The 115343-nt window shown below is 35.5% G+C and carries 96 protein-coding genes and 1 tRNA gene (2 of these 97 only partly in view); 46 read left to right on the forward strand and 51 right to left on the reverse strand.

The annotated features are described in order from the left end of the window. The 10 genes from BUB25_RS03715 to BUB25_RS03760 all read left to right on the forward strand — a co-directional run. Positions 1-992, forward strand: partial view of a TonB-dependent receptor gene (locus BUB25_RS03715; RefSeq protein ID WP_072940171.1) — the end only. It extends 1261 nt beyond the left edge of the window; 992 of the gene's 2253 nt are visible here — the last part of the coding sequence; its start codon lies beyond the left edge, outside the window; it ends in the stop codon at positions 990-992. Further along, positions 992-1456, forward strand: a complete 465-nt coding sequence (locus BUB25_RS03720) for a thioredoxin family protein (protein ID WP_072940174.1) — start codon at positions 992-994, stop codon at positions 1454-1456. Before BUB25_RS03715 ends, BUB25_RS03720 begins: the two co-directional genes overlap by 1 nt. A 35-nt stretch (positions 1457-1491) precedes the next feature. Next, positions 1492-2643 (forward strand): lycopene cyclase family protein, encoded by a 1152-nt coding sequence (locus tag BUB25_RS03725; protein ID WP_072940177.1) that lies wholly within the window; start codon positions 1492-1494, stop codon positions 2641-2643. Between the two features lie 109 nt (positions 2644-2752). Further along, entirely contained in the window at positions 2753-3163 is a 411-nt protein-coding gene (locus BUB25_RS03730) for a BrxA/BrxB family bacilliredoxin (RefSeq protein ID WP_072940180.1), read from the forward strand. A gap of 228 nt (positions 3164-3391) precedes the next feature. After that, complete coding sequence (gene trhO, locus BUB25_RS03735; protein ID WP_072940183.1) at positions 3392-4750, forward strand: oxygen-dependent tRNA uridine(34) hydroxylase TrhO; 1359 nt, start codon at positions 3392-3394, stop codon at positions 4748-4750. A gap of 294 nt (positions 4751-5044) precedes the next feature. Continuing rightward, the gene (locus BUB25_RS03740) at positions 5045-6331 is read left to right on the forward strand and encodes a PSP1 domain-containing protein (RefSeq protein WP_072940186.1); all 1287 of its coding nucleotides are present in this window, start codon (positions 5045-5047) and stop codon (positions 6329-6331) included. Next, positions 6315-6794 carry a gliding motility lipoprotein GldH gene (locus BUB25_RS03745; protein ID WP_072940188.1) on the forward strand — a complete coding sequence of 160 codons (480 nt, stop codon included), beginning with the start codon at positions 6315-6317 and terminating at the stop codon, positions 6792-6794. Before BUB25_RS03740 ends, BUB25_RS03745 begins: the two co-directional genes overlap by 17 nt. 8 nt (positions 6795-6802) lie before the next feature. After that, positions 6803-9109, forward strand: coding sequence for a penicillin-binding protein 1A (locus tag BUB25_RS03750; protein WP_072940191.1), 2307 nt, complete (start codon positions 6803-6805; stop codon positions 9107-9109). 105 nt (positions 9110-9214) lie between these two features. Further along, positions 9215-9916, forward strand: a complete 702-nt coding sequence (locus tag BUB25_RS03755) for a CoA transferase subunit A (protein WP_072940194.1) — start codon at positions 9215-9217, stop codon at positions 9914-9916. A 136-nt stretch (positions 9917-10052) separates the two neighbouring features. Beyond that, positions 10053-10709, forward strand: coding sequence for a CoA transferase subunit B (locus BUB25_RS03760; protein ID WP_072940197.1), 657 nt, complete (start codon positions 10053-10055; stop codon positions 10707-10709). Between the two features lie 86 nt (positions 10710-10795). On the opposite strand, the gene BUB25_RS03765 is transcribed toward BUB25_RS03760, so the two are convergent. From BUB25_RS03765 to hemA, 14 genes are all read right to left on the reverse strand, one after another. Next, positions 10796-12397 (reverse strand): fumarate hydratase, encoded by a 1602-nt coding sequence (locus BUB25_RS03765; RefSeq protein WP_072940201.1) that lies wholly within the window; start codon positions 12395-12397, stop codon positions 10796-10798. Between the two features lie 197 nt (positions 12398-12594). Continuing rightward, entirely contained in the window at positions 12595-14034 is a 1440-nt protein-coding gene (locus BUB25_RS03770; RefSeq protein WP_072940203.1) for a nucleoside recognition domain-containing protein, read from the reverse strand. Between the two features lie 187 nt (positions 14035-14221). Beyond that, positions 14222-14935 (reverse strand): 3'-5' exonuclease, encoded by a 714-nt coding sequence (locus BUB25_RS03775; protein ID WP_072940205.1) that lies wholly within the window; start codon positions 14933-14935, stop codon positions 14222-14224. A 91-nt stretch (positions 14936-15026) separates the two neighbouring features. Beyond that, positions 15027-16313, reverse strand: a complete 1287-nt coding sequence (locus BUB25_RS03780; protein WP_072940207.1) for an NAD-dependent succinate-semialdehyde dehydrogenase — start codon at positions 16311-16313, stop codon at positions 15027-15029. A gap of 59 nt (positions 16314-16372) precedes the next feature. After that, complete coding sequence (locus tag BUB25_RS03785; protein WP_072940210.1) at positions 16373-16843, reverse strand: methylated-DNA--[protein]-cysteine S-methyltransferase; 471 nt, start codon at positions 16841-16843, stop codon at positions 16373-16375. Between the two features lie 103 nt (positions 16844-16946). After that, the gene (locus BUB25_RS03790; RefSeq protein WP_072940213.1) at positions 16947-17363 is read right to left on the reverse strand and encodes a c-type cytochrome; all 417 of its coding nucleotides are present in this window, start codon (positions 17361-17363) and stop codon (positions 16947-16949) included. A 91-nt stretch (positions 17364-17454) separates the two neighbouring features. Beyond that, on the reverse strand, positions 17455-17964 hold the full coding sequence (locus BUB25_RS03795) for a DinB family protein (RefSeq protein ID WP_072940216.1): 510 nt from the start codon (positions 17962-17964) through the stop codon (positions 17455-17457). Position 17965: 1 nt separating this feature from the next. Beyond that, on the reverse strand, positions 17966-18958 hold the full coding sequence (gene hemB, locus BUB25_RS03800) for a porphobilinogen synthase (RefSeq protein WP_072940219.1): 993 nt from the start codon (positions 18956-18958) through the stop codon (positions 17966-17968). A gap of 81 nt (positions 18959-19039) precedes the next feature. Beyond that, a complete protein-coding gene (hemF, locus tag BUB25_RS03805) occupies positions 19040-19942 on the reverse strand; it encodes an oxygen-dependent coproporphyrinogen oxidase (protein WP_072940222.1) in 903 nt (300 codons plus the stop codon). After that, positions 19942-20322, reverse strand: a complete 381-nt coding sequence (locus BUB25_RS03810; protein WP_072940224.1) for a hypothetical protein — start codon at positions 20320-20322, stop codon at positions 19942-19944. The genes hemF and BUB25_RS03810 overlap by 1 nt, the downstream gene beginning before the upstream one ends. A 10-nt stretch (positions 20323-20332) precedes the next feature. After that, positions 20333-21358, reverse strand: a complete 1026-nt coding sequence (hemE, locus tag BUB25_RS03815) for a uroporphyrinogen decarboxylase (protein ID WP_072940227.1) — start codon at positions 21356-21358, stop codon at positions 20333-20335. Between the two features lie 54 nt (positions 21359-21412). Then, the gene (locus BUB25_RS03820) at positions 21413-22066 is read right to left on the reverse strand and encodes a uroporphyrinogen-III synthase (protein WP_072940230.1); all 654 of its coding nucleotides are present in this window, start codon (positions 22064-22066) and stop codon (positions 21413-21415) included. A gap of 21 nt (positions 22067-22087) precedes the next feature. Next, positions 22088-23017, reverse strand: coding sequence for a hydroxymethylbilane synthase (gene hemC / locus BUB25_RS03825; protein WP_072940234.1), 930 nt, complete (start codon positions 23015-23017; stop codon positions 22088-22090). Next, on the reverse strand, positions 23017-24273 hold the full coding sequence (gene hemA, locus BUB25_RS03830; RefSeq protein ID WP_072940236.1) for a glutamyl-tRNA reductase: 1257 nt from the start codon (positions 24271-24273) through the stop codon (positions 23017-23019). Before hemA ends, hemC begins: the two co-directional genes overlap by 1 nt. A 227-nt stretch (positions 24274-24500) precedes the next feature. Here hemA and BUB25_RS03835 point away from each other — a divergent pair, with 227 nt between their 5' ends. From BUB25_RS03835 to BUB25_RS03860, 6 genes are all read left to right on the forward strand, one after another. Then, the gene (locus BUB25_RS03835; protein ID WP_072940239.1) at positions 24501-25373 is read left to right on the forward strand and encodes a helix-turn-helix domain-containing protein; all 873 of its coding nucleotides are present in this window, start codon (positions 24501-24503) and stop codon (positions 25371-25373) included. Between the two features lie 99 nt (positions 25374-25472). Beyond that, entirely contained in the window at positions 25473-26492 is a 1020-nt protein-coding gene (hemH, locus tag BUB25_RS03840; protein ID WP_072940242.1) for a ferrochelatase, read from the forward strand. A 7-nt stretch (positions 26493-26499) separates the two neighbouring features. Next, complete coding sequence (locus BUB25_RS03845) at positions 26500-27054, forward strand: CopD family protein (protein WP_072940245.1); 555 nt, start codon at positions 26500-26502, stop codon at positions 27052-27054. A 59-nt stretch (positions 27055-27113) separates the two neighbouring features. Next, a complete protein-coding gene (locus BUB25_RS03850) occupies positions 27114-28529 on the forward strand; it encodes a sensor histidine kinase (RefSeq protein ID WP_072941001.1) in 1416 nt (471 codons plus the stop codon). Positions 28530-28538: 9 nt separating this feature from the next. Continuing rightward, on the forward strand, positions 28539-29321 hold the full coding sequence (locus BUB25_RS03855) for an enoyl-CoA hydratase/isomerase family protein (RefSeq protein WP_072940248.1): 783 nt from the start codon (positions 28539-28541) through the stop codon (positions 29319-29321). Positions 29322-29498: 177 nt separating this feature from the next. Further along, positions 29499-29903: a hypothetical protein gene (locus tag BUB25_RS03860; RefSeq protein ID WP_072940251.1), complete on the forward strand. Its 405-nt coding sequence runs from the start codon at positions 29499-29501 to the stop codon at positions 29901-29903. 19 nt (positions 29904-29922) lie between these two features. Here the strand turns inward: BUB25_RS03860 and BUB25_RS03865 are convergent, their stop codons facing one another. The 3 genes from BUB25_RS03865 to BUB25_RS03875 form a co-directional block, all read right to left on the reverse strand. Further along, positions 29923-30576 (reverse strand): HD domain-containing protein, encoded by a 654-nt coding sequence (locus BUB25_RS03865; protein ID WP_072940254.1) that lies wholly within the window; start codon positions 30574-30576, stop codon positions 29923-29925. A 114-nt stretch (positions 30577-30690) separates the two neighbouring features. After that, entirely contained in the window at positions 30691-31677 is a 987-nt protein-coding gene (locus BUB25_RS03870) for an acyl-ACP desaturase (protein ID WP_072940257.1), read from the reverse strand. Positions 31678-31687: 10 nt separating this feature from the next. Beyond that, a complete protein-coding gene (locus tag BUB25_RS03875; protein WP_072940261.1) occupies positions 31688-32422 on the reverse strand; it encodes a lysophospholipid acyltransferase family protein in 735 nt (244 codons plus the stop codon). Between the two features lie 126 nt (positions 32423-32548). Here BUB25_RS03875 and rnpA point away from each other — a divergent pair, with 126 nt between their 5' ends. Then, positions 32549-32962: a ribonuclease P protein component gene (gene rnpA, locus BUB25_RS03880; protein ID WP_072940264.1), complete on the forward strand. Its 414-nt coding sequence runs from the start codon at positions 32549-32551 to the stop codon at positions 32960-32962. 106 nt (positions 32963-33068) lie between these two features. Beyond that, entirely contained in the window at positions 33069-34706 is a 1638-nt protein-coding gene (locus tag BUB25_RS03885; protein ID WP_072940267.1) for a S41 family peptidase, read from the forward strand. On the opposite strand, the gene BUB25_RS03890 is transcribed toward BUB25_RS03885, so the two are convergent. The 10 genes from BUB25_RS03890 to BUB25_RS03935 all read right to left on the reverse strand — a co-directional run bounded on the left by BUB25_RS03890 (position 34707) and on the right by BUB25_RS03935 (position 59693). After that, on the reverse strand, positions 34707-35153 hold the full coding sequence (locus BUB25_RS03890) for a GNAT family N-acetyltransferase (protein ID WP_072940270.1): 447 nt from the start codon (positions 35151-35153) through the stop codon (positions 34707-34709). A 69-nt stretch (positions 35154-35222) separates the two neighbouring features. After that, positions 35223-36200 carry a DUF4837 family protein gene (locus BUB25_RS03895; protein WP_072940273.1) on the reverse strand — a complete coding sequence of 326 codons (978 nt, stop codon included), beginning with the start codon at positions 36198-36200 and terminating at the stop codon, positions 35223-35225. 48 nt (positions 36201-36248) lie between these two features. Further along, positions 36249-38243 carry a LysM peptidoglycan-binding domain-containing protein gene (locus tag BUB25_RS03900; protein WP_072940276.1) on the reverse strand — a complete coding sequence of 665 codons (1995 nt, stop codon included), beginning with the start codon at positions 38241-38243 and terminating at the stop codon, positions 36249-36251. A gap of 111 nt (positions 38244-38354) precedes the next feature. Continuing rightward, a complete protein-coding gene (locus tag BUB25_RS03905; protein WP_072940278.1) occupies positions 38355-39542 on the reverse strand; it encodes a phosphoglycerate kinase in 1188 nt (395 codons plus the stop codon). 159 nt (positions 39543-39701) lie between these two features. After that, on the reverse strand, positions 39702-40676 hold the full coding sequence (locus BUB25_RS03910) for a PorP/SprF family type IX secretion system membrane protein (protein ID WP_072940282.1): 975 nt from the start codon (positions 40674-40676) through the stop codon (positions 39702-39704). A gap of 45 nt (positions 40677-40721) precedes the next feature. Next, positions 40722-53396 carry a T9SS type B sorting domain-containing protein gene (locus BUB25_RS03915; RefSeq protein ID WP_072940286.1) on the reverse strand — a complete coding sequence of 4225 codons (12675 nt, stop codon included), beginning with the start codon at positions 53394-53396 and terminating at the stop codon, positions 40722-40724. Between the two features lie 236 nt (positions 53397-53632). After that, entirely contained in the window at positions 53633-56338 is a 2706-nt protein-coding gene (locus BUB25_RS03920; RefSeq protein WP_072940288.1) for a PorP/SprF family type IX secretion system membrane protein, read from the reverse strand. 1 nt (position 56339) lies between these two features. Continuing rightward, the gene (locus BUB25_RS03925) at positions 56340-57809 is read right to left on the reverse strand and encodes a T9SS type B sorting domain-containing protein (RefSeq protein ID WP_072940291.1); all 1470 of its coding nucleotides are present in this window, start codon (positions 57807-57809) and stop codon (positions 56340-56342) included. A gap of 103 nt (positions 57810-57912) precedes the next feature. Then, positions 57913-59205: a hypothetical protein gene (locus BUB25_RS03930; RefSeq protein ID WP_072940293.1), complete on the reverse strand. Its 1293-nt coding sequence runs from the start codon at positions 59203-59205 to the stop codon at positions 57913-57915. Between the two features lie 47 nt (positions 59206-59252). After that, the gene (locus BUB25_RS03935; RefSeq protein WP_072940296.1) at positions 59253-59693 is read right to left on the reverse strand and encodes a hypothetical protein; all 441 of its coding nucleotides are present in this window, start codon (positions 59691-59693) and stop codon (positions 59253-59255) included. Positions 59694-60589: 896 nt separating this feature from the next. Here BUB25_RS03935 and BUB25_RS03940 point away from each other — a divergent pair. From BUB25_RS03940 to BUB25_RS03975, 8 genes are all read left to right on the forward strand, one after another. Further along, positions 60590-61738 (forward strand): DNA polymerase III subunit, encoded by a 1149-nt coding sequence (locus BUB25_RS03940; RefSeq protein ID WP_072940299.1) that lies wholly within the window; start codon positions 60590-60592, stop codon positions 61736-61738. A gap of 4 nt (positions 61739-61742) precedes the next feature. Further along, positions 61743-62126: a DoxX family membrane protein gene (locus BUB25_RS03945; RefSeq protein WP_072940302.1), complete on the forward strand. Its 384-nt coding sequence runs from the start codon at positions 61743-61745 to the stop codon at positions 62124-62126. A 40-nt stretch (positions 62127-62166) separates the two neighbouring features. Beyond that, on the forward strand, positions 62167-62676 hold the full coding sequence (locus tag BUB25_RS03950) for an acyl-CoA thioesterase (protein ID WP_072940305.1): 510 nt from the start codon (positions 62167-62169) through the stop codon (positions 62674-62676). Between the two features lie 183 nt (positions 62677-62859). After that, the gene (gene recA, locus BUB25_RS03955) at positions 62860-63867 is read left to right on the forward strand and encodes a recombinase RecA (protein WP_072941004.1); all 1008 of its coding nucleotides are present in this window, start codon (positions 62860-62862) and stop codon (positions 63865-63867) included. Between the two features lie 257 nt (positions 63868-64124). After that, positions 64125-64535 carry a hypothetical protein gene (locus BUB25_RS03960; RefSeq protein ID WP_072940308.1) on the forward strand — a complete coding sequence of 137 codons (411 nt, stop codon included), beginning with the start codon at positions 64125-64127 and terminating at the stop codon, positions 64533-64535. A 178-nt stretch (positions 64536-64713) separates the two neighbouring features. Then, positions 64714-65127, forward strand: coding sequence for a hypothetical protein (locus BUB25_RS03965; RefSeq protein WP_072940311.1), 414 nt, complete (start codon positions 64714-64716; stop codon positions 65125-65127). An 18-nt stretch (positions 65128-65145) separates the two neighbouring features. Next, positions 65146-65688, forward strand: coding sequence for an RNA polymerase sigma factor (locus BUB25_RS03970; protein ID WP_072940315.1), 543 nt, complete (start codon positions 65146-65148; stop codon positions 65686-65688). Then, positions 65685-67127, forward strand: coding sequence for a porin family protein (locus tag BUB25_RS03975; RefSeq protein WP_072940318.1), 1443 nt, complete (start codon positions 65685-65687; stop codon positions 67125-67127). Before BUB25_RS03970 ends, BUB25_RS03975 begins: the two co-directional genes overlap by 4 nt. On the opposite strand, the gene BUB25_RS03980 is transcribed toward BUB25_RS03975, so the two are convergent. After that, positions 67104-67871 carry a lysophospholipid acyltransferase family protein gene (locus tag BUB25_RS03980; protein ID WP_072941008.1) on the reverse strand — a complete coding sequence of 256 codons (768 nt, stop codon included), beginning with the start codon at positions 67869-67871 and terminating at the stop codon, positions 67104-67106. The two genes, BUB25_RS03975 and BUB25_RS03980, sit on opposite strands and share 24 nt — an antisense overlap. A 104-nt stretch (positions 67872-67975) precedes the next feature. Between BUB25_RS03980 and trpS the strand changes: the two genes are divergently transcribed. Then, positions 67976-68947, forward strand: coding sequence for a tryptophan--tRNA ligase (trpS, locus tag BUB25_RS03985; protein ID WP_072940321.1), 972 nt, complete (start codon positions 67976-67978; stop codon positions 68945-68947). Positions 68948-68995: 48 nt separating this feature from the next. On the opposite strand, the gene dprA is transcribed toward trpS, so the two are convergent. Continuing rightward, positions 68996-70096 carry a DNA-processing protein DprA gene (dprA, locus tag BUB25_RS03990; protein ID WP_072940326.1) on the reverse strand — a complete coding sequence of 367 codons (1101 nt, stop codon included), beginning with the start codon at positions 70094-70096 and terminating at the stop codon, positions 68996-68998. 201 nt (positions 70097-70297) lie between these two features. Between dprA and BUB25_RS03995 the strand changes: the two genes are divergently transcribed. Continuing rightward, positions 70298-71233, forward strand: coding sequence for an HU domain-containing protein (locus BUB25_RS03995; protein ID WP_072940330.1), 936 nt, complete (start codon positions 70298-70300; stop codon positions 71231-71233). A gap of 49 nt (positions 71234-71282) precedes the next feature. Here BUB25_RS03995 and BUB25_RS04000 read toward each other — a convergent pair whose 3' ends face one another. The 6 genes from BUB25_RS04000 to BUB25_RS04025 form a co-directional block, all read right to left on the reverse strand. Beyond that, positions 71283-73553, reverse strand: coding sequence for a helix-turn-helix domain-containing protein (locus BUB25_RS04000; protein WP_072940333.1), 2271 nt, complete (start codon positions 73551-73553; stop codon positions 71283-71285). A gap of 170 nt (positions 73554-73723) precedes the next feature. Next, positions 73724-74299, reverse strand: coding sequence for an OmpH/Skp family outer membrane protein (locus BUB25_RS04005; RefSeq protein WP_072940336.1), 576 nt, complete (start codon positions 74297-74299; stop codon positions 73724-73726). A gap of 245 nt (positions 74300-74544) precedes the next feature. Then, a complete protein-coding gene (locus BUB25_RS04010; protein ID WP_072940339.1) occupies positions 74545-75393 on the reverse strand; it encodes a class I SAM-dependent methyltransferase in 849 nt (282 codons plus the stop codon). Positions 75394-75606: 213 nt separating this feature from the next. Continuing rightward, positions 75607-77478 carry a tRNA uridine-5-carboxymethylaminomethyl(34) synthesis enzyme MnmG gene (gene mnmG / locus BUB25_RS04015; protein ID WP_072940343.1) on the reverse strand — a complete coding sequence of 624 codons (1872 nt, stop codon included), beginning with the start codon at positions 77476-77478 and terminating at the stop codon, positions 75607-75609. Between the two features lie 259 nt (positions 77479-77737). Then, the gene (gene ybeY, locus BUB25_RS04020) at positions 77738-78157 is read right to left on the reverse strand and encodes an rRNA maturation RNase YbeY (protein WP_072940346.1); all 420 of its coding nucleotides are present in this window, start codon (positions 78155-78157) and stop codon (positions 77738-77740) included. Further along, entirely contained in the window at positions 78154-81432 is a 3279-nt protein-coding gene (locus BUB25_RS04025; protein ID WP_072940362.1) for a DUF4175 family protein, read from the reverse strand. The genes ybeY and BUB25_RS04025 overlap by 4 nt, the downstream gene beginning before the upstream one ends. Positions 81433-81591: 159 nt before the next feature. On the opposite strand from BUB25_RS04025, the gene gltX reads away from it, so the two are divergent. Continuing rightward, entirely contained in the window at positions 81592-83097 is a 1506-nt protein-coding gene (gene gltX / locus BUB25_RS04030; RefSeq protein ID WP_072940366.1) for a glutamate--tRNA ligase, read from the forward strand. A 34-nt stretch (positions 83098-83131) separates the two neighbouring features. Here gltX and BUB25_RS04035 read toward each other — a convergent pair whose 3' ends face one another. Continuing rightward, on the reverse strand, positions 83132-83773 hold the full coding sequence (locus tag BUB25_RS04035; RefSeq protein ID WP_072940368.1) for an outer membrane beta-barrel protein: 642 nt from the start codon (positions 83771-83773) through the stop codon (positions 83132-83134). 76 nt (positions 83774-83849) lie between these two features. Between BUB25_RS04035 and BUB25_RS04040 the strand changes: the two genes are divergently transcribed. Continuing rightward, a complete protein-coding gene (locus BUB25_RS04040) occupies positions 83850-84833 on the forward strand; it encodes an SPFH domain-containing protein (RefSeq protein WP_072940371.1) in 984 nt (327 codons plus the stop codon). Positions 84834-84863: 30 nt separating this feature from the next. On the opposite strand, the gene BUB25_RS04045 is transcribed toward BUB25_RS04040, so the two are convergent. The 4 genes from BUB25_RS04045 to BUB25_RS04060 form a co-directional block, all read right to left on the reverse strand. Further along, positions 84864-85118 (reverse strand): DUF6327 family protein, encoded by a 255-nt coding sequence (locus BUB25_RS04045; RefSeq protein ID WP_072940374.1) that lies wholly within the window; start codon positions 85116-85118, stop codon positions 84864-84866. 3 nt (positions 85119-85121) lie between these two features. After that, positions 85122-85472, reverse strand: coding sequence for a phage holin family protein (locus BUB25_RS04050; protein WP_072940377.1), 351 nt, complete (start codon positions 85470-85472; stop codon positions 85122-85124). A 40-nt stretch (positions 85473-85512) separates the two neighbouring features. Then, positions 85513-85842, reverse strand: coding sequence for a YtxH domain-containing protein (locus BUB25_RS04055; RefSeq protein ID WP_072940380.1), 330 nt, complete (start codon positions 85840-85842; stop codon positions 85513-85515). Positions 85843-86142: 300 nt separating this feature from the next. After that, positions 86143-88245, reverse strand: coding sequence for a glutamine--tRNA ligase/YqeY domain fusion protein (locus BUB25_RS04060; RefSeq protein ID WP_072940383.1), 2103 nt, complete (start codon positions 88243-88245; stop codon positions 86143-86145). A gap of 108 nt (positions 88246-88353) precedes the next feature. Here BUB25_RS04060 and folB point away from each other — a divergent pair, with 108 nt between their 5' ends. Both folB and BUB25_RS16565 read left to right on the forward strand, forming a co-directional pair. Next, positions 88354-88713 carry a dihydroneopterin aldolase gene (gene folB / locus BUB25_RS04065; RefSeq protein ID WP_072940386.1) on the forward strand — a complete coding sequence of 120 codons (360 nt, stop codon included), beginning with the start codon at positions 88354-88356 and terminating at the stop codon, positions 88711-88713. A gap of 104 nt (positions 88714-88817) precedes the next feature. After that, positions 88818-88888 (forward strand) — tRNA-Cys (locus BUB25_RS16565). 258 nt (positions 88889-89146) lie between these two features. On the opposite strand, the gene BUB25_RS04075 is transcribed toward BUB25_RS16565, so the two are convergent. The 3 genes from BUB25_RS04075 to rnr are packed head-to-tail and all read right to left on the reverse strand — an operon-like array spanning position 89147 to position 92730. Beyond that, positions 89147-89824, reverse strand: coding sequence for a LysE family translocator (locus BUB25_RS04075; RefSeq protein WP_072940393.1), 678 nt, complete (start codon positions 89822-89824; stop codon positions 89147-89149). A 37-nt stretch (positions 89825-89861) separates the two neighbouring features. Continuing rightward, positions 89862-90530 carry a head GIN domain-containing protein gene (locus BUB25_RS04080; protein ID WP_072940396.1) on the reverse strand — a complete coding sequence of 223 codons (669 nt, stop codon included), beginning with the start codon at positions 90528-90530 and terminating at the stop codon, positions 89862-89864. Between the two features lie 7 nt (positions 90531-90537). Next, positions 90538-92730 carry a ribonuclease R gene (gene rnr / locus BUB25_RS04085; protein ID WP_072940399.1) on the reverse strand — a complete coding sequence of 731 codons (2193 nt, stop codon included), beginning with the start codon at positions 92728-92730 and terminating at the stop codon, positions 90538-90540. 117 nt (positions 92731-92847) lie between these two features. Here rnr and BUB25_RS04090 point away from each other — a divergent pair, with 117 nt between their 5' ends. Together BUB25_RS04090 and rpiB are read left to right on the forward strand one after the other, a co-directional pair. Beyond that, positions 92848-93087, forward strand: a complete 240-nt coding sequence (locus tag BUB25_RS04090) for a DUF2007 domain-containing protein (protein WP_072940402.1) — start codon at positions 92848-92850, stop codon at positions 93085-93087. A gap of 693 nt (positions 93088-93780) precedes the next feature. After that, the gene (rpiB, locus tag BUB25_RS04095; protein ID WP_072940406.1) at positions 93781-94209 is read left to right on the forward strand and encodes a ribose 5-phosphate isomerase B; all 429 of its coding nucleotides are present in this window, start codon (positions 93781-93783) and stop codon (positions 94207-94209) included. Positions 94210-94311: 102 nt separating this feature from the next. Here the strand turns inward: rpiB and BUB25_RS04100 are convergent, their stop codons facing one another. After that, positions 94312-94578: a DUF1294 domain-containing protein gene (locus BUB25_RS04100; RefSeq protein WP_072940409.1), complete on the reverse strand. Its 267-nt coding sequence runs from the start codon at positions 94576-94578 to the stop codon at positions 94312-94314. A 252-nt stretch (positions 94579-94830) separates the two neighbouring features. Here BUB25_RS04100 and BUB25_RS04105 point away from each other — a divergent pair, with 252 nt between their 5' ends. Next, positions 94831-95397: a helix-turn-helix domain-containing protein gene (locus tag BUB25_RS04105; protein ID WP_072940412.1), complete on the forward strand. Its 567-nt coding sequence runs from the start codon at positions 94831-94833 to the stop codon at positions 95395-95397. 4 nt (positions 95398-95401) lie between these two features. Then, positions 95402-97525 (forward strand): Tex family protein, encoded by a 2124-nt coding sequence (locus BUB25_RS04110; RefSeq protein WP_072940415.1) that lies wholly within the window; start codon positions 95402-95404, stop codon positions 97523-97525. Positions 97526-97599: 74 nt separating this feature from the next. Here the strand turns inward: BUB25_RS04110 and BUB25_RS04115 are convergent, their stop codons facing one another. Both BUB25_RS04115 and tatA read right to left on the reverse strand, forming a co-directional pair. Further along, positions 97600-98208, reverse strand: a complete 609-nt coding sequence (locus BUB25_RS04115; RefSeq protein ID WP_072940418.1) for a porin family protein — start codon at positions 98206-98208, stop codon at positions 97600-97602. 178 nt (positions 98209-98386) lie between these two features. Further along, positions 98387-98569: a twin-arginine translocase TatA/TatE family subunit gene (gene tatA / locus BUB25_RS04120; RefSeq protein WP_072940420.1), complete on the reverse strand. Its 183-nt coding sequence runs from the start codon at positions 98567-98569 to the stop codon at positions 98387-98389. A 215-nt stretch (positions 98570-98784) separates the two neighbouring features. Between tatA and BUB25_RS04125 the strand changes: the two genes are divergently transcribed. From BUB25_RS04125 to BUB25_RS04145, 5 genes are all read left to right on the forward strand, one after another. Beyond that, positions 98785-99297, forward strand: coding sequence for a peptidase (locus tag BUB25_RS04125; RefSeq protein WP_072940423.1), 513 nt, complete (start codon positions 98785-98787; stop codon positions 99295-99297). A gap of 72 nt (positions 99298-99369) precedes the next feature. Continuing rightward, a complete protein-coding gene (locus tag BUB25_RS04130; RefSeq protein WP_072940426.1) occupies positions 99370-100857 on the forward strand; it encodes a GH3 auxin-responsive promoter family protein in 1488 nt (495 codons plus the stop codon). Positions 100858-100888: 31 nt separating this feature from the next. Next, positions 100889-102568: a DUF6909 family protein gene (locus BUB25_RS04135; protein WP_072940428.1), complete on the forward strand. Its 1680-nt coding sequence runs from the start codon at positions 100889-100891 to the stop codon at positions 102566-102568. Between the two features lie 42 nt (positions 102569-102610). Next, positions 102611-103594 carry a UDP-glucuronic acid decarboxylase family protein gene (locus tag BUB25_RS04140; RefSeq protein WP_072940432.1) on the forward strand — a complete coding sequence of 328 codons (984 nt, stop codon included), beginning with the start codon at positions 102611-102613 and terminating at the stop codon, positions 103592-103594. Between the two features lie 29 nt (positions 103595-103623). Beyond that, positions 103624-104394, forward strand: coding sequence for a glycosyltransferase family 2 protein (locus BUB25_RS04145; protein ID WP_072940452.1), 771 nt, complete (start codon positions 103624-103626; stop codon positions 104392-104394). On the opposite strand, the gene BUB25_RS04150 is transcribed toward BUB25_RS04145, so the two are convergent. From BUB25_RS04150 to BUB25_RS04160, 3 genes are read right to left on the reverse strand one after another with little or no spacing between them, the layout of a single operon-like run. Then, positions 104376-104921: an ORF6N domain-containing protein gene (locus tag BUB25_RS04150; RefSeq protein ID WP_072940455.1), complete on the reverse strand. Its 546-nt coding sequence runs from the start codon at positions 104919-104921 to the stop codon at positions 104376-104378. The genes BUB25_RS04145 and BUB25_RS04150 overlap by 19 nt on opposite strands. 48 nt (positions 104922-104969) lie before the next feature. Next, positions 104970-106283 carry a phenylacetate--CoA ligase family protein gene (locus tag BUB25_RS04155; RefSeq protein WP_072940458.1) on the reverse strand — a complete coding sequence of 438 codons (1314 nt, stop codon included), beginning with the start codon at positions 106281-106283 and terminating at the stop codon, positions 104970-104972. Further along, entirely contained in the window at positions 106283-107152 is an 870-nt protein-coding gene (locus BUB25_RS04160) for a hypothetical protein (RefSeq protein WP_072940460.1), read from the reverse strand. Before BUB25_RS04160 ends, BUB25_RS04155 begins: the two co-directional genes overlap by 1 nt. 120 nt (positions 107153-107272) lie before the next feature. Here BUB25_RS04160 and purD point away from each other — a divergent pair, with 120 nt between their 5' ends. Further along, complete coding sequence (purD, locus tag BUB25_RS04165) at positions 107273-108547, forward strand: phosphoribosylamine--glycine ligase (RefSeq protein ID WP_072940462.1); 1275 nt, start codon at positions 107273-107275, stop codon at positions 108545-108547. A gap of 25 nt (positions 108548-108572) precedes the next feature. On the opposite strand, the gene BUB25_RS04170 is transcribed toward purD, so the two are convergent. Further along, positions 108573-108803, reverse strand: a complete 231-nt coding sequence (locus tag BUB25_RS04170; RefSeq protein ID WP_072941011.1) for a DUF6341 family protein — start codon at positions 108801-108803, stop codon at positions 108573-108575. Between the two features lie 143 nt (positions 108804-108946). Between BUB25_RS04170 and BUB25_RS04175 the strand changes: the two genes are divergently transcribed. Further along, positions 108947-109876 (forward strand): DUF6427 family protein, encoded by a 930-nt coding sequence (locus BUB25_RS04175; RefSeq protein ID WP_072940464.1) that lies wholly within the window; start codon positions 108947-108949, stop codon positions 109874-109876. Here BUB25_RS04175 and upp read toward each other — a convergent pair. After that, positions 109871-110524 (reverse strand): uracil phosphoribosyltransferase, encoded by a 654-nt coding sequence (upp, locus tag BUB25_RS04180; protein WP_072940467.1) that lies wholly within the window; start codon positions 110522-110524, stop codon positions 109871-109873. The two genes, BUB25_RS04175 and upp, sit on opposite strands and share 6 nt — an antisense overlap. A gap of 133 nt (positions 110525-110657) precedes the next feature. Between upp and BUB25_RS04185 the strand changes: the two genes are divergently transcribed. From BUB25_RS04185 to BUB25_RS04195, 3 genes are all read left to right on the forward strand, one after another. After that, positions 110658-111263, forward strand: coding sequence for a DUF4254 domain-containing protein (locus BUB25_RS04185; RefSeq protein ID WP_072940470.1), 606 nt, complete (start codon positions 110658-110660; stop codon positions 111261-111263). 121 nt (positions 111264-111384) lie between these two features. Further along, positions 111385-112392, forward strand: a complete 1008-nt coding sequence (locus BUB25_RS04190; RefSeq protein ID WP_084089428.1) for a glycosyltransferase family 9 protein — start codon at positions 111385-111387, stop codon at positions 112390-112392. Between the two features lie 233 nt (positions 112393-112625). After that, positions 112626-115343 carry the 5' portion of an outer membrane beta-barrel protein gene (locus BUB25_RS04195; protein ID WP_072940476.1) on the forward strand. It continues 66 nt past the right edge of the window, so 2718 of the gene's 2784 nt are visible here — the first part of the coding sequence; it begins with the start codon at positions 112626-112628; the stop codon falls past the right edge of the window.

Here is a 115343-nt window from a genome sequence, read left to right on the forward strand (position 1 = left end):
TAAAAGAAGACATCAATTGGATTCCAAGTTTATTTATACAAGATGAAATCACTTTTAATGATGCCCACAAACTGCTACTGGGAGCGCGCTACGATTACAACAGCAATCACGGCTCAATTTTCACTCCTAGAATGGCTTACAAATGGAAAATTAACGACAACAACATTTTGCGTTTCAACACAGGAACAGGCTTCAGAATTGTCAATCTTTTTACCGAAGAGCATGCCGCTTTAACCGGTTCCCGTGATGTAATTGTTCTGGAAGAATTAAAACCGGAGCGTTCATATAACGTCAACTTGAACTACTTAAAAAAAATCTACACCCATAACGGTAATTTCATAGGACTGGAAACTACCGCTTGGTACACTCATTTTACCAACTCCATTATTCCGGACTATGACAGCAATCCCAATCAGATAATTTACCGAAACCTAGATGGCTATGCGGTTACCAAAGGAATAAGTACCAATGCAGATTTTGTTTTTAACAACGGGCTAAAAATGATTCTGGGCGCCACCTATATGGATGTTTCCAAAACGGAACACAACATCACAACACGACAGATCCTAACCGAAAAATTTTCGGCAACCTGGGCCATTTCTTACCGAATCAACAACTTATTTTTAGATGTTGATTATACTGGAAATGCTTATGGACCGATGCGTTTGCCTTTATTAGGAAATCTGGACCCTAGAAAAGAATATTCACCTACATGGAGCATCCAAAACATTCAGTTTACCTTCAACAAATTGAAAAATATCGAAATTTATGGCGGAGTAAAAAACTTACTGAACTGGACGCCCAATAAAGGAAATCCGTTTATAATTGCCCGTGCAAATGATCCTTTCGACAAAAATGTACAATACGACAACAATGGCAATGTAAAAACGACTCCTGATAATCCGTATGCATTAAGCTTTGACCCCAGCTATGTCTACGGCCCCAATCAAGGAATCAGAAGCTTTTTTGGCTTGCGCTATACTTTAAAATAATGAAGAAATATATTCTCATAATGCTAGTTTTCTTTTGGGCAATTCCTTCGGGTTTTGCCCAACTGAAGTTGCATTCTTTTGAAGAAGTAACACAATTAGCTAAAGCAAATCCAAAACCCATTGTGGTATTTATTCACACTTCTTGGTGTACCTATTGCAAAATAATGCAAAACAGCAGCTTTAAAAATCCTGCTGTTATTAAAAAACTAAATGACGAATTCTATTTCATTGCGTTAGATTCCGAGTCAAAAAAGGAGATTATGTTCAACAATCATCTTTTTCGTTTCAAACCAACGGGACCGAATACCGGAATACACGAATTGGCTACAGCCTTAGCTACTATAAACAACCAAATTGTTTACCCTACTTTGACCATTTTAGAAAAGGACAACACTATAGTATTTCAACAACACTCTTTCATTGACGACAAAGCACTGTTGCGAATACTTGACGAGTTGAAATAATTCCTTATTTTTGAAAAGAATTTCCTCATCTAAATATGAAACACTACGACTACATTTTTACAGGCACCGGTTTAGCAGCATTAATGACAGTCTACAAAATGGTTGTATCCGGGAAGTTTCAAGATAAAAACATTTTACTGATTGATGAAAACACAAAGAAAACCAATGACAGGACTTGGTGTTTCTGGCAAGAGGAAAAATCAATCTGGGAAAAATCAATCGCTAAAAAATGGCATTCGGCACAGTTTTCTAATGCTAATTTCAGCAGAAATTTAGATTTACAACCCTATCAATACAACATGGTCAGAGGATTGGATTTTTACAATCTGGTTTTTGAGTTGCTTTTAAAACAGTCAAATATCACTTTTGCAAATGAAAAACTAACCGACATCAATGAACTCGAAAATCATGTTTTTGTAGCAACAGAAAAAGGAAATTACACTTGCGAAAAACTTTTGAATAGCATTTATCGAAAATTAGAAGTTGAAACACAAATCCAGTATCCCGTATTACAACAGCATTTTATAGGCTGGTTTATCCAAAGTGAAGATCCCGTTTTCAATCCAGAACAAGCCACTTTCATGGATTTTTCGGTGGAACAAAAAGGCAATACCCGTTTTATGTATGTCTTGCCCACTTCGGCTACCGAAGCCTTATTAGAATACACTTTGTTTTCGCATCATCTTTTAAAAAAGGAAGAATACGAACAGGAAATTGAAAAATACATCCGAAAACTGGGAATCAAAAATTATAAAATTATCGAAAAAGAACAAGGCAGTATACCGATGACTTGTTATCCTTTTTGGAAAAAAAACACCCACAGAGTGCTCAATATAGGAACTGCCGGCGGATGGACCAAAGCCAGCACCGGCTACACCTTTAGAAATTCCGATAAAAAATCGACTCAATTAGTCTCTTTTTTACAAAAGGAAAAAGACTTGACAAGATTTCATAAAAAAAACAAATTTTGGTTTTACGACCTCTTGCTTTTGGATATTTTGGACCGTAAAAACCATCTGGGAGCGACTATCTTTTCATCGATGTTTAAAAAAGGAAAGCCTGCTTTGATTTTCAAATTTCTCGATGAAGAAACCTCTTTATTTGAAGATTTAAAAGTGATTCTAAAATGCCCAAAAATACCATTTATTAAAGCTTTAATGCGTTCACCGCTTTATTTATTTCGATAAAACAGAACGCCTATCAAACAATAACAAAACTTTATAATGCAAATAATGGAGTTCTTTGTAAACTTCGTAACTTTGCCTATTGAAAAATTAATATTTAAAATACAACGATATGTATCCAGAAGAAATGGTAAAACCAATGCAGGCAGAATTAACATCTGCAGGTTTTCAAGATTTACATAGTGCAGAAGCAGTAGAAAACGCAATCAAAGCAGAAGGAACTACCCTTGTAGTTGTAAATTCAGTTTGTGGTTGTGCCGCAAGAAACGCACGTCCGGGAGCTAAAATGAGCTTAGAAGGAGCCAAAAAACCGGATCATTTAATCACGGTTTTTGCCGGTGTTGACAAAGAGGCAGTAGATGCAGCAAGACAGCACATGTTCCCTTTTCCTCCATCATCGCCATCTATGGCTTTGTTCAAAAACGGAGAATTGGTTCACATGTTAGAGCGTCACCACATTGAAGGTCGCCCAGCTGAAATGATTGCAGAAAACTTGAAAGATGCTTTCAACGAGTATTGTTAATCTGTCCCAAAAATAAAATTAAAAACCACGTTTATGCGTGGTTTTTTTATTTGTAGCTATTTCCAAATCCAAAATCTCAATACAAATCGGTTAGGCAACAGCATACTTTTTTAAAACCTGGCGAACTTTGCGTAAAAACTTTGCGACTTTGCGGTAAAAAACTAACTTTGCACCCGAATTCTTCCATTTAGAACTCACAACATATTTTCTCACTTAAACGTTTATAGCATGCAACTGTATAACACCTTAAGCGCAGAAGAAAGAGCCGAACTGATTGATCAAGCGGGCAAACAACGTCTTACGTTGTCTTTCTATGCGTATGCCAAAATTGAAGATCCTAAAAAATTTAGAGACGATTTATTTCTAGCCTGGAACGCACTTGATGCCCTAGGTCGAATTTACGTTGCCCACGAAGGCATCAACGCTCAGATGAACGTTCCTGCCGAAAATTTTGAAGCTTTTAGAGCAACTCTGGAAGTCTATGATTTCATGCAAGGCATTCGTTTGAATGTAGCCGTAGAACATGATGATCACGCCTTTTTAAAACTCACCATCAAAGTGCGTCACAAGATTGTTGCTGACGGACTAAACGACGAAACTTTTGATGTAACTAACAAAGGAATTCACTTAAAAGCCAAGGAATTCAACGAAATTCTAGAAGATCCCAATACTATCGTAGTTGATTTTAGAAATCATTACGAAAGCGAAGTGGGTCATTTTAAAGGCGCCATTACTCCTGATGTAGAAACTTTCAGAGAAAGTTTACCCATAATCAATGAGCAACTTCAAGATCACAAAGAAGATAAAAATCTGGTGATGTATTGCACTGGTGGAATTCGATGTGAAAAAGCAAGTGCTTATTTCAAACACCAAGGATTTAAAAATGTGTTCCAATTAGAAGGCGGAATCATCAATTATGCAAAACAAATTGAAGAAGAAGGTTTAGAAAGTAAATTCATTGGAAAAAACTTCGTATTTGATAACCGTTTGGGCGAAAGAATAACCGAAGATATTGTTTCTCAATGCCATCAATGCGGAAAACCTTGCGACAATCATACTAATTGTGCCAACGACGGATGTCATTTGTTATTCATACAATGTGACGACTGTAAAGCGGCTATGGAAAATTGCTGTTCTACCGAATGTCATGAAACCATCCATTTGCCTTGGGAAGAACAATTGAAATTAAGAAAAGGAAAGCAAGTTGGTAACAAAGTGTTCCGTAAAGGAAAATCTGAAAGTTTAAAATTCAAACATTCCGGAGAACTAACGGATGTTGCTCTGGCAACAATTCCAAAAACCAAAGACATTCGCCAAAAAATAAAAGTAAAAAAAGTATTACTTGGCAAAGCCGAACATTATTATGTTAAAGCTCAAGTGGGACTTTTTACCATCGAAAACCAAGAATTAAACATTGGTGATAAAATTTTAATCTCCGGACCTACAACCGGAAACCAAGAATTGGTTTTAGAAAAAATGTTTGTCAACGGAACCGAAGCAACTCAAGCCAAAATTGCTGATAAAGTGACATTTACTCTACCTTTCCGTGTTCGTTTATCTGATAAATTATACAAAATTTTAGACTAATTTATAACGACATAAAATACCTTAAAACCACGTAATCACGCGATTGTTAAAAATTGCAAACTGACCGTAAAAAGCTGTCTGAGAAAATAATCACGGTAAAATGAGCTTAAAAAATCATTTAAAAACACTAATAACGAACCCATTACGACAATAATCGCAATGGGTTTTTTAATAAATATTTATGACCTGCCTACATTTTCAACGGTTGTAACATAAAATTAAAAAATACTATCTTTACACATTAATCGTTTTAAGAACTTAAGTTGTGCCAGTCACAACACTACATATAAAATTATGGCATGTACAAGTTGTTCAACTTCTGATGGTGGCGCACCTAAGGGTTGTAAAAATAATGGGACTTGCGGCACCGATAGCTGCAATAAATTAACTGTTTTCGATTGGCTTTCTAATATGAGTTTACCCAATGGTGAAGCTCCTTTTGACTGTGTCGAAGTTCGTTTTAAGAATGGAAGAAAAGATTTTTTTCGCAATACCGAAAAATTGACCCTAAGCATGGGAGACATCGTAGCTACAGTAGCTTCTCCCGGACATGATATTGGAATTGTAACACTGACAGGAGAATTGGTAAAAATTCAAATGAAGAAAAAAGGAGTCAATTCGAACAGCAATGAGATTCCAAAAATCTACCGAAAAGCATCCCAAAAAGACATCGATATCTGGTCGGCAGCAAGAGCCAAAGAAGAGCCTATGAAGGTTAGAGCACGTGAACTGGCGATTGCTCAAAAACTGGAAATGAAAATTTCTGACATTGAATTTCAAGGAGATGGCTCCAAAGCCACTTTTTATTATACAGCAAATGACAGGGTCGATTTCAGGCTTTTAATCAAAGATTTTGCTAAAGAATTCAGCACCAGAGTCGAAATGAAACAGGTAGGTTTCCGTCAGGAAGCCGCCCGTTTAGGAGGAATTGGTTCTTGTGGAAGAGAATTATGCTGTTCTACTTGGCTAACCGATTTCAGGAGTGTAAATACCTCAGCGGCACGTTACCAGCAATTGTCCTTAAACCCACAAAAACTAGCGGGACAATGCGGAAAATTGAAATGCTGTCTAAACTATGAGTTAGACACTTACATGGATGCCCTGAAAGGTTTCCCTGATTTCGACACCAAATTAGTTACTGAAAAGGGAGATGCTATCTGTCAAAAACAAGATATATTCAAAGGCTTGATGTGGTTTGCCTATACGAATAATTTTGCCAATTGGCATGTATTGAAAATTGAAAAAGTGAAGGAAATCATTGCCGAAAACAAACTCAAGAAGAAAGTTTCGGCTCTGGAGGATTTTGCAATCGAAATTGTTCAGGAAAGAGAAAAAGACTTTAATAATGCAATGGGACAAGAAAGTTTAACCCGCTTTGACCAACCTAAGAAAAAGAAAAAACCAAACAAAAAACCAAAACCTGCGGGTGAAAATGTAATTGTTGCCAATAAAAACAAAGCAACCACCAACAATAACAAACCTGCAAATAACAATAACAAACGCCCAAATCCTTCAAACGAGAAAAAACCGGCGGAGCCAAGAAAACCAATAATTATTAAAAAAAATGAGAATAAAAAATAGTGTTTTTCTCCTTTTGATTGCGATTCTAATTTCTTCGTGCGATGAGAAAAGAATATTTGACGAATACAAATCTGTAGGCAGCGCCTGGCATAAAGACAGTATTGTGTCTTTTAACCTACCGGTATTGGACTCTACAAAACGGTATGATTTGTTTATAAATATAAGGGACAATAACAATTATCAGTTCAATAATATTTTTTTGATTGTTACTTTGGAAAAACCAAATGGATATACCAAAGTGGATACGCTGGAATATCAAATGGCAAACCCAGACGGCTCTTTGCTAGGCAATGGTTTTACTGATATAAAAGAAAGCAAATTATTTTACAAGGAGAATGTAAAATTTAAAGGGAAATACAAAGTCAACATAAAACAAGCGATCCGAGAAACCGGAAAAGTACCCGGAGTTACTCTATTAGAAGGAATTACAGAAGTGGGTTTACGAATTGAAAAAAAAGACTAAGATAATTTATGGCTGCAAAAAACAACAATAAGACTACTAATACTGACAAAGATTATAAGTATTATACGAAAGCATTTTGGAAGTTTTTCCTTTACGGAATGGGAGGAATCCTTCTGTTTTTCTTATTTGCCTCTTGGGGACTCTTCGGTTCCATGCCTTCTTTTGAGGATTTAGAAAATCCGGATTCTAATTTAGCCACGGAAATCATTTCGGCAGATGGGGTGGTTTTGGGTAAATACTTCCAAAAAAACAGATCTCAATTAAAATACTCCGATTTGCCAAAAAACCTGGTAGATGCCTTAGTTGCCACCGAAGATGAACGTTTTTACGAGCACTCCGGTATTGACGGAAGAGGAACTTTGAGAGCAATTGCAAGTTTAGGAACAAGCGGAGGAGCGAGTACTTTGACCCAACAATTAGCCAAGCAATTGTTTCACGGCGAAGGTTCTAAATTCCTGCCTTTTAGAATTGTACAAAAAGTCAAAGAATGGATTATTGCCATTCGTCTGGAAAGACAATATACCAAAAATGAAATCCTGGCCATGTACTGCAATGTATATGATTTTGGAAATTATTCCGTGGGGGTGAGCTCAGCGGCCCAAACCTATTTTTCAAAAGCGCCAAAAGATTTGACCATTGACGAATCGGCTATTCTGGTTGGAATGTTCAAAAACTCAGGACTTTACAATCCGGTAAGAAACCCGCAAGGAGTAAAAAACCGTAGAAATGTGGTACTTGCACAAATGGAAAAAGAGCACATGATCACGAAAGAGCAAAAGGAGAAATTGCAAAGTTTGCCTATTTCGCTAAAATTCAAACTGGAAAGTCACAGAGAAGGAACAGCCACTTATTTTAGAGAATACCTGCGCGATTACATGAAAAAATGGGTAGAGCAAAATAAAAAACCAGACGGATCTGACTATGACATCTATAAAGACGGATTAAAAATTTACACCACCATTGATTCCAGAATGCAATTGCATGCCGAAGAAGCTGTTTCAGCTCACATGGCGAATCTTCAGGAAGAGTTTTTTATTCAGTCAAAAAATAATAAAAATGCACCTTTTGTAAATATCTCAGAGGCTGAAACCCAACGAATTTTAACACAGGCCATGAAATCCTCAAACAGGTGGACTGTTATGAAATCAATGGATAAAAGTGACGAGGAAATCATTGAATCTTTCAAAGTAAAAACAAAAATGACTGTATTTACCTGGAAAGGAGAAAAAGACACGATTATGACTCCATTGGATTCTATTCGTTACTATAAACATTTTTTACAATCCGGTTTGATGGCTATGGAACCACAAACAGGGAATATCAAAGCCTGGGTCGGAGGAATTAATTACAAATATTTTCAATACGACCACGTAGGTCAAGGAGCGAGACAAGTGGGTTCTACTTTCAAACCTTTCGTTTACGCAACAGCTATCGAACAATTGAATATGTCCCCTTGTGACACCATTATTGACGGTCCGTTTATGATTCGCAAAGGGCGTCATCACGTTACTGAAGACTGGGAACCTAAAAATTCTGATAATAAATACCGCGGTATGGTTACTCTGAAACAAGCATTGGCTGGTTCAATCAATACTATATCGGCAAAACTAATAGACAAAACCGGACCTGAAGCAGTGATTACTCTTGCACATAAATTAGGAATAAAAGGGGACATCCCTGCTCAACCATCGATCGCGTTGGGAGCCGTAGACATTACCGTTGAAGATATGGTTGCGGCCTACAGTACTTTTGCCAATCAGGGAGTTTATACTAAACCACAATTTTTAAACCGAATTGAAGATAAAAGTGGCGTTGTCATCTATGAACCCATTCCTGAATCTCACGACGTTTTGAATAAAGACATTGCTTTTGCTGTTATAAAATTACTCGAAGGAGTTACCGAAGGCGGCTCCGGATCTAGGCTTAGAACCCAAGGAGGAGGAAGCGGGGACAATAGATGGACAGGATACCCTTATATGTTTACAAACCCTATTGCAGGAAAAACAGGTACGACACAAAACCAATCTGATGGTTGGTTTATGGGAATGGTTCCCAATTTAGTTACCGGTGTTTGGGTAGGTTGCGAGGATCGTTCCGCCCGTTTTAAAACAATAACTTATGGACAAGGAGCAACCGCAGCCTTACCGATATGGGGTTATTTCATGAAGCTATGTTATGCTGATCCCGAATTAAAAGTATCAAAACAAGAGTTTGAAAGACCTGCAAATCTTTCCATAAAGGTAGATTGTTACCGTGCTCCTGTTGTTAAAGACACCACTGTTATTCAACAAGATACAGAAGAATTTGATTTCTAATTTAAAAACACTCTCGATTCTTGTGCAACTTTCTATTTCATTGTTCACAAGAATCGAATAAAAAGAAACACCAACGAACGCTCTGGACAAAAAGCTCAATAGAATATGATCAACAAAAAAGTAAATAACGTTCAAGATGCCCTTCAAGGAATTGAAAACGGCATGACCATAATGCTAGGTGGATTTGGATTATGTGGAATTCCAGAGAATTCTATAGCCGAACTGGTAAAGAAAGAAACTAAAGATCTAACTTGCATTTCAAACAATGCCGGTGTGGATGACTTTGGTCTTGGTTTATTGTTGCACAAAAGACAAATCAAAAAAATGATTTCATCCTATGTGGGAGAAAACGTCGAATTTGAACGTCAGATGCTTTCCGGAGAATTAGAAGTTGAACTTATTCCGCAAGGAACATTGGCCGAACGTTGTCGTGCCGCCCAAGCGGGAATCCCTGCTTTTTTCACTCCCGCTGGATATGGAACCGAAGTAGCTAACGGGAAAGAAACTCGCGAATTCAATGGGAAAATGCATGTGATGGAGCAGGCTTTCAAAGCTGATTTTGCCATTGTAAAAGCATGGAAAGGGGATACTGCAGGAAATTTAATATTCAAAGGAACTGCTAGAAATTTCAACCCTTGCATGTCCGGCGCAGCCAAAATAACGGTTGCAGAAGTAGAAGAATTAGTAGAAGCCGGAACATTGGATCCAAATCAAATTCATATTCCAGGGATATTTGTACAGCGTATTTTTCAGGGAGAGAAATACGAAAAACGAATTGAACAAAGAACAGTGAGGCAAAAAAAGTAATCAGTATTCAGTTTTGAGTGATCAGCTAATATTGAGTTTTAAAAAAATGCTCTTTATTTAAGCATAAAACTCAGTCAAGGTAAAGCTTAATGAATCTTAATTTCTCAATGGTTAATAAAAATAAAAAGTTAACACTATGTTAGACAAAATAGGGATCGCAAAACGAATTGCCCAAGAATTAAAAGATCGTTATTTCGTTAATTTGGGAATCGGAATTCCAACATTGGTAGCCAACTATATCCCAAAAGGAATTGCAGTCGAATTTCAAAGCGAAAACGGCGTTCTAGGCATGGGTCCATTCCCTTTTGAAGGAGAAGAAGACGCTGACATCATTAACGCCGGAAAACAAACCATCACAACCCTACCCGGAGCCTCTTTTTTTGACTCGGCTTTGAGTTTTGGGATGATTCGCGGGCAACATGTAGACCTAACTATACTGGGCGCAATGGAAGTAGCCGAAAATGGCGATATAGCCAATTGGAAAATTCCAGGAAAAATGGTCAAAGGAATGGGTGGCGCGATGGATTTGGTAGCTTCTGCCGAAAATATTATCGTAGCGATGATGCACGTCAACAAAGCCGGAGAATCTAAAATTCTAAAAAAATGCAGCCTTCCATTAACAGGTGTCGGATGCGTAAAAAAGGTAGTGACTGAACTAGCCGTTTTAGAAATAACTCCAAAGGGATTTAAATTACTCGAACGAGCTCCTGGTGTTTCCGTAGAACATATTATTGCTTCTACTGAGGCCGAATTGATCATAGAAGGCGAAATTCCGGAGATGGTGATTGATTAATACTGCTATCGCAAAAACTAAGAAGACCGCTAAAACTAGCGGTCTTCTTGTATATAAAACTTTGTATTCTTAGCGGTTAAACCAAATTACAAATTCTCAAAGAAATCATTTCCTTTATCATCCGTAATGATAAAAGCCGGAAAATCTTTAATGGTAATTTTACGAACGGCTTCCATACCTAGTTCCTCAAAATCGACCACCTCAACTGATAAGATATTTTCTTTGGCTAAAATCGCCGCAGGCCCTCCGATAGAACCCAAATAGAATCCGCCGTAGGTTTTACAGGCGTTCATCACCTCTTTGGTACGATTCCCTTTGGCAAGCATCACCATACTTCCACCATTTTTTTGGAATTCTTCCACATATACATCCATTCTCCCCGCCGTTGTTGGACCAAAACTTCCCGAAGGCATCCCCTCTGGTGTTTTAGCCGGTCCTGCATAATAGATAGGATGATTCTTAAAATATTCCGGCATAGGTTTACCAGCGTCTAATAATTCTTTGATTTTAGCGTGTGCGATATCTCTTGCTACAATCAAAGTTCCGTTTAGTTTTAAACGGGTTTTGATTGGGTATTGAGACAATTTTTTAAGAATATCAGCCATGGGTTGGTTCAAATCAATTTCTACAGCCGGTTCCAAATGAGGCGGAGTTTCAGGCAACAATCGTTTTGGATTGACTTCCAATTGTTCAACAAAAATACCGTCTTTGGTAATTTTTCCCTTAATATTTCTATCGGCTGAACAGGAAACTCCCAATCCTACAGGACAAGAAGCAGCATGACGCGGCAAACGGATGACACGCACATCATGGGTGAAATATTTCCCTCCAAACTGTGCTCCGATAGCACTTTCCTGACAGATTAATTGCACTCTTTTTTCCCATTCTAGGTCGCGAAAAGCCTGACCAGCCATGTTTCCTGTAGTAGGCAAATTATCAAAATAACCCGCAGATGCTTTTTTAACCGCTGCCAAGTTGGCTTCGGCAGAAGTTCCACCAACAACAAAAGCCAAGTGATACGGCGGACAAGCCGAAGTTCCTAAATCCATTATTTTGGCACGAATGAAGGCATCCATTGACTTTTCATTCAATAACGATTTTGTTTGTTGGTACAAATAGGTTTTATTGGCTGAACCACCCCCTTTTGCCAAAAACAAAAACTCATACGAAGCTCCTTTTTTAGCATAAATATCAATCTGTGCCGGAAGATTTGAACCTGAATTTTTTTCTTCAAACATGCTGATAGGAACAATTTGAGAATATCTTAAATTGCGTTCCTGATAGGTGTTAAAAATCCCTTTGGAAAGCCATTCGGCATCATCGGCACCCGTATACACGTTTTCCCCTTTTTTAGCCATTACAATCGCTGTTCCGGTGTCTTGGCAAGAAGGCAATTCTCCTTCTATTGCTACCGCCGCATTTTGAAGCAAATTATAAGCCACAAAACGGTCGTTATCCGTTGCTTCGGGATCATCCAAAATGGCTCTCAATTTTTCCAAATGCGATGTTCGCAACATGAAAGACACATCTTTCATCGCTTCCTGCGAAAGCAATTCCAAACCTTTGGGATCAATGGTTAAAATTTCTCTGTCGCCCAACTTTTCTACTTTTACAAAATCAGAAGTAATCTTACGATATTGGGTATCGTCTTTTAAAATAGGATAAGGATCCTGGTATATAAAGTCCATTGGTATTTTGTTTTTGGCAAAGATAAAAATTATTTATGCTAGCAACTGTTAATGCTAGTTGTAAAAAATTAGGCTCTTTTAGCTTAATACGCTTGTAATTAAGAATAAAATAATTAAGCCAATAGCGATGTATTTAGTGTATTTTGACATTTTTTATTTGTTTAAGAGATTATTGAATTTATAAATTTTAAATTGAATTAAAAGAACCAGCTGGCTACAAAGATTGCAGTAATTACACAAATCACATCGACCAAAAGCATCGTCCCTAAAGCATAACGGGTATTTTTGATATTTACCGAACCGAAGTAAACCGCAATCACATAAAAAGTACTCTCGGCACTACACTGAAAAATACTACTCAATCTTCCCGTCATAGAATCGGCGCCAAAAGTATTCATCGAATCAATCAAAAATCCTCTTGATCCTGCAGAACTAAACGGACGAAGCAAAGCCACCGGTAAGGCATCCGTAATTTGTTTATTTACTCCCATATTCGAAAAAATAAAAGCAATCCAGTTGCTAATAATTTCAAATAGTCCACTATTTCTAAACAAAGAAATCGCAACTAACATCCCTAAAACATAAGGAAAAATAACGACTCCCGTTTTTACTCCGTTATTTGCTCCCACCACAAACGCATCGAAAACAGTGGTTTTGGCCTCTGCAAATTTTTCTTCTTTAATAAAGGAAAAAATCAAAGTAAAAGCGATTATCCCAACCAATATTAATGCCGAAAGATTAGAAGTAAAGTAGTTTTTCCCTATCAAATCCAAATGATTAACATACATCAACAAACCAATAATGGCAGCAATCAAAACCATTAAACCCACAACCAAAGAGGCACTTTTGAAATTAATTTTTTGTTTGATTCCAACGATAAGAAAAGCAGCAATCGTACCAATAAAAGAAGTGATAATACAAGGCAACATCACATCAGCAGGATTACTGGCGCCAGCAGCAGCACGATACCCAATGATCGAAGTCGCTATCAGGGTCAGTCCCGAAGCGTGCAAACACATAAACATGATTTGCGCATCACTGGCTTTATCTTTTTCGGGATTTATTTCTTGCAAACTTTCCATGGCTTTCAAACCAAATGGCGTCGCAGCAGAATCCAATCCAAGGAAATTAGCGGCAAAATTCAAGGTCATATAGGATATAGACGGATGATTTTTAGGAATACTCGGAAACACTTTTACAAAAACAGGACTTAATAATTTAGCCAGTTTTCCAGAAGCTCCAGAAATAATTAAAAGTTCCATCAATCCGCAGAAAAACGCCAAATAGGCAATAAGCGGAAGAACTAAATCGACTAAAGTATTTTTACAAGTTGGTAATAAGCCATCTGACTTCTGTATGCCACTGTAGATTTTTACCGTTTTGTTTGAATAAACATAAGTCGTATCAGGATTTGAAACATTGTTATTGACCACCATCATATTATCCGGTGCATTGACAATGCTGTCTTTTACAAAAGTAGGAATCTGGTGTAAGTATTTTTCAGATATTAAAATCGGATCGTCTTTTTTACCGTTTAGCACAAAATCAATCGTGTAACTGTTGCCAATAAATAAACTCACCACAATAAAAACAATCGACGAAATGAAGATCACCAACCAAAATCTACTCAATACCATAATCTATAATTTTTGTAAATGTAAATATTTAACCGCAAAGTTTACAAACGGTTTTCGCAAAGCGCACTAAGAAAAATAGTTTTAGAGGATAATATAAACCATCATAAGCTTTATAAAAATTCAATTTAGAATCTTAATGAACCTCAATTTCATAATGGTTTTAAAAAAACTTATTTGTTTTTCACTATCAAACATGAATAATTTCCTCCTCAATCAGCAAATCTTCTCGTCTTAATCGGAGAAAAATTTGCGCCACGGCAATAGTATCTTTCTCGCAATAAGTGACAATGCGGTCAATGTCTTTATCGACATAAAAAACATGACCTACCTGACTACCGTCAATATCACCTTTGGGAGAAGGGATTCCGAGTACTTTACACAATAATTTTAAAGAAGTAAAATGTTTGTAATCACCAAACTTCCATAATTCCAAAGTATCCAAATGCGGAATTTCCCAAGGTTTTTTGCCAAAAAGATTCAGCTTGTCCGGAATGGCGATTTGATTGATAATCATGCGACGGGCCAGAAAAGGAATATCAAATTCTTTGGCATTATGCCCACACAAAATATGTTGGGGACCATTAAAATGATTGTTCAACAGATTATTGAAATCTTTTAAAATCTTAATTTCATCTCCAAAAAAAGAAGTTACCCGAAAGTTTCGAATATCACCCTTGATTGTAAAATAACCTACCGAAATACAGACAATTTTGCCAAACTCGGCCCAAATCCCGGCACGATCATAAAAATCTTCTGGTGTATATTCTTCCTTGCGTTGGTATTGGGTTTTCTGTTCCCAAAGCGCTTGCATTTCTGAATCCAAAGTGTTGAAATCCTCGGTTTCAGGAACGGTTTCTATATCCAGAAAGAGAATGTTATTGAGGTTTATCTTTTCTATCATGCGATGGTTTATTTGGCGTTGAATACGAATTTAAGGAAATATTTAAAGCTCACACTTGATTTAGTTTTATTCGCTACTTGCTTAAGGAATATCATGAGCGTATCACCACTGTTTTACAGTTCACAAACTCTAATATCCCTTCTCTGGAAAGCTCACGTCCATAACCTGATTTTTTGACGCCTCCAAAAGGCAAACGAGGATCGGATTTCACCAAATCATTGATAAAAACAGCACCTTCATTGAAATCACGAACTCGGCTTTTGATTTGTAGAATATTCGAAGTAAAAACAGAAACCCCCAATCCAAAATCAGATTGATTGCTCAAGGCAATGGCTTCATCTATTGTTTCAAATGACACCAAGGCCGCCACTGGACCAAAAGTTTCTTCTTTAAAAACAGGCATTTCGGGAGTCACATCGATCAAAATTGTCGGTTCAAAAAATGCTTCTTTTCTTCTTCCTCCTAATACTACTTGAGCCCCCATGGCCACCGATTGCTGGACTTGTTTTTCCAAATCGACAGCTAGATCCACTCTCGCCAGCGAACCTATTTGCGTCTCTGGATTCATTGGATCGCCTGTGCGAAGTTGACTCACGGCTAATTTGTATTTGTCTACGAAAGTATCGAAAATACGTTCATGCACTAAAAACCGTTTGGCAGCAATACAACTTTGGCCACTGTTCTGCATACGGGCATTTACAGCAACAGCAATCGCTTGCTCTAAATCGGCATCCTCACAAACGATAAAGGCATTGCTTCCTCCTAACTCTAACAGCGTTTTTTTGAGGTATTTTCCCGCCTGCATCGCTACCGCACTACCAGCCTTTTCGCTACCTGTCAATGAAACAGCTCTGATCAACGGATGCGCAATCAATTCGCCAACTTTATTGCTAGAAATAGGTAGATTCTGATAGATTCCTAATGGAAAACCACTCTCCAAAAACAAAGATTCTATGGCTTCGGCAGATTCAGGAACATTGCTGGCGTGTTTTACCATCACGGTGTTTCCGGCCATAATAGCGGGAATCACAAATCGGAATACCTGCCAGTAAGGAAAGTTCCAAGGCATTACACCCAGTAAAACGCCTAAGGGTTCATAGCTTATAAAACTTTCTTCAGCTTCGGTTTGAATGTATTGGTTTTTCAGAAATGATTTGGCATGCTCAGCATAATAGTCGCAAAGCCAACCACATTTATCAATCTCAGCCAGTGATTGCGTAATGGGCTTTCCCATTTCTTTTGTCATCAGGCTGGCATATCGCATTTTATGTTCTTCCAGAAGTGTTTTTAACTTTTGTAACAATAGGCTGCGTTCCTGAAATGAAGTGCTGCTCCAATGCTCGAAAGCGCTTTGGGCTGTGTGTATTTTATTTTGCATAACAATACCATTTAAAAGGTAAAGTTATGGCTTTTTCCGTTCAGACGAAAAGTTCCTGTCTAAAACAAGCTTTGCTGATTAGAAGGGTTTTCATGTTCCAACAACCATTTTTTTCGCCATAATCCTCCGGCATAACCGGTTAAAGATCCATCGGTCCCGATGACTCTGTGGCAGGGAACAACAATCCATAATGGATTTTTTCCATTGGCGGAAGCCACTGCCCGTATGGCCTTGACATCGCCTAGCTTCTTGGACAATTCAAGATAAGACATGGTTTTCCCAAAAGGAATTTCCAACAATTCTTTCCAAACTTTTTGCTGAAATTCAGTTCCTTTGGGATTCAATGCAAAATCAAACCCACTTCTTTTTCCTTCGAAATAATCGTTTAATTGCAAAACGGCTTCTTGCAGAATCATTGGAACGTTTGTAGAAACTTCGCCTTCATCCGAAACTGAAATTACCGAAATGCCATTTTCATCGCCTGTTATTTGGGCAATTCCCAGAGGGGTTTTTATATAGGCTGTTTCCATTTTATAAAAGTAAAAAAATAAACACAAAGCGCTAAGAAAGCACAAAGTCCACAAGAAATGAATACTTGTGAACTTTTAATGCTTTTATAATTTGTATCGAAAACTACTTTGCTTTAGAATAAAAATAAGCTTCTAAACCTTTTAACTCTTCATCAGACATTGCTTTGGTGATTGCAAAATTAGCTTTCATCACTTCAAATTGACTTGGATCAACAATAGGATCGCTTTCGCCTCTCAAGAAGCTCACCATATCGCTGTTTTTATCTTTGTACATTTTGGCAATTTCCTGAACGCTCGGACCAATCGACTTTACATCTACCTGATGACAAGAAGCACAATTCCCTTTTCCATTAAAGAGTTGTTCCCCCAGCTGTTCCGGAGTTTTGGTCTGTGCAGGCATTCCTTCTGAACTCGCTTCCTCTGATTTTTCAGGCGCAGCAGTTTTACCAAAATTTTCTTGTGATTCTTTTTTGCAAGCAATCGCAAGAAGGACGAATAAAATTAAAATCGCTTTTTTCATATTTAGATATTATTAAATTTTGAAAATCTGTAATGCGCCATAAACAATAATCTTTACTAATCATCGCGATTATTTCATGGCTTCTTGTTTTCTACCAACCCACATAAGCGGGAGGCTTGATTTGATTGAGATTGAGATATACTATAAGCTGTCCTCTATGATGCGTTACATGATCTTGCAACAAATTCAAAATCTGGAGTTTTGTTTTTTCTCCGGCAAAAAAGACGACTTTTTTACCTAAATCAGTTTCTTTATTGTTTTCGACCCTTATTTTTGCTTCGTCAAAAGAACGTCCTATCTCTTCCACTATTTGTTGTTTCGTTACAATTGCCGTTCTATCCTTTTTTTTATAGTCGCCATTTGAAAAATGAGTTGTACTCAACCAATCCATATTATCCAAAATATGCATTAATTGTTCTTTGAACGTCATCTCCCTATCGGTCGGCTTAAAATCAAATTTATCTTCTGGCATTGACTCGGTCATTTTAACCAGGTAAACTTTAGAATTGTCCCATTTCTCTACAAATGCATTGACAACCTCCTTTTGAGCCGAAACTAAATTCGTAAAAAGGAACGCCAATAAAAACACTATTTTTTTCATTTTATTTTTTTAAAAGTATAGCCGCTTCTTTGGCAAAATAAGTCGAAATCAAACTGGCACCTGCGCGTTTGATACACATCAATTGCTCCATCATAATTTGGTCATGATCCAGCCAGCCTCTTTCGGCAGCGGCTTTAATCATCGCATATTCGCCCGAAACATGAAAAACCGTTACAGGAACATTTACCGCATTTTTGACCTCGCGAACAATATCCAAATACGCAATTCCGGGTTTTACCATCACCATATCGGCGCCTTCTTCTACATCTGACAAAGCTTCTTTGATGGCTTCGATGCGATTAGCATAATCCATTTGGTAAGTTTTTTTGTCTTTTGGAATATCCTGATTATCAACAGGAGCCGAATCTAAAGCATCTCGAAATGGGCCATAAAAAGCCGAAGCATATTTAGCCGAATAACTCATAATCCCTACATTTTCGAAACCTGCAGCGTCCAGACCTTCGCGCAAACGCAATACGCGTCCGTCCATCATATCGGATGGCGCGACAAAATTGGCACCAGCTTCAGCATGGGAAACTGCCATTTTCACCAATGCATCATTCGTAGCATCATTGGCCACATCACCCTTTTCTATAATTCCATCGTGACCATAAATAGAATACGGATCCAGAGCCACATCCGGCATTACAATCATCCCCGGACAGGCCGCTTTTATCGCACGGATGGCTTGTTGCATCAATCCGTCTTTGTTCCAAGCTTCTTTTCCTGTATTGTCTTTTAGATTTTCGCTAACTTTTACATAAATATTCACCGCACGAATGCCTAAATCGAATAACTCCTGAACTTCTTTTACCGTCAAATCAATCGAACGACGGAAGATTCCGGGCATCGAAGGAATTTCCACTTTTATGTTTTCTCCCTCCGCAATAAACATCGGAAACATGAAATCAGACGGACTTAAACTTGTTTCGCGAACTAAACTTCTAATAGATTCGTTTGTTCTTAATCTTCTACCTCTGTGTAATGGAAACATATATTTTTAGTTTAAAGTTTCAGGTTTAAAAGTTTAAAGTTAAACCCTTTTTAAAATTTAAAATTCATAATTTAAAATAAATCAAATCCAATCTATTGGATTTTCCAATACCTGAATTAATTTCTCTTCCGCACTTCCCGTTTCCGGATGATGGTCGTACGCCCATTGCACATTTGGAGGCAAACTCATCAGAATACTCTCAATTCTTCCATTAGTTTTAAGACCAAATAAAGTGCCTTTGTCGTGAACCAAGTTGAACTCTACATAACGACCACGACGAATTTCCTGCCAGGTTCTTTGCTTGGCTGTATAAGGAAGACCTTTTCTTTTTTCGACAATCGGGACATAAGCTTGCAAGAAACTATTGCCGACTTCCGTTACAAAGTCAAACCAATTTTCCATTTTCATGCTTTCGGTTTCTTTGCAATAATCAAAAAACAATCCGCCAATTCCTCTTGCTTCGTTGCGGTGTGTATTCCAGAAATACGCATCACATTGTTTTTTATATTTGGGATAAAACTCCGGATTGTGTTTGTCGCAAGCGGTTTTGCAAGTCTGATGAAAATGAATTGCATCTTCATCAAACAAATAATAGGGCGTTAAATCCTGTCCGCCGCCAAACCATTGCTGGATCACATTTCCGTTATCATCATACATTTCAAAATAACGCCAATTGGCATGAACCGTTGGTACCATTGGATTCTTTGGATGTAAAACCAAACTCAGACCGCAGGCAAAAAAATCAGCTTCGCCTACATTGAACAGTTTTTGCATGCTGTCCGGTAATTTTCCATGAACCGCCGAAATATTGACACCGCCTTTTTCGAAAACTTTGCCGTTTTCAATTACACGGGTTCTCCCGCCGCCACCTTCCGGGCGATCCCAAAGGTCTTCACGGAATTTGGCTGAGCCATCAACTGCTTCCAATCCTGCGCAGATTTGGTCTTGAAGGTTTTGTATGTATTTATAAAATTTATCTTTCATTACAATTTTGCTTTTGCAGCAACTATTTTATTGAATATTTCAAATGAAAATGTCTTGCTTTCTGATTGAATATGCTCGTAAATGGCAATTGCTTTTTCGGACAAATCAAACGGATTTTCTTTCGAAAAAACAATCAAAAAATCGGCAAACTGCTCTTTTTGGATCCAATCCAAATCATACTGATCTAAAAACACCATTAAATCTTTCTCCTCAATTTGAATCAGAATTTCAGTCGTTAATCCAAAATCCGTCAATTGGTTATCAATGAGATTCGTATCTTCAACATTCCAAAATTTAGGAACAAAAACAAAAGAAAGCAAGGTCTTGAGTATATTGTCAATTCTTACTTTCTTTTCGTCTCTTAGGCCTTTATTTAGCATTTTTAACTAATTACTGATTGTATTCTTTCACCGCATCAATAAATGCTTTGGCGTGATCGACAGGAATATTAGGTAAAATTCCATGACCTAAATTCACAATGTATTTATCTTTGCCAAATTCATCAATCATTTCGTGTACCATTTTCTTAATCACCGGAATTGGAGACAACAAACGAGACGGATCAAAATTTCCTTGCAAAGTGATGTTTCCGCCAGACAAATATCTCGCATTTCTTGGAGAACAAGTCCAGTCTACTCCTAATGCCGAAGCCCTGCTTTTTCCCATTTCGCCAAGGGCAAACCAACATCCTTTTCCGAAAACAATCACCGGAGCATCATCGGCCAAAGCCTCCACGATCTGGTTGATGTATTTCCAAGAGAACTCCTGATAGTCTGCTGGAGACAACATTCCGCCCCAAGAATCAAAAATCTGAACGGCATTCACTCCCGATTTTACTTTTTCTTTCAAGTATAAAATGGTGGTATCGGTAATTTTTTGCAATAAAACATGAGCGGCTTCCGGATATTGAAAACAAAATCCTTTGGCCATATCAAAACTCTTCGATCCTTTTCCTTCAACGGCATAGCACATAATGGTCCAAGGTGAACCTGCAAAACCAATTAATGGCACCTCATCGTTCAACATTTCTTTGGTCAATTTGATGGCATCCATCACATAGCCTAAAGTTTCCTGAATATCCGGAACGATAACTTTCTCCACATCCTGAATCGTACGAATAGGATTTGGCACAAAAGGACCAAAATTTTCCTTCATCAACACTTCTATTCCCATCGCTTGTGGAATTACCAAGATATCCGAGAATAAAATCGCGGCATCCGGAGCAATTCTGCGAATAGGCTGTACGGTGATTTCGGCAGCCAATTCCGGAGTTTGACAACGGGTGAAAAAATCATATTTATCACGCAATGCAATGAATTCCGGCAAATATCTTCCCGCTTGACGCATCATCCAAACTGGCGGACGTTGTACAGTTTCTCCTTTTAGTGCTCTTAAAAATAGGTCGTTTTTTATCATTTTATTTTTACTATTTAACCCTTTCAGAGTTTAAAACTCTGAAAGGGTTTGTTTTTATTTATACTCGGCAATTACGTCTTCAATCACGTCTTCAATCGTGGGTTGATCTGCAATAATAATGTTTTTTGTTACTTTCTCTAAGGCACTGGCAGTAGTCTCCCCGATGCAAAAACACATTTCTTTTTTAATAGTATTATCTTTTAAATAACTTTCGATACCTGACGGACTGAAAAACAAGATCGCATCTACAGGCGTTTTTATTTTTTGCGGTGTCAAAGTAGTCTGATATACTTCAATTTCGTTAAATTTCACCCCCGCTTCTTTCAGAGCTACCGGCAAAGTTTCCCGACGCAAATTGCCACTGAAAAAAGTATAACTTTCTGACGCATAGATTAAAGTGATGATTTCTGCCAAATCTGCCGCATATCCGGTATAAGCGATGACGTTAAAACCTGCCTCGGATAATAATATTTTGGTTTTTAAACCAACACAAAACACATTTTTTGATTTTAAGGCTTCAAAATCCGGATGATCCAATACGCTAAGAACCGCATTTTGGCTGGTAAAAATCAAATTTTCATTGATTTCATTTAGTTCAAAATGACTGTGTTGGGTGGAAATAAAATCAACTTCTGTCAAATCGAAATTGGCTTTTAAAAGTTCCTGTTTTTGGTTGTCCAAAAGTTTTTTTGTCGACAGTATGCGCATATTTTTATCTTTTGGGAGTTTTTAATTTTTCTTTTGCAGAGAGGCTTTGATTGCCTTCATCAATTCGGCGCCGCCATTTTCTAAAATTTCCTGGGCAGCATGAAAACCTAATTTCTTCCATTCTTCGATGGCGAAAATTTTATTCACCTCCATTTTCTCTTTTCCGTCCAATGAAAACAAAGCGCCCTGAAAATGAATGCTATCTTCCTCTTCGTTATATTTTGCCAAAGCTCCAATTGGTGCGGTACAACCGCCTTCCAATGTTCTTAGAAACTGTCTTTCAATATAGGTGCAAATTTCGGTTTCAATATCATTTAATTCAGACAAGGCGTCTAAAGTAAAATTGTCGTTTTGCATCGCCACCACAACCATCGCCCCTTGCGCAGGCGCAGGAATCATCCAATCTAAATCAATAAAATCCGTTGGTTTCAGGTTGATGCGTTCCAAACCGGCTGCGGCAAAAACGGCTCCATTCCAATCACTTTCCCGCAGTTTCTGCATTCGAGTGTTTATATTTCCGCGCAAATCGACCGTTTTATGAGTTGGGTATTTGTGCAACCATTGTGCCTGACGGCGCAAACTTCCGGTAGCAATTGTTCCGTTTCCTTCCAAAAAATCAAGATTTCCTTTATGGACTAAAACATCTACCGTATTGGCTCTTTCCAAAACTGCTGCTTGAACAATTCCTGTTGGCAAAGCCGTGGGAACATCTTTCATGGAATGCACCGCAATATCCACCTGACCATTGATCATGGCAATATCCAGCGTTTTTGTAAAAATTCCGGTTATGCCTAATTCGTAAAGCGGTTTGTCGAGAATGATATCACCGGTAGATTTTACGGCAACAATTTCGGTTTTATAACCTAAATCATTTAGCCTTTTCTCTACATTATGGGCTTGCCAAAGCGCGAGTTCGCTATCGCGGGTTCCTATTCGTATTATTTTATTCATTATTTTGCAGCAGTGCCAATTTTAAAAACTTTTTCAATCCACTCAATACTTTCATCCACCATGGTATTATCGTCTTTCAGGTGGTTAGCAAATTGTGTGGTTATTTTCTGAATGATTCTATTGCTGATGATTTCGGCTTGTTCTTCGTTGAAATCGGCAATTTTCTTACTTTGGAAATCCAATTCAGAAATTTTAATGGCATTCAGTTTTTCTTTTAGCGCATTAATGGTTGGGGCAAATTTTCTGCCTTTGGTCCAAGTAATGAACTCTTCTTTTATTTCTTCAATGATGGCTTCGGCAGCGGGAATATGAGTTTTTCTGTTTTCCAAAGTTTCATCTGTCAACTGTGACAAATAATCCATGTGAATTAATGTAACGCCTTCCAGCTCCTCGACATCTTCATTTACGTTTTTAGGAATGGATAAATCCAAAATCAACAGCGGTTTTTTAAGATTTAAAATCGCTTTGTCTACCGTAGGATTTTGTGCGCCGGTTGCCACTACGACAACATCCGCTTTTTGTAATTCCAAATGCAATTCAGAATAATCTTTTACGATCAAATTCAGTTTTCCCGCTAACTTTTCGGCTTTATCTTTGGTTCTGTTGATTAGCGTGATATGCTCATTTTTAGTGTGTTTCACTAAATTTTCGCAGGTATTTCTTCCTATTTTACCCGTTCCGAACAACAAAATGTTTTTATTTCCAATGTCTTCGACATTCTTGATAATATATTGAACCGAAGCAAAAGAAACAGAAGTAGCACCCGAACTGATTTCGGTATCCGTTTTTATTTTTTTACTGGCCTGAATCACGGCATTGACCAATCGCTCCATGAAAGTATTGGCAAGTCCAAAAGCTTTTGATTGTATAAAACTTGTTTTTATCTGTGAAATGATTTCGAAATCTCCAAGAATTTGGCTGTCCAAACCTGTCCCTACGCGAAACATGTGTCCAATGGCTTCTTGGTTTTTATACACAAATCCTACTTTTTGGAATGCTTCAACACTACCCTGACTATTCTCACAAATCAACTTGATTAATTGAAAAGGGTGTTCTGCAAATCCGTATATTTCAGTTCTATTACAAGTAGAAGTTAAGATCAAACTCTCGATTCCTTCGTTTTTTGCCTGCTCTAACAAACGTGTTTTAGCTGATGCGTCTAAGCTAAATTTACCCCTTATCTCGGCATCCGCTTTTTTATAGCTTAATCCAACTGCGTAAAAATAATGAGGCTTCGATTGTTTATTATTTTCCATATAAATACCTTTCAAGAAAGTGCAACAAAATTATCACTATAGTATTTATAAAAGTAACGCTAAAAGTACTTTTTGTATCGCTGTATGTTTTTTATTTCTAATCCGCTATTTTATCGCAAATTATGTTATTTTTGCAGTAAAATAAGGCTATCTCAAGTAACTTGTTTAGAGTGATTCTAAATAATTTCTACTGACAATTATCATGTTTTAAATTAAAAAATGTCGCTATGAGTTCTCAGGAAATAATTAAAATAGAAGATGATTTTACGCTAATTCGTTTTCAAAACGACAGCGCAACACCCTTTTTTGCCCAACGTGAAGTCAGCAGTGGCTTGATTCAATTTCATTTTGGATTAAAAGGCGGCGCTAAATTCATCTTCAATCAGGGAAATTATGCCTTGGAACTAAAAGAAGAAAAATCATTGCTATTGTACAATCCGCAAAAAGAATTGCCTTTAAATTTGGAACTTTCGCCTAATTCCTGGGTAATTTCGGTAATTATTTCGATCAAAAAATTCCACGCCTTATTTTCAACAGAGGCTGATTACATCACTTTTTTGAGCCCGGACAATAAAGACAAAAAATACTATAATGAGGGAAATGTAAGCCCTTCGATGGCTATTGTATTGAGTCAGCTGTTTCATTACAACCTGCATCCTTCGATAAAAAATCTATATTATAAAGGAAAGGGTTATGAATTACTGAGTTTATACTTTAACAGAACCGAAGATCCCAATGCCGAACAATGTCCGTTCCTGATCGATGAAGACAATGTAATCAAAATAAAAAAGGCCAAAGAGATCATCATTGCCAATATGGCCGAACCACCGGGTTTACAAGAACTGTCCGATGAAATAGGCTTGAATTTAAAGAAATTAAAAATGGGTTTCAAACAAATTTATGGCGATACTGTTTATGGCTTTCTTTTTGACTACAAAATGGATTTTGCCCGGAAACTTCTCGATAGCGGCTCCTACAATGTCAATGAAGTAGGATTAAAAATAGGCTACAGCACCGGAAGTCATTTCATCGCTGCATTTAAAAAGAAATTTGGCACCACCCCAAAAAAATACCTAATGTCTATTAATCCGAATACCTAAGACGATTGATTTTACGCATTAAACAATAAATAAAAAATTAGTTAATCCCAATTTATAAAAAAGTAAGTTTGTTTACTTTTATCAAAAACAAGACAAAAAATGAAAGGTGTATTATTAGTCAATTTAGGTTCTCCAGAAAGTCCAACTCCAAAAGACGTAAAGCCGTATTTAGATGAGTTTTTAATGGACAAATATGTAATTGATGTTCCATTTTTATTAAGGGCTTTATTGGTTCGCGGAATTATCCTAAGAAAAAGACCCGCCAAATCAGCCGAAGCATACGCTAAAATTTGGTGGGAAGAAGGGTCTCCTCTTGTGGTGCTTTCCAAAAGAATGTTTGAAAAAGTAAAACCGCAAGTCCAAGTTCCAATGGCTCTATCGATGCGTTATGGAAATCCTAACATCTATTCCGGTTTAAAAGAACTGGCTGACCAAGGGGTTACCGAAGTGTTACTTTTCCCATTGTACCCGCATCATGCGATGTCTTCTACGGTCACGGTTTTGGAAAAAGCCGAAGAAATCAGAAAAGAGCATTTTCCAAATATGAAATTCTCTTCGGTTCCCGCTTTTTACAATAAACCCGATTACATCAAAAACCTTTCTGATTCGATAAAAAACCATCTGCAGAACTTTGAATACGATCATTTGTTATTTTCGTATCACGGTTTACCGGAACGCCACATTCGCAAAACCGATGTCACTAAATCGCATTGCAAAATTGATGGCTCTTGTTGCAACACGCCTTCGCCGGCACATGAATTTTGTTACCGCCATCAATGCTACGAAACCACTAAACTGGTCGTGCAGCAGCTAGGCATTCCAGAAGGAAAATACAGCCAAACTTTTCAATCGCGATTAGCCGGTGACAAATGGCTAGAGCCTTATACTGATGTTGAAGTAAACAAAATGCCAGAAAAAGGAATACGAAAATTAGCGGTAGTAACCCCAGCTTTTGTGGCTGACTGTCTAGAAACTCTGGAGGAAATTGCCATGGAAGCCAATCACGAATTTAAAGCACATGGAGGAGAAGAATTTTTCGCAGTTCCTTGCTTAAACGATAGTGATGACTGGTGTAAAACGGTAAGTAACTGGATTAACGACTGGGCTTCTGCCAAATAAAAGGCCTATGGATTATTACAACTACCTCAAATCTTTACATCTTATTTTTGTAATTACCTGGTTTGCCGGTTTGTTTTATATTGTTCGCTTATTTGTTTACCAAATTGAAGCAGCACAAAAACCATCGCCAGAAAAAGAAATATTACAGACACAATACAAAATAATGAGCTACCGCTTGTGGTACATTATCACTTGGCCATCGGCAGTATTGGCGAGTATTTTTGCTTTTTGGATGCTGTTTTTCACTGACTTGGGACAATCTTGGCTACAAATGCCTTGGATGCATGTAAAACTTGGCTTCGTATTTGTGTTGTATTTGTACCATGGAAAATGCCATCAAATATTCAAACAATTGCAAAACGACCAAGTAAAATACACCACAAACTTTATGCGTTTATGGAATGAAGGTGCCACAATTATTCTTTTTGCTGTCGTCTTTTTAGTCGTTTTAAAAAATGCCTTCAACTGGATTTATGGGGTAATTGGAATATTTTTATTTTCTGTTTTAATCATGTTAGGTTTTAAATTTTATAAAAGAATTCGAGAGAAAAACCAATCTTAACTATGCTAAAAGGCTTCAAAATATCGATGCTTTCGTTACGAATTCGAATTTTTCTTTCGATGATCTTATTGATAATCGTCGCTTCCATTTTGTTAGCTTCTATTTCGATCATCCAATTTAAAAACGAAGCCAAAGAATACCATCAGGAAAGACTGGAACGCAAGGAAAATGCGGTAAAAGAGCACATCAATTACATACTTTCGACCACCACTTATCCGTTGACAAGCGAAAATTTAGATTTGATTTTCAAGGATAAGATTCACGAATTGGCACACATTCACAATATTGAGATTAACATTTATGATCTGGACGGAAAGCTGTTGAAATCCTCCAAAGAATCTTTCTCAGTAGACAAAGTTTCGCCGCCCATTCCAGAATACATCCTAAAGCTCGTTCGTTCTTCTATTGAAAAAAGATACGTAGACATCAAGACCATAAATGGCGTTAAAAACAGGTCGTCATTTACACAAATTAAGGATGATAAATTTAAGCCCTTGGGCGTTCTTAATTTACCTTATTTAGAGGATGATGGTTTTTATGAGAAGGAACTTCATAATTTCTTAATTCGCTTGAGTCAGGTATATTCTTTTATGCTTATTGTGGCTTTTGGACTTGCTTATTTCCTTTCTTCCTATATCACTAAATCATTAAAAACCATTTCGGATAAACTGAATGAAACCAGCTTAAACCAAAAAAACGAAAAAATTGTTCTGGAAGCCAGCAGTAAAGAAATCAACTTGCTGATTACCGCTTACAATCGAATGGTCGATGAATTAGAAAAAAGTGCCGTAAAACTCGCTCAGGGCGAGAGAGAAGGCGCTTGGCGTGAAATGGCCAAGCAAGTGGCGCACGAAATAAAAAATCCGTTGACGCCGATGCGATTAACGGTACAGAGTTTTCAGCGAAAATTTGATCCGAATGATCCCAACATCACTCAGAAAATGAAAGATTATTCAGAAACGCTGATTCAACAAATTGACACCATGAATGCGGTTGCCTCTGCTTTTTCAAATTTTGCTTCGATGCCTGCCCAGCAAAATGAAACACTCAACGTAGTGGAAGTGGTCGAACTAGCCTTGGATATATTTAATGAAGAACACATCAACTTTGAAAGTGAATCTCCGGTGATTGTTGCCAAAATAGACCGAACCCAACTCATTCGAATTATTACCAATCTGGTTAAAAATGCCATTCAATCCATACCGGAACAACAAGAAAAGAAAACGGTCTTCGTTTCTGTCAAAAAAGAATCCAACAATGTACTAATCACCGTGAAAGACAATGGCATAGGAATGAAGCCACAGGATATTGACCGCATATTTGAACCCAAATTTACCACTAAAAGCAGTGGAATGGGATTGGGTCTTGGTATTATAAAAAATATTATCGAAAATTATAAAGGAACGATTACCTTTGATACAGAACTTGGAAAAGGAACTCAATTCACCGTTTCGCTTCCAATAATTAACTCTTAAATTAGTACCATGAGCTACAAAAACATTTTAATCTCATCCGAAAATAGCATCGCAACAATAACCATCAATCGTCCAACAAAATTGAATGCTTTGAACAAAGCTACGATCAAAGAGTTGCATGAAGCCTTTGGTGAATTGGAAAAAAACTATGAAACCAGAGTAATTATTTTGACTGGAGCTGAAGAAAAAGCATTTGTTGCCGGTGCTGACATCGCTGAATTTGCCCATTTTTCTGTAGAAGAAGGCGTACAATTGGCAGCTCAAGGTCAAGAAATTTTATTCAACTTTGTGGAGAATCTCAAAATACCAGTTATTGCAGCCATCAACGGATTTGCCCTTGGGGGCGGATTAGAATTGGCCATGGCTTGTCATTTTAGAATTGCTTCCGACAACGCCAAAATGGGGCTTCCTGAAGTATCCTTAGGAGTAATCCCAGGTTATGGTGGTACCCAACGTTTGCCGCAATTAATAGGCAAAGGACGTGCCATGGAAATGATTATGACCGCCGGAATGATCACTGCTGATGAAGCTTACAGAACCGGTTTAGTGAATCATGTAGTCCCACAAAACGAACTTTTGGATTACTGCAACGGAATTGCACAAAGAATCATGAAAAACTCGCCATTAGCCATCAGTAAGGCAATTCGAGCAATCAATGCCAACTATAAAGACGGCGAGAATGGTTTTGAAACCGAAATAAAATCATTTGGAAAATGTTTTGGAACCGAAGATTTTAAAGAAGGAACCACCGCCTTTTTAGAGAAAAGAAAAGCGATATTTACCGGCGAATAAAAAACAATTCTATCTAACATAGAATACGAACCGCAAATGGTACAGACTTTAGCCTCTGAACATTTGCGGTTTTGCATTTAGAAAACAAAGTTTTTATAGATTTTAAGGACTTTTCCACTTACAACACTTAATTTTGCTCTTTCAAATGGAGCATTTCCAACATCTAAAAACAATCCTATGTCATTTCAACCTGTATTCGTTCAATTTTGGGAAAAGGTAAAAGAAAGCATCCAAAATGGTACCTATGCCAAATTAACTTTGGCGAAGACCATAGGAGATACCGAATTGAAAAACATCTATGTTCGTCCCGTTTTAAATGATGAAAAAAACGATTACAAACTTTCCTTAACAGCACGTTACAAAACCGAAGAAATTGAAAGTTTTCATACTGTAGATGAAGCTTTTATTGTTTTGGCTCCTTATATGAATAATCCGTTTTTGACGGCACTTTTATTCACAACCGAAAACGACATCACCTTTAAACTCAATAAAAAAAGAGTGGGAACCATAATCGAACAAGCGCCTACTTTTAAAAATGCTTCGGATGTGATTATCGAAATGAAAGAAAAAGGGATTATTTAAACAATAATTCCCAAGATCCTTATTTTTCGCCATCCCATTCAGCATAAAACTGCGAAAGGAAACCTTCCATATAACGGTGTCTTTCCTGCGCGATTTTTTTACCAGTGTCGGTATTCATTTTGTCTTTTAAGAGCAGTAGTTTTTCATAAAAATGATTAAGCGTTGGCGCTTCATTATTTTTATATTCCTCCTTAGTCATTTTAGTATTTGGCGCGATATTAGGGTCGTAAAGCATTCTGTTTTTAAAACCACCATAATTAAACGTTCTGGCAATTCCAATCGCTCCCAAAGCGTCTAAACGATCCGCATCTTGGACAATATCGAGTTCGATAGAAGTGAAATTTCTTTCTACATTTCCTCCTTTGAAAGAAATGTTTTCGATAATATTAATGACATGATTAATGATCACCTCATCGACTTGCTGTGATTCTAAAAAGCTTCTGGCAACACGAGGCCCTACAGTTTCATCACCATCATGAAATTTACTGTCGGCAATATCGTGCAACAAAGCGGCCAGTTTTATAACTTTTAGATCACCATTTTCAGTCGCTGCAATCAACAATGCATTTTTATAGACTCGTTCGATATGAAACCAATCGTGTCCGCCTTCGGCTTGATGGAGTTTCTCTTTTACAAAAGCAATCGTTTTACTGATGATATCGGTATTGTTCATTTTTTATAATTTTAAAAAAAATGTTGATTTTCAAAGCTTTCACACTTTAAAAACCAACATTTGTAATTTAGCTCAATTGCATTATCAAAATCTTAAAATTAACTTTCGTTAATTTTATAATCTTGCTGGTTCAACCCATTTGAAAATATGAGATTCTTTTGGGATAACTATTCTTTCCGAAATACGCGCCATACGAGCCGGTAATTTCATCAAATAATCACGCGCTTTCTCCGCTTCATCAGTTAGATTGCTAATTTTATCAATTTCCCATTTGTCAATTAATTTTTGCATGATATCTACATAATCATTGGCAGTATAAACCCCAATTCTTTGTGCCGAATCAGAAAAATGCTCAAAAGCAGAACTTATCTTTTGTCCCGATTCTCTCAGGAAATGAGCCGGCATCACGATTTTTTGCTTCATCATGTATTGAAAAGCAAGCATCATTTCGCTAGGATCCACTTTGAAAATTTGGTTTACAAATTCGCTATACGCATGGTGATGACGCATTTCGTCTCCTGCAATCATCTTACACATTTTGGACAATTTTTTATCGCCATAATTCTTAGCCAATTGGGAAACCCTATTGTGTGAAATATAGGTCGCCAATTCCTGGAAACTGGTGTAAACAAAGTTTTTATAAGGATCTCTTCCGGTTCCAATATCAAAACCATCATTGATAAGATGCTGCGTTGTCATTTCGATCTCGCGCATATTGACACGACCCGATAAGTACAAATATTTGTTCAACAAATCGCCGTGACGATTTTCTTCTCCTGTCCATTGGCGTACCCAGGTAGACCAGCCGTTTCTTTCTAAATTATCCACTCCCTCCACTTCCATCAACCAGTTTTCGTAGGTTGGCAAAGCTTCTTCGGTAATAGTATCTCCTACCATCGCAACCCAAAAGTCATAAGGTAAATCTTTAGAAATTTCACGTAATTCTTTTACTTCTTCCAAGAAATTATCACTTTCAGAATTTGGTAAAAAATCAGATGGCTGCCAGATTTGTTCCACAGGTATTAAATACTGATCAACATAGCTAGTCACGTTTTTTTCCAAAAACTGCATAACTTCTAATCGAATGTTTTTTATAGACATTTTATATAAATTAAAATTTTATTCCTTTTACTACTTCACTTTCCGTTTTCTCTATCAACTCTGGAAAATTATATTCACTTACCTTTAATGGCTTATGAATTACAAAGGTAAGACGATTTCCTAAACCTAAAGGAAAAAAACCGTATTTAACCATTTTCCAAGAATTATTAATGCTCACAGGAACCACATAGGCCGATGGTGCGTATTTGCATAATATTTTCAAACCGCTTTGGGCAAACTCCTTTGGCTTACCGGTTTTGCTTCGGGTTCCTTCGGGGAATATCACCGCCGAACGCTTGTTTTTTTCAATATATTCAGATAATTTTTTAATCTCCGGAATGGCTTGTTTGGGATCTTTTCGATCAATTAATGCCGAACCTCCGTGACGCAAATTAAAAGAAACACTTGGAATTCCTTTCCCTAACTCCTTCTTACTTACAAATTTACAATGGAAACGTCGCAAAAACCAAATCATAGCGATAATATCGTACATACTTTGATGATTGGACACAAAAATGATTGGGACTCCTTTGGGTATGCTGTCTATATTTTCAAAATGGTATCTTGTACCAATAAGATTAGTGCATTTCAACAAAAAAAAGTTCAGATAATCGACACTTTTTTTATGCGCCTGATAGCCAAAAAATTTCAGACAAATCCATTGAATCGGATGGAAAATCACCAACGTAAGTCCAAAACATAAATAATAAATTACGGATATGGGATACGAAATTATTTTTTGCATTCTTAAAAAATTAGCTGCAAAAGTAAGAAATAAATTTTTAGCGGTATTTAATTCTGAAACAATAAGTAGGTTTATCGTTTAATTGTACCTTTGTCAACAAAAATCTTTGCCTTTTTATACCAGAAAATGAAGTTCACTTATCCAAAAAACGAAAAACTAAAAAGTAAGACTAGCATTGGATTATTATTCTCTGAAGGCAAGTCGGTTTCTAAATATCCTTTGCGTTTGGTATTTCATTCGGGTTCATTAGACGAAAATGAAAAAATAAAAATGGGCGTTTCTGTCTCTAAAAGGAACTTTAAAAAAGCGGTAGACCGCAATTATTTTAAGCGTATTCTTCGCGAAACTTACCGCCTCAACAAGCATCTACTTATTGACAATCTGGACAAGCCCTATGCTTTCATGCTTTTTTACCAAACCAAAGACCGCTTGTCTTATGAAGAAATCAACACTAAAACGATTCAATTGTTTGAAAAATTCATCGCCCAAAACATAAAAAAAGACGCTACCATCAACGATGATAATTCAATAAAAGATTAATTTACAAAGTATTACAAGCTCTTCTTTAAGATTCCTTCATTAGCCGTCTTTATTATTGGTCATTTATTACTATTTTAGTAGTTCAATAATACTAGAACTACTACTGATGACTTCCTTTTTCCAAAAGAAATATATTATTCCTGTTGTCGCTTCGGCATTTTTATTTGTGGGCGCCAGTTTCAAAAACGACTTTTTTGAAATCGCCAAACAAATCGAGATATTCACCACTCTTTTCAAAGAGCTGAACACGAACTATGTCGACGAAACAAATCCCGGCGACCTCATGGACAAAGCCATCAAAGGCATGCTGGCCAACCTGGATCCTTACACCGTTTATTTTAACGAGCAGGATGTAATGCAGTATAAAATAAACAATACCGGAGAATACACTGGTATAGGCGCTTTGATTACCCGAAAAGAAAACAAACTGATCATACGAGAAGTCTACAAGAATTTTCCGGCTGACAAAGCCGGATTTAAAGCCGGAGACGAGATTATCCAAATTGGTGACGTTCTTTTGGCTGACTTCAAAGAAGATGCTTCCCAGCTGATGAGGGGAACAAAAAACACTAAAATTGATGTGAAATACATCCGTCAAAACAAAACCGGTACCGCCCAAATTGTTCTTGATGAAGTGGAGATCAAATCGGTTCCTTTTTTCGCAAAAATAGACGAGAAAACAGGATATATTGTTTTGGCACGCTTTAACAACAAAGCGGCTCTCGAAACCAAAGCCGCTCTTGAAGAACTAAAAAAACAAGGTGCCGAAAGAATTGTACTCGATTTAAGGGGGAATCCAGGAGGATTGCTACACGAGGCAGTAAATATCTGCAATTTATTTGTTCCTAAAAATGAGGTTATTGTCACCACCAAATCAAAAATAGAAAAGCACAACAACACCTACAAAACCGCTTTTGAACCCGTAGATACTCAAATTCCATTGGTTATTCTTATCAATGGTAAAAGTGCTTCGGCTTCAGAAATTGTTTCGGGAGCTTTACAGGATTTAGACCGCGCGGTTATTGTAGGAAGCCGCAGTTTTGGAAAAGGATTAGTGCAAAAACCGGTAGACTTGACTTACAACACTCAATTAAAAGTAACTATTTCGCGTTATTATACGCCTTCTGGCAGATGCATTCAGGCCTTAGATTACACCCATAAAGACAAAAACGGTCAGGCCAAAAGAACCGAAGAAAAGAATTTTAACGCTTTCAAAACCCGTAAGGGCAGAACCGTTTATGACGGTGGAGGAATTTTGCCGGATATTGCATTGGAGGAATCAAGCACAAGTGCTATTGCCAACGCCTTATTGAAAAATGACGGAATCTTTAATTATGTGACCCGCTATTATTTTAAAAACCCAAATCCGGGAGATCAAATTCCAAATTTTACCGCAGCAGATTATCAGGATTTCAAACAGTTTTTGAAAACCGAAAAATTCTCTTTTGACACTGAAACCGAGTTGGCTCTGAAAAAAACTTTGGCTATGGCTAAAAAAGAAAGTATAGATGCCACAATCAGCAATGAATACCAACAGTTACTTACTGCTTTGCAAAAAAGTGAGGAAACGCTGTTGGATAAAAATCAAGAAGAAATCAAGAAATTAATTCTGGCAGAGATCATAAAACGCTATCAATATCAAGAAGGGCTGTATCAATATTATCTAAAAAACAGTGCCGAAATCAAGAAATCGGTCTCTATTTTGAACAATAGTGCCGACTATAAAAGCATACTCAAAATATAACTATTCTTTTTTCATCTCAATATGCGGAATGTCGTCTTCCAGATACATTTCGCTGGTTTGCACAAAACCGTGGCTTTCGTAGAATTTTTTCAGATACAATTGAGCACCAATTGTAATCTTGCTTTCGCCAAAATGATGCGCTACACCGGCAATGGCTTCCCGCATTAAATCATGTCCCCATTTCCTGTCCCGGTAATTTGCATCGACCACAACTCTGCCTATTGACGCATTATCAAAACTGATTCCGGCTTTAAAAAGTCGGGCGTGGGCCACGATTTTACCTTCAAATTCGCCAAAAAGATGCAATGCAAGCTTATCCTTACCATCTAAATCAAGATAGACACAGTTTTGCTCCACTACAAAGATCTCGCTTCTTAATTGAAGCAAATCATACAGTTCATCAACTGATAGTTCCTTAAAAGGCTTTATTTTCCACTGTAACCCCATATTTTTATTTTTTATCCCTTTTATTTTGAAAATCTATACTAAGATGAATTCAAAACTACATTTCACTATTTAATTCTTGACAATACTAACCGATTTAATAATCGACTCCAATTCATGCATTAAGTCCCTTTTTTCTTTTGAAGGCGAATAACAAAAGCCTTCTAAAACTAAAAGCCTGTCGTGTTCTTCATCAACTATCGCATAATTGACAAATGGCCCCGACATAAAATCATTCTTTACTTCCCAGGTTCCTTTGGTTTCATAAGTCAATTTACCGTCCTGTTTTATTTTAAAAAAATAAGGCGCATAAGCTTCTTCGGTCATCATATCCGTATTGGCTTCTTTCCCATGAATATACAAATGCCCGATAGAATCCCTTATTTTGATGACATTAGACACTAAGTTAGCACCTTTTTTAAACGAGTTTAATGGCAATTGATAAATTAATAAACTCGTATTTCCGCTGACGATTTCTTTCTTAAGCCAAATAAAATTATCTTTCTGAAGCACCTGCTCATAACTGGAAGGAATCTCGATTTTGATCTTAAACTTATTGTTAATCGCTTTAGCATTCATCAATGACATTCTATTGAGTCTTTGTTTTTCAGCAATTTCCGTTTGATGAATAATCTGAATCATTTTGGGCGAATTTTTTTCAAGAATTTCCAAAATGGCTCCAGCTGTTTTCCCTGTGATATGAAATACATTTTGAGGTGCGGCACATTGATTTTCCTTGATTTGGAATTTATTCTCATTGCCTTTTTTAATCACAATAATGTTTCGGCAATCGGTCATAAATCCTTCCATCAGTTTGACGGGGTACTGATTTATGGTAAAAAGAGGTTCTTCCTGCGGCAAGCCAATCACGGGAGAAGCAAACTTATTCCGAATGTTGTCCCCTATCTCGCCATTCCACCACAAGTCATCAACGATAACCGAGATACTATTGATTTTTCCGGCAGTTTTTTTAGGCAAATCGGCATCCTCTTTTTTACATGAAAAAAGAAGCAGAGAGATAAAAAGATATAAAAAATGGGTTTTATTCATTAGAATTCAGTTATAAAACAAAACCAAATTTCAGAGAGAAACATCATGTTATCCTCCAATTTTTAATTTCATTCCGGGTTTAATTTCTTCACCGCTAATATCGTTCCACTTTTTAATATCTGAAACCGTTACGCCTGGATATTTTTTGGCAATACTGTACAAAGAATCCCCTTTTTGGACAAAATAACTGCTTTCTTGTTTTGGAACAACGGCTACATTCCCTTTTTTCTTGAATGTACTTATACTTAACTGCTTAGTATTGCTTTCTAAATCCTCCTTGCCAACAATCAAATTATGTCCCAAAACAATATTATTGTCGGACAGATTGTTCCATTGTTTTAAATCGGTTAAAGTTATACCAAACTTTTTAGCAATATTGCCTAGATTGTCGCCTTTTTGAACAATATATTCCCTGTTTTTCAAATCCGTATTCGACACAACAATTTCTTCAGCGTCATTCTCGATGGCGGTCAATCTTAATGAAGCACCCAATTGAATAGCATCACCGCTAAGATGATTCCATTCTTTAATTTGGGCAACAGTCACATTATTATTTTTGGCAATCGCATTTAGATTATCCCCTTTTTGAACAATATAAAAGCTTGCAGTAGCCGCTAAGGAATCTTTACTAACTTCTTTTGCAATTTTTGTTGTTTTGGTATTTTTGGCTTGAGTAGCGGCTATTTCAATTTTTGGCTCATTCTTTACGGTTTTTACTCTATTTTCCGTACTTATGATTTTCAAGCTTTTCCCAGCAGCAATTGTATTCCCTTTGATTCCGTTCCACTTTTTTAAATCGGTTACAGAGACATCGTATTTATCAGCAATTGCGCCCAGATTATCCCCTCTTCTCACCTTGTAATATTTTGTTCTGGTTTGAGAAACCGTTTGGCTTGCTATAGCAATTGAAGGCTGAAATGGACTTTCTTTTTGTTCTAATTGATACTGAGCATAGGCATAAATTTTATCCTCGTTAGAAGTAAAAACAGCGATTTTATCCAGCGGCAATCGCAGATAATGATTTTTATCTTTATAAAAAGGCACTAAATTTAACTTGTAAGACGGATTCAATAACTGCAGTTGTGAAACAGGAACATCCAGTAAATCGGAAATTTGCTTAAACGAAATTTCTCTTTTGATCATTATGGTATCAGTCGCAAAATGAGGTACCTCAGCCCTATCAGGAACAATTCCATGTTCTTTTCGATAAGTATACAAATACATGGTTGCCAAAAAAGCGGGAACATAACCTTGGGTTTCTTTGGGAAGGTTTTTTCTAATATTCCAATAATTTTGCTTCCCCCCAGAACGCCTGATGGCTTTAGAAACATTTCCAGGACCCGAATTATAAGCCGCCAATACCAGCTCCCAATCTCCAAAAATAGCGTGCATATTGGTCATGTATTGTGAGGCTGCTGCTGTCGCTTTTAGAGGGTCACTGCGTTCGTCTACATAAGAATCAATAGTAAGATTGTATTGTTTTCCGGTATGATACATGAACTGCCACAGTCCTGTAGCACCCATTTTAGACACCGCTTTTGGATTTAAAGCCGACTCCACAACGGCCAAATATTTCATTTCTAAAGGGACATTGTTTTTGGCAAACTCTTCTTCGAATAGTGGAAAATAATATTCAGAAATGGCCATCAATCGTCCAAACGATTTTTTCCTGTATTTCAAGAAGGATTTAATAACGTTTTCAAGACTTGGATTGTATTCAATTCTAAAGGGTGATTTGGCATTCATTTCTGCCAGCCTCGATTGCAGCAATTCGGTAGAAAGTTCATAATCTACTTTCTCATCAACATTAATGTTTTCAATATCATTAGTGATGTCGTTATACAAATCCAGATCAGTCAATTCCTTTATCCATAAACTATCGACACAGGAAGCCAAATCATCATTGACGAAGGTTTTTTTTATCGAATCTAAGTACGATAGCTTTTTCTCAACAATAGAAATTCCTTTGTTTTCGGCAACTTCTTGCGAAAACAAAGGAATTGATATTAATAAGAATAGTAGGGTGGCATTTTTTATATTCATCTCTTTTTTTTTGTCAACTTACTAAATTATAAATAATTAAAAATCACTTATTTTACAAACTTAACAGCTTACAACTAAAAAATTGAATAAATATTGTTAAAAATGCAATTTTTAGTCTAGTATTGCAGCAATACCCGGCAATGTTCTACCTTCTAACATTTCTAACATAGCACCTCCACCAGTAGAAACGTAACTCATTTTATCCTCCAAACCAAATTGTTTCACTGCCGCAACAGAGTCTCCACCTCCTACAAGAGAGAACGCTCCATTTGCCGTAGCAGCAGCTATATAGTTTCCAAGTGCTATGGTTCCTTTGGCGAAAGCCTCCATTTCAAAAACACCCAATGGTCCATTCCAAAGGATTGTTTTAGACTCCATGATCACTTTCTCAAAATTAGCCAATGATTTAGGACCGGCATCTAATCCTTCCCAACCATCTGGAATCTCTCTCACGTCAACAATTTGAGTGTTGGCGGTATTCGAAAAATCGTCTGCAGCAACAACATCAACCGGAATGTGGATTTGAACTCCTTTTTCTTTAGCTAATCTTAATATTTCTAAGGCCAATTCTTGTTTATCGTCTTCACAAATAGAGTTCCCCACTTTTCCGCCTAAGGCTTTGACAAAAGTAAAGGTCATTCCACCACCGATGATCATGTGATCTACTTTGTCCAAAATATTTTCGATAACCGTAATTTTAGAAGATACTTTTGAACCACCAAGAACTGCCGTTACGGGTTTCTCGCTATCTTTTAATACTTTATTCAAACTTTCAATTTCTTTGGCCAACAACAATCCAAAACATTTTTCCGTTGGAAAAAACTGTGCAATAATTGTAGTCGAAGCGTGTGCTCTATGAGCTGTTCCAAAGGCATCATTTACATAAATATCGCCCAACGAAGCCAATTCTTTTGCAAAAGCAACATCACCTGCTTCTTCTTCGGCATGAAAACGTAAATTTTCCAATAACAAAACTTCTCCCGATTTTAAATTTGAAGCCGCTGTGGTAGCTTCAACACCAACACAGTTTGAAGCAAACTGAACCGGAACTCCAAGCACTTCTGAAGTTGTTTTCAAAATGTGTTTCAAAGAATATTTTTCTTCCACTCCTTTTGGTCGTCCCAAATGCGACATTAAAATCACGCTTCCACCTTGAGCAAGAATGGCATCAATGGTTGGTTTTGCTGCTTCTATTCGGGTTGCATCTGTTACGTTAAAATTCTCATCCAAAGGGACATTAAAATCAACGCGGATTATTGCTTTTTTATTTTTAAAATCAAAGTTGTTCAAAGTTTTCATTTAGGTCTGTTTTTTGTTTTTAAAGAACAGCAAATATAAGACTTTTAGACTCGCTACAAATTTGAAAAAATTAAAAAAACAGACTTTAAATCAACGAAATCGTTGTAATTTAATAAAAAAAATATGTTTTATTAAATAAGAATCAAGCAATTGCCTATTTTAGTCATGCACCGGGCTCTGCGTACAAGGGCAATTACTAATGCCTTGCAGAAAATCAATTCCTATGGTAACCACATGCGTCCCTGAATTGAATGAAGCAAGTTGGTTCGTGGTCAACTGGTATGAATAGGCAAAATAAAAATTAGACTTCTTAAAACCCATCATTGGCCCTACATTCAAGGGTTTAAAAAACTGGTCATTCAAGAAACGATAGGAAGCGCCAATCCAGTAATAATCATCGTATCTGTCAAATTTTCTGTACTTTATATTCACGTCAGTACTCGAACGACCGTCACTGGCAAAATATTGATAAAAAACGGAAGGTTCAAATTCAGCCCGACCGTCATTCATACTTTTAAAAACATAACCCGAATACACTTGGTAATTTCTTAATAAAACAGGCTCCACTCCCGAAAATCGATCAGCATTCTTATTCAAAATATTGCTGGCATTCATGCTCAAATAATACGACTTATTTCTATATAGTAAACCCACTTCAAAGTTGTTGTTGGACACAAACCTATTGTCGGTAATACTGGGATCCAAAACCGGCTTCTCATAAGTCGTATTGAACTTATCAATATCAATTTTAAAATTATTGATATTGTAAGACATTCCAAAAGACAAATACTGCTTAGAATAATAATCCAGAATCAAGTGGTGTGCAAAAGAGAATTTGGCACCAGTTTGCCTTGTATGTCCGTTACTGTCATTATAAAAAGAAAGTCCTACCCCAGATTGATCCGCAATTCTAAAATCGGCATAAACTGATTGATTGTTTGGGGCGTCTTTTATGCCCACCCATTGGGTCAATCCATTGGCTCTAATTTTAAGATTATCACCAATCCCGGCAAATGTAGGTGAAATTACAAAATGATTATCAGCAAGATATTGCGTAAAAACCGGTAAATTTAACTCCTGACTGTAACCCGAAGTTACAGCCAAAAGTAGTAATGATGCTATTATTTTTTTCATTTGAATATTTTCATTTGGGAGAATCGCTCCGTCACTTTAATAAATTTATCTGTACAGCGTGAAATGCCCCACAAATTCACGAGCGTCTTTGACATCATTCAGTTTTAAAACATACCAATAATCTCCTGAAGGAAGCTCCGTTCCGTTATATCTACCATCCCAATATTGTCCTAGTCGATAATTACCCACTTTACGGCCGTATCTGTCAAAAACTTCGAAAGTCAAATCTTTATAGTTTACCGTACATCCAGGAGCCCATACATCATTGATACCGTCTCCATTTGGCGTAAAGTTATTCGGAATACAGACATCGATATACTCGAAATACCTGGTAGCCGAAGCGACACAACCATTACCGTCCGTAACGGTAACAGTATAATTTCCTGATTTGTATATGATGAAATTAGACTTATTGCCATAAGATTCTCCATTAAGCGTGTACTTATAATTCCCTCCACCACCTGCGGCTACAGCAACGATTTCATTCAATCCACCGTCATTCAAAACAAGTGTCAATGGTTCTACTTGTTTAATTTCAAAATTAATGGTTTGCTGTTCGCAGCCATTACTATGTCTTGCCGTAACAAAATGGAAACCAGGAGTCAGATTAGTGAACACACTTGAAGCCTGGAAGTTACCTCCGTCTAAAGCATAATCCACATCGGCAGGATTGGTGATACTGTCATCAATGGTAATGGTCACCGAATTGGCAGCAGCATTATTCACGCAACCGTAATCTACTATAGCAATTGGGTTCATGTTTATAGACTCAGGTAAAGCAACAAGCCAATCCGTTGTACAACCATTAGCATCGCGAATGAAAACAAAATGGTTTCCGCCACCTAATCCTGTAAAGTCAAATTCCGTTTGGGATGCTGTACCTGTGGTGTAAGTTCCGTTAATATCTCCCAAGCTAACACTGTAAGGTGCTGTCCCGCCAGTTATTTCAATGCTAAAAGCACCGTCTTTGTCTCCAGCACAAATTTCCGGAAAAACAGAATCCGCTACAGTGGAAACACTTAACAAACTAGGTTCTTTGATTTCGAAATCTTGCACTATAAAGCAACCGTTCTCATCTTGAATCACCACCTGATATACTCCAGTAACCAATTCGTCAAAAACACCAGAATCAAAAAACTGATCCAAACGCGGTGAAATGGCATATTTGATTTGGCCTGTACCGCCAGAAGCGTTAATTTCTATTTTACCATTGTTTTCTCCGTTACAAGTAACATCTGTTTTAGTAATACGATCAATTGTTAATGGAGTTGGTGGTTCCGAAACAGAAATTACTTCAGTATCATATTGACAGTCATCACTGTCAACTCTTACAATATAATCACCAGCTGAAAGCTTATCAAAATACCCATTTGCCTGACTAGGCCTAATAGGATTTTTAGCACTGTCTAATAATGTATAAGAATAGTTTCCTAATCCACCTGTAGCACTGGCATCAATCGTTGCTGAGGCATCACCTTTACAATACACAACAGCATTAGTTAAATCTAAAACGAGTGATAAAGGTGTTATCTCGTTTATAGTAACATTGTTTGAAATAAAACTCACACAACCCTTTTCATCTCTCACATAATACTGATGATCTCCTAAGCCAACAGAGAAAGTTTCTGATACTGTAAATGTCCCTAATGGTGTTGTAAAATTCTTATCCGTACTATATTCGTATTTTCCTGTTCCACCGCTTGCGCTTAAAGTAAGCGTCGCAGCGTCCTTACAAGTTATTCCTGATGCCAGTACTAATGTTGCTTCAACCTTAGTTGGTTCATCGATTATAATATCAGCTGTAGGTTGAGAAACACAATTAAGACCATCAACAACTGTTACCGTATAGATTCCAGCAGCTAATCCTGAAAATATAGGATTAGCTTGAGGCGCAGAAGAAAAAACTGGATCAGCAGACACATAATTTAAAATGTAAGAATAATTGCTTCCTTGACCTCCAGTTGGAAGATCAACCACTATTTCACCTATAGTTCCACCATTACAATCTAACATATTTGCCCTTGCGTTGGCTGTAACTATTATTGGGTCTGGATCTTTTAAAGTTACGGTTTGTGTTTCAACACAACCGCCCATGTCTTTTACATTCACCGTATAAGTTCCTGGAGTCAGGTTTTCGAAATAGAATTGATCTGAATACGCAACACTTATTGCAGCCGGACCTACTCCCACTAGTTCATACTTATAATATGCTGACCATCCACCATCAGCACTTACGGTAATCGTACCATCATTACCTGGATCACAAGTAATTGGAGTCGAGTTTACCGAAATAGATAAATCGGTATTTGGCTGTGCGATTGTAAATCTAGTTTCCACCTCACAGCTTGGTGTTGCAATCAATTTGGCTTTAACAGTGTAAATTCCCGCCACTAAATTAGGAATTGTAATCTGAGCTCCTACAGTTGTTCTCACAGGATCAGTACCTGCTGGTCCAGTAATCGTATATTCAAAAGCTCCTGCAGCATCGCCATTATCCAATTGATTGTCAACAAAAGTTAAATCTACACTTCCGGTAGCTGTTCCATAACAAATCACATTTTTAACATTACTGGCTACTAGATCAAAGGTGTTAGGTTCGTTTACATAATGAATCGTTTTTATACTACACTTTGTAATGGTATTCGTAACCGTAATAGCATAACTTCCAACTGTTAAATCCTTGAATTCACCAGAATTGTTAGTTTGCGTAGCATACGGTATTGCATTACCAACTGTCCCTAGAGTTGCATCATCTACTGTTGCTACAATAGTATATTCTAAAGGAACTGCGGCACCTCCTGTAAGCGTCACATTAACCTGAATATCTTCGTTATTAACACATGTAATCGCTTTTGTAACTGTAATCGCTGATGGACTAGCAAAATCAATAGCTACAAATGGGTTGATTGTTGCAGTTGTTGTTCCTACGCAACCATTAGTATCATAAACATTGATTACATAACGACCTCCCAATAAATCGGTTTCTGTATAAACAGGGTTATCCCCTCTTTGAACTGGAATAGGGTTTCCGTCTCTTAAAAACTCGTAAATCTTGAAATCATTAGAACCACCTGCTGGCAAGCCTACAGTTATAGTGGCATAATTCGTTCCGTTAGTTCCCGGAGCACAACCATATTCATCAACGACTGGAGGTTGAACGGTAATAGCTAATGGTCCATCGATAGTTACATCTTTTGCAACTTCACAACCTCTTCCTGAAGTAGCCGTTACAACATACTTCCCAACTGCTAAACCACTAAATACAGGAGTAGTCTGACTTCCTCCTATAGGAGTTCCAGTAGCAAAATCTGTTAAAACATAACTATAAACAGGATTGTTATTTATGAATGCTGTAGGAGCTGTCAATTTTACTGTAATACTTCCATTACTGTCTCCATTGCAAATTACATCCGTTTTAGACAAAGTGAAATCTATATCTTTATTTGCAGCATTAATTATTACTTCAATTTCTTTCGTACATAAGTCCGGAGTTCCCTTATCTCTAACACTAAATATATAAGTACCAGGAGCTAATCCGGCAAAAACTGGCGAAGAAACATAACCACCACCATTTTTACTATATTCATAATTTGTTGGAACACCGCTGCCACCAGACGCTTTTAATGTTATTTCCCCTTCCGTTCCATTACAAATTGGGCTTGCAGTAAGATCATAAGACAATTGTAATGGATTCAAAATTGTTACCTGAAACGGAACTGGATTAATACATCCATTTTTATCTCTTACTGTTACATCATAAGTTCCCGGAGCTCCTACTGTAATAGTTGAATTAGTTGTAAAACCACTACCGATACTATACTCTAGACTACCAACTCCCGTTGCTGTAATTTTAATATCATAAGTTGCTGTTGGGCTTGGGCATTGACTAACAGCAACAGCCGCATCAATAACTGGTGATGCATCCATTACAATAGTTACTGGACTATTCTTCGGACAACCATTTGCGTCCTGCACATATACAACCCAATCCATATCTACTCCGCTGTTGGTGTCGACCTCTAATACTTTGTTGGATCCAAATACTGTTGGAGCTGGATCACCATCTTTTACAACAGCATAACCATAGTTTTCTGTTCCGCCTGTTGCAGTAACTGTTATCGTTGCTAATTTCTTATCACAATTAATATTGGTAGCCGTAGTCGTAAAATCAAGTGGATCAGCTGGCTCAGCAATTATAAAATCAATCACTTCGGCAATGCATCCAGAAACATCATCCGTTACAGTAAAGGTGTACTTTCCGGCAGCTAATCCTGTATAGGTAATCACATCACCACTTTGTGATGGAACAGAAGCAGTAGTAGCAAGGTTATAAGTATACTTAGTTGCAGTAATATAATTACTTACGGTAAAAGCTACAGAACCAGTACTGTCACCCTTGCAAAACACATCACCAAGCAACTGTGCAGTGACGCTAATTTCGTTTTCTGTCTTAATTGTAACTGATTTCTCAATGCTACATCCTAATACTTTATCGGTGACCTTGATTTTATAAGTAACGCCTGGTACTAAACCTGTAAACTCATTTAAACCTACACCACTTCCTGGAACTAGTACAGTAGGGTCGGGATCTAGATATAAAATCTCATAGCTATAATCACCTGATCCACCGGCTACATCAGTTACAATAACCTTACTCTCAGCAGATACCGTGTTACAATAAATTGGTGTAATGTCAAGCGTCATCGCTGTTGGTGGATTATATGGATTTACCATTACATCGCCAGTTATATTACAACCATTCCCATCTAATACCACATAATCAACCTTTTGTGATGTTCCAACCGCAAAAGTATTATCGTCGCCAAAAGGACCACCATTAAAACTGTAGGTATATGGAGCGGTTCCTGTTCCAGCAGTTACATTAATTGTCACGACCGCATCTTCAGGAGTGTTTGTCGCACTACAACCAAATAATTTTACCACTGGTGTTGCAGCTAAGGCAACAGGCCCTTTAATTTCAATTGTTTGCTCATCAGAAAGACATTCTTTACTATCTCTTACAATAATCTTATAAGTACCAACTGCCAATCCAGTAATTTTAGCTATTGGAACAAAAGCAGCACCATCTATACTATATTCATAAGGTAATAATCCATCTTTTGGAGTGATGGTAATGGTTCCGTCTGAATCTCCAAAACAACTTACCAAGGTGGCATCCGCCGTGAAATCAGGTTTTGTTTTTGCCGTTACCACAATTTCATTAGAGATTGCTTGACAACCTTTGGTATCCGTTACTCTAAAAATATAAGTACCTGCTATTGCGGTAGTCAATACATTAGGGGTCATAGAGGTATAAATTCCTCCATCGTTTGTCGAATATTCATAGGTTACATAAGGACTCGTTCCTTCACTTGCGGTCAAAGTAATTTTAGCATCTCCATCTACTGCAAAACAAGTTAAGTCATTATCTCGTTTCGCCTTTAATATCAACTGCTTATTGACTTCATAAGGAGTTGTTTTAATACAACCATTACCATCCTGAATATACAAAGTATAACTTCCTGGTCCATAAATTGTAAATTTTGGATCGCTTACATAGGTAACTCCATCAATACTATACATTGCCGTGCCGATCGAAACAGAACCTGTAATAGTAACATCTATTGATGCTCCTTCAAAACATGGGGCCGTTTGTGGATCAATTACTGGTTCAGCGTCTTTAATTAAAGAGATTGGGAAAGATTTAATACAATTGTATTTATCTTTTGCCCAAACATAATAGCTCCCTGCATTTTTCTTGAAAGTATTTTCATCTGCCCAATTAACATCATCTACAGCTGGCATAGTTGCTGAAACTGTAATTTGATACTTGTAAGGTCCTGTGCCATCCATGGCTTCAGCAGTAATAATGCCTAGTTCATTACAATTTTCGTTTTTAGACACAGCAGCTGTTACTGATAAAGGTCTAGCCGACTTAGTAATATTAAATGCCATAGAAGCAACACTACAACCAGCATTTGGCCCCGTAGTTTCTTTAACCAACACATAATAGTTACCAAAAGGCAAAGTTCCAATATCCTTGAGTTCCAACTCTCCTTTTACTACAGGAGGCCCTGCAGAAACGAATCCCGGAACAGTCACAGGTAATGATGGTAAGCCTACTTGAACCAATGATTGAGAGTTGAAAATTTGATAGGTCACATCTACTGGACCAGCATAATCACTACTAATAATCAAAGACACTTTTCCATCTCCCGCAGCAAGATCAGCACAAGTTATATTCTGTGCTACCGGAGCACTCAATTCTAGTTTTGAATTCGTTGGAATGGCAGTCTCAGCTGTTTCATAATAATAACATCCTGTCGACTCATCATAAACAACAAAGGTATACTTAACTCCAGGTGTTAAACCTGTAAAATCTGCTTTCTTACTACCAGGATTAACACCCGGAGGAACACCAAGTACAGTTTCATTCTTCCATGCTGGATTAGCAGTATTATAAACCATTGGTGGACCCGTATAAATAGCGAAATGGAACGGACCATTAGTAGTTAAAGTCGTACCAATTTTAACCTCAGCAGATCCTAGCGCTATGCAATCTGCAGTCGAATTAATACTAATATCCAAATCCCTAACATCGGATGCCACTAAAACATCTTGCACTAAAACGGAACAGCCATTGGCATCCACTACATTAATTTGGTACAAACCAAAATCAACAACATTAAATTTAACAGAAGTAGTTCCAGCGTTATTTAATTCTTCCTCTTTATAGCCATTTACACCCGTTACATAATAATTATATGGAGCAGTTCCACCAGATCCACCAACAGCTCCCGCTGTTCCATCAGTAATCGAATCAATAATTATAGAACCTTTAGACGTTGAAGGCACTCCAGCAACACCTTCCACGCATGTAATTGGAATTTCAGTGTGATTAATGGTCATTGGTTTTGGTTCCGTAATGATAATATCTTCTGAATCCGTACATCCTTTTGCATCGGTAACGGTTACCGTATAAGTACCCGCGGTTAAACCGGAGGTTTGGCTACCATAATCCTTATAAGTTGGAGCCGTTCTTTCCACTTTAAACACAAATGGTGCCTGTCCTTTTGCAGGATCTAGTGTAATTGAAATCGCCGCTGTTGCTTCTCCACTACAATTTATGAGTTTCGTTTGCTTAAGTCCTACTTCATCAGTAGTTATCGCTGTATCGTCTATTTCAGGTGGAGTTGCCAATGTTATGTCAATTGTCTTAGTTGTTACAGCTATACAACCATTACCATCAGTAACCCTAAAAGTAAATTTCCCTGCAGTTAATGTTTTGAATATATTCGAAGGCATTAAAGTATAACCAGCGTCCAAACTTTCTTTGTATTCATATTTATAAACTGGTCTTCCCCCACCAACAATCAAGGTAACTTGAGCCTCAGCTGATGTCGTACAAGTAATATTTTTATCAAACCTCGGAGTCAGCGTTAACTGTTCATCAATTGTAATGGTTTCAAAATCTTCACAACCATTTCCATCTTTGATACTAAAAATATAGGTACCCGGACTAATATTCTTGAAAATTTTCGTGTTTTGATACACCCCATCCATACCATAACTTGCTGTTCCAACTGAAACTGTACCAGAAAGTGTAATATCCACAGGAGTTCCCATATAACAAGGTTGCGTAATTGGATCTAATGTTGGCATTTCGTCACTTAATATTTCAACTGTTTTAGTAGTGGTACAACCATTAACATCTTTTACATAGACCACCCAATACTTGTCAATTCCTCCATTTGTATCTACGGTTAAAACACTCTTGTTAGCAACATATACTGGTGTAGATAAATCTCCTGATTTTAAAACGGCATAAGAGTAATTAGTCGTTCCACCAGAAACGGTTACTGTAATTTCTGACTCATCTTTCTTACAGTTAATTTTGGTAGGTACTGCACTTATGATTGTTAATGCATTTGGTTGACTTAGAGCAACTGTATAAGTAGCTGTACAACCTGTAGTTCTATCCTTAACTACAATAGTATAACTACTAGCCACTAAATTACTTAAACTAATTGTTGCCGCTGATTGATTAGTCTTGTTATCAATGGTAAATCCCAAAGTATTGGTAACAACATAATCATATTTGTGTGAATTTAATCCACCCACAGTGAATTGAATATCTCCTTTATCTCCGAAACATTTAATTGGTGTAAGCACACTTCCTCCAGCTGTAATATCAGGAACTGATTTTACATTATAATCCAGCGTAAAACTACATCCATTTCTATCTGTAGCCGTAAAAGTATAATCTCCTGGCGGCAGATTATATTGTCCCGACGCTTCTAATTGAATACTGGCGCCTGAAGCAACATTAATAACTTGGTAACGAATAGGCGATTGTCCACCTATTGTCTGAAATTTAACGTGTGCTGTATAGTCTGGACACTCTAAGCCTGTTTCAAAAAACACATTAATACCTGTTGGCCCACTTAGTGCTGCTATTACAACGTCCGGAAGTCTGACTTCACAACCGTTTTTATCTTTGATATAAGCGTTAATCGTACCAGCCTTTGTTGTAGAAAAGGTGTTCGCTGTCGTATAATTAGTATTTCCATTAAAACTATAAGTGTATCCTCCTGCGCCACCGGCAGCATCTTTAATCGTTACAATAGCTGCTTTAGTTCCTGTACTGGAGCAAGCTAAATCCGTGGCAGAAATAGTTGCTGTGACTGGTGTTGGGTCTGTTAGCATAATCTTTTCTATACCAGACAAGCAACCTTTACTATCTTTTACTTGATACGAATACTCTATTCCTGCCTTTAAGCCTTTGTAAATTGTTGTTCCTGAAAATGCACTTCCTGCAAAAACCGTACTTTCAGCAAACTTATAGTAATATCCTGGAGAACCTCCAGAACCCACTAATTCCACCTCACCATTAGCATGTCCTATACATTTTGGAGCGGTTGGTTTTGCAGTTACAATTGGATTTGTAATTGGGTTAATGGTCGCTTTAACAGTAGTAATACAACCTTTAAAATCTTTTACTTCAAATTCATAAGTACTCGCAACTGCGGTAGTGTATGTAAAAGTAGTAGCAGAAGGATAAGCAATTATCCCAGGACCTGTTCCGGAAAATACAGTGACTACAAACGGAGCTGTTCCGCCTGTAATTGTTCCAGTAATCACAGCTTCATTGTTAGGCGCAACATCACAGTCTAACTCTGTTGTACTATCAATCTTTGCCGTTAATTTTGCACTAATATCTTGACTAATCACGGCTGCTTTACAACCGTAACTATCCGTGATTTCAAATTCATAAGTACCGCTAGCGGTCGCATTATAAGTTAAGACAGGGCCATCAAAAGTAGCACTTGGACCAATAGCTTGACCACCATTAAATGTGGTTGTATAAGTATAAGGTCCTACTCCTCCTGTAACTTTCACTTTGATTTCTGCACTACTATCAAAACATAAGTTTGAAGGCTCAAAAACGGCAGTGGGCGGTATTGCAGCAACAACATCTACTGCGGCTGGAACCGCTGTCTGACATAAATTTATATCTTTGGCCACAACAGTATAACTTCCTACTGGCACATCAGTAAATTCTTCCTCAACTTGAAAAGGACGCAAAATAGTGCCATCAGCATTCAATAATTGATATTGATATCCTGGAGTGCCCTCAGTTGCCTTAGCAGTTATCGTTGCCCCAAAAACACAAGTTGCATCGGTAGTAACCTTAGCATCAATTATTAATGCCTTAGGCATTTTTATCTCCTGCTTTAAAGGGAAAGTACAACTTTTCGCTGAATTATCATATCGAATACTGATATTATAAATTCCACTTGCTAATCCAGTTAATGTAACACTTCCACTGGTTACAGCTGGAGATGGTATTTCCGTTTGCCAATTAAGACCTCCATCAACTGAGTATTGGAATCCTTTTACCGGATCAAAATTTTTGGCCGATAAAGTTATTTCTCCATTTTGCTGGCCATTACATTGTATGTCCTTGTATCCCGTAATACCAGCCGAAAAAGCTTTACTTCCATCTACCACTATTGGGAAATCGGCAGTTGTATTACACGATTTTGGAAGTTGGTAAACCAAAATATCATCAATAACGGCATCGTTACCACTATATAGAATACTTCCTGAACGTATTTTGAAAGTTAGATTAGTATTATCTCCTGGGTTTAATGATAATGTTTTCAGGTTCCACGATTCATTATTAGGTATAATCCCAGTGGCTTGTGAGGCGACAACTCTACCTGATTCATCAACCAATTCAATAATAAAATCCGGATTAGCTGCATTTACAGTTTTTCGCAATAAATTCCCTAAATATACATCAATAATGACGGGTTGATTCGGGATTACATCATTAATGGGTTTACTGTACAATACTCCATAAGGACCCGCGGCACTACCAATATTCACCAGTAAGAATCTTCCTTTAGGATCCAAAGGAAGGCCTGCTTTGTTTCCTGGGCTTGTAGTATGATCTTTATAATGAAACCAGGCACCTGCATTGGTTCCGTTTGGGTCATCACTTCTCCAAAAATCAGAAGTTACCGAGTATTGGTTATCCTCAACCGATCTTGTACCACAGTTGTAAGGACCAACTACTCTCTGGTCATTGAAGCAATAAGCCGTTGCAATGCCGGGAGTCGTCGTTGAGGCTCCGCTTCCAAAATCTTCTTTCAATAAATTACTATAGGTAGAAACGCTTAACACGTTATAACTTACTGTTATCGTATGATCACCCTGACTTACGTTTTTAAAAACATTCGAAGGACTATTCAAATTAAGAACGCCATCTAAATAGTAATCATAACTAAACTGAGTACCCACACTGTTGGTAACTGTCACAGAAGTCGTTGCTGTTCCATCGCAATTAAAAACAGGCGGATCAACTGTAATAACTGGTTTTTGTGGTATTTTATCTATTGTTATCGCTTCCATTACAAAAACACAGCCATTTGCATCTTTAACAGATGGAATGTATGTGCCTGGCATTAAATCTTTTTCAGGCAAAGTACCCCAACTTCCACCACCATCAAAACTATACTGATAAGGAGCCGTTCCTCCTTCAACATTCGTAATCCTTGCTCGACCTGCTCCGCCAGAGCGGCAGCCGGCTAATTCAGCAACTCCAGCCGATGCCGTTAAAGCCTTTGATCCGCCTATCTGAACTAGTATTGAGGGGTCGGAGCAAAACTTACCACTATTGATATCTGATCTTTTAAATCGAACTATTACAATGTAATTATCTGGAACAAGATTAGAAAAAACATAATCTCCTCCTTTGAAATTTTTCCCGTTATCGATGCTATATTCTATGGTATATAATTTTGGTTCCGTTATGTTAAGGCTTATTTGTCCTTTATCATCTTTACATTTACTGTCCACCCTATTAATAGTGTAACTAGGTTTGTCAACAATAGGAACAGTAACTGTATTATCGATAAAGCAACCATTTGCATCTTCTACACGAACCACATAAGTACCAGAACTTACCGTTTTAATTTTATTACTAATTCCATTACTTACAAATCCTGTATTATTTACATTTACTAAATATTTATAAGGCGTAGTTCCTCCGGTTGCCGTTACTGTAATTTCACCAATATCACTACAAGCAGATAAATCATTTGTAATGGTTGCAGAAGCTTTTAGTTGAGTTGGACTCGTAATAGTAACAGTCTGAGTATCTACCATACAAGCATTACCTTCTACTGAAGTAACCACTTTATAAGTACCTGAATCTAATTCTTTAAAAGTGTGGTCTACACCATCTGGGAAGACAGGCCCACCTACTTTATTATTAGCACTATTAAAAATTTCGATCTTGTATTGTTTAACACCAGTTACATTTACTTTTATGCTTCCTTTATCTCCGTAACACTTTGGTGAAACAACAGTAGTTGTAACTCCAAAATTCACACTTTTTATTTCAAGATTGATAACTTTAAATTCACATGAGCCAACCACATCTTTTATTCTAATAAATGCTGTGTAGTTACCGGCAGTTCCTGTTGTGAAAACATTACTGTCCTGCCAGGTTCCCGGAGTGCTACTGGTAGTAAAACTATATTCATATCCTGGACCAAATCCACCAACAGTAATTTTCCCGTCAATCTGGCAAGTACCGGTACCGTATTTTACAATATCACTTTTTGCAACTGCTGTAGGCACTAAGGTATTTTGATATACGTTAAAATAATACACATAAGGAGTTCCTGTTTTGTCTACTATTTTTACTCGAAATTGACCCGCTGAATTAGCCAAATAATCTTTTCCAGTTGCAACTTGTGCCCAACAAGATAGGGCCGCACTTTCATTAGCGCAGTCACTATTAGAAACAGTAATACAACTACCTCCTGAAATAAATCTTTCCCAAATAATGGATTGCGCATCCGTAATTCCTGTCTCAATAAGCCGGGAATCATTTCCTCCGCATAAAAACAATTTCGGCAATTCTTTTCCATTATTGGGACAAATTGAGACTTGTCCTGAATAAGGTAATTCTGCATATTTAATTACGGGGTTTTTATCCACAACTATAAAATCTACAGCCTTTGTCCCCTCATTACTAAGCACTTGTTTTTCAGTAGCGGATATATTTTTTTCTATTCGAAAAATATCTCTATCCGAATTTTTTTGAGATTTGGAGACATAAGATACCAGATTCTGCGAATAGGAAATGAAACCCTGTAAAAAAATTAAAGTAAGTAGGCTTACCTTAAGAAAAGTAGTTTTATGCATGGTATTATTTTTTATTTTTTGGTGATTTGGGTCCCCAAAAATTTGATGTATTACAATCTAATATTTGTTACTTCAAAATCTATTTCTTACGCTAAACTAAAAATTGATTTGTGATTCTCTTTCAAAATTTTCAGAACAAACCTGCACTATTTTAAATTAGAATTGGCTTAAAAAAACCAATTCTAAAAAACATCATTTTTCATATTCTTTATCATTAAAATCTAATCTTGATCCTCTTAATTCTCTACTCTGACCATTACCATTTTTCCATTGTATGATTTGCTACCACTAGATTCCAATGCTTGTTTGGCCTCCTCGATCGTATCAAATTTATTATAGTAAATAAAATATTTACTGGTATTCACATCATAGAAGAAATTAACATTTCGTTCTCCTGCCGCCACTACTTTGGTCAAGAATGCATCTCTCTTAGCAACATCACTATGAACAGCCAATACCAAGTAATAACCTCCATCCACATTCTGTACATTCTTTACGATCTGCATATTGGATTGCTCATCACCATAATCAAAATCTTCCGGTTTAAAAATTTCTTTACTAAGCGGAGTCGATTCTTTTATTCGTTTCAATGTTGCTACATCATTCAAATATCTGCCTTGATCATTCTCGAAAGAGGCTCGCTTGATTCGGCGTTTTTTCTCAATCTCTATACCTTCTTTAATTTTATCCAATGAAGAAAGTAAATTCGTATTCTTTTGTATTGCTTTCGTTTGATCTAATTTCAAGGCTTCAATCGTTTTTAAATAGAATTGAACCGTTGAATCGTTTTTATTGCTTTTCTTAAGTCGTTCTTTATATAAATTTTCCAAAGTAGCGATCTTGCTATTCTGCATTTTATTTAGTTCTTCAATTTCTGATTCTAAAGAAAGTAATGCACTGTTTTGGGCAGAAACACTCTTAAATGGTTTAGGCTCTTTAAAAATACCTTTATCACTTAAATCATTTTCCTCCTTTAAGTCATTCAGATCTTTCTCTCTATCTGCAACAGTAACGTCAAGTCTTTCTAATAGCTCTTTTTGGGTCTTTTTAGACTCCTCAATAAATTGGGTTAAATTTTTCATTTCCCTGGCATTATCATCCTTAGGCTCTTCAGCGAGTTTAGCCTTAGTTTCAGCTTCCAATTTGGCTTGGGCTTCTGCTTCCGCTTTCAGTTTAGCCTGTGCCAGTGCATCGGCTTTCGCTTGGGCTTCGGCAGCTAATTTGGCTTGGGCTTCTGCATCCGCTTTTAATTTAGCGTCAGCATCGAGTTTGGCCTGTGCCAAGGCATCCGCTTTAGCTTGAGCTTCGGCAGCTAATTTCGCTTGGGCTTCAGCATCCGCTTTTAGTTTCGCATCCGCAGCCAGTTTAGCCTGTGCCAGTGCATCGGCTTTCGCTTTAGCATCTGCTGCTAATTTGGCTTGAGCTTCTGCTTCCGCTTTTAGTTTCGCATCAGCAGCCAGTTTAGCCTGTGCCAGTGCATCGGCTTTCGCTTTAGCATCTGCTGCTAATTTGGCTTGAGCTTCAGCATCCGCTTTTAGTTTCGCATCCGCAGCCAGTTTGGCCTGTGCCAGTGCGTCGGCTTTCGCTTTGGCTTCGGCAGCTAATTTCGCTTTCGCTTCAGCATCCGCTTTTAGTTTCGCATCAGCAGCCAGTTTAGCCTGTGCCAGTGCATCGGCTTTCGCTTTAGCATCTGCTGCTAATTTGGCTTGAGCTTCAGCATCCGCTTTTAGTTTCGCATCAGCAGCCAGTTTAGCCTGTGCCAGTGCGTCGGCTTTCGCTTTGGCTTCGGCAGCTAATTTGGCTTTCGCTTCAGCATCGGCTTTAATTTTGGCATCAGCAGCCAGTTTAGCCTGTGCTAATGCATCGGCTTTTGCTTTAGCATCTGCTGCTAGCTTCGCTTGGGCATTAGCTGCCCTAGTTTTAGCATCGACATAAGGGGTTGTATTTTTAGGTTTTACCGATTTTGGACTCAAATCCGGAACAAATAATGCCCCTTCCTCTTCCTCGTCGCCATAATAATTATTTTTACTTGTAAAATTATACGCAAGTGTAATTTCATGTGAAGATCCAAAATTTGACAAATTGCCTGTCGCCTTTTCAAAATTATATTCAACGGAAATTTTAGGCGTTATATTCAATCCTAAACCAGCCGAAGCTCCATATAAAGTATTATAACCCGCTTGAGCCCAAACACCACTAGGGATTGCAAACATCATTAATCCAGAAACAACGGTTTTCTCTTTCTTGAGCTCTGTTTTTACTAAAGCCGAAAATTTACTTTTATCAAAAAAACCATAGCTGTCCAAATAGCCGGTGTGCATCACATGCAATTCGATGCTTTTTTCAGGATCGTCCTGAACCAGCTGCGATGTTTTCAGATTGTATAAAAACAAATTATTTAGCGATACTCCAAAATCAAGAAAGGCCGTCCCATAATTGATTCCCGGATTTGCGGCAAAAAGAAAATTAGAAGGAATATTATCTAAAGAAGGATCTTGGTAGTTTGTAATTACTTTACCGCTATTGAGACCGCTTTTATAAAAGCCTAAATTTAATCCAAAAGTAAGATTGCTGTCTTGATCTAATTCTACATTTTGAGCGAAATTAGTAACCGCTCCAAAGGTGGTAAAAACACCATAATTCTGCTGAAACAATCCAACGGCGATTCCTTGCGTCTCACTCAACCTACCGGCATAGCTAAACAAATAAGTTTGGGGCGCATTATCAAATTGTACCCATTGTCTTTTATTATAAAAACTGACAAACGTACTTTGTTCCCTAACAAAACTAAAGGTGGGATTAATAATGTATTTATTGAATTTTAACGAATTTCGAACGGGTAAAGCAAAAGAAACCACTCCGTCTTCAGATGTTGTTGTCTGAGAATAAAGTGCGGGGGAAACGCCATAAAATAAAGTCAATAAAAGTAAAATTTTCTTCATATTATTTTATTACCGTTATGGAACCTTTCTTCACTTTTTTATCCTGAGTAGTAATGATATAATAATAGACCGGATTTACATTTTTGAAATCCACCATATTCTCAGGCCAATTATTTTGATAATCATTTGTCTTAAATATTTGTTCTCCTGTGGAGCTCATCAATAGTATTTCGGTATTTGTACCGCTTAAATATTGCTGAGGAATCACCCAAGTATCATTTATCCCATCTCCATTTGGACTTATCAAATTAGGAATCAAAACAACATCCGTATCAACAATAGGGTATTTTATAGTAAAAATAAATTCATCAGAGCCAATACAAGCCGTAGTCTGGCTAATAACAACCTTATAATCCCCTGCCGCTGTTGCATCAAAAGTGGCTCCATTGGCTCCATCAATTAAAACATCATTTAAATACCACTGGTAAGCAGGATTTTCGGCAGTTGTTGTTGTGATTACTGTTTTTATTTCGCCTTCTTTTATTGTATTTGTTCCTGAAATATTAATAGCGCTTGAAAATTGTATTTCCTGCAAATTAATCGATGCATCAGTAGTACATCCCCCTAAATCTACTTTTACAACATATAAGCCCGCTTTACTTGCTTGATAAGTACTCGCAGTTGCTCCTTCAATTTTTACATTGTCAAGGAACCATTGATAGCTATTAGCGGTTTGTGTGCTTAATGTTGTTGAACCTTCAGAAGCGCAAAAGGGATTTCCTTTGCTTGAAGTTATCGTCGAAGCTTGTGCAGTGGACTCAGAAACGGTCACCCTGTTAGAATAAGAATTGGAAGTACAAGAACCATAATTGGTCTCTACATAATATTTTCCGGGTTGGGTTACTGTATAACTACCGGTACTGGCACTTGCCAATAATGTTGGAGGAACTGAATTACCGTTATCCCTAAACCAATTATAGGTCAATGAAGGATACTTTAATGGGGAATCATTGGTACCTGTCCCGGGATTGTCTATTTTTAAAACATAGCTTCCTCCCTTGCAGTAAGTGGCCGTTTCTACAAAATTATTGATGGAGAAAGGTGCATTTTGAATTTGATAATAGGCCGAAAAGGAATTCGAATCGGGGCTGGTAGATGCAGGACTGCTACTCCGTATTCTTATTTTATAGGCTTCACCTGCTATGTTAGTGGGAATTGCAAAATTTAAATTTGCTGCTGACGAAGTTGTAATAACTCCAGGAGCTGAACTAACCAAAATTGTAGGGTTAGAAAAACTTCCCGTTGCGTTCGATAATTCTACAATAAATTGATTATCTGAGTTTAAAGCCGATTGTTGTGAAAAACTAAATACTACTTTAAATGGAGCTGTTGAATTGTAAGCTGCATCTGTACAAATTTGAGTAAAACTAAGCGTAGGTTTACCAATCGTTATTTGAGCATAGCCATCAGTTGCTAAGGCAAGAGCAAAAAACAAAAAACAAAAAAAACTTTTTTTTATTATGGTAGCCATTCCTAAACTGATCTTTATTTAGCATAATTAACAAATATAACTTAGAGGTAATTTAGTATATTTTACATTCATAAGTTTTAAAACCAAATAATTATCCTAGAAACTATTTGTCGACATTTGAAGCAACAATCTTTCCGATTTTTAATCTAAAATCAGGTCTTTTATCATTCAAAAAGTCTATAAAGGTTTCTTTATTGTCACTTTTTGAATAAACATTAGAAAAAATACTATTGCCGTACCAGCTTTCTAAATCTTCATTATTAGAATTAAATTCAGTAAATATATTTCCTTTACAGAAATTGAAATACATTTGTTCAAACTTAATTTTATTCAGATTCTTATCGTTAATTTCCATTTTACTGTCCAATAATACCGCTGGATTAAATCCTGAAATTACAGTTCTTCTGCATTCTAAAGCTGAATTATCGCCTACATAAATCGCTTCTTTAACTAAACCCGACTCGATATCAACGCTTATGTTTTCGCTATTATTAACCAAGGTTAAATTGGTAGCTACAACCAATGTTTGTTTTCTTGCAAAATCAACTTCCTCTTTCGTTACATAAGAAGCAACATCCAAACATCTTGAACCAAACTTACTCGACAAAAATGAAGAACGAATCGCTAATGAATTATCTATATGACATTGTGTACCGTAATTGAATTTATAATCATCACTACTTGATTTAAAGGAGACCATCTTATTCAACTTAAGCTCACCTCCCAATATTTCAAAAGAATCACCTCCTGAATAACTCACCATTACATTTTCTATGATGGTTTTGTTTCCTACACCAGCTAATAGTAAAGAATTAAAATTCTCAGTTCCTTTCAATTTCGCACCGGCAAACTCGATCCTTACAAATTTTAAAATACCTGAATTACTGCTGGTATTTACTCCACCATAGGCTGTTAAAGCCAAATTCAAATCAAAATTTACTGATGAAACACCTCCAAATTTATTAATTGGCGCATCTCCCAATAAGATTATACCACCCCAATCTCCCGCTTTTTTAAGGCTTTTATTAGACGTAAAAACAATTGGGTCGGTTTCTAATCCTTCGGCAATTATTGTAGCTCCTTTGGTAATGACAAGAGAGGCCTTAGATTCAGAGTCACATATAATTACTGTACCGGGATCGATAGTAAGTGTCGCATTATTAGTAACATAAACACTTCCCTGCAACAAATAAATATTTTTCTTTTCTAATCTTGTATTAACGGAAATATTCCCGGCCAAAATTCGATTAGCTTCCCCATAATCTTGCTTATTGGGCTTGAATTCTGTCCAATTGTTTAACCAATTGTTTGATCCTATTATTCCTTTTTCTTGCTGTGCATTTACACTACAAACTACCAAAAGAAAGATGCTAATAATTTGAGTTATGTTTTTCATAAGATAAAAGGTAAGTTGTTAATTTTTTTGAATAAAAAGGCTATTCACTACAAATCATTGAATTCATGTAATGATTTCATGGTATTCTCGTAAAATAAAATAGCTGATATTAAATTTTCTTTGTCTGAATATGGCAACATTCTTCTCTGAAAATCTACTGTTAAATCAAGAAAAGCACTTGTACCTTCGGCCTGAGATTCCATTGCTTTCCTGTTTTCATTATTAGTAGGAATACCTAAGTCAGCAATTGTAACCCCTGGTTTTGTGGCTAAGGCTATATAAGGCAGGGTTTTTACAAGAACCTGTATGCGCTCGACGTACAGCTCTAAAAGCTCCCCTTTTTGCATCCCTCTTAATTCGTCCAAACCGTGGTACTTTTTAATTGAGGCACTTGAACTGATAATACTTCTTGGTGCGTTTTTATTTTGAGAAAAAACAACGCCGGCAGTGAATAAAAACACACTTAAAAAAACAACTTTAGTATTCATAGTTTTAAACTTAAATAGTTACTCTATAGAAACAAAATTAAATAATTAAAATTAATTTACAACATTTATCAACAATTGTTTCCTAAATAAAAGTATTACAAATCAAAAAAAAGAATGCATGATGCCGAAAAAACGAGCTATACAACGACTTTTTTTGAAATATTTTTAAAAAACAAAATGCTGTTAATAAAGATAAAAATGTTGAAAAAAAAGAGGATACAGTAGATGGAAAAATGCTCCATTATTCTTATGCAATTCTAAAAACAAAACCAAAAAAGAAATATTTACGATCGTATTTTCAAAAGATAAAAAGCTAAGTAGAAAGCAATCAAAATAACTATGAACCCCTACTGTCTTTTTAACAATTTAAATACAAAAACTGTTTTTTATTTCAATAATTCAGCGTTGCAATACTAGGGTTTTATATACAATCATGCAATTTTATTTTAATTTATTACTAAAAATTTTAGCAGGAATAAGATGAAATAAATAAAAACTATCAGAAATAACCCTGCCGCATTTATCTCTTAGTAAGCTTGTTTTTTTCTACAAAAAAAAACTTGCCCAAAAACGGTCATGAAAACAACAAAACAAACAGCTTAAAAACAGTGCTTTAACAAATAACAGCTTCCGCCTAAGTACAACAAAACGCATACAAACTTGTCTAATGACTACAAATATTAAAAACAACCAATAGCCCAATAAAAACACCAAACTAAAAACTGATGTTTGCACCAAAAAAATTCAGAATATCATAATAAAAACAAGATCTACAACTAAAAACACTTATTTATTCTAATCAAATGTGTTTTTCTATTATTAATTTTCGATTTCACGTCTCTAAAACTTTGCAATCAAAAATTTTTGACTAACCCATTTTCTTCTATCTTTGCTTCATGCAATTTTCAGAAATTTTAGGGCAGGAACACATCAAAAGTCATCTGACAAGAAGTGCCGATTTAGGCAGAATTCCTCATGCACAATTATTTGTAGGGCCCGAAGGAAGTGGCACCTTAGCCATGGCCATCGCTTATGCCCAATATATTTTATGTGGCAATCAAAATGCAGAAAATCAAGGTTCAAATGAATCTTGCAATTTGAAATTTCAAAAATTATCCCATCCTGATTTACATTTTGCCTACCCAACGGTAACCACCGATGAAGTAAAGAAAAATCCAAAAAGTATCGATTTCATAACCGATTGGAGAAAATTTATTTCTCAAAACCCGTATGGTGGCTTATTTGACTGGTATGCCGTTTTAGGTGTTCAAAACAAACAAGGTGAAATTCGGGTCGATGATGCCCAGGAAATCCTGAAATCATTGTCGTTAAAATCATACGAAGGCGGATACAAAATTATGATTGTTTGGATGGCCGATAAATTAAATATTGCCGCCTCTAATAAATTGTTGAAATTACTCGAAGAACCGCCTGAAAAAACAGTTTTCATTCTGATTTCCGAAAACGAAGAAGACATTATTCAAACCATCCGTTCGCGCTGTCAAGTTTTGCATTTCAATGGCTTGAGCGAACCTATCATTGCAGAAGCGCTGATCAATAGAGAAAAGGCAGATGAAAAATTAGCAGCAAAAATAGCCCACCAAGCACAAGGAAATTACAATATTGCCTTGCATTTGCTTCACGATGATGAGGATGAACATCCTTTTGAACAATGGTTTGTCACTTGGGTCCGTGCCGCTTTTAAAGCTAAAGGAAATGCTGCAGCCATCCAGGATTTAATTCTTTGGAGCGAAAAAATCGCCGGTTTGGGAAGAGAAACTCAGAAAAAATTTCTCGAATTCTGTATCGAAATGTTTCGTCAGGCGCTATTGCTCAATTACGAAACTAAAAGTTTAGTCTATTTTGAACCTAAAGTCGATAAATTTAAACTGGAAAATTTTGCTCCTTTTGTAAACGGAAATAACATCCAGGATATTTTCAAAGAACTTTCGGATGCCATGTACCATGTGGAACGCAACGGAAACGCAAAAATCATTTTAACCGATTTATCCATAAAACTCACCCGATTAATCCATAAAAAATAATACTATGAACAACGTTGCTTCTATTTTAATTTTAGTTTTTTTAGCCATATCCTTTCTTCAATCCGGATATGATAAGCTATTCTATTGGAAAGACAATGTCGATTGGTTGAAAAGCCATTTTGCCAAAACCCCTTTGAGAAATCAAGTACCATTAGCCTTAGCCAACATTCTGGTATTAGAATTAATCGCCGGAATCTTATGCGTCGTAGGCGCTATTCAATTACTGGTAAATGATGGCCGCATGTTTGGCTTTTATGGAGCCATTTTTTCTTGTATCACACTGATTATGTTACTTTTCGGACAAAGACTGGCCAAAGATTATGACGGTGCCAGAACCATTGTTATCTATTTTATCCCCGCAGTTATGGCTGTATACTGGTTAAACTAGCAAAAACCCAATAAAAAAAACAATTACATTGACATATAAAATGACACCAAAACATCCCTCTGAGTCCTTGACTATACTAACCGATTTAGTCTTACCAAGCGAAACCAATCCTTTGAATAACCTTTTTGGCGGCGAATTATTGGCCAGGATGGATCGTGCGGCAAGTATAGCTGCGGGCAGACATTCCCGAAGAATTACCGTAACCGCATCTGTAAATCATGTGGCGTTTAACAGGGCAATTCCATTGGGAAGTGTTGTAAATGTTGAGGCCAAAGTGTCCAGAGCTTTCAAAAGTTCTATGGAAATATTTATTGATGTTTGGGTCGAGGACAGACAATCTGGAAACCGAACAAAAGCCAATGAAGCCATTTACACCTTTGTCGCTGTTGATGACACAGGAAGACCAGTTGAAGTGCCTCAAATAATACCGGAAACCGAACTGGAAAAACAACGTTTTGATGCCGCTTTAAGACGCAAACAACTCAGTTTAGTATTAGCCGGAAAAATGACACCGCACGAAGCTACCGAATTGAAAGCAATATTCCTGTAGCGAATCCAAGTTAACTTTTTTTTTGTGATTAAATATTTGTGAAACAGAAAATTTGAATCAAAAAAAGAAGTATTTTTACAAGCACAAAAATTCATATTCAAAAGAAATTCCAGAAAACAAAGCCTTCCGGAATTTTTTTTCAGTGATAAAATAATATAAATGAAAGAAAAGGTAAAAGAGAAGATGAGTACAGAGAAAGAAGCCAAATTAAAAGCATTACAGCTTACGCTGGATAAACTGGACAAAACCTACGGGAAAGGAACAGTGATGAAAATGGGCGACAAGGCCATCGAAGAAGTAGAAACCATTTCATCAGGATCTCTGGGAATTGATTTAGCTTTGGGAGTTGGTGGTTATCCAAAAGGTAGAATCATTGAAATATATGGTCCGGAGTCTTCTGGTAAAACGACCTTAACACTTCACGCCATTGCCGAAGCTCAAAAAGCGGGCGGAATAGCTGCTTTCATTGATGCTGAACATGCTTTCGACAGAAATTATGCCGAAAAATTAGGTGTAGACATCGAAAATCTAATTATTTCTCAGCCGGATAATGGGGAGCAAGCATTAGAAATTGCCGAAAACTTAATTCGTTCAGGAGCGATAGATATTGTGGTTATTGACTCGGTTGCCGCTTTGACTCCAAAAAGTGAGATCGAAGGCGAAATGGGAGATTCTAAAATGGGTCTTCATGCGCGTTTAATGTCCCAAGCACTACGAAAACTAACCGGGACAATCAGTAAAACTCATTGTACTGTTTTCTTTATCAACCAATTGAGAGAGAAAATTGGCGTAATGTTTGGAAATCCTGAAACCACAACGGGAGGAAATGCATTGAAATTTTACGCTTCGGTACGTTTAGATATTCGTCGTTCTACTCAAATTAAAGATGGTGAGAATGTTATTGGAAACAGAACCAAAGTGAAAATTGTCAAAAATAAAGTGGCGCCGCCATTTAAGGTAGCCGAATTTGATATCATGTACGGAGAAGGTGTTTCAAAAACAGGCGAGATCTTAGATTTAGCAGTAGAATTTGAAATCGTAAAAAAATCAGGATCTTGGTTCAGTTATGGTGAAACTAAATTAGGACAAGGTCGTGATGCGGTGAAATCTTTGATCAAAGACAATCCGGAATTAGCGGATGAACTTGAAGAAAAAATCAAAGCCAGAATAAAGGAATTAGCAGAAAACTAATCCTCTTTTTTTATTATATTTTAAAAATGCTCGAAAAACTTTCGGGCATTTTTTTTTTGACTTAACTCCAATTTAAGATCAATTCTCGCTAAAAAATCCAACTCCTTTATTTTTATCTTACTTTTAAAATAGCCTGATAATTATATATTTATAAGTAAAAACTGAAATTATTTTCATAAAAACACACCTCTGCAAGCAACCATTACAAGCCAAAGGCATCTTTACTATAATTAATAACCATTTAAAATTTTAACGAAATGAAAAAGATTAAATTAAAAATGCTTGGATTAGTTTTATTTGTGGCAGCTGGATTCACGGCTTGTTCTAATGATGACGAACCACAAAAAGTGGTAACCAAAAAATCATTCGTTACGGAAGTGACAGGTCCTACAACTGGAAAAATTAATCAAGAACTTAGCTTAGAAGTTAGCTTTACCGTAGAAAACAATTGTGGAACTTTTAATAAATTTGTAGAAAATACAGTAGAAAACACCAAAACAATTGAAGTTGAATCTAAGTTTGAAGGTATAGGTTGTGATGCTACACCGCTAACAAAACAAACACCATATAAGTTTAAAGCCACAGCCGAAGGAACTTACATTTTAAAGTTTAAAAAATCAGAGACTGAATTTATAACTCAAACGATTATAATAAGCCCTGAAGCTTAGTTCCATAAAAAGAGGTTGTTCCTAGAGCAACCTCTTTTATTTTTAATAAAATACACTATCGGTTAAAAAAAATTCGTTTTTGACGCAACCTTTTTTAAAACTCGTTATCTACGAAAAAGCAGCTTGTTCCAAATGGAACAAAACTGGCTAAATATTAACCTATTAATTTTTTAAAAAGATGAAAAAAATTGCTTTACTAGTACTATTCGTGACAACATTGGTAAGTTGTAGCCTTGATAATGACAACAGGGATACCTATACCTACAGTGTGCTTCCGGTAGATAGCTATACCTTACCTGAAAATTTCAAATTAGGAGAAACCTATGAAATTAAATTAAAATACCAAAAACCTTCTGAGTGCCATATCTTTCAAGGAATTTACTACCATAAGGATTTAAACACAAGAACGATAGCTGTACAAGCCGCAGTAAAAGACAATCAAACTTGTACTGATGTAGTACCAGCATTGTCTGAAACTTCATTTAACTTTACGGTCACTAATACAGGATCATATATTTTTAAGTTTTATAAAGGCAAAGATGCAGATGACAAAGACTTATTTGAAGATGTAGAGATTCAAGTAGTACAATAACTAATTCAGAACAATTCTGTGGCATTAGAACAAATAATCAAGGATTGTAAAAAAAATCACCCCAAAGCTCAGGAGCAATTATATCAATTGTTTGCCAAGAAGTTCTTTGGGGTGTGCTTAAAATATTCCCGTAATTATGAGGATGCCCAAGATAACTTGCAGGATGGTTTTATACTTATTTTTAAAAAAATAGAACAATTCAGCGGTAAAGGCTCTTTTGAAGGCTGGGCCAAAAGAATCATGATAAACAATGCCTTACAAAAATTTAAAGGCGTAAGATTTATGGAGGTACTGGACGAGCATATTTCAGAAGTCGAAGTTGACATAGATGACGAAAAAATATCCCTTGATTATTTATTGAAAATCATTCATGAACTCCCGGATCAATATAGAATCGTATTTAGCTTGTATGTCCTGGACGGCTATTCACATCAGGAAATCAGCGAAATGCTAAACATTTCGACCGGAACAACAAAATCAAATCTTTTCAGAGCACGATTGATTTTGAAAGAAAAAATTGAAAAACTAACAGAAATTAAATTCGAATCATCGGCAAAATGAAAAACAACAAAAACATAGACCGATTGTTTCAAGAAAGATTCAAAGATTTTGAAACAGAACCTCAAGAGCAAACTTGGTCTAACATCCAAGCCGCTTTAAAGGAAGAAAAAAAAGAACGAAAAGTAATTCCGCTTTGGCTGAAATACTCCGGAATTGCAGCAGCCTTTTTTCTGGGCTTTTTTGCGTTGAATACGGTTTTTAAAACCGCTACGGATTCCCCTGACCGCATCGTTCTAGACACTAAGACTTTGAATTCTTCAACCACAGACACTACTTCTGTTCCTATAAAATCAGAGGAAAAGAAAAACAGCATTTATTTAAAAAATAATACAAAAGTTGCACTAACTCCACCAAAAAACCTAAAAAAAACCAACAAGGATGAAAAAGAAATTACAACTCCTGTACCAACAAAAATCACCGTTGGCCAAGCGAAGAATCAAAATTCTGTTGCAGTTTATTTCCAAAAAAATAATTCACCGTTAAAGCAAACTGATCTCAAAAAAGAAACTTCGAAGTCAGAATTAGCGCTCTCAGAAAAAAACAAGCTGAAAAATCCAAATACCACGGAGGAGATTTTTAATATAAAATCGGAAAAACAATCTGTAAAAGAGAAGCCGAATACTGATATTGCCCAAAACGATTCGAAAAAACAAACTGTAGCAGCCCCTGAAAACGAATTAGAAGCGATTTTAAAGACAAAAGAAGAAAGAAAAGGCAAAGTGTTTGCCTCTAACAAAAACAAATGGGAAATCACGCCAAATATTGCCGCGATGTATCCACAGTCAACTTCTAACGGATCCTTTATCGATCCACAATTTTCACAAAATTCAAAAACAACTGATAAAAGCCTTGGGTTTGGTATTGGAGTCAATTATGCCATCAGCAAAAAAGTAGCTTTACGATCCGGAATCAATAAGTTTTCATTGGGATACAATACTAATAATGTGGTGTATTCTTCGGGTTTACAAAACACCACTTTGGCCAATGTCAATTCTACTGCCACTGCGCTGATAGAAGTTCATAATAATGCCAATTTAAATTCGCTGATGTCTTTTGAAAAAAATTTGCAAAAAACAAGCAGCGGTACCATCAATCAAAAAATGGGCTATTATGAAGTTCCTTTAGAGCTTTCCTATGCTGTTTTGGATAAAAAAATAGGCATTAACATCATTGGCGGAATCAGTACTTTATTTCTCGAAGAAAATAAAATTTCATTACTGTCTACCAATACTAACCTGAAACTTGGCGAAGCGAACAACTTAAATTCAGTACATTTCAGCACTAATTTTGGGCTTGGTTTCAAATACAAATTTGTCAAATCATTCCAACTTAACATTGAACCAATGGTCAAATATCAGCTGAATACTTTCACTAATGATTCCGGAAATTTCAAACCAGTCCTTTTAGGCTTATATTCAGGAATTAGTTACCATTTTTAACGTATCAGATTCAAATTCTAACAATTGGGTATAAATAATTTCTCGCACCTTGTCCCTAATTTCCTTACGATCCGTTCCTGTTTTTCCTTTAGTTTCGACAATTTTATGGATTTTAACCCGCATCAAACCGGGGCTTCCGCTGAAAAAAGTATAAGAAAGTCTTTTTTTATTGTCTCCAAAAGTGATGGGAACTATTGGAATTTGATGTTCTATTGCCAATCGAAAAGCGCCATCCTTAAACGAATCCAATAAAACCGATTCATCATCCGGTACACCGCCTTCGGGGAAAATACAAACACTCAAACCTCTGTTTATTCTCTTCTGCGCCTGATTAAAAACTTCCATTCGGCTTTTTGAACAGCCTCTATCGACTAAAATACAAGTCCGTTTATAGAAAAATCCAAACAAAGGAATCTTTGCCAACTCTTGTTTTCCCACAAAAACAAAAGGATTTTTAACAACCGCTAACATCAGCATGATATCGGCCATAGACGTATGATTAGCCACAATCATGTAGCTTTTATGAGAATCTAAAGATTGGGCTTTATCAACTTTATAGTAAAAACCCATTCCAAAAAGAATGAATCGAGCCCAAATTCGCGCCATTTTAAAAAAATAAGGATAGCCTTTTTCTGTTAAAATAGACAACACTAAAAAAGGAAACATAACCAATATGGGTATGGCCATTAAAACATAAAACCAAACCCGCCACAAAGTCCAAAAAATTATTTTTATTCCTTTCATACTGCCAAAAGTATGAAATCGCATACGAATAATAATAAAAGAATTAAATTTGCGAAAATCTTTGCATCCCGATAGCTATCGGGATTGCGGTTAATTAAAAAAAAATGGCAAAAATACTTACTGGTGTTCAAAGTACAGGAACCCCGCATTTAGGAAACTTACTGGGAGCAATCATTCCAGCGATACAATTATCCAATAATTCTGAAAACGAATCCTTTCTTTTCATCGCCGATTTGCATTCGATTACGCAAATAAAAAACGGAAAAACCCTAAGGGAAAATACCTATAGCGTTGCGGCAGCTTGGCTTGCTTTCGGATTAGATGTAAACAAAGTCGTTTTTTACAGACAATCTGATGTGCCCCAAACGGCTGAATTATCATGGTATTTGAGTTGTTTTTTTCCTTTTCAACGCTTGACATTGGCACATTCTTTTAAAGACAAGGCCGACAGACTAGACGATGTAAATGCCGGACTTTTTTCGTACCCCATGTTGATGGCTGCCGATATTTTATTGTATGATGCCGAATTTGTCCCTGTAGGAAAAGACCAATTGCAACATCTTGAAATCACCCGCGATGTCGCTTCGCGTTTCAACCATCAAATGGGAGAAACTTTTGTACTTCCCGAAGCTAAAATTCAGGATGACAGCATGCTGATTCCGGGAACCAATGGCGGAAAAATGAGTAAATCAGCCAATAATATTATCAATATTTTTCTGGATGACAAAGCCCTGCGCAAACAAGTCATGAGCATTGAAACCGACAGCACGCCGCTCGAAGATCCTAAAAATCCGGATACTTGTAATGCGTTTGCGATTTATTCTTTATTAGCCAATGAAGAACAAATTGCCACTATGAGAGCCAATTATCTGGGCGGAAATTACGGTTATGGTCATGCCAAACAGGCTTTGTTTGAGTTGATCATCGAAAAATTCAAAACCGAAAGAGAAAAATACAATTACTACATCAATAATCTGGATGAAGTAGATGCCTTGCTAAAAATTGGTGCCGCAAAAGCTGCAGTAGTTGCCAATGGCGTTCTGGCAAGAGTAAGAGAAAAATTAGGCTATGAATAAATTGCAACCCTTATCAGAGTTTTGAACTCTGATAAGGGTTTTTATTTCCTAAATCGCCTCAAACAATTTCCCCGGCAAAGGTCTTACTACGCCTTTGAGTTCCATATTCAACAGCAAACCCGAAATCCTGTAAATGGGAAAATCGCAATGCAACGCAATGACATCCATCAATTCTTTTCCGGTTTTCAACAGATAATCGTACACTTTTTGCTCGTCCTCGTCCAGAGTGACAAACAATTGTTTTTGAACAGGTTTAACTTCTTTCTCCAGATCCCAATTCAGGATGTAAACCAAATCGGCGGCACTGGTGAGCACATTTGCTTTTTGGGTTTTAATCAGGTTGTTGCAGCCTACACTGTATTTGTCGGTTACGCGCCCTGGTACGGCAAAAACATCGCGGTTGTAGTCATTGGCAATATTGGCCGTAATCAAAGAACCACCTCTTTCAGCCGACTCGATCACAATCGTAGCTTCAGCCATTCCTGCTACGATACGATTTCTGCGAACAAAATTTTCTTTATCCGGATTAGACGAACTCCAAAACTCCGTCATAAAACCGCCGTTTTCTTCTACTTTGGCTACATATTTTTTATGGGCTTTGGGATAGATTTGATTTAAACCGTGAGCCACCACAGCTATCGTTTGCAGATTGTACTCCATCGCACATTGATGAGACACAATATCTACCCCATAAGCAAAACCGCTGACGATTACAGGATTCAAAGGCGCTAAATCCTCAATCAGTTTTCGGCAAAACTCCGTTCCGTAAGAGGTAATTTGGCGCGTACCCACAATACTGATGATTTTTCTGTTTTTTAAATCGATATTACCCGAGGTAAATAACAAAACGGGCCCATCAATACAATGCTTCAAACGATCGGGATAGTCTTCGTCTTGAAAATAAGCCGTTTTAATTCCATTTGTGCTAATAAAATCGAGTTCTTTATGGGCTTTATCAAAAACGGATTCATCCTTTAAGCTTTTTACTGTAATGGAGCCCACACCATCAATGGCGGCGAGTTGTGTTGCTTTTGTTTTAAAAACGGCTTCGGCACTGCCGCAATGGGTGATTAGTTTCTTGGCCATGATATCCCCTACTCCTTCCACTCTTTGTAAAGCCAACACATAAAATAATTCAGATTCTATCATTTTCTAATACGGTTATAGTTTTGAAAAACTGTTCTTTTTACCAAAAAGTAAAGCTTTGACCAAAAATAAATACAAATTAGATTTATAAACTATTTTTAGCTAACTATTTGTTCCTGAAAAGTATACAATTTTTACGGCAATTGTTAATAAAAATTGTGAATAAAATTTTGATAAGTATTTTCATTGTATAACTTTGTAAGTATGAACATTCAACCTTACATCGCCCAGCTTTTATATCGCTATCAATGTGTTACCGTTCCTGGTCTAGGTGCATTTTTGACTGAAACCCAATCGGCACAGTGGATTGAAAGCGCCAATTCATTTTTTCCTCCAAAAAAAATGATCTCTTTTAATGCCAACATTAAAAACAATGATGGTTTATTGGCCAATCATATTGCACAGTCTGAGAAAACTTCTTATGATTATGCCGTTAGCGCTATTCAATATGAAGTCTTGAACTGGAAAAAAATATTGGACGAAAATGGAACGCTTTCGATAAAAAATGTTGGAGATATTAGCCTGAATGCGGATAAGAATTTAGTTTTTATTCCTTCTGAGCAAACCAATTATTTGTCAAGCTCTTTCGGTTTAAGTTCTTTTGTTTCCCCTGTTGTAAAAAGAGAAATCTTCGAGCAAAAAATGGAAGCCATCGAAGAAAAAACTATTATTAAATTAGAAACTGAAGAAAGAAAAAGCACGCCTTATTTGAGATATGCCGCTATTTTTGTTCTGGGATTGGGATTAACTGGAAGCATCGGTTTTAGTTTGTACCAAAATCAATTGGCAAATGAAACTTTGCTTGTTGAGACCGCTGTTCAAAAACAAGTAAACAATAAAATTCAAGAAGCTACTTTCTTTATAAAAAGTCCAATGCCGGCTGTAACTCTTTCGATAAAAGAAGGAAAAATGCCTTATCATGTAATGGCAGGCGCTTTTAGAGAAGAGAAAAACGCACAAAAAATCTTTGAAAGATTATCCAATCAAGGATACAAAGCCAGACGTATCGCGCCAAATAAACACGGACTTTTCCCTGTTGTTTACGGAAGCTACGCCACTTTTGCAGAAGCTGAAAAAGCCAAAAAAGAAATTCAAGAAAAAGACAATCCAGAAGCCTGGCTTTTAATTGAATCTTTATAAAACTAAAAAACCTATTCCAATCGAATAGGTTTTTTTTTATCTCCTTTTTTTAATTCAAACTGGCTTTAAACATTCGCAACTCATCCCAAGTATATTTTTCGCCCAGTTGTTCTTTTAGCGGCGTTAAAGATTCTTCTTTGTAATATCGGAAAGCTTCGCTCAATTCGACAATTTTATCCTGAGGCAAAACATCCCTGATGGCAATCTTCTTAGACTGAATCAGTTTCACCAAATGGCTTTCTATTGTTTGTGTAGTCAGCTTTCGAATTCGGGCAATATCTTCAATCGAATTTTTATGCATCCATAAATCGTAGGTTTCCTCCACAGTAGATTTTTTCGGTGCTTTTTGCTCTGCTTTTTTTGACGTATATCTTTCGACATCCTTATCATCATCAATCAGGCTTATATTTAACTTCTTGAACTGCGTCGCAATTACTTCGGATTTTCGGGTTTTGTATTTCTTTATTTCATCCGATGTCAATTTTTCCTTAGAAATGGTCTCGCCCGCAAGAACTGTTTCCATCAACAGTTTGGCTTTCATCAATCGCAAGACCGCTTTCGTCTGTAATTCTTCTAGCAACATCAGCTCCTCATAAAAAGCCTTTGCTTTTTTGGTTCTTTTGACCTCTTCCAGCTTCCAAAGCAGTTCAAAGACCAAATCGTCCATTGGAGCAAAAAAATAGCTAAAAGCAGCCTCTATTCTATCGAAAACATGTGGCAAATCGACTGTTTCCTTCGCAAAGATTTTATTGAGCTGTAAAATGAATTTTTTGGATGGATCCAAAAGCGAATCCATGGCCTGCAACTGCTTGCTCGCCCAAAGCGCGTGTTTTGATTTACCCGAATTTTCTGTTTTATCGGAATAACTGTATTTGTGATTGCGCCATTCTTGCGCCAAATCGGCCCAATCGAAACTGTTAATCAGATAATTATGGATGAAATTCTTAGTTTCAAAATGCAGCGAATTTTTCAATAATTCTTCCGAAGCCTTATTCAGCGCATAATCCATGACATCTTGATCGTTAGAAATTCCGTTCATTCGCAGCGGAGACAGCAAAATAAGCCCATTTAACGAACGTAAACGCGATAAAGCCACATACGCCTGCCCGGGCAGAAAAACCTGCGAAACATCAAGCGCTGCTTTGTCAAAAGTTAAACCTTGACTTTTATGTACCGTAATGGCCCAAGCCAACTTGATTGGATAATGGACAAAAGTACCCAAAACCTCCTCTTCAATTTCCTTAGTCATCTCATCAACTTTGTAGCGGATGTTTTGCCATTCGTATTTTTCGACTTCAATTGTTTTGTCTTCTTCGGGAAAATAAACGAGAATCTCCCGACTCGAAAGCGATTTGATAACGCCCATTTTTCCGTTGAAATAATGCTTATCTACTGACAGATCGTTTTTGACAAACATGACCTGGGCACCAATTTTTAATTGCAACTGCTCTTCGACCGGGAATATTTTATCCGGAAAATCACCCACGATATCCGCATTATAGATTGTCAACTTTCCTTCCAAATCCTGCAAATCCTGAGCATTTATCGTATCGGCTTTGGCATTGTGGGTGGTCAGAGTGATATAACCTTTGTTGGCTTTTAAATCAAAGTCCGGTTGTACGTATTCGTTCAAAACCGCTACATCTTCCTTTGAAATCTGGTTGTTGCGCAAATTATTCAAAACAGCGATAAACTTATCGTCTGTTTGACGAAAAATTTTAGACAATTCAATGTACAAAGGCGGATTTTGTTGCACAACGTGCGAATGAAAAAAGAATTTTCCTTTGTAATAGTTACGCAGTGTTTTCCATTCCTCATCTCGAATAACCGGTGGCAATTGTAGTAAATCTCCTATATATAAAACTTGTACGCCACCAAAAGGGGTTGCTTTTTTTCGAACCGTTTGCATCATGTAATCCATTGCATCCAGTAAATCAGCACGAAGCATACTCACCTCGTCAATAATCAACAATTCCATATTTCGAATAACTGATTTCTTTAAACCGCTCATTTTAAAATGTCTGCGCAAAGTATCCTTCGATTCAAATTTGACTGTTTCCGAAAATTGAGATTCGACATTAAACGCAGGGATAAATCCACCGAAAGGCAATTGAAACATCGAATGGATTGTTACACCGCCAGCGTTTAAGGCCGCAATTCCTGTTGGCGCCACTACAACGGTATTCTTATGTGTCGTTTGGATAATTTCACGCAAAAGGGTCGTTTTTCCCGTTCCAGCCTTACCGGTAAGAAAAACAGAACGCTCTGTTTGATTGATGAATTGTAAAGTATAGGAAGCGGCTTCAGTTATTGTTTGCATTTGGCTTATAATGATAAGATGCTAAATTATTAAAAAAGCGGCTGTTTTTATAATAAGAAACAGGATTTGTTTAGGAATTTGTTTCGGCGATAAACTCAGAATAAACATCAAAAAAAAAACCTTCAATCTAAAACTTAGATGAAGGTTTTTTACCGAATTAATAAACAAAATTATTTTTTAACCTCTGTTTTTTCTTCTTTTTTAACGTCAGTTTTTGCAGCTGATTTGTACTTATCATTCAATCCTTTAATGATTTCCTTTGTGATATCATACTTATCTTCAGCGTATAATACTGTAGCAGCATCGCCCGTTCCATAAATATAAGCGTAGCCTTTTTCTTTTCCGTAAGCTTTGATAAATTTCTTTACACCACTAACTAAAGAGTCCATTTCAACACTACTTTCTTGTTGCAACTGTTGCGCTAAAGCTTGTTGAGCATAACTTAATTGTTGTTCTCTCTTTTGCAATTCAGCTCCTCTTTGTTGTGCCCAAGCTTGACCGTTTGCTTGTGCCTGAGTTTGAAAATTAGCTGCATCTTGTTTGAAACGATTAATTTCCGCTTCCAGTTGTCTTCCTTTTTCTTCAGACTGTGCTTTATACTTAGCTTCAAGATCTTTTGCTTCTGTGTATTCTTTCATTAATACCGAAGTATCTACATAAGCTGTTTTAACTTCTTTAACTTCCGCCGTTTGGTTACAAGCAACAACTGAAATAGAAATTGCGATAATTAATAATACTTTTTTCATTTTGGTTTATTTCTAATTTTATGTATGTAGGACAAAAATATAAAAAAATAGATAGTATCCTAAAAAAGATTGAAAAATGCTCAAAAAGGGCACTATCAGATTTTATTATTGTAACCTGTAAAATGATAATTTCGATTGATAAAAAACGACTTTTTTAGCTTCGATTTAAACTGTTTTTACAAAAACAGATACCAAATACACGTTAATAAGGCAAATCAGCGCTTAAAACCACCTTAAAATCAATTTTAACTGTTTTGAAACACATAAATGTGTGAAGAATACTCAAAATTATGTTTTGCTTTCCAGTTTGACTGCAATCCAATAAAAAATGCCTTTATAAAGTTCATTTTTCCGGATTTGTATTTTTCAGACAACAAACTCACATAAAAAGAGTCGAACTTCATAGGAAGTGTTTTTTTCAGTAGCATGCCTTCTTTTTCAAAAAGAGTTTTTATGGCCATTTTAGAAAAATGCCAAAAATGGATCGGCACATCATAAGCCGCCCAAAAAGCACCATAATATTTTGCGTCGAAAGATTTAAAATTAGGAACAGCAATAATTAGCGTTCCCTCTGGTTTCAATAATCTTTTTAATTCTTTTATTTGATTATCCAAATCAGGAACATGTTCCAAAACATGCCACATGCTAATCACATCAAAAGAATTATTTTCTAACTCAGCGGTTTCTTCAACAAATGAAACTCCTTTGTTTTTTGCAATGCTTTTTGCTTTTTCACTAGGCTCCACACCTACTGTTTCCCAACCGTCATTTTTGGCAACAGATAAAAAATCACCCGTTCCTGCTCCAATATCCAAAATTCTTCCTTTGGCTGGTTGTTGACTGTTAATTAAATTCAATTTATTTTGTAACGCAATCCTTTTTACAAAATGATATGCTTTTTCAAACAAAGACCGTTTGCTGTCAGTATGAGAAATATAATCCACGCTTTCATAATACTTCCCTAAATTATCCAGACTCGGTTGCGGAAACGTTATCAACATATCCAAGACTTCATCATGATACAAATCAAATGTTTCTTTGGAAACAGAATGATCCTTTACGGTTAAAAAATGCTTTTTACTTGAAATATCCATTAACTAATTTAAATTTTATTTTTTATTCGTAAACCAAACCCTGAAAATATTATAAAAACTTTCAGGGTTAAATTATTTTATAATTTCAAAACTATTCAGCAATAGCGTGGCATATCGAACTAGTTTCACGTGGAACAATGCACATTGCTTTATATTCAATCTTTAGCATAACTAAAAAAAATGGACACCGCGCCTATATACTACATCACTAAATTATCTTCCCATATAAATCAACAATACCGAAACATCACTTGGAGAAACACCGCTGATACGTGAAGCTTGAGAAATAGTAACGGGACGAATTTTACTCAATTTCTGTTTTGCTTCTATCGACATTGATTTAATTTTATTGTAATCAAAATCAGCTGGGATTTTTACATCTTCCAAACGCGTCAACTTATCCGCATTATTTCTTTCCTTTTCGATATAACCCGAATATTTCACTTGAATTTCCGCTTGCTCTAAAATTTCCTGATCTAATTCGTTTTCTTCGATATAGGTTTTAACCTTTTCAAATTTCATGATATCTTCCAAATCAATTTGAGGACGAGAAAAAACCTTAAACATTTTATCCCCTTGCGAAATCAGAGCCGTTCCTTTTGATTCTAAAATCGGATTCGCTTCCGCAACAGAAATACTGGTTTCTTTGAAAAAGGCAACCATTTTTTCAGACTCATTTAATTTTTGCTCCATTCGACGCAAACGCTTCTCAGATGCTAAACCAATTTCGTGCGACAAAGGCGTTAATCTAAAATCGGCATTATCTTGACGCAACAAGGTTCTATATTCAGCACGAGAAGTAAACATACGATAAGGTTCTTCAGTTCCTTTAGTAATCAAGTCATCAATCAAAACTCCAATATAAGCTTCATCCCTCTTTAAAATTAAAGGCGCTTTTTCATGTACTTTTAAATGTGCATTAATTCCAGCCATCAATCCTTGAGAAGCCGCTTCTTCATAACCCGTCGTTCCATTGATTTGTCCAGCAAAATACAAACCTTCAACCAGCTTTGTTTCCAAAGTATGTTTCAACTGTGTAGGCGGAAAATAATCATATTCTATGGCATATCCAGGACGGAAAAATTTAACCTTTTCAAAACCCGCAACAGAACTCAACGCTTTAAACTGAATATCCTCCGGAAGCGAAGTAGAAAAACCATTTACATAAACCTCACAGGTATTCCAACCTTCGGGCTCTACAAACAACTGATGTCTTTCTTTATCAGCAAAACGATTAATCTTATCTTCTATCGAAGGACAATATCTCGGGCCAAGGCTTTTTATTCTTCCATTAAACATCGGCGAGCGATCAAAACCTTCTCTCAAAATATCATGAACTTGAAGCGAAGTGTAGGTCATATGACAAGACCTTTGATGCACCAACGGAGAAGTCAAATCCGAATAAGAAAACTTATCCGGCTTAGCATCTCCCTTTTCTTCATTCATTTTGGAATAATCCAAAGAACGACCATCCACACGAGGAGGCGTTCCAGTTTTCATTCTTCCGGCTTCAAAACCGGCATTCACTAAATCTTCGGTAATTCCATATGCTGCACTTTCACCCGCTCTACCTCCTCCGAATTGTTTTTCACCAATATGAATCAAACCGTTTAAAAAAGTTCCATTGGTCAAAACAACCGCTTTCGATCTAATCTCTACTCCAAGCGAAGTTCGTATTCCTTTTATTTGACCATTCTCAATGATCAAACCTTTTACCATTTCCTGATAAAAATCCAAATTAGGAGTTCCCTCCAGCATCATTCTCCACTCTTCAGCAAAACGCATCCGATCGCTTTGCACCCTTGGCGACCACATTGCAGGTCCTTTGGATTTGTTGAGCATTTTGAACTGGATTGCCGTTCTGTCTGAAACGATTCCCGAGTATCCGCCAAGAGCATCAATCTCACGAACAATTTGCCCCTTGGCAATTCCACCCATTGCAGGATTACACGACATTTGAGCGATGTTTTGCAAACTCATGGTTACCAACAGAGTTTTGGAACCCAAATTAGCAGCAGCAGCTGCGGCTTCTGAACCGGCATGACCTGCGCCAACCACAATTACATCATATTCTTCTTGAAACATTTTTTCTTATGAATTAATTCCCGGTTCCCGGGAGTACGCTTTAAAACCTGAATCGCATTCAGATTATTCAAACTAAATTATTTATTTTCCCTTGCGGGACACTGATTATTCAATCAAACTTAAAATAAAACGTTTCACGTGAAACATATTATTTTGAAAGCATATTATTTTGTTTCACGTGGAACAAACTATCACTTGAAGTTTTAAACTTAATGAAATGTTTCACGTGAAACATTTAAAAATCCAACTGGAGAAAGAATTACTGTTCCACGTGAAACATTACTATTTTTTCATCTTCTTTGGAACGCATCAAAACTTCGTCTTCATCTCCTTTGTCCTTGTAACCGCAGTAATGCAAAATTCCATGAACCAAAACTCTTTTTAATTCCTCTTCAAAAGACACTTTAAAATCATTAGCATTGTCCTGAACACGTTCTACGGAAATAAAAATATCACCATTTAATTCGTTTCCTAGGCTATAATCAAAAGAAATTATATCTGTCAAAGTATCGTGATTGAGATACTCTACATTTATCTTGTGTAGGTATTCGTCATCACAAAAGATGTAATTAATTTCACCTTCTTTCTTATCCTCAGATAAAATAACTTCAGATAGCCACTTAGCAACAGCCTCTTCGTTTTCTAAACTAAACTCGTTTTCGTAATTGAAATTGATCATTTTTTATTAAAATATTCTTGAACCTTAAGGTTAAAATTGGAGCGCAAAGGTAATGATTGTCTGTTTAATATCTCTATGCTATTCAAATATTCTAACAATGAGTCCGGCAAGGCTTTAGAACCGTTCGAAAAGCTGTTTTTATTGGTCTCCGATTGTCTTTTATAATCCTCTCCCTGCTCTTTAAAAGCGGTTTCCAATTTCAATAAATCTTGTTTAATATCTAATACCTTTTGCATCGTAGCATTATTAAAACCTTTGTTCAAAAGTTGTTTTTCTAATTGCTTCATTTTTTCAAGAGTACTTTGCCCACTCGAACCTAAACCTTGTTTATTTAATTCCTTTTCTAAAGCTTCCCTTAATCGCTGTTGCTCTTTATAGATTTCCATTATAGCCTGAGCATCTCCTTCACCGTCTTTCCCATCTTGGTTCGAATTTTTTCCAGTTTTAGCTCCTTCACCAGGCTTCTCCCCTTTTTGCATTCCTTCTTTAATTTTATCACCCAGACCATCTTGCTTTTTAATAATATCCGGCAATTGCATACCTGAACCACTACCTGGTTTTGGTTTTCCTTTTCCCATACCTGACAGAGACATTTGCATATTATTTAATTGCTCACTCAAAAAATCACCTAATTTATTGGAAGCTGCTACAGCGTATTGTTGGTGTGAAACTCCCTTTGGGACTTGCGAGTCGGATAAAGATTCCAAAGATTTATCGACATTATACTGAACATTTCCAATTTCCTTAGTTATGTCTTCAGCAATTTTGGGGTTACGCAAAGACAAAGCAAACAAGCTATCGTCAATATGTTTGAATTGTTGTTTTAGATTTTGTTGCTGCTTAATGTATTTATTGAAAGCGGGAGAACCGGCTTTTAAACTTTTAAACTGAGCCATCACATCTTCTTGCGATAAAGAAAAAGCCAATAAATTGTCCAGTATTTGCCTCAACATTTTTACATCCTCTTCCATTTGCTCTTGTTCATTTTGCTCAAGACTTTCAGTCATTTTCTTTGCCATCATTTTCATATTCTTGGCAGCATTCTTTTGTTTGGGCTTCGCTTTCGCTTTATTGTTTTTTTGCAATTCCTCGACGGCTTTCTTTACATCCTCCTCAATATTTTTTTCCAAATCCGCATCCTTAGATAAGTCTAAAGGTGTTTTTAACTCTTTATTGTCTTTCTCTAAATCATCTAATTCTTGCTGAATTTTATCAAAATCCTCCTTAACTTCTTTCTGATTTACGGTTGTATTATCCTTATCAGTTTCAGAAATTTTTTCTTGTTTATTTGAAAGTTTATCCAGTTTATTCGAAAGTTGTTCCGCTTTCTTTTCTATATAATATTTTTTAGTTAGTTCAACTAATTGCTCTAAATTTTTGGTTTGGTTTTTACTATTCTGTTTGAATTTATCTAATTTATTAAGCAACTCTTCGTTTTGAATTTTATCATTCAACTCTTGAAGTTCATCTAATAATTTTCTGTTTTTTTCTAAATCTTTGTTAGCATTGTCCAATCGTTTTTCAAGTTCTTCCTTCATTTGATCTTTCTTCTCAGCCTTGAATTGATCGAGATGATCTTTCATCCTTTTGGCAAATTCCTTCATTCGCTCATCTTGCTGTTTCTGACGTTGGACAAAATCATTTACTTTTTGTTGATCTTTGAACTCAAATTGTTCTTTCTCTTTTCCAGTTTTTTGAATTTTATCAATATCCAAAATTTGCTTGTTCTGATTCTTTAAAGATTTTTCTAATCCGTTAATATTATCATTTTGTTGTTTCAAAAGCTGATCTTCATTCTCCTCAGCGGTAGAAACTCTATTGCTGAACACCGCTGATTTAGAACTCTTAAAACGATGAAGGGCATCATTGTCAAAAACCTCAAAATAATAATCATAAGATATTCCTTGAACAACGGGAAGATTTGATGGGAAAGCAAATACAAATTGATCAAATACGGTCTTCTTTATTGCAATTGTTCCACGCTTGGCATGCTCTGGTTTATTGCTTTCATAATAGACTACCTGCAATTGAGATAAACCGTAATCATCTGCAATTTGACCTACAACATAGTTAGATCCCAGCTTCAAACTGTCTGGCGCTTTGCTTACATTGATTGACGGATACTGATCTTTAACCACAGTAAGCATATAATTCAACTTTTCATACTTCTCTACCTTCTTATTTGAAGTAAAAATTTGATATTCAGTAGTATTAGATATATTTTTAGTCAAAATGAAACTATCTTCTACTTTAGAAAAGGAAAATTGAGCCTGTTGATCAATCCAATCTATTTTTTGAGTCGCTTCAGTCTCCATTTTCCATGTTACTGTAGTTCCTTCAGGAATAACTGCATTACCACTACCTTTTAAAACTTCTGCTTTTCTATTCAAATATGAAGGAAATTTTAAATACATTTCAAAATTTAAAATCGATGGAACCGCCATGACTTTGAGTTCATACTCTTTCGAACTAACCGAATTTGCTTCTAAATGAAAAGAGATATTCTCAGAAGGTTTGCTAATCTTAAATTGAAATTCCCCCGGAACGACACTTTCCATAAAATAACTTTCATCATCAATAAAAATCATTGCGTTATCAGGAACCACTTTTCCAACGGTTTTAATTTTAAGAACGAAATCTTTATTCTGTTCGGTTAGTAAATTAGAATTTAATACCACAAATTCAAAAGGAGCTGGCGGAATAAATGCCGTATTAAAATGTATCACTCTATTCAAACTTTGCGAAATTATAGCGTTGTTTCCAGAGAAATAAAACACCATAAAAAACAAAACCGGAATAATTGCAAGCGGGAAATATTTTCTGTTTTCACTATAATTTACTGCATTTCCAAAAGGAATTGGTTGTAAATTTTTTGCCTTTTGTTCTATCGAAGCCAACAATAATTCAGAATTATGATGCAAATCTGAATTTGCCAATTGAAGATAGTTTGTCAATTTATCGTTCACTTCCGGAAAATGATTTCCTATAATATACGATGCCTGATTAAAATCGATTCCTTTTTGAAGTTTAAAAAGTTTAAATATTGGAAACAAAATAAACCGCAAAAAAAGCAATGCTTCTACTCCAACAAAACTCCAAAATAAAACAGTTCTTCCCAAAGGTTTCAGCCAAAGGAAATATTCAATAAAAAGAGTAAACAAAAAATAAAGTAGCCCTAAACCAATAAACAATACGATTCCTCGTATCAGTTCATTAGTATAAAACTTCCGAATAAAAGCTTCTAACTTTTGATAAATGAAATTTGAATGCTCCAAAATTTACAATTATAATTTTATAACCAATAAATGTAGCAATTTATATCAATAAAGAAATGTTAAAAAACACAGATTGTTTTTTCGCAGAACAGATAAACCCAAATTGAAATTATACGATTGACTAATTGAAATTGTATATTTGCATCAAAATTTACTATAATGTCAAAGCAAGTTCGAGTGCGTTTTGCACCAAGTCCAACAGGACCTTTACATATTGGCGGAGTTCGTACCGCATTGTTTAACTATCTGTTTGCCAAAAAAAACAGTGGAACATTCTATCTACGAATTGAAGATACCGATCAAAATCGTTTTGTACCAGGTGCCGAGGCTTATATCATGGAAGCATTAGAATGGTTAGGAATTGCTCCTGATGAAACTATTGGAAAAAATGAAAAATTTGCTCCTTACCGTCAAAGCGAAAGAAAACATTTATACAAAGAATACGCTGACCAATTAATCAACAGCAACTGGGCATATTATGCATTTGATACTGCTGAAGCTTTGGATGCTTATAGAAAAGCAGATGAAGAACAAGGAAAAACATTCATTTACAATCATACTAACAGGGAAAAACTAGATACTTCTTTAGTGATTTCACAAGATGAAACAGCCAGAAGAATTGCTGCTGGTGAACATTATGTCATTCGTTTCAAAACACCGGTTGATGAAACTTTACACTTACACGACATCATTCGTGGCGACGTAAAATTTGAAACCCGTTTACTTGATGACAAAGTTTTGTTTAAAAGCGATGGTATGCCAACCTATCATTTAGCCAATATTGTCGATGATCATTTGATGGAAACTTCACATGTTATTCGCGGTGAAGAATGGTTGCCGTCAATGCCATTACATGTTTTATTATACAGAGCATTTGGTTGGGAAGCACCAGAATTTGCACATTTACCTCTAATTTTAAAACCAATAGGAAATGGTAAATTATCCAAACGTGATGGTGATAAATTAGGATTTCCGGTATTCCCATTAGAATGGAAATCAGAAGAAGGTATTTCATCAGGATACAGAGAAAAAGGTTTTTTCCCGGAAGCGGTTATAAATTTCTTGGCTTTATTGGGTTGGAATGACGGAACAGATAAAGAATTGTATACTTTAGAAGAATTAGTAGACGCTTTTGATTTAAGCAGAGTGCATAAAGCAGGTGCTAAATTTGATCCAGAAAAAAACAAATGGTTCAATCATCAGTATTTAATCAAACAAAATAATGAAGATTTAGCCAAAAGCTTCGCTCCTATTTTAGAATCAAAAGGATTTACAATCGATAAAAATCAGCTAACAAAAATCGTTTCTTTAATTAAAGAGCGTGCTCATTTTGTATCAGAATTTTGGGACTTGAGCGATTTCTTCTTTGTAGCTCCAACAGCTTATGACGAGAAAGCATCTAAAAACTGGAAAGCAGAAACTCCAGCATTAATGCAAGAATTAATTTCAGTATTAGAAGAAATAACTGATTTCACATCAGTAAATATTGAAACATTAGTGAAAGACTGGATGACTAAAAACGAAATTGGTATGGGTAAAGTAATGCAACCTTTCCGTTTGAGTTTAGTGGGAGCGTTAAAAGGTCCTCACCTATTTGATATCGTGGAACTCATTGGAAAAGAAGAAACAATCAAAAGGCTTCAAAAAGCAATTGAAACATTATAATACTAAAAAGGCTCCTTAATTTAGGAGCCTTTTTTTATAAATAAAAAATGATATTTCCGTTTATTATTCCAGGATTTCCTTTAAAATTATAACCCAAATTCTTAGAATTTAAATTATCCAGCATATTATTTACACCATATTGATAGGAAACATTTACTCGAAAATACTTTGCTCCTGCCGTAATCCCTACAGTAGGATAAAAATTGAATTTTGAAATATCAACAATATCCTTGGCTAACAAAGTGGTTCCAGAAATGATATTATTTTCATTATTAGAATCAATTTTAAATTTCCCATTCACTTGAACAATCGGACCCAGTTCTAAACTCAAATGATCTTCAATAAGTATATAACTCAATTGTAAAGAAATCTGAGCAGAAGGCAATTTATACTTTACATCCTCATTCATTAAAAGAAGATTCTTAGTGGCGACCGAAAAATTATTCTCACTAAACTGAATCGAATATACCATATCCCAATCATTATAAAAATTTCCTCGCACAGACAAACCCGCATTCCAACCCATTTCCGATTTTGTTTGAAAATTATTCGTGTTCAAATTAAAATGGTTTACGCCTAAAGTAATTCCAATTCTATTGGAATCCCTATAACCATATTGAGCTGAAACGGTATAAGAAACCAATGCAATAACTGAAATGAAGACCGCTTTTTTCATATAAACAGATTTAAGTAGGAAAAATCTAAAGTTATTTGTAATTTACACCTAAAATTAAACTTAAATTAAATATATTATGAACATTACATTGATTTTCCTTCTAGTTTTTGGATTATTTATTTTCCTGTCTTCTTTTTTTACAGTGAAACAGCAAACCTCAGTTGTTGTAGAACGGTTTGGAAAATTTTTGAGTATAAGACAATCAGGACTACAACTAAAAATTCCATTGATAGACAGAATTGCAGGACGTGTTAATCTGAAGATTCAACAATTAGATGTCATTATTGAAACTAAAACCAAAGATAACGTCTTTGTGAAACTAAAAGTTTCTGTCCAATTTATGGTGGTTAAAGAAACTGTCTACGATGCATTTTACAAATTAGAATACCCACACGATCAAATCACCTCTTATGTATTTGATGTTGTTCGTGCCGAAGTTCCTAAATTGAAACTGGATGATGTTTTTGAAAGAAAAGATGATATCGCTATAGCAGTAAAAAGAGAATTGAATGAGGCCATGACCACTTATGGCTACACCATTATCAACACTTTGGTAACTGATATCGATCCAGATATTCAGGTAAAAAATGCGATGAACAGAATCAATGCTGCCGATAGAGAAAAAACAGTAGCTGAATTTGAAGCAGAAGCATCAAGAATTAGAATTGTAGCCAAAGCCAAAGCAGAAGCAGAAAGTAAACGTCTACAAGGTCAAGGTATTGCCGATCAAAGAAGAGAAATTGCCAGAGGTTTAGTAGAAAGTGTCGATGTTTTGAATAAAGTTGGAATAAACTCTCAGGAAGCTTCGGCCTTAATTGTGGTTACCCAACATTATGATACATTACAAGCCATCGGTGCTGACACTAATTCTAATTTAATTTTATTACCTAATTCTCCTCAAGCCGGAAGTGATATGTTGAATAATATGGTAGCCAGTTTCACGGCAAGTAATATGGTAGGCGAATCTATGAAAAAAGGCATTAAAAAAGTAAAAAAATATAATGAACCTAATCTACCAATAGAAAGCAAACAGGAAGAAAATCCACATTCAGAAGAATAAAAAAAATACTATTGATACCAAAAAAGAGGCCTAACAGCCTCTTTTTTTATTGGTTACCCACTTAATTATAAATGGAATAGCGAGATTAATTATTGTTCCATAGGAACCTTGAAAACCTGTTTTAAAAGAGCCTAAAAAACCACTTACGAGATTCTTAGGTGTAAAACTATCCTTTGTTTTTTGAATGCCAAAAACCAGTTTTTGATAACTAATTTCTTTTTCAATCTTTAAAATTTCAAGCTCCCTTTCAATCTGAGCATAAGAAGAATATTTTTTAGTTGCCATAATTTAATCGTTAAAAAATATTTCTGAAAATTTTTCTAAAATCGGACCTTCTACAATTTTGTCTTTAACAAAAAATAAGAGAACAGTTAATACCAAATAAATTCCTCCAACGATGGCAAAACCATAAGCATAACTACCACAATAGTTCCCCAATGCAAATGCTAAAGCAATGGAACAAAACAATAAAACCATACAGAAACACAATAAAATTAATCCAAATTTAAAGATTGCCGTTGTAGATTTCATCGCCAGCTTAAAACTCCTCAACTTATAGTAAGAAAGATTGCTTTCGATGTAGGATTCTAATTGTTCCTGAATGTTTTCGGTATTCTCCTTTAACTCTTCAAAAGCCATATTTATATTTTTTAAATTTGAATTCTAATAAAAACTCCTTTTATTTTTGAAGTTTTGCGTTCTGCTCTTTCAATTCAGCCAATTTCATTTCAAGGAAAGAAATCACATCTTCGGTTTTATGACTTACATCCGAAATAAGATCCTGATAACTTTCTTCCAGATCTAATTTTGTGCTTTTGAATTTATGTTTCATTTCGTCAGTCAAATCATCGTATTTGCATTTCAAATCTTTTTTGGCATCTTTATAACCGTCCTTGATTTTTTCTCTTGTTTTTGTTCCCTTGTCCGGAGCAAACAAAATTCCTAAACCGACTCCAATGGCTGCTCCCCCAATAAGAGCTATTAACATATTCCCAGCATTATTTGACATAATTTATAAATTTAAGTTCGTACTTTTATAAAGTTAGTGTTTTTATTAACATATCGATGTTAACAAGCAGTTAAATTGAATAAAATACTACTAAAAATTAAAATAAAGAGCTTTGTTGTATTTAAAATACAAAAACGTATAAAGTGTCACGAAATAAAAAAAAATAGCTTAAATCAAGCCTATTTAAGCTATTTTTAATCAACTAAATTTATATGATAATTAATAATAATAATAAATACCTATAATAAGAAAACACCTTAAAAAAGGTGTTTTTTAATTACTAAAATCTATAATCGAATCTTAAAGAACTAAACTGTTCAATAAATTCAAAACTTGATCATTTTTTTCAGAATTTTTCAAATCTGACAATTGCGTTTTAAAATCATCAAAATGCAAATAGTCATTTTTCAAATTTTCAATCGCTGCTATACGAACAGCAGCTAACTGACTTTTCAATGACATCAAATATAACTTTGTCAACACTTCCTGTTCGATATCCTTAGCTTGAACTTTATCCGAATGAAGCAAAATCAAATTGGCAAACAATAAAGAGTTGTTATCGTTCTTCACATTTTTGACAACAGTCTGATTAATTAAACTAAAATTATCTATACTTTCTATGTTATCAACAATGCTTTTTAATAACAAATCAGCATTGGTTTCGTCTTTTTCTTTAACATATTTATTGATTTCTTTTTGAGTATTCATCAATAAATTAGCTTCTTTCTTACCTTTTTCTTCCCAAGCATCTTTGAGTCCAACGGTCTTGTTAAACACTAATTTAGAAGCAGTTGAATCCTTATCTACATTAAAATAGCCCAAGCGTTGAAACTGAAACTTATCACCAGGATTAACATTTGCTAAACTTGGTTCAACATATCCTTTTACGGTTTGTAACGAGTTTATGTTCATAAATTCCAAGAAATTTTTCTCTTTATGACTATCTGGAGCTTCATCAATAAACAAACGATCGTACAAACGAACTTCGGCTTCTACTGCATGCGGTATAGAGACCCAATGTAAAGTACCGGCTACTTTTCGTTGAGAAGCCTCGCTCCCACTCCCGCTTCGGCTGTCTTCATCATAAGTAACATGAATTTCGGTAATATTTCCATTCGCATCTTTTACAACACTTTCCCCTTTTATGATATAAGCATTTTTTAAACGCACTTCATTTCCAATACTTAAACGGAAAAATTTAGCTGGAGCAACCTCAAGAAAGTCTTCTCTTTCTATGTATAATTCTTTCGAAAAAGGAACTTTTCTAAAACCTGCGGCTTCATCTTCCTGATTGTTTTCGGCATCCAGAAACTCTTCTTTTCCTTCAGGATAATTGGTAATAATTACTTTTACCGGATCTAAAACTGCCATTACTCTTGGAGCCGATTTATTCAAATCTTCGCGAAGGCAAAATTCCAAAAGCGAAACATCTATCACATTTTCTCTTTTTGCAACTCCTATAATTTCACAAAACTTACGAATAGAATTAGCGGTATACCCTCTTCTTCTTAAGCCAGAAATAGTAGGCATTCTAGGATCATCCCAGCCACTAACTATATTTTCCTGAACCAATTGCAGCAATTTACGCTTGCTCATTACGGTGTAATTCAGGTTCAAACGCGCAAACTCATATTGGTGGGGTCTTACCCTATTCTCATCATAAATTTGGTCCAAAAACCAATTGTATAACTCTCTGTGCATGACAAATTCCAAAGTACAAATAGAATGCGAAATTTGTTCTATATAATCACTTTCACCATGTGCATAATCATACATGGGATAGATTTTCCAATCATTTCCAGTTCTGTGATGATGACGGTGTAAAATACGGTACATCAACGGATCACGCATCAACATATTGGTTGAGGACATATCAATTTTGGCGCGTAAAACATGACTTCCTTCTGGAAAATCACCGTTTTTCATAGCTTCGAATAAAGTCAAATTTTCCTCTACAGAACGGTTTCTATAAGGTCCATCAACTCCAGCTTGTGTAGGAGAACCTTTTTGCGCAGCCATATCTTCAGAAGATTGACTGTCTACATACGCTTTTCCTTTCTTAATCATCTCAACAGCCCATTCGTATAATTGCTGGAAATAATCAGAAGCATAACGTTCTTCGGCCCAATTGAAACCTAACCATTTCAAATCCTCTTTAATTGCATCTACATATTCTTGTTCTTCTTTGGCAGGATTTGTATCATCAAAACGCAAGTTTACAGGCGCATTATAACGCAATCCCAAACCAAAATTCAAGCAAATAGATTTGGCATGACCAATGTGCAAATACCCATTTGGCTCAGGTGGAAAACGAAAACGTAGTTTATGCTGCGGAAAACCGTTAGCTAAGTTTTCTTCGATAATTTGTTCTATAAAATGGAGTGATTTTTCTTCAGTTGACATTATTTTGTTTTATTTTAGCAAAGGTAAAAAAAAGTTTAAGGTTTAACGTTTAAAGTTAACACAAGAAAGCCTAAACTACTAAACATTAAACAAAAAAAAAATTAAAAAATGGGAACTATAAAACTGAAAAACATCCGCACTTATTCGTATCACGGTTGCTTACTTGAAGAAGGAAAAATTGGTTCTGATTATTCAGTAGACTTAGAAATTAAAGCCGACTTGAGAAAATCTTGTGTCTCAGATGACTTAAAAGACACTGTTGACTATGTTTTATTGAATAAAATTGTGGTCGAAGAAATGGACATTCGCTCCCATTTATTAGAACATGTGGCAAAACGCATCATAACAAGGGTATTTAACGAGATTCCTGAGGTTTCCAGAATACTATTAGGGGTTTCTAAATTGAATCCTCCTATTGGAGGTGATGTTGAAGCAGTTACCGTAGAATTTGAAGAATACCGAAGCTAAAGTTAAAATTCAAAAAAAAAATATCTTTTATTTTTTTTAAAATTTTAAACTTTAAACTTTTAAACTTTAAACTTTTTGAGTACTTTTGCCATCCATTCAAGAATGGCGTCGTGGCCGAGTGGCTAGGCTGGGCTCTGCAAAAGCTCCTACTGCGGTTCGAATCCGCACGATGCCTCTAAAACCTTCAAAGCAATTTGGAGGTTTTTTTATGTCTAATTTTTTAGAAAAATTAATTAAACAGAGGTTCGAATCCGATCTAAATTCTATAAGCTCCAAAGTAATTTACAGCTATTTTATAGCTAATCTATTAGAAAAAATAAGTATAAAATTACGTCAAAATTCTTTCTAAAAAATCCATAGAAGATAAAAATTTCAACTTTAAAACATAAAAAAAACCGCTCAATTTGAGCGGTTTATATACTTAAGTAAACTATTATTGTTCTATTTTTTGAAAGGCTTTCTTCACCATTTCTTTTTCTTTTGGAAACCAACCTTGTGTTATCAATACAGTTCCAAAAATCATTAATACAATACTGATTCCTTTTTTAATTTTTAAAATATTAGAAGGCGTCATCTTTGTTTTTAATTGCTTTGCCAATAAAATTTTCAAGCAATCAATCAGTAAATACGTTATAATTACAGTACTAAAAAAAGTAAACATTCTGGATGTTTGCATCTCTAATTTAGGTCCTACAGAAATAATAATTGCTAACCAAAAACCTAAAACACCAATATTAATGATGTTTAAAAACAAACCTTTTACAAAAAGACTGAGGTAATTTTTCTTGATAATTTCATTATCAATCTCTTTGGTGTTTATTTTCTTTTCTTTTCTTAATCCTATAAAAGAAATCACTCCATAAGCTAACATCAATATTCCACCAAAAATAAAAAGTGCCGGTTTATCCTTTAAACTTTGAATTAATCTAAAACTGCCCAAATATGCAATTGCTATAAAAATAACATCACCTAAAACAACACCTAAATCAAAAACTAAAGCCGCCCTAAAACCCTTTATGATACTTGTTTCCAGTAAAATAAAGAACACCGGACCTATCATAAAACTCAAGAAAATTCCCCACGGAATACCTGATAAAATATCGTTTACCATTAAAATTTAAAATTTTTGGAATAAAAATACATAATTTTTACTCTTTCTCTTCGATTTTTCCTCCTAAAAGTGTTTCCTTATTTATCTGTTTCGGTTTTCCATAGATGTAAATAGAGCCTCCTGCTTTCACTTTTGCATCTACTAATGTCGTAGCATTGATTTCAGCAGAACCTCCCGCAGAAACACTTATTGTGGTTTGTGAAGTATGTAATTCTTTTGATGCTAAATTTCCACCTGACATAATAGTTACATCCTGATTTACGGCTTTTCCAGCCAATTCAATGATGCCGCCTGTAACAGCTTTAACATTCACTTTTTGAGTGTCTAAATTTAGATTAATCTCTGAACCTTCTTTTGCGTTTAAGTTGATAATGGTTTGTTTAAAAACAGCATCACTTGTAACATAAGAACCTTCGCTAGCTGTAATTCCATCAATGTTTTTAAAATACAATTTAATCTTGATATCTTCACCAGATAATAATTTAGGAAATGGCATTCTTAATTTCAATTCGCCATTTTTATTCACCACTTCTACTTCATTTTCCCTGTTTCCGGTGATAACTACTTTATTTTCTGAAGATTCTATTAGATCAACACTTAATTTATCATATACTTTTAATTCGTTAAAATCACCTAATTTCTTGGTAACTTGAGCAAAAGTCACTTGCGAAACGACTGCTAATGCAACTATCAATACTTTTTTCATTCTTTTTTTATTTAACTGTTTCTCCTATTCTTCTCAAAAAATTAAAATCCAATTGTTTTTTAACTAAATCGGCATTTTTAACCTTAACGAAAATTTCATCTCCTAATTGTAATAATTTATCGGAAGTAGCTCCAACTAATGCATATTGTTTTTCATCGAAAGTATAATAATCATCTTTTATATCTCGAATTCGAACCATTCCTTCACATTTATTTTCGATAATTTCGACATAAATTCCCCATTCGGTAACACCGGAAATTACACCTAAAAACTCTTGATCCTGATGATTCTGCATGTATTTTACCTGCATGTATTTGATAGAATCCCGTTCGGCATTTGTAGCTAATCCTTCCATAGTAGAACAATGCAAAGACTTGGTTTCATACAATTCCTCATCTGCCGATTTTCCTCCGTCTAAATAAAACTGTAGCAAACGGTGTACCATAACGTCAGGATAACGACGAATAGGTGAAGTAAAATGAGAATAATAATCAAAAGCCAAACCGTAATGACCAATATTATCCGTAGAATATTTGGCCTTGCTCATACTTCTAATAGCCAAAGTATCAATAAGATTTTGCTCTTTTTTACCATTAACTTCTTCCATCAAAGCATTCAATGATTTCGAAATATCGCCTTTGTTTCTAAAGTCAATTTTATAACCAAATTTTGCAATTACGGTTTGCATCGCAATCAATTTATCTTCATTTGGCTCATCGTGAATTCTATAAATAAAAGTTTTCTTTTGTTTTCCAATGTATTCTGCCACTTTTCTATTGGCCAAAAGCATGAACTCTTCAATCAGATGATTGGCATCTTTAGAGACTTTAAAATAAACGCCTTCCGGCTCCCCTTCTTCATTCAAGTTGAATTTCACTTCTACTTTATCAAAAGAAATCGCTCCTTCATTCATTCGCTTTCTTCTGAAAATCTTTGCTAATTCGTCCATTTTTAGCGTCGCTGCCACGATTTCTTCCGAAACTTTATAAGAAGTACCCGTTATCGAAATTTCTTCCGGAATAATGTCATCTTTGGTTTCAATGATGTATTGCGCTTCTTCATAAGCAAATCGCTGATTAGAGTTAATTACTGTTCTTCCAAACCATTGATTGACTATTTGGCATTTATCTGTGATTTCAAATACGGCCGAGAAAGTATATTTCTCTTCATTTGGACGCAATGAACAGGCAAAATTAGATAAAACTTCAGGTAACATAGGCACTACCCTATCTACAAGATAAACCGAAGTGGCTCTTTGATAGGCTTCATCATCTAAGATCGTTCCTTCTTGCAGATAATGGGAAACATCGGCAATGTGAATACCAATTTCGTAATTTCCATTTTCTAATTTTTTGAACGATAAGGCATCATCAAAATCCTTAGCATCTTTTGGGTCAATAGTAAATGTCAAAGTATCACGCATATCACGACGCTTCGCAATCTCGCTTTCTTGAATCGAAGTATCAATTTTTTGAGCAAAGGTTTCCACTTCAATAGGAAACTCTGAAGGCAAACCATATTCGGCCAAAATAGCATGAATTTCAGTATCATGTTCTCCTGGTTTTCCAAGTACTTTTATCACTTTACCAAAAGGACTGTCAGCTCTGGACGGCCAGTCTTCAATATGAACCAAAACCACATCTCCTTGCTCGGCCTCGCCTATTTTGTCTTTTGGAATAAAAATATCGGTATACATCTTCGGATTGGCAGTCGATACAAAAGAGAAATTCTTTTGTATATCAATCACTCCTACAAAGTCGGTTTTATTCCTTTCGATAACTTCAATAACCTCACCTTCAGGTCTTTTTCCTTTTCTGCGGTTATAAACATAGACTTTTACAAAGTCTTTATCTAAGGCGTGATTTAAATTATTAGTTGGGATAAAAACATCCTCTTCTAAATCAGCACAAACAAAATAAGCCGTTTTACGGCCTGTCATATCAATTTTTCCTTCGTAATATTCTTTGCTTACCGCTTTGATTAAATATTTCCCAGGTTCAGATTCAATAATGGTTTTCTTGGAAGCCAAAATCTTCAAATCTTTGATAATCTGGTTTCTGCTTTGGGTATCGTCGAGCTCTAACTTTGCTCCTATTTGCTTATAATTGAATGCTTTATTGGCATTTTTCGATAATATTTTTATAATTTTTTCAGAGAAATCCTTCTCTTTTTTTACCGGCTTTCTTAATCTTTTTCCCATAAATCTTTTCTTAAAGCTCGAAATTACAAAATTGTTGCGCAGTTATAAAGAAAAGAAGTAAGTTTTACAGAAAATATAACTTTAAAGAATAGTCGTATCTTTATAAAAACACTAAAAATGGAAGCCTTTATAACCATTGCTATTTTTGATTACATCCATGAAATCGAAATTCTAAAACATCGATTGGATCAGGAAGGACTACAGTATTATTTTGAGAACGAAATAATGTCCTCCATCGTTCCCATGTACTCAACTGCCTTGGGAGGAATCAAACTCAAGATTCATCCTAACGACGTTGAAACTGTCAAGACAATTCTTCAAGAAATGAAATACGGTAACAATTTAAAAATTGTTTGATTCTTTCAAAGTTGTCAACATATATATAATACATAAAAAAGAAAATTTAAATTTAAATAATTTTTTAATGGTTATTATAGTGTGTTAATAGTGGCAATAAATTTATTTTGAAAAGCATTGAAATGAAGTTTTAGTATGTTATTCAGAGTTATCAACAGAGTTATTTGTAGCTAAAGAATTAATTTTAAAGAGTTTTTGAATTTTAATTAACAACGGTTGATAAACTAAAAAGCTTTCAAATTGTAAATAAGTCTTTTTAAAATTTCTGTTGATAAACCATTTTTAAATATTGATAACTTTTCTAAAAATTCACCAAACTAAATTAGGTTTTTAAAAGTGGGTTTTGGATTACTTATTTTTTCGACACAAGCAAAAAATACTTCTAAAATTCTATCCCAAGTTATGAACAATTTATGTTAACTTAAAGTTAACTGATTTTCAGTTATTTAGGTTTTGCTATTAACAATGCAAAATTTTAACAAATAAATTATATAATAGCAATTGATTTCCAATGTTTTATATATTTTAAAAAATGTTGATAAGTAGCTAGTTTTTTAATAATAAGACAGTTATGAATTATTTTAGATGGAGTCATTTTAGACTGTTCATTTTTTAACAAATAAACAAAACCTTCATTTATTAAATCCGATAATCTTTTGGTAAATTTGCAGCACACAACTTAATATATATAGAATGAAAATCTCAATAGGAAACGATCACGCAGGACCGGAGTATAAAAAAGCCATTGTTGAAATGTTAATAGCAAAAGGCCACGAAGTAACTAATTATGGAACTGACACAACTGATAGCGTAGATTATCCTGATTTTGCACATCCGGTTGCAACAGATGTTTCTGAAGGAAAGGCTGATTATGGTATTGTTATTTGCGGAAGCGGAAACGGAATTGCTATGACGGTTAATAAACATCAAAAAGTAAGAGCAGGTTTGTGTTGGACAAAAGAAATTGCTGAGTTGACAAGATTACATAATAATGCAAACATTGTTAGTATTCCAGCTCGTTTTACTTCTATTCAACAAGCGGTTGAAATAGTAGAAACTTTTTTAAATACTGCATTTGAAGGAGGAAGACATCAAAATAGAGTTGACAAGATTTCTTGCTAAAAAATTCTAGGTGCTTCACACCAAATAAGATTAGAGCTCGGTAATTTACCGGGCTTTTTTGTTTTCTATTAACTGAATTTAAAGCTTATTATTTTATAGTAATTATTTCTGTATAAAAAAAGTATATAGAATTACAATTTGAAATATAACAATTCCAAAAAACTTCAATAAATAGCTTCTTTTTGCTGTTTTATGTCTAAAAATCAGCATTCCTAATCCTGAACCAACTGTCCCGCCAAAAAAAACGAAGCTTAAAAGTGTTTTCTCTGGAATTCTTCTTTTATGTTTTTTAGCTAAAAATTTATCATAATTAATTGCTGCAAAAGCAAGAATATTTATAATCAGAAAAAAGAAGAATAAAATTTCCATTTAGCTCAAATTAAGTTTCAAAGATATTCTATTAGTAAATAAAAAAACAAGTAAAATAATGTGAGATTTTACGAGAATCTCGCGATATTGATAAAAATAAAAATAAATTTACGGCATAGAATTATTTCAAATTTGCATGATAAACTTAATGAAACCAGCATTTAGACATTAATGTCGTAAAGAAGTCGTAAATAAACCGCAAGATAAAATAGGTGAACCAATCTAATTTTGAAGAAACTTTAAAACTATATTATGGAAACTATCGGAACAAAAATTTCAAAAATTAGAAAGCAAAAAGGAATGTCTCAAGAAGAACTTTCAGACTTTTCAAAAATTAATTTAAGAACATTACAACGAATTGAAAAAGATGAAAATGAACCAAGAGGGAATACTTTAAAACAAATTTGTGAAGTTTTAAAAATTAATATTGAAGAATTAGTAGATTATGGAAAAGTTGAAGACAATAGCTATTTAATTTTCCTTCATTTATCAATAATTTCAAATATCATTATACCTTTAGGGAATATTATTTTACCACTAATTTTATGGTTAAACAAAAGAGATAGTATTATTGAAGTTAACAACCAAGGAAAGAATATTTTAAATTTTCAAATATTCTTTTCAATAATTTCAAATCCAATCTTAATAATTGCCGTTTTAAGTAAAATAATGCATTTGAAATTAGGAATAGTTTCTATTTTCCTTGTTTATTATAGTTTTACCTTTTTAAACATTTGTTATTCAATTTATATAGCCATAAAAATTAAAAGTAACTCAATAAGAAAATATTATCCCAACCCAATAAAATTTTTGAAATAAAATAATGACAAATATAGATTTCATAAAAAAAGCGGTTGCAACAGCAGCCATAAACATTCAAAAAACAGTTGAACTTTTACAAGAAGATTGCACCATTCCGTTTATTTCTCGTTATCGAAAAGACACGACAGGAAATTTGGATGAAGTTCAAATTGAACAAATTGCCAAACTCCAAAAAGAGTACGAAGTAATTGTAAAACGCAAAGAAGCGATTTTAAAATCAATTGAAGAGCAAAAGGCTTTAACGCCAGAATTAGAGAAAAAAATCCAACAAAGTTTTGATCTACAGGAACTGGAAGATTTTTATCTGCCTTTCAAAAAAAAGAAAAAAACCAAGGCCGATGTTGCCCGTGAGAATGGTTTAGAGCCTTTGGCAAAAATAATCATGGCGCAAGGCAAAGACGATGTTGATTTCTTGGCTACGAAATATTTGAATGCAAATGTCGCAAATGAAGAGGCCGCTTTGCAAGGCGCACGAGATATTATTGCCGAATGGATTAACGAAAATATTTATGTTCGTAAACAATTGCGTCGTTTGTACGAACGCAAAGCAACCATCACAACCAAGGTAGTAAAAAGCAAAAAAGACGAAGAAGCGGCCCAAAAATTCAATCAATATTTTGATTGGTCAGAACCGTTGACCAAAGCGCCTTCGCACAGATTGTTAGCGATACTTCGTGCCGAGAATGAAGGTTTCATCAAGTTCAAAGTCGAAGTGGATATTGATGAAGCTTATGATATTATTGACGAATTGGTATTAAAAGGACAAAGTCCAGCCACACCACATGTGCAATTGGCAATCGAAGACAGTTTCAAACGATTGTTAAATCCGGCTATTTCTAATGAAACCTTGCAGGAAGCCAAAGCTAAGGCAGATGCCAATTCAATTCAGGTTTTTGCCAATAATTTAGGACAGCTTTTATTAGCGCCGCCTTTGGGTGAAAAGCGAATTCTGGCCATTGATCCCGGTTTTAGATCCGGTTGCAAAGTAGTTTGCCTGGATGAAAAAGGAGATTTGTTGTACAATGAAACCATTTATCCGCACGCACCGCAAAATGAAACGGCGATGGCGATGAAAAAAATCCGTTCGATGGTCAATTCGTATAAAATTGATGCGATTTCGATAGGAAACGGAACTGCTTCAAGAGAAACAGAATTCTTTATCAAGAAAATTGCTTTTGATAAACCAGTGCAAGTATTTATAGTTTCTGAGGCTGGAGCCTCGGTTTATTCGGCATCTAAAATTGCTCGGGAAGAATTTCCAAATTATGATGTTACGGTTCGTGGTTCGGTTTCGATAGGAAGGCGTTTGAGTGATCCTTTGGCCGAATTGGTAAAAATAGATCCAAAAGCCATTGGCGTAGGCCAATACCAACATGATGTGGACCAAAATAAATTGAAAGAAGAATTAGACAATACGGTGATTCGTTGCGTGAACTCGGTAGGAATTAATATCAATACGGCAAGTAAACATTTGTTGAGTTATGTGAGTGGAATAGGAGAGAAGCTGGCCGAAAACATTGTGAATTATCGCTCAGAAAACGGGCCTTTTGAAAACAGAAAGCAGTTGAAAAAAGTGCCGCGTCTGGGCGAAAAAGCCTATCAGCAAGGAGTGGCTTTTATCCGAATTTCGAATGCCAAAAATCCGTTGGACAATTCGGCGGTTCATCCCGAAGCCTATGGAATTGTGGAAAAAATGGCTAAAGATTTAAAGCTGTCAGTGAATGATTTGATTGCCAACAAGGAGAAAACGGCTTTAATAAAAGCTGAAAATTATATTACTCCCGAAATTGGTTTACTAACTCTAAAAGACATTATAAAAGAGCTCGAAAAACCAGGATTAGATCCTAGAAAATCAGCCAAGGTATTTGAATTTGATCCTAATGTAAAATCGATTAAGGATGTAAAATCGGGAATGATTCTCCCGGGAATTGTCAATAACATCACTAATTTTGGTTGTTTTGTAGATATCGGGATCAAAGAAAGCGGATTGGTTCACATTTCACAACTCAAATCCGGTTTTGTTTCGGATGTAAATGAAGTGGTAAAATTGCATCAACATGTTGAAGTAAAAGTCACCGAAGTAGACGAAGACAGAAAACGCATTCAGCTGACGATGATACTATAAAAAGGATACAAATAAAAAAACCAGTTTCTTTATATTGAAACTGGTTTTTTAGTAATATGATTAGTTTATATCTTTTATAGCTGAATAACGCCACCTAAGTTAAAGCTATAACCTCCATTAAGAATACGCTCATCAGTTGCTTTATTAATATTGGTTAAACCGTTGAAGAACTGAGCGTCGATTAGAAGACCAAATTTTTCGGTAAATTCAATTTTGTATCCAATTCCATAACTAAAACCTAGTTGGAAGGATTCAATTGTATTTTTTGGTAATTTTATACTAGTTCCGTTTGCCTTAACCTTTGCACTGGTTAAAAAGGAAGGGCTCAATCCAAAATTCAAATTCCATTTACGAGTACTTCCAAAGTGCCAGTTGGCATTGACGGGAATACTTAAATAATTTAATTGATCTTCAGCTAAAATATTTTGTTCGATACGGTATTTTCCGCCCATTTTGTCAGCAATTAATCCTGATCTTAAGCTCCATCTGTTGTTAAAATAGTAATCAACTGTGGCTCCTAACTCTACTCCTGAATTAGAATCAGTATAGTTTTCTTCGTTTTGCTCAGAAAAGCCGGAAATTCCAATTTTTGGTGTAATTTCAATAGTTCCTTTGTCTCTAGATTGAGCATTGGCAAATCCAAAAGTAGCCAAAGCCGCTAATGACAATAAAATTTTTTTCATATTTATTTTTGAGTTAAAATTTATAAAGTAAATGTAATAAGTAAAATCTTTCAAAAAAAATATAAAGTAAGAAAAATCTATAGAATGTTATAAGCTGATTTTAATTGAATATTTGATGCATTCAGCTGACGATGATTATTTAAAGTCATAAAAAAAGTCCCGAATCTCGGGACTTTTTTTATTTTTTTTCGTTTTCGCTTTCTTCTTTTTTATCAGCGGGCTGATCTTCTTTTGCGGCATTTTTGAATTCTTTAATTCCGCTTCCTAAACCTTTCATTAATTCTGGAATTTTTTTACCTCCAAAAAGTAATAAAACAACTGCTAATATAACTAGGATTTCTGTAACACCAAATCTTCCCATGATTGAATAATTTATGCCGAAGCAAATTTGTAATGAATCTCGCTGGCAAAGGTAAATAGAATTAGTTAATAGAAAATCAATTTAAGTCAATTATTTAATTTCGAAAACGTTAAAAATTTATTAAAAACAAATCCTTTTTTCTATTAAGATCTAAGTGGGCTTGCAAAGTGCTATCATTGACATTAATTATTATATTTGTATGATAAAGAAAAAACATGTCAGGAAAAAGATTAAAAAGAAAAAAAATCCACAGTAAATTATTCACAAAAAACCGCTTGGTTATTTTGAATGAGGATACTTTTGAAGAAACTTTTTCTTTAAGGCTGACCTTAATGAATGTTTTTGTGGTGGCTTCTATAGGTGCAATTTTATTAATTTTAATAACCACTTTTATCATAGCCTTTACGCCTTTACGTGAGTTTATTCCGGGATATTCCTCTTCTAAATTAAAAAAAGATGCTACGGAATTAGCTTTAAAATCAGATTCCTTGACAACAGCATTGAAAAAAAATGAAGCCTATATTTTATCTATCCAAAAAGTGCTTAATGGTGAATTAGAATATGCTAAATTTAATAAAGATTCCATTTTGGACTCCAGTGGTGCAGTGCCACCTCAAGTTGATTTAAAGGCTACCAAAGAGGAATTGGAATTAAGGGACGAAGTAGCTAAAGAGGAAAAAAAGGCTCAATCAACTCCTTCAAAACAGATTAAGAAAAAGGCCAAATAGGTTGTAAATTCTAATAAAAAACGTCCTGTATTTCAGTCATCTGGGCAAAAAAATCCAAATAAGTACTAATAAATGTCAATAAAATCAGTTGCGGCAAAGTTATTTGCCAAAAAAATACATAAGAAAACACAGGCTTGGGCTACTAAACCTGTTGCAAGTCAAAAAGCAGTTTTCCTTGACTTAATAAAGCAGGCCAAACAAACACAATTTGGCATTGACCACCATTTTGACCAAATAAAAACTTACGAGGATTTTACAAAACGAGTTCCAATAAGGGATTATGAAGACCTAAAGCCTTATGTGGAAAGGGTTGTGAAAGGGGAGGAGAATATCTTATGGAAAGGAAAACCGCTTTATTTTGCCAAGACTTCGGGAACGACATCTGGTGCCAAATACATTCCGCTCACCAAGGAATCAATGCCTTATCATATTGAAGCCGCGCGAAACGCTATTTTGCTTTATATCCATGAAACAGGAAAGGCAGATTTTGTTGACGGCAAGATGATTTTCTTGCAAGGAAGTCCAATTTTAGAAGAAAAAAACGGAGTAAAACTAGGCAGATTATCAGGTATTGTGGCACATTTTGTTCCTAAATACCTGCAAAAAAATAGAATGCCTTCCTGGGAAACAAATTGCATCGAGGATTGGGAAACCAAAGTAAATGCGATTGTTGAAGAAACTTTCAACGAAAATATGTCGGTGATTTCGGGAATTCCTTCCTGGGTTCAGATGTATTTTGAAAAATTGCAGCAAAAAGGAGGGAAGCCTGTTGGCAAAATCTTCAAAAACTTCAATCTTTTTATTTATGGAGGCGTTAATTATGAGCCTTATCGCGCCAAATTTGAGAACCTAATTGGCCGAAAAGTGGACAGTATTGAGTTATTTCCGGCTTCGGAAGGTTTTTTTGCCTATCAGGATTCTCAAAAAGAAAAAGGAATGTTGTTGCTTTTGAATGCCGGGATTTTCTATGAATTTATAAAATCGGATGAATTTTACACCGAAAATCCAAGGCGTTACACTATTGGCGAAGTGGAATTAAATGTAAATTATGTGTTGATTATTTCTACCAATGCGGGACTTTGGGGTTATAATATTGGCGATACGGTTCAGTTTACCTCATTAAAACCATATCGAATAATTGTATCGGGAAGGATCAAACATTATATTTCGGCTTTTGGAGAACATGTAATCGGCAAGGAGGTAGAATGTGCTTTACAGGAAGCGATGCTGGGAACTGATATTCGGATAAATGAGTTTACAGTAGCGCCTCAAATCACACCAGCAGAAGGATTGCCGTACCATGAATGGTTTATCGAATTTGAAAACGAACCTAAAGACAGAGGCACTTTTGCGAAAGCCTTAGACAACGCCATGCGCAAACAAAATGTCTATTATGACGATTTGATTGCCGGAAAAGTATTGCAGCAACTAGTAATTACAAAGGTTGCGAAAAATGGTTTTCAGGATTATATGAAATCCATCGGGAAATTGGGCGGTCAAAATAAAATCCCAAGATTGTCTAATGATAGGAAGATTGTGGATTTGTTAAAGACAAACTAAAATAATACTTTGGTTATTAAAAAACATTAAAATGAAAGAAACTAAAAATATATCAAGATCCAGAGCGCAGGAATCATCGGCGGCAATTGAAAAAATGTACATCACGATGCGCCATTTATTTAACCGAGGTTTCTATAAGCCTATGGGAGTTTCGGGTGATACTTTGCGTGAAGCTTTATTGGCTTTGCGTCCGGAGATTTATGGAAATATTGCCGAAGAAAAAGTAGAACTAAAAGGACTTTTATACGTTATTGAGCGGCTTCCGGTAGGAATTGAAGAATGTCGTTTTATTAATCTAACTTCGGATGAAGGCTATTCTAAATCCCATTTTCAGGCGATTGTTCCCCCAAAAAGAAGACGCAATTGTTATCGCATAGACGAAGAACAAATGAATGTGGAGATTACGCGAGGGCGTTCAGACATCTACGATATTTTGACACATTTGACCTTTATTTTTATTGAATCCCATAAGATAAAAAATAGGGTTTTGCTTGATGACGCCGGCGAAGTATCACGCGATTGGAACAAACTGGAACAAGCAGTTTCTTATAATGAAAAATTATCTCAAATAGAAAAAGAGAAAGCCATTTCTCATGCAGCGAATATTCTGGGTAGGACTTTTGAGGAAATTTTAGATATTTATGATGACTTTGGTTCTGCAACAGAGCCAGACCGATTTTTACATGTTATTTATTGGCTTGGAAAATTAGCCATTGAAGAAGTTGTTGACAATAATAAAAGAACCATCACTTTTAGTCCTATTTTAAGGGAACGTTTGGGTCATCATATTCATGGTGAAATATGGGCAACAAACATCAAGGAAGTTTTAAAGCAAAATGGTCTTTTAGACCGCCCTATTCACGTGATTAGTGCCAATATGCACAGCGTGATGAATTCTATTTTTGCTACGACAACTTTAAAAAAGAACTTTAAAGACAAATCGGATTTCTTTATTTACGAAGAGTTAAGTAAATCGACAGCAAATGAAGTGAGGAATAAGGTCGAAGAAATTGCTTTAAAGCAAGGGATGATTTCGTTGCCGGATACTTCAGGAACTAATATTGATGTACAAATTTTTGATTCAGCCAAAATTGATTGGGCTAATTCCTCTTTTCCAAAAGCTAAAATTGGAGCGAATAAACCAGTGCTTATCGTTATGGATTACGCCTTTGGAGAGCAGGCTTATGAAACTATTGATGAGCTGTTAAAACCTTTCAAAAAAGATATTTTACTCAATGTAGAATCAGTTTCCATAATGGGAAAAGCAGGAATTCTCGAAGGCGGAAAAGGAGATATCATGATTCCAAATGCCCACATTAATGAGGGAACTGCAGATAATTATTTTTTCCATAATGAATTAACTGCTAATATGTTTGAAGGCAACGGAATAGAAGTTTTTGCCGGACCTATGGTTACGGTATTGGGAACTTCGTTGCAAAACAAGGATTTGTTGAAATTCTTCCATGAATCCACCTGGGGTGTTATCGGTTTAGAAATGGAAGGATCTTATTATCAAAAAGCCATTCAATCGGCTTCCAAAATCAGAAAAAGTGTTCCTCATGACATCAAAGTAAGATATGCTTATTATGCCTCGGATAATCCTTTGGAAACAGGAAGTACATTGGCTTCGGGCGGACTTGGAGCAACAGGAGTAAAACCTACGTATTTGATTACGATCAAAATATTGGAACAAATTTTCAATATCATTTAAAAAGACAATAACATTTATGGTCATTGCCAAATAAATTTACATATGAAAAGGATACTTATTACAGGTGCTGCGGGATTTTTGGGATCACATTTGTGTGATCGTTTTATCAAGGAAGGTTATTTTGTCATTGGAATGGATAATCTCATTACAGGAGATTTAAAAAATATTGAACATTTGTTCAAACTCGAAAATTTCGAATTCTATCATCATGATATCACCAAGTTTGTTCATGTACCGGGACAATTGGATTATATCTTGCATTTTGCTTCACCGGCAAGTCCGATTGATTATTTAAAAATACCAATTCAAACCTTGAAAGTAGGTTCGTTAGGAACACACAATTTGTTAGGATTGGCAAGAGTTAAGAAAGCCAGAATCTTGATTGCATCCACTTCTGAAGTGTACGGAGATCCATTAGTTCATCCTCAAACAGAAGAGTACTACGGAAATGTAAATACCATTGGTCCAAGAGGTGTTTATGACGAAGCCAAGCGTTTTCAGGAATCGATAACCATGGCGTATCATACTTTTCACGGGGTAGAAACCAGAATAGTTCGTATTTTTAATACTTACGGGCCTAGAATGCGTCTCAATGATGGTCGGGTGATTCCGGCATTTATAGGTCAAGCTTTGCGTGGCGAGGATTTGACTATTTTTGGTGATGGCATGCAAACGCGTTCTTTCTGTTACGTTGACGATCAGGTCGAAGGGATTTTCAGATTATTGCATTCTGATTATGTTTATCCGGTAAATATTGGAAATCCGGACGAAATAACCATTAAAGATTTTGCCGAAGAAATCATCAAATTGACAGGAACCAATCAAAAAGTGGTGTATTATCCCTTACCAATAAACGATCCTTTACAAAGACAACCTGACACCACCAAAGCCAAAGAAATTCTGGGTTGGGAAGCCAAGGTAAACCGTGCCGAAGGAATGAAAATCACCTATGATTATTTCAAATCCTTGTCTAAAGAGGAGCTTTTAAAAGAGGAACACAAGGATTTTACGGATTATATCAAATAAGAAATAAGGAAAGATAAATCATCTAAAATATGGAATTACCCTTAGTATCTATAATAATTCCAATTTATAATTCTGAAAAATTCATTGCAGAAGCGGTCGAGTCTGTTCAAAAACAAACGTATCACAATTGGGAAATCATCTTGGTTGATGATTGTTCTACAGATAATTCAAGTTCAATTGTTTTAGAAATGATGCAAAAGGATGAAAGAATTCAGTTTCATCGACTCAATACGAATTCAGGAACTGGAATTGCCCGAAATTTAGGAGTGTCAAAAGCTTCGGGTAGATACATTTCTTTTTTGGATGCCGATGATTTATGGAAACCTAAAAAACTTGAAAAACAGCTTAATTTTTTGAAGGAGAACAATTTACCATTCACTTTTTCCTACTACGATTGGATTGACGAAGATGGTGAATTGTTGAATAAAAGGGTAGAAGCGCCACAAAATCTCTCCTATAGACAATTGTTTTTTTGCAACTATATTGGGAATCTTACCGGGATTTATGATGTCAGTTACTTCGGGAAAATGGAGATTTCTCCAATTAGAAAACGACAAGATTGGATGCATTGGCTTTCTGTTTTAAAAAAAATAAAAAAGGCGCAAGCTGTTCCCGAGAGTTTGGCTTTTTACAGAATTAGAACCAACTCCATTTCTGCCTCAAAATTGGATTTATTGAAACATAATTTTGCCGTTTACAGAAACTTTCACGGTTATAATTTTGGGGTCTCCTTACTGTGTATGAGCGGTTTTTTGTTTACGCAATTGATTATAAAACCACTTTATTGTAAAAGCATCTGATTATTTTTTATAACCAATTTTTGTTCTTGGCATTGCATCTTCTTTTTCTCTGTTAGTTCATCCAAATAAGAGAAAACCAGTTCAATATTTTTGCCTTGATTTTCTAATTTCTTCTGAATTTGGGCAATATCCAATTTCATTTCGGTGGTGTCCAAGAGCATTTGTCTCACTTTGGTAAAAATACGCATAATTTGAATGTTGGTTTGAATGGCTTTGTCGCTATTCAAAACACTTGACAACATTAGGACTCCATGTTCTGTGAAGGCCATTGGGGCATAACGCAAACCCATCTTCTCAGAATTGGAGGTCGCAAATTGCGACCTCCAATTTTCAAATTCCGTTTTAGACAGTTGAAACATGAAATCTGTGGGAAATCGGGATAAATTTCTTTTTACTTGTTCTTTTAATCTTTTGGTTTCAACTCCATAAAGTTGAGCTAAATCTCTATCTAACATTACTTTTTGATTTCTAATAAAGTAGATTTTATTAGAAATGGTTTCTTCAGAAAGCATCAAATTTTCATCCATAGATTTATATTTTTTTAAATTTAGTGTTGCATTTTTCAAATTCAAATCTTATTTCAGCAGAGAAGTAAACTGCTTCAATTTGCCACGATTAGTTCTTTCTAAAGCGTTTTTTCTAGTGAATTTAAAGGCTAAATTTGGTTCCAAATACAAAGCAATCGCTTGTTTTATTTTTTGGATTTGTTCCAAATTTAATTCGGTTTCACTGACATATTCTATTTCAAAAGTATCTATTTTGGTTTGTTTGATGATAAATTCTTTGACGTTTCCGTCATCTTCAATGATGCTTTTGGTGACATAATAAAAGGTCAATCCGGGGGCCTTTTTTCCGCTTGGTAAAAGCGCAACATCATTATTACGACCAATTAATTTCTTAAGAATCGGTTTATCCAAAGTACTTTTCGCATCCAAAATCCCAATATCGCCAATATCATATCGAATAAAAGGATGCGCTTTGTTGAACAAAGATGTAATCACAATGCGACCTTCTTGGCCATAAGGCAATACATTATTTTTGTCATCCAGAATCTCTACAAATAGCGTTTCGGTATTTACTTGCCATTCGCCTTCGGGATTTTCAAAAGCTATTAAATCCAGTTCGGAAGCGCCGTATTCATTGATAATTGGGATTCCGAATTGGGTTTCGAGAAGTATTTTATCTTCTTCAAAAAGCATTTCTGAAGTCACCATGCAGACTTTCAATGTAGGACAAGTTTCTTTTAAGATGAGGTTTTGCTTCCGTAAAAATTTGGCAAACAAAACAAGGGAACTAGTGTAACCGTTGAGGTAATCGAATTTAGTATTTTCAAATTTTTTCAACACTTTTTCTAAAGCCTGATCTGATAAATCAAAAACAGGAAAGCGGAAACGTTTGCTCAAAAAGTCCTTAAAACGTTCTTTTTTGTTGCCAATGAAATCCAAAGGAATGCCATAAAAACGTGCCTGAATAGAACGGTTAAAATCAATGCCAAACCAGCCAAAACGATACATATACGAAGCCCAAGTCAGCGCATGACAGTATTTGTCTTTGGCAAAAATAAAAGGATCACCACTGGAACCAGATGTTTTGTTAACGTACGTATTTTTAGAATTGTAACCATTGGATAATCTTTCATTCAATGGTTTTTGTAAATTTTGTTTGTTTAAAATGGGTAAATCTCCCCAACTCTTAAATGTTTTTGAACCTACTAATTGTTGATAAAAAGCATTGTTTTGCAGATGAAATTCAACAATTTCTCTTTTTTTATTTTCGATAAATAGTTGATGTTCTGTTGTTGATTGAGCTACAATTTTTCGCAATTCGGCCTTGGCCTCTTTTATCGGATAGCCATTGAATTTTAGCGTTAAATCGAATAATTTCAGCATTACACTTTTAGAACAATATTAATATTTCCGGCTGTTAATTCTTCGTCTGAATAATTTTTATAATCAGAGTGTATTTCAATATTCTTAAACAAACGATGTTGTTCAGAATCTTTTTTCACGCTATCGAAAGTTAAATATATAATTTCATAATCCAAAGATTTGAAAATTTCCAAGTATTGCGGAAGCCTTAATCTGTTGTGATAATCAAATTTGGTTTGGATACGATTCCATTCTTTTTGATCGTATTTTAAAAAATCGTGAAGGGACAAGGACGGATCAGAATAAGCTCTGTGATCACTCGGCGAAATAAAATGAACGATATGGGATCCTTTTTCAAGTGTATTTTTAAATTTCGTATGCATTTCTGCAATATCTTCGGGAGTGACATGTTCAAGGACAAACCTTGAAAAAACGATTTCTGCTTTTGGAATTTCCGCTGTAATTATATTTTGTGAAGGAAAATAAACAAGCTCTTTTGGAAGGCTGTATTTTCCTTTTTTAGGAATGTCAATAATTTGATTGTACTCTTTTGAAAAAACGGCATTAAAATCTACAATCGAATTTTCCTGATAATGTTCATTCAAATCATAGGTATAAACGCGCTTTGCTTTGCCTTTAAAGATAAATAAATAAGGAATAATAGGTAACCATCCGGAGCCAATTTCAATAATTGATTTGTTGTCAGGCTCTATTTTCAACAGCTTACAAATGGCAAGAAAGCTGTTAAATGTATTTTCGGAACTTTTTAGTTTTAGATTTAAATTCTTGTTTTCGGAGAAATATTGTAGTTTATGGTATAGCTTAACGCCCAAAGGATTGGGCAAAAAGCTCAAAAACTGAAAAACGGATGTTTTTATTTTATGATTCATAAACTAATTTTATCAAAAATAAGAAAAGAAATCGCTGGTTTTATTTAATTTTTTAGCCGAATCTCTTTTGGTAAACTTTAAAACAACCTATTTTTGCAGCACAACTAAAAACAACAACAGATGACTATTTTATTATTGGGTTCAGGAGGAAGAGAACATGCATTTGCATGGAAAATGATTCAAAGTCCGCTTTGCGACAAACTTTTTGTAGCTCCGGGTAATGCAGGAACGGCTTCAATAGCAACCAATGTAAATATAGGCGTAACTGATTTTGATGCGATAAAAGCTTTTGCTTTGGCTGAAAAAATCGACATGGTTGTTGTAGGTCCCGAAGATCCATTGGTAAAAGGAATCTATGATTTCTTTTTGAATGATGCCGATTTAAAACATATTCCGGTGATTGGACCTTCAAAAATAGGAGCACAACTCGAAGGAAGTAAGGAATTTGCCAAAGAATTTTTGGTAAAACATAATATACCAACTGCGGCTTATGATAGTTTTACTGCCGAGACGGTAGAAAAAGGATGCGAATTTTTAGCCACTTTGCAACCTCCTTATGTTTTGAAAGCAGACGGACTAGCAGCCGGAAAAGGGGTTTTGATCATTCAAGATTTGGCTGAAGCCCAAGATGAATTAAGAAACATGTTGGTTCATCAAAAATTTGGTGCTGCGAGTTCAAAAGTAGTTATCGAAGAATTTCTTGACGGAATAGAATTGAGTTGTTTTGTGCTTACTGACGGGAAAAGCTATAAAATTTTACCAACAGCCAAAGATTACAAACGCATTGGCGAAGGCGATACGGGCTTGAATACAGGTGGAATGGGAGCTGTTTCTCCGGTTCCTTATGTTGATGCCGTGTTGATGGAAAAGATTGAAACACGCATTGTAAAACCTACGATTGATGGTTTCCAGAAAGACGGAATTCCGTATAAAGGTTTTGTTTTTATCGGATTAATCAATGTCAAAAACGAGCCAATCGTAATTGAATACAACGTAAGAATGGGCGATCCGGAAACCGAAGTGGTTGTCCCAAGATTGAAAACGGATTTAGTTGAATTGTTTTTGGCCGTGGCCAATGAAAAACTGGACGAAATTACGTTGGAAATTGATCAGCGTAGCGCGACTACTATTATGGTGGTATCAGGCGGATATCCAGAAGATTTTGAAAAAGGAAAAGTAATTTCAGGTTTGGATAATATAACGGATTCTATCGTTTTTCATGCCGGAACAAAATTAGATAACGGGGATGTTGTTTCTAATGGAGGAAGAGTTTTAGCGGTAACTTCTTACGGGGATGACTTTGAACAAGCCATAAAAAAATCTTACCAAAACATAGATAAACTAAATTTTGATAAGATGTATTTTAGAAAAGATATTGGAAACGACTTAAGATAGTTTCCAATATCTTCTTTTTTTAATATTACTTTAAAAAAGAATGAGCAGTTGTATCTTGATTTTCTGTTCCTGCTTCATCAAAAATTCTTAATTGTTTGATCCAATATAACATTGCAGCAGCACAAATAATCATAAAAATCCAGTTGATTGAATTTGCTGCAAACCAGGATTTTAACTCTAAAGAACGTAAAAAATCAAGGGGAGCAAATAAAACATTTACAAATAAGTATTCTATTCCTTCGAAAAATGCTTTCATAATGTATAAAATTAATTTTATTAGATGTTTTAAAGGAGCTGGATTACTAAACATTCTTCTTTGTTAAGAATCTTTTTGAACTTGCAGAGTTTCCTTTTTAAACAAGTACTATATTTACAGTCACAAAAGTATAAAATATCCTTATGATTACAAGTGTTTTTAAAAAATCTACACCATTAAATTTTTCGTTGGTTGTATTTTTGATACTGGTTTTCTTTTTTCTTTTTCAAATTCAAGATTTAGCCTGGACTAATTCGCTTGTTTTGATTTCAGAGAAAGTGGGACTGCTCACTATTTTACTGGCATCGGTTTTTATTACTAATTTCATTTCTAAGAAGAACGGCCTTAGTAAAGACAGCAGTTATATCATATTATTTTATTTGTTGTTTTCACTTTTCTTTCCCACGCTTTTGGGGAATACCAACTTGCTTTTGGCTAATTTTTTCCTTCTTTTGGCGTTCCGAAGATTGATTTCTCTCCAGTCATTAAAAGCTTCCAAAGAGAAAATATTTGATGCTTCATTATGGATTTTTGCGGCCTCTTTATTTCATTTTTGGAGTATACTTTATATTGTTTTAGTCTTTATTTCTATCATTTTTCACGTTTCAAGAGATTACAGAAACTGGATACTGCCTTTTATCGCTTTTATTGCTGTAGGGACTATTTTTACTTTTTTTTCGCTGGTATTGGATTTAAATTCAATAGAATACATCAGCAGAAGTGTACAAACCAATTTTGAGATTAATTATTTCACTAATAATTACCAAAACGGCGCCTTGTCTATTTATGCAACCGTTGCTTTATTTTTTATCATTTCGATGTTTTCTACATTGTCAAACAGACCACAGATTTTACATAGCTCATACAAAAAGATTATTGCTTCTTTTTTTATCGGTGTATTGATTTTCTTGGTTTCGGCCAATAAAAGCAATGATTTACTGGTGTTTACAATTGCTCCTTTGGCTATGTTAGCAAGCAGTCATATTGAAATGCCTCAGCTAAAATTGAAACAGGAAATGGTGTTGGTGGTACTTATCATCTGCAGTTTATTTGCTTTTTTCTCCCAATTATAATTTATTTCCATAGGCCAAATCTCCTGCATCACCAAGTCCCGGCACAATATAACTGTGTTCATTTAGTTTTTCGTCAATAGAGGCAATCCAAAGATGACAGCTGTCTGGCAAGTGTTTTTCAAGATAAGCAATCCCTTCAGGAGCGGCTATGATAACGGCAATATGAATTTCTTTTGGTGTGCCTCTTTCCATCAATTTATTAAAAACCGCAACAATAGACTGTCCGGTAGCAAGCATAGGATCAAGTAGCAATAAGTAGTTATCATTAATGTCCGCAATGGCTTGGTACTCTACCAGAATGTCAAAATAATCATCGTTATTTGGGTGATGTCTATAGGCGGAAACAAAACCGTTTTGAGCGCTGTCAAAATAATTCAAAAAACCCATATGCAAGGTAAGTCCGGCGCGTAGGATAGAACACAAAACAAGTTGATCTTTGATTTCGCTGGTTTTTTTAGTACCAAGTGGCGTCTGAATTTCGACTTCTTTGTAATGCAAATTTTTACTCAGTTCATAGGCCATAATTTCACCAATTCGCTCAATATTTCTTCGAAAGCGCATACTGTCATTGTGTACATTGACATTTCTGATTTGGCCTAAAAAATGATTTAGGACACTGTTTGTTTCTGATAAATGATGGATTTGCATAATTTAATTTTATGGAGAATTTTAGTACTAAAATCTCATTTGTTTGTTATTTCCTACTTTAAAAGAGATTTGTGACTTCTGATTTTTTTATAAAAGTATAAAAAGTATCTTTGTAACCATAAAATATAAAAAGATGTTTTCAAAACTAGCCTATGCGGTCTTCGAGCAAAGTATTAAAGATTATCATCAATTTGATAATGTAGATCAGCCCATAAATAATCCTTTCCCAAAGGAAAAATTCGAACATTTACTGTATCTTAAAAATTGGATTGATACCGTACAATGGCATTTTGAAGATATCATTCGTGATCCGAATATTGATCCGGTTGCTGCTTTGACTTTGAAAAGAAGAATCGATGCCTCCAATCAGGAACGCACGGACATGGTGGAGTATATTGATAGTTATTTTTTACAAAAATACAGCAATGTAAAAGTAAAAGAGAATGCCAAAATCAATTCAGAAAGTCCGGCTTGGGCTTTTGACCGATTGTCGATTTTAGCTTTAAAAATTTATCATATGAATGAGGAAGCGACTCGTGAAGAAGCTTCTCAGGAACACAGAGACAAATGTCAGGCAAAATTGAATATTTTATTGGAACAAAGAACCGATTTATCGACTGCCATTGATGATTTGTTAGGCGATATTGAAAAAGGGGATAAATTCATGAAAGTGTACAAACAAATGAAAATGTACAATGACGATGATTTAAATCCGGTTTTGTACCAAGGAAAAAAATAAGAAATACTAATTTAAGCCATTGAGAGATTAAGAAAATTAAGTAAAACTTAATGATCCTTAATCTCTTAATGGTTTTTATACAATTAAGTAATTGTCAAAAAAAATCCAACATATAGCTGTTATGAGGCTTTCCGCAATGGGGGATGTCGCGATGACTGTGCCTGTTTTGCGCGCTTTTGTAAAGCAGTATCCTGAAGTTAAAATCACGGTGATTTCCCGTCCGTTTTTCAAGCCTTTTTTTGAAGGCATCCCAAATCTTACTTTTTTTGCTTTCGATGAAAAACAACGCCATAAAGGTTTTTTAGGATTGTTGCGACTGTTTCAAGATGTAAAACAATTAAACATCGATGCCTTTGCCGATTTGCATAACGTTTTGCGATCTAAAATTGTCAGATCACTTTTTGCCTTGAGCGGAAAAAAGATGGCTTATACAGATAAAGGCCGGGCGGAGAAAAAAGCCTTAACCCGATTTGAAAATAAAGAGTTCAAGCCACTTCTCAGTATGTTTGAAAGACACGCGAAAGTATTTGAACAACTTGGTTTTGCACTTGATTTATCCAATCCTGTTTTTCCGGAAAAAGCAGTCTTAAGCCCCGATATTTTAGCAATAATTGGCGATAATCATGAAAATTTGATTGGGATTGCTCCTTTTGCCCAATACGATTCTAAAGTCTATCCTTTGGACTTGATGCAGTCCGTAATCGAGGAATTGTCGAAAAACCCGAACAACAAAATCCTGCTTTTTGGCGGCGGAAAAAAAGAAATCGAAATCTTGGATTCGCTTTCTTCCTATAAAGAAAATGTCATCAATATGGCGGGAAAAATCAAGTTTCAACAGGAATTAGAATTGATCAGTAATTTGGATGTGATGCTGTCAATGGATTCTGGAAATGCCCATATTGCGGCTATGCTTGGCGTAAAAGTCATTACACTTTGGGGCGCCACGCATCCTTATGCTGGATTTATGCCATTTAATCAGCCTATCGAAAACGCTTTGGTTTCTGATAGAAATCTGTTTCCAAAATTACCCACTTCGGTCTATGGAAATAAAAAAGTGGAAGGCTATGAAGAGGTCATGCGAACAATTTCTGTTGACTCTATTATAAAAGTTTTAAATTATTGTAAGTAAGTAAATTAAGTTGTACTCTTAGTTAGTCCTTATGTTTCCTGAGTTTTTTAATTGCAGGAATAATTTTATCAAATTTTTAACAAATCAGTTTTTAATTATTAATATTGAAAATACTACTTTGGCTTACTGTAAGTTAGGTCTTACAAGCAAAAGTTAGTTTAGGAGGAATAGAGGGCTTGCTTAAGTTGCTTTGTAAATCTTGAAATTTTAATACAATAAAACAGAAACTATTTATGCAAAAAATTACAGGATTAATTACGATTTTGTTCCTATTTTCATTTTCAGCATTTTCTCAACAAGCACAGCTTTCGGGTGTTATTACCGATGGTAATGAAAAAGCAGCAGTTTATAATTCGGTTGTTGCTTTATTAACTCCCGTAGATTCTATTTTATATAAGTTTACCCGATCTGATAAAAAGGGAAATTTTAATTTCAAAAATGTAAAAGCAGGAAACTACATCCTGATGACTTCACACTATCAATATGCTGATTATGTAGATCCTATAATCGTTAAGGAAAACGAAAACAAGCTGGGAACAATCGCTTTGAAAAGCAAAATAGAACTGCTTCGTGAAGTAGTAATAAAAACGGGCTCCATTAGAATAAAAGGGGATACTACCAGTTACAGAGCAAGTGATTTTGTTGTTAGTGAGAACGCTAACGTAGAAGAATTATTAAAAAAACTACCAGGAATTCAAGTAGATAAAAATGGTGCCATAAAAGCCATGGGGGAAACCGTGCAAAAAGTATTGGTAGATGGCGAAGAATTTTTTGGGGATGATCCTGGCATGGCGGTAAAAAACTTAAGAGCCGATGCAGTAAAAGAAGTTCAAGTTTTTGATAAAAAAAGTGAACTGGCCGAATTTACAGGTATAGACGATGGCAACACTAAAAAAACGATTAATCTAAAATTAAAAGAAGATAAGAAGAAAGGCTACTTTGGTAAAATTGACGGAGCCAATCAGCCATTTACTGATACCGATTCCAGATACAATAGCAATTTGATGGTCAGTAGTTTTAAAGGCAAAAGAAAATTATCTGCGTTTTTATTAAACGGAAATACAGGTCAAGATGGCCTAGGCTGGGAGGATAGCGAGAAATTTGGAGCTCGTGATGACAGCTTTAGTATGAATATGGATGATGATGGAAATGTAAATTTTGAATGGGTTGGGGGTAATAATGATGGAGAACCTTATGTAAATACTCAAAATGGATTTATCAAAAACACCAATGCAGGATTACAGTACACCAACAAGTGGAATGACAAACAGAACTTGAATGTATCGCCAAAATTTAATAAACAAATTTATACTAATAATAATAGTAGAATTTCCCAAACTCAAGTAGGAGAAACGCAATTAAATGAAAACAAATCTACAGTAACCAATGTAAATAGAAGTAATTTTAAACTCAATGCGACCTACGATGTAAAACTAGATTCGGTAAACTCCTTAAAAATTACTGCTAAAACTAATTTTTATAATACCGATAGTGATGAATTTACAGACGGAACTACAACTGGAAATGGTGGAATATTAAAAAATAAACAGCAGAGAGCATTCACCACAAATTCGGATAAGTCCTCATTTTTTACTAGTCTTTTATTCAAACATAAATTTGCTAAACCCCGTAGAACCTTTTCGGTAAACAGTAGTTGGAGTATGTTAAATACAAACTCAAATAACTTTTTAAAGTCTTCTAACGAAAGTTATGTTGATGGAGTTTTTGCGACAAAAGATGATGTAGATCAAAATAAAATAGGCGATAAAACAAGTCAAAACTTTGCAGCAAGTTTTAGCTATTCAGAACCTATTGCTAAACAATTATCGCTTCAGTTTGCTTACCAAATAGCCTATGATAAGGGTGAAAACAACTATTTTACCTATGATTATTCTGAAGATACCGGAAAATATGATTTGCTTGTAAATTCATTATCAAACGAATTCGAACAGACAATGGTTACACACAGACCCAATTTAAAGTTGAGTTACAATGCTAAAAAAATCAATTATAGTTTTGGAAGTGGTTTTGGTTTCACCTCTTTTGATTTGTTAGACAAAACAATGGAGAAAGAATACAAACGAAACTATGCTAATTTTTTTCCTTCAGCAAGTTTTTCATACAAGTATAAAAGCAACAGTAACTTACGCGTTAATTATCAAGGATCAACGAGACAGCCTACTCTTGATCAATTGCAACCGCTAAGAAACAATCAAGACTTTTTTAATCAAACCTTAGGGAATCCAGATTTAAAACAATCCTTTACTAATAGTATAAACATCAACCAGAGTAGTTATGATATGTTGAGCGAAACTCAGATTTATCAGGGACTTTCTTTTAGTACAACAAACAATTTAATTATTTATAGCAGAGTAATAGATCCTGAATCGGCCAAAACTATTTCTAAACCGATAAATACAAATGGAAATTTTGCAACAAATTTTTATTTCGGGTATGGATTAAAAATCAAGAAAATAGATTTAAGAGCTAATTTTAGTCCCTCTTTTGGCTATAATAAATCAGCACTTAGCATTAATGATAAAATAGGTAGCGCTAAGAATTTAAACACAGGATTTTCTGTTTATTTAAGTAAGTCTAAAGAAAAACAATATGATATTAACTTAAGCAATAGATTTTCATTTAATAGAAATAGTACCACTCAAAATAGTGAAATTAAATCTTTTAACACTAATAATTTGAATTTAGACATTGGAGTTTATTTCGCTGAAAAATGGAAACTATCAACAGATTACAATTTAAATACAAGACAAAAAACAGTCGACTTTCAGAACAATCTTACCAATCAATTGTGGAATGCAAGATTGCAACGCACCTTTAAAAAAGATGAATTTACAGCCTATTTTATGGTACGAGATATTTTAAATCAAAACATAGGCATACAAAGAAATGTTTATGAAAACACCATCAGTCAGGAGCAAAATGATAGGCTT

It is taken from the genome of Flavobacterium granuli (assembly GCF_900129705.1).
Taxonomy (GTDB): Bacteria; Bacteroidota; Bacteroidia; order Flavobacteriales; family Flavobacteriaceae; genus Flavobacterium; species Flavobacterium granuli.

What these genes read in the sequence shown, in the direction of transcription:
- trhO (WP_072940183.1), top strand. Translation starts at nt 3,392, where the DNA reads ATGCAACTGTATAACACCTTAAGCGCAGAAGAAAGAGCCGAACTGATT.
- rpiB (WP_072940406.1), top strand. Translation starts at nt 93,781, where the DNA reads ATGAAAATCTCAATAGGAAACGATCACGCAGGACCGGAGTATAAAAAA.
- gltX (WP_072940366.1), top strand. Translation starts at nt 81,592, where the DNA reads ATGTCAAAGCAAGTTCGAGTGCGTTTTGCACCAAGTCCAACAGGACCT.
- purD (WP_072940462.1), top strand. Translation starts at nt 107,273, where the DNA reads ATGACTATTTTATTATTGGGTTCAGGAGGAAGAGAACATGCATTTGCA.
- BUB25_RS03730 (WP_072940180.1), top strand. Translation starts at nt 2,753, where the DNA reads ATGTATCCAGAAGAAATGGTAAAACCAATGCAGGCAGAATTAACATCT.
- BUB25_RS03975 (WP_072940318.1), top strand. Translation starts at nt 65,685, where the DNA reads ATGAAAAACAACAAAAACATAGACCGATTGTTTCAAGAAAGATTCAAA.
- BUB25_RS04110 (WP_072940415.1), top strand. Translation starts at nt 95,402, where the DNA reads ATGACAAATATAGATTTCATAAAAAAAGCGGTTGCAACAGCAGCCATA.
- BUB25_RS04000 (WP_072940333.1), bottom strand. Translation starts at nt 73,553, where the DNA reads ATGCAAACAATAACTGAAGCCGCTTCCTATACTTTACAATTCATCAAT.
- BUB25_RS04170 (WP_072941011.1), bottom strand. Translation starts at nt 108,803, where the DNA reads ATGAAAGCATTTTTCGAAGGAATAGAATACTTATTTGTAAATGTTTTA.
- BUB25_RS03775 (WP_072940205.1), bottom strand. Translation starts at nt 14,935, where the DNA reads ATGATAGAAAAGATAAACCTCAATAACATTCTCTTTCTGGATATAGAA.
- BUB25_RS03820 (WP_072940230.1), bottom strand. Translation starts at nt 22,066, where the DNA reads ATGCGCATACTGTCGACAAAAAAACTTTTGGACAACCAAAAACAGGAA.
- BUB25_RS03945 (WP_072940302.1), top strand. Translation starts at nt 61,743, where the DNA reads ATGAACAACGTTGCTTCTATTTTAATTTTAGTTTTTTTAGCCATATCC.
- rnr (WP_072940399.1), bottom strand. Translation starts at nt 92,730, where the DNA reads ATGGGAAAAAGATTAAGAAAGCCGGTAAAAAAAGAGAAGGATTTCTCT.
- BUB25_RS03720 (WP_072940174.1), top strand. Translation starts at nt 992, where the DNA reads ATGAAGAAATATATTCTCATAATGCTAGTTTTCTTTTGGGCAATTCCT.
- rnpA (WP_072940264.1), top strand. Translation starts at nt 32,549, where the DNA reads ATGAAGTTCACTTATCCAAAAAACGAAAAACTAAAAAGTAAGACTAGC.
- hemF (WP_072940222.1), bottom strand. Translation starts at nt 19,942, where the DNA reads ATGAAAGATAAATTTTATAAATACATACAAAACCTTCAAGACCAAATC.
- BUB25_RS04160 (WP_072940460.1), bottom strand. Translation starts at nt 107,152, where the DNA reads ATGAATCATAAAATAAAAACATCCGTTTTTCAGTTTTTGAGCTTTTTG.
- BUB25_RS03850 (WP_072941001.1), top strand. Translation starts at nt 27,114, where the DNA reads ATGATCTTATTGATAATCGTCGCTTCCATTTTGTTAGCTTCTATTTCG.
- BUB25_RS03950 (WP_072940305.1), top strand. Translation starts at nt 62,167, where the DNA reads ATGACACCAAAACATCCCTCTGAGTCCTTGACTATACTAACCGATTTA.
- BUB25_RS03795 (WP_072940216.1), bottom strand. Translation starts at nt 17,964, where the DNA reads ATGAAAAAAATAGTGTTTTTATTGGCGTTCCTTTTTACGAATTTAGTT.
- BUB25_RS03885 (WP_072940267.1), top strand. Translation starts at nt 33,069, where the DNA reads ATGACTTCCTTTTTCCAAAAGAAATATATTATTCCTGTTGTCGCTTCG.
- upp (WP_072940467.1), bottom strand. Translation starts at nt 110,524, where the DNA reads ATGCAAATCCATCATTTATCAGAAACAAACAGTGTCCTAAATCATTTT.
- hemC (WP_072940234.1), bottom strand. Translation starts at nt 23,017, where the DNA reads ATGAATAAAATAATACGAATAGGAACCCGCGATAGCGAACTCGCGCTT.
- BUB25_RS03790 (WP_072940213.1), bottom strand. Translation starts at nt 17,363, where the DNA reads ATGAAAAAAGCGATTTTAATTTTATTCGTCCTTCTTGCGATTGCTTGC.
- BUB25_RS03920 (WP_072940288.1), bottom strand. Translation starts at nt 56,338, where the DNA reads ATGAAGAAAATTTTACTTTTATTGACTTTATTTTATGGCGTTTCCCCC.
- tatA (WP_072940420.1), bottom strand. Translation starts at nt 98,569, where the DNA reads ATGGGAAGATTTGGTGTTACAGAAATCCTAGTTATATTAGCAGTTGTT.
- BUB25_RS04005 (WP_072940336.1), bottom strand. Translation starts at nt 74,299, where the DNA reads ATGAAAAAAGTATTATTAATTATCGCAATTTCTATTTCAGTTGTTGCT.
- BUB25_RS04040 (WP_072940371.1), top strand. Translation starts at nt 83,850, where the DNA reads ATGAACATTACATTGATTTTCCTTCTAGTTTTTGGATTATTTATTTTC.
- folB (WP_072940386.1), top strand. Translation starts at nt 88,354, where the DNA reads ATGGGAACTATAAAACTGAAAAACATCCGCACTTATTCGTATCACGGT.
- BUB25_RS03900 (WP_072940276.1), bottom strand. Translation starts at nt 38,243, where the DNA reads ATGAATATAAAAAATGCCACCCTACTATTCTTATTAATATCAATTCCT.
- BUB25_RS03835 (WP_072940239.1), top strand. Translation starts at nt 24,501, where the DNA reads ATGAGTTCTCAGGAAATAATTAAAATAGAAGATGATTTTACGCTAATT.
- recA (WP_072941004.1), top strand. Translation starts at nt 62,860, where the DNA reads ATGAGTACAGAGAAAGAAGCCAAATTAAAAGCATTACAGCTTACGCTG.
- hemH (WP_072940242.1), top strand. Translation starts at nt 25,473, where the DNA reads ATGAAAGGTGTATTATTAGTCAATTTAGGTTCTCCAGAAAGTCCAACT.
- BUB25_RS04075 (WP_072940393.1), bottom strand. Translation starts at nt 89,824, where the DNA reads ATGGTAAACGATATTTTATCAGGTATTCCGTGGGGAATTTTCTTGAGT.
- BUB25_RS03725 (WP_072940177.1), top strand. Translation starts at nt 1,492, where the DNA reads ATGAAACACTACGACTACATTTTTACAGGCACCGGTTTAGCAGCATTA.
- BUB25_RS03905 (WP_072940278.1), bottom strand. Translation starts at nt 39,542, where the DNA reads ATGAAAACTTTGAACAACTTTGATTTTAAAAATAAAAAAGCAATAATC.
- BUB25_RS03980 (WP_072941008.1), bottom strand. Translation starts at nt 67,871, where the DNA reads ATGAAAGGAATAAAAATAATTTTTTGGACTTTGTGGCGGGTTTGGTTT.
- BUB25_RS04190 (WP_084089428.1), top strand. Translation starts at nt 111,385, where the DNA reads ATGAGGCTTTCCGCAATGGGGGATGTCGCGATGACTGTGCCTGTTTTG.
- ybeY (WP_072940346.1), bottom strand. Translation starts at nt 78,157, where the DNA reads ATGATCAATTTCAATTACGAAAACGAGTTTAGTTTAGAAAACGAAGAG.
- BUB25_RS03745 (WP_072940188.1), top strand. Translation starts at nt 6,315, where the DNA reads ATGAGAATAAAAAATAGTGTTTTTCTCCTTTTGATTGCGATTCTAATT.
- BUB25_RS03910 (WP_072940282.1), bottom strand. Translation starts at nt 40,676, where the DNA reads ATGAAAAAAATAATAGCATCATTACTACTTTTGGCTGTAACTTCGGGT.
- BUB25_RS04050 (WP_072940377.1), bottom strand. Translation starts at nt 85,472, where the DNA reads ATGGCTTTTGAAGAGTTAAAGGAGAATACCGAAAACATTCAGGAACAA.
- BUB25_RS04090 (WP_072940402.1), top strand. Translation starts at nt 92,848, where the DNA reads ATGGAAGCCTTTATAACCATTGCTATTTTTGATTACATCCATGAAATC.
- BUB25_RS03960 (WP_072940308.1), top strand. Translation starts at nt 64,125, where the DNA reads ATGAAAAAGATTAAATTAAAAATGCTTGGATTAGTTTTATTTGTGGCA.
- BUB25_RS04035 (WP_072940368.1), bottom strand. Translation starts at nt 83,773, where the DNA reads ATGAAAAAAGCGGTCTTCATTTCAGTTATTGCATTGGTTTCTTATACC.
- BUB25_RS04045 (WP_072940374.1), bottom strand. Translation starts at nt 85,118, where the DNA reads ATGGCAACTAAAAAATATTCTTCTTATGCTCAGATTGAAAGGGAGCTT.
- BUB25_RS04125 (WP_072940423.1), top strand. Translation starts at nt 98,785, where the DNA reads ATGTCAGGAAAAAGATTAAAAAGAAAAAAAATCCACAGTAAATTATTC.
- BUB25_RS03875 (WP_072940261.1), bottom strand. Translation starts at nt 32,422, where the DNA reads ATGCAAAAAATAATTTCGTATCCCATATCCGTAATTTATTATTTATGT.
- BUB25_RS03770 (WP_072940203.1), bottom strand. Translation starts at nt 14,034, where the DNA reads ATGGTATTGAGTAGATTTTGGTTGGTGATCTTCATTTCGTCGATTGTT.
- BUB25_RS03760 (WP_072940197.1), top strand. Translation starts at nt 10,053, where the DNA reads ATGTTAGACAAAATAGGGATCGCAAAACGAATTGCCCAAGAATTAAAA.
- BUB25_RS03935 (WP_072940296.1), bottom strand. Translation starts at nt 59,693, where the DNA reads ATGAATACTAAAGTTGTTTTTTTAAGTGTGTTTTTATTCACTGCCGGC.
- BUB25_RS04135 (WP_072940428.1), top strand. Translation starts at nt 100,889, where the DNA reads ATGAAAGAAACTAAAAATATATCAAGATCCAGAGCGCAGGAATCATCG.
- BUB25_RS03895 (WP_072940273.1), bottom strand. Translation starts at nt 36,200, where the DNA reads ATGAATAAAACCCATTTTTTATATCTTTTTATCTCTCTGCTTCTTTTT.
- BUB25_RS03810 (WP_072940224.1), bottom strand. Translation starts at nt 20,322, where the DNA reads ATGCTAAATAAAGGCCTAAGAGACGAAAAGAAAGTAAGAATTGACAAT.
- BUB25_RS03965 (WP_072940311.1), top strand. Translation starts at nt 64,714, where the DNA reads ATGAAAAAAATTGCTTTACTAGTACTATTCGTGACAACATTGGTAAGT.
- BUB25_RS03860 (WP_072940251.1), top strand. Translation starts at nt 29,499, where the DNA reads ATGTCATTTCAACCTGTATTCGTTCAATTTTGGGAAAAGGTAAAAGAA.
- BUB25_RS03915 (WP_072940286.1), bottom strand. Translation starts at nt 53,396, where the DNA reads ATGCATAAAACTACTTTTCTTAAGGTAAGCCTACTTACTTTAATTTTT.
- mnmG (WP_072940343.1), bottom strand. Translation starts at nt 77,478, where the DNA reads ATGTTTCAAGAAGAATATGATGTAATTGTGGTTGGCGCAGGTCATGCC.
- BUB25_RS04155 (WP_072940458.1), bottom strand. Translation starts at nt 106,283, where the DNA reads ATGCTGAAATTATTCGATTTAACGCTAAAATTCAATGGCTATCCGATA.
- BUB25_RS04105 (WP_072940412.1), top strand. Translation starts at nt 94,831, where the DNA reads ATGGAAACTATCGGAACAAAAATTTCAAAAATTAGAAAGCAAAAAGGA.
- BUB25_RS03940 (WP_072940299.1), top strand. Translation starts at nt 60,590, where the DNA reads ATGCAATTTTCAGAAATTTTAGGGCAGGAACACATCAAAAGTCATCTG.
- BUB25_RS03845 (WP_072940245.1), top strand. Translation starts at nt 26,500, where the DNA reads ATGGATTATTACAACTACCTCAAATCTTTACATCTTATTTTTGTAATT.
- BUB25_RS03755 (WP_072940194.1), top strand. Translation starts at nt 9,215, where the DNA reads ATGATCAACAAAAAAGTAAATAACGTTCAAGATGCCCTTCAAGGAATT.
- BUB25_RS03930 (WP_072940293.1), bottom strand. Translation starts at nt 59,205, where the DNA reads ATGAAAAACATAACTCAAATTATTAGCATCTTTCTTTTGGTAGTTTGT.
- BUB25_RS04055 (WP_072940380.1), bottom strand. Translation starts at nt 85,842, where the DNA reads ATGTCAAATAATGCTGGGAATATGTTAATAGCTCTTATTGGGGGAGCA.
- BUB25_RS04145 (WP_072940452.1), top strand. Translation starts at nt 103,624, where the DNA reads ATGGAATTACCCTTAGTATCTATAATAATTCCAATTTATAATTCTGAA.
- BUB25_RS04130 (WP_072940426.1), top strand. Translation starts at nt 99,370, where the DNA reads ATGTCAATAAAATCAGTTGCGGCAAAGTTATTTGCCAAAAAAATACAT.
- BUB25_RS04185 (WP_072940470.1), top strand. Translation starts at nt 110,658, where the DNA reads ATGTTTTCAAAACTAGCCTATGCGGTCTTCGAGCAAAGTATTAAAGAT.
- BUB25_RS03995 (WP_072940330.1), top strand. Translation starts at nt 70,298, where the DNA reads ATGAACATTCAACCTTACATCGCCCAGCTTTTATATCGCTATCAATGT.
- BUB25_RS04060 (WP_072940383.1), bottom strand. Translation starts at nt 88,245, where the DNA reads ATGTCAACTGAAGAAAAATCACTCCATTTTATAGAACAAATTATCGAA.
- BUB25_RS04175 (WP_072940464.1), top strand. Translation starts at nt 108,947, where the DNA reads ATGATTACAAGTGTTTTTAAAAAATCTACACCATTAAATTTTTCGTTG.
- BUB25_RS04150 (WP_072940455.1), bottom strand. Translation starts at nt 104,921, where the DNA reads ATGGATGAAAATTTGATGCTTTCTGAAGAAACCATTTCTAATAAAATC.
- BUB25_RS04115 (WP_072940418.1), bottom strand. Translation starts at nt 98,208, where the DNA reads ATGAAAAAAATTTTATTGTCATTAGCGGCTTTGGCTACTTTTGGATTT.
- hemB (WP_072940219.1), bottom strand. Translation starts at nt 18,958, where the DNA reads ATGTTTCCATTACACAGAGGTAGAAGATTAAGAACAAACGAATCTATT.
- BUB25_RS03925 (WP_072940291.1), bottom strand. Translation starts at nt 57,809, where the DNA reads ATGGCTACCATAATAAAAAAAAGTTTTTTTTGTTTTTTGTTTTTTGCT.
- BUB25_RS03890 (WP_072940270.1), bottom strand. Translation starts at nt 35,153, where the DNA reads ATGGGGTTACAGTGGAAAATAAAGCCTTTTAAGGAACTATCAGTTGAT.
- BUB25_RS03740 (WP_072940186.1), top strand. Translation starts at nt 5,045, where the DNA reads ATGGCATGTACAAGTTGTTCAACTTCTGATGGTGGCGCACCTAAGGGT.
- hemA (WP_072940236.1), bottom strand. Translation starts at nt 24,273, where the DNA reads ATGGAAAATAATAAACAATCGAAGCCTCATTATTTTTACGCAGTTGGA.
- BUB25_RS03765 (WP_072940201.1), bottom strand. Translation starts at nt 12,397, where the DNA reads ATGGACTTTATATACCAGGATCCTTATCCTATTTTAAAAGACGATACC.
- BUB25_RS03855 (WP_072940248.1), top strand. Translation starts at nt 28,539, where the DNA reads ATGAGCTACAAAAACATTTTAATCTCATCCGAAAATAGCATCGCAACA.
- BUB25_RS03870 (WP_072940257.1), bottom strand. Translation starts at nt 31,677, where the DNA reads ATGTCTATAAAAAACATTCGATTAGAAGTTATGCAGTTTTTGGAAAAA.
- hemE (WP_072940227.1), bottom strand. Translation starts at nt 21,358, where the DNA reads ATGATAAAAAACGACCTATTTTTAAGAGCACTAAAAGGAGAAACTGTA.
- BUB25_RS03780 (WP_072940207.1), bottom strand. Translation starts at nt 16,313, where the DNA reads ATGCAAAATAAAATACACACAGCCCAAAGCGCTTTCGAGCATTGGAGC.
- BUB25_RS04100 (WP_072940409.1), bottom strand. Translation starts at nt 94,578, where the DNA reads ATGGAAATTTTATTCTTCTTTTTTCTGATTATAAATATTCTTGCTTTT.
- dprA (WP_072940326.1), bottom strand. Translation starts at nt 70,096, where the DNA reads ATGATAGAATCTGAATTATTTTATGTGTTGGCTTTACAAAGAGTGGAA.
- trpS (WP_072940321.1), top strand. Translation starts at nt 67,976, where the DNA reads ATGGCAAAAATACTTACTGGTGTTCAAAGTACAGGAACCCCGCATTTA.
- BUB25_RS03865 (WP_072940254.1), bottom strand. Translation starts at nt 30,576, where the DNA reads ATGAACAATACCGATATCATCAGTAAAACGATTGCTTTTGTAAAAGAG.
- BUB25_RS04010 (WP_072940339.1), bottom strand. Translation starts at nt 75,393, where the DNA reads ATGGATATTTCAAGTAAAAAGCATTTTTTAACCGTAAAGGATCATTCT.
- BUB25_RS04080 (WP_072940396.1), bottom strand. Translation starts at nt 90,530, where the DNA reads ATGAAAAAAGTATTGATAGTTGCATTAGCAGTCGTTTCGCAAGTGACT.
- BUB25_RS03785 (WP_072940210.1), bottom strand. Translation starts at nt 16,843, where the DNA reads ATGGAAACAGCCTATATAAAAACCCCTCTGGGAATTGCCCAAATAACA.
- BUB25_RS04140 (WP_072940432.1), top strand. Translation starts at nt 102,611, where the DNA reads ATGAAAAGGATACTTATTACAGGTGCTGCGGGATTTTTGGGATCACAT.
- BUB25_RS03750 (WP_072940191.1), top strand. Translation starts at nt 6,803, where the DNA reads ATGGCTGCAAAAAACAACAATAAGACTACTAATACTGACAAAGATTAT.